The organism is Comamonas denitrificans, assembly GCF_042654745.1.
Lineage (GTDB): Bacteria > Pseudomonadota > Gammaproteobacteria > Burkholderiales > Burkholderiaceae_C > Comamonas > Comamonas denitrificans.
Genome location: NZ_JBHSEY010000026.1, coordinates 55,744 through 147,266, shown reverse-complemented (window position 1 = coordinate 147,266; position 91,523 = coordinate 55,744). Strand labels below are relative to the sequence as shown.

General features: G+C 62.1%; 82 protein-coding genes and 1 tRNA gene (1 of these 83 running past the window's edge). 42 read left to right on the top strand and 41 right to left on the bottom strand.

Going from position 1 to position 91,523, the window contains the following annotated elements:
• Positions 1–138 precede the first annotated feature (138 nt).
• A complete protein-coding gene (locus tag ACFO24_RS06910; protein ID WP_377737662.1) occupies positions 139–1,080 on the bottom strand; it encodes a hypothetical protein in 942 nt (313 codons plus the stop codon).
• Between the two features lie 265 nt (positions 1,081–1,345).
• Between ACFO24_RS06910 and ACFO24_RS06905 the strand changes: the two genes are divergently transcribed.
• From ACFO24_RS06905 to ACFO24_RS06885, 5 genes are all read left to right on the top strand, one after another.
• Positions 1,346–1,927 carry a histidine phosphatase family protein gene (locus ACFO24_RS06905; protein WP_377737661.1) on the top strand — a complete coding sequence of 194 codons (582 nt, stop codon included), beginning with the start codon at positions 1,346–1,348 and terminating at the stop codon, positions 1,925–1,927.
• The gene (locus ACFO24_RS06900) at positions 1,924–2,229 is read left to right on the top strand and encodes a hypothetical protein (RefSeq protein WP_377737660.1); all 306 of its coding nucleotides are present in this window, start codon (positions 1,924–1,926) and stop codon (positions 2,227–2,229) included. The genes ACFO24_RS06905 and ACFO24_RS06900 overlap by 4 nt, the downstream gene beginning before the upstream one ends.
• Complete coding sequence (locus ACFO24_RS06895; protein ID WP_377737659.1) at positions 2,230–2,436, top strand: hypothetical protein; 207 nt, start codon at positions 2,230–2,232, stop codon at positions 2,434–2,436.
• A 69-nt stretch (positions 2,437–2,505) separates the two neighbouring features.
• A complete protein-coding gene (locus tag ACFO24_RS06890; RefSeq protein ID WP_377737658.1) occupies positions 2,506–2,787 on the top strand; it encodes a hypothetical protein in 282 nt (93 codons plus the stop codon).
• Positions 2,685–4,184 carry a putative bifunctional diguanylate cyclase/phosphodiesterase gene (locus ACFO24_RS06885; RefSeq protein WP_377737657.1) on the top strand — a complete coding sequence of 500 codons (1,500 nt, stop codon included), beginning with the start codon at positions 2,685–2,687 and terminating at the stop codon, positions 4,182–4,184. The genes ACFO24_RS06890 and ACFO24_RS06885 overlap by 103 nt, the downstream gene beginning before the upstream one ends.
• Before the next feature lie 134 nt (positions 4,185–4,318).
• Here ACFO24_RS06885 and ACFO24_RS06880 read toward each other — a convergent pair whose 3' ends face one another.
• The 3 genes from ACFO24_RS06880 to ACFO24_RS06870 all read right to left on the bottom strand — a co-directional run bounded on the left by ACFO24_RS06880 (position 4,319) and on the right by ACFO24_RS06870 (position 6,984).
• Entirely contained in the window at positions 4,319–5,638 is a 1,320-nt protein-coding gene (locus ACFO24_RS06880) for a hemolysin family protein (RefSeq protein ID WP_377737656.1), read from the bottom strand.
• A gap of 18 nt (positions 5,639–5,656) precedes the next feature.
• Entirely contained in the window at positions 5,657–6,493 is an 837-nt protein-coding gene (locus ACFO24_RS06875; protein WP_377737654.1) for an undecaprenyl-diphosphate phosphatase, read from the bottom strand.
• 197 nt (positions 6,494–6,690) lie between these two features.
• A complete protein-coding gene (locus ACFO24_RS06870) occupies positions 6,691–6,984 on the bottom strand; it encodes a hypothetical protein (protein ID WP_377737653.1) in 294 nt (97 codons plus the stop codon).
• Here ACFO24_RS06870 and dinG point away from each other — a divergent pair.
• Complete coding sequence (gene dinG, locus ACFO24_RS06865) at positions 6,962–9,139, top strand: ATP-dependent DNA helicase DinG (protein ID WP_377737652.1); 2,178 nt, start codon at positions 6,962–6,964, stop codon at positions 9,137–9,139. The two genes, ACFO24_RS06870 and dinG, sit on opposite strands and share 23 nt — an antisense overlap.
• Before the next feature lie 807 nt (positions 9,140–9,946).
• On the opposite strand, the gene ACFO24_RS06860 is transcribed toward dinG, so the two are convergent.
• Positions 9,947–10,462, bottom strand: a complete 516-nt coding sequence (locus ACFO24_RS06860) for a Spy/CpxP family protein refolding chaperone (protein ID WP_377737651.1) — start codon at positions 10,460–10,462, stop codon at positions 9,947–9,949.
• A gap of 224 nt (positions 10,463–10,686) precedes the next feature.
• Between ACFO24_RS06860 and ACFO24_RS06855 the strand changes: the two genes are divergently transcribed.
• From ACFO24_RS06855 to ACFO24_RS06830, 6 genes are all read left to right on the top strand, one after another.
• Positions 10,687–11,721, top strand: coding sequence for a recombination-associated protein RdgC (locus ACFO24_RS06855; RefSeq protein WP_377737650.1), 1,035 nt, complete (start codon positions 10,687–10,689; stop codon positions 11,719–11,721).
• A 22-nt stretch (positions 11,722–11,743) separates the two neighbouring features.
• The gene (locus ACFO24_RS06850) at positions 11,744–13,300 is read left to right on the top strand and encodes a type I restriction-modification system subunit M (protein ID WP_377737648.1); all 1,557 of its coding nucleotides are present in this window, start codon (positions 11,744–11,746) and stop codon (positions 13,298–13,300) included.
• Positions 13,297–13,794 (top strand): BRO-N domain-containing protein, encoded by a 498-nt coding sequence (locus tag ACFO24_RS06845; protein ID WP_377737647.1) that lies wholly within the window; start codon positions 13,297–13,299, stop codon positions 13,792–13,794. Before ACFO24_RS06850 ends, ACFO24_RS06845 begins: the two co-directional genes overlap by 4 nt.
• Positions 13,787–14,980, top strand: a complete 1,194-nt coding sequence (locus ACFO24_RS06840; RefSeq protein WP_377737646.1) for a restriction endonuclease subunit S — start codon at positions 13,787–13,789, stop codon at positions 14,978–14,980. The genes ACFO24_RS06845 and ACFO24_RS06840 overlap by 8 nt, the downstream gene beginning before the upstream one ends.
• 826 nt (positions 14,981–15,806) lie before the next feature.
• Complete coding sequence (locus tag ACFO24_RS06835; protein ID WP_377737645.1) at positions 15,807–16,280, top strand: transposase; 474 nt, start codon at positions 15,807–15,809, stop codon at positions 16,278–16,280.
• A 3-nt stretch (positions 16,281–16,283) separates the two neighbouring features.
• Entirely contained in the window at positions 16,284–19,382 is a 3,099-nt protein-coding gene (locus ACFO24_RS06830; RefSeq protein ID WP_377737644.1) for an HsdR family type I site-specific deoxyribonuclease, read from the top strand.
• Here ACFO24_RS06830 and cueR read toward each other — a convergent pair.
• Together cueR and ACFO24_RS06820 are read right to left on the bottom strand one after the other, a co-directional pair.
• On the bottom strand, positions 19,379–19,801 hold the full coding sequence (cueR, locus tag ACFO24_RS06825) for a Cu(I)-responsive transcriptional regulator (protein WP_377737643.1): 423 nt from the start codon (positions 19,799–19,801) through the stop codon (positions 19,379–19,381). The two genes, ACFO24_RS06830 and cueR, sit on opposite strands and share 4 nt — an antisense overlap.
• Positions 19,788–19,985, bottom strand: a complete 198-nt coding sequence (locus ACFO24_RS06820; RefSeq protein WP_207575432.1) for a heavy-metal-associated domain-containing protein — start codon at positions 19,983–19,985, stop codon at positions 19,788–19,790. The genes cueR and ACFO24_RS06820 overlap by 14 nt, the downstream gene beginning before the upstream one ends.
• Positions 19,986–20,160: 175 nt before the next feature.
• On the opposite strand from ACFO24_RS06820, the gene ACFO24_RS06815 reads away from it, so the two are divergent.
• Positions 20,161–21,783: a methyl-accepting chemotaxis protein gene (locus ACFO24_RS06815; RefSeq protein ID WP_417286495.1), complete on the top strand. Its 1,623-nt coding sequence runs from the start codon at positions 20,161–20,163 to the stop codon at positions 21,781–21,783.
• Positions 21,784–21,851: 68 nt separating this feature from the next.
• On the opposite strand, the gene gstA is transcribed toward ACFO24_RS06815, so the two are convergent.
• The gene (gene gstA / locus ACFO24_RS06810; protein ID WP_207575430.1) at positions 21,852–22,460 is read right to left on the bottom strand and encodes a glutathione transferase GstA; all 609 of its coding nucleotides are present in this window, start codon (positions 22,458–22,460) and stop codon (positions 21,852–21,854) included.
• 216 nt (positions 22,461–22,676) lie between these two features.
• On the opposite strand from gstA, the gene mnmG reads away from it, so the two are divergent.
• The 5 genes from mnmG (at position 22,677) to ACFO24_RS06785 (ending at position 27,674) form a co-directional block, all read left to right on the top strand.
• The gene (gene mnmG / locus ACFO24_RS06805) at positions 22,677–24,635 is read left to right on the top strand and encodes a tRNA uridine-5-carboxymethylaminomethyl(34) synthesis enzyme MnmG (protein WP_207575429.1); all 1,959 of its coding nucleotides are present in this window, start codon (positions 22,677–22,679) and stop codon (positions 24,633–24,635) included.
• Positions 24,632–25,306 carry a 16S rRNA (guanine(527)-N(7))-methyltransferase RsmG gene (gene rsmG, locus ACFO24_RS06800; RefSeq protein WP_377737641.1) on the top strand — a complete coding sequence of 225 codons (675 nt, stop codon included), beginning with the start codon at positions 24,632–24,634 and terminating at the stop codon, positions 25,304–25,306. Before mnmG ends, rsmG begins: the two co-directional genes overlap by 4 nt.
• A gap of 61 nt (positions 25,307–25,367) precedes the next feature.
• The gene (locus ACFO24_RS06795; RefSeq protein ID WP_377737640.1) at positions 25,368–26,138 is read left to right on the top strand and encodes a ParA family protein; all 771 of its coding nucleotides are present in this window, start codon (positions 25,368–25,370) and stop codon (positions 26,136–26,138) included.
• Positions 26,139–26,215: 77 nt separating this feature from the next.
• On the top strand, positions 26,216–26,782 hold the full coding sequence (locus ACFO24_RS06790) for an RBBP9/YdeN family alpha/beta hydrolase (protein WP_377737639.1): 567 nt from the start codon (positions 26,216–26,218) through the stop codon (positions 26,780–26,782).
• Positions 26,769–27,674 carry a ParB/RepB/Spo0J family partition protein gene (locus ACFO24_RS06785; RefSeq protein WP_377737638.1) on the top strand — a complete coding sequence of 302 codons (906 nt, stop codon included), beginning with the start codon at positions 26,769–26,771 and terminating at the stop codon, positions 27,672–27,674. Before ACFO24_RS06790 ends, ACFO24_RS06785 begins: the two co-directional genes overlap by 14 nt.
• A gap of 284 nt (positions 27,675–27,958) precedes the next feature.
• On the opposite strand, the gene ACFO24_RS06780 is transcribed toward ACFO24_RS06785, so the two are convergent.
• Positions 27,959–28,783 carry a hypothetical protein gene (locus ACFO24_RS06780; RefSeq protein ID WP_377737637.1) on the bottom strand — a complete coding sequence of 275 codons (825 nt, stop codon included), beginning with the start codon at positions 28,781–28,783 and terminating at the stop codon, positions 27,959–27,961.
• A gap of 89 nt (positions 28,784–28,872) precedes the next feature.
• On the bottom strand, positions 28,873–29,487 hold the full coding sequence (locus tag ACFO24_RS06775; RefSeq protein WP_377737636.1) for a tetratricopeptide repeat protein: 615 nt from the start codon (positions 29,485–29,487) through the stop codon (positions 28,873–28,875).
• A gap of 110 nt (positions 29,488–29,597) precedes the next feature.
• Here ACFO24_RS06775 and ACFO24_RS06770 point away from each other — a divergent pair, with 110 nt between their 5' ends.
• Positions 29,598–30,485 (top strand): class I SAM-dependent methyltransferase, encoded by an 888-nt coding sequence (locus ACFO24_RS06770; RefSeq protein WP_377737635.1) that lies wholly within the window; start codon positions 29,598–29,600, stop codon positions 30,483–30,485.
• Between the two features lie 8 nt (positions 30,486–30,493).
• On the opposite strand, the gene ACFO24_RS06765 is transcribed toward ACFO24_RS06770, so the two are convergent.
• Positions 30,494–31,015, bottom strand: a complete 522-nt coding sequence (locus ACFO24_RS06765) for a flavodoxin family protein (protein ID WP_377737634.1) — start codon at positions 31,013–31,015, stop codon at positions 30,494–30,496.
• Between the two features lie 149 nt (positions 31,016–31,164).
• Between ACFO24_RS06765 and ACFO24_RS06760 the strand changes: the two genes are divergently transcribed.
• Both ACFO24_RS06760 and ACFO24_RS06755 read left to right on the top strand, forming a co-directional pair.
• Positions 31,165–32,415, top strand: coding sequence for an MFS transporter (locus tag ACFO24_RS06760; protein ID WP_377737633.1), 1,251 nt, complete (start codon positions 31,165–31,167; stop codon positions 32,413–32,415).
• 107 nt (positions 32,416–32,522) lie between these two features.
• Positions 32,523–34,151: a peptide chain release factor 3 gene (locus ACFO24_RS06755; protein ID WP_377737632.1), complete on the top strand. Its 1,629-nt coding sequence runs from the start codon at positions 32,523–32,525 to the stop codon at positions 34,149–34,151.
• A gap of 70 nt (positions 34,152–34,221) precedes the next feature.
• Here ACFO24_RS06755 and ACFO24_RS06750 read toward each other — a convergent pair.
• Positions 34,222–34,296, bottom strand: a tRNA-Thr gene (locus tag ACFO24_RS06750).
• A gap of 145 nt (positions 34,297–34,441) precedes the next feature.
• Between ACFO24_RS06750 and serA the strand changes: the two genes are divergently transcribed.
• Together serA and ACFO24_RS06740 are read left to right on the top strand one after the other, a co-directional pair.
• The gene (serA, locus tag ACFO24_RS06745) at positions 34,442–35,671 is read left to right on the top strand and encodes a phosphoglycerate dehydrogenase (RefSeq protein ID WP_207575419.1); all 1,230 of its coding nucleotides are present in this window, start codon (positions 34,442–34,444) and stop codon (positions 35,669–35,671) included.
• A gap of 21 nt (positions 35,672–35,692) precedes the next feature.
• Complete coding sequence (locus ACFO24_RS06740; protein ID WP_377737631.1) at positions 35,693–37,054, top strand: hypothetical protein; 1,362 nt, start codon at positions 35,693–35,695, stop codon at positions 37,052–37,054.
• 24 nt (positions 37,055–37,078) lie between these two features.
• On the opposite strand, the gene ACFO24_RS06735 is transcribed toward ACFO24_RS06740, so the two are convergent.
• The 6 genes from ACFO24_RS06735 to ACFO24_RS06710 all read right to left on the bottom strand — a co-directional run bounded on the left by ACFO24_RS06735 (position 37,079) and on the right by ACFO24_RS06710 (position 42,894).
• Positions 37,079–37,795 carry an ABC transporter ATP-binding protein gene (locus ACFO24_RS06735; protein ID WP_377737630.1) on the bottom strand — a complete coding sequence of 239 codons (717 nt, stop codon included), beginning with the start codon at positions 37,793–37,795 and terminating at the stop codon, positions 37,079–37,081.
• On the bottom strand, positions 37,788–39,056 hold the full coding sequence (locus tag ACFO24_RS06730; RefSeq protein WP_377737629.1) for an ABC transporter permease: 1,269 nt from the start codon (positions 39,054–39,056) through the stop codon (positions 37,788–37,790). Before ACFO24_RS06730 ends, ACFO24_RS06735 begins: the two co-directional genes overlap by 8 nt.
• Positions 39,041–40,225: an efflux RND transporter periplasmic adaptor subunit gene (locus ACFO24_RS06725; protein ID WP_377737628.1), complete on the bottom strand. Its 1,185-nt coding sequence runs from the start codon at positions 40,223–40,225 to the stop codon at positions 39,041–39,043. Before ACFO24_RS06725 ends, ACFO24_RS06730 begins: the two co-directional genes overlap by 16 nt.
• A 31-nt stretch (positions 40,226–40,256) precedes the next feature.
• Positions 40,257–40,577, bottom strand: a complete 321-nt coding sequence (locus ACFO24_RS06720; RefSeq protein ID WP_377737627.1) for an MliC family protein — start codon at positions 40,575–40,577, stop codon at positions 40,257–40,259.
• A 52-nt stretch (positions 40,578–40,629) separates the two neighbouring features.
• Entirely contained in the window at positions 40,630–41,739 is a 1,110-nt protein-coding gene (locus tag ACFO24_RS06715) for a CaiB/BaiF CoA transferase family protein (RefSeq protein ID WP_377737626.1), read from the bottom strand.
• A gap of 120 nt (positions 41,740–41,859) precedes the next feature.
• A complete protein-coding gene (locus tag ACFO24_RS06710; protein WP_377737625.1) occupies positions 41,860–42,894 on the bottom strand; it encodes a homocysteine S-methyltransferase family protein in 1,035 nt (344 codons plus the stop codon).
• Positions 42,895–43,039: 145 nt separating this feature from the next.
• On the opposite strand from ACFO24_RS06710, the gene ACFO24_RS06705 reads away from it, so the two are divergent.
• Positions 43,040–43,567, top strand: coding sequence for a bacteriohemerythrin (locus ACFO24_RS06705; RefSeq protein ID WP_377737624.1), 528 nt, complete (start codon positions 43,040–43,042; stop codon positions 43,565–43,567).
• A 35-nt stretch (positions 43,568–43,602) separates the two neighbouring features.
• Here ACFO24_RS06705 and ACFO24_RS06700 read toward each other — a convergent pair whose 3' ends face one another.
• From ACFO24_RS06700 to ACFO24_RS06690, 3 genes are all read right to left on the bottom strand, one after another.
• Positions 43,603–44,307: a glutathione S-transferase N-terminal domain-containing protein gene (locus ACFO24_RS06700; RefSeq protein WP_377737623.1), complete on the bottom strand. Its 705-nt coding sequence runs from the start codon at positions 44,305–44,307 to the stop codon at positions 43,603–43,605.
• Between the two features lie 51 nt (positions 44,308–44,358).
• Positions 44,359–45,144 (bottom strand): tyrosine-protein phosphatase, encoded by a 786-nt coding sequence (locus ACFO24_RS06695; protein ID WP_377737622.1) that lies wholly within the window; start codon positions 45,142–45,144, stop codon positions 44,359–44,361.
• A gap of 193 nt (positions 45,145–45,337) precedes the next feature.
• A complete protein-coding gene (locus tag ACFO24_RS06690; RefSeq protein ID WP_377737621.1) occupies positions 45,338–48,238 on the bottom strand; it encodes a DNA topoisomerase III in 2,901 nt (966 codons plus the stop codon).
• A 152-nt stretch (positions 48,239–48,390) separates the two neighbouring features.
• Between ACFO24_RS06690 and ACFO24_RS06685 the strand changes: the two genes are divergently transcribed.
• The 4 genes from ACFO24_RS06685 to ACFO24_RS06670 all read left to right on the top strand — a co-directional run bounded on the left by ACFO24_RS06685 (position 48,391) and on the right by ACFO24_RS06670 (position 51,226).
• Complete coding sequence (locus tag ACFO24_RS06685; RefSeq protein WP_377737620.1) at positions 48,391–49,197, top strand: biotin--[acetyl-CoA-carboxylase] ligase; 807 nt, start codon at positions 48,391–48,393, stop codon at positions 49,195–49,197.
• Between the two features lie 16 nt (positions 49,198–49,213).
• Positions 49,214–50,017, top strand: a complete 804-nt coding sequence (locus ACFO24_RS06680; RefSeq protein ID WP_377737619.1) for an SPOR domain-containing protein — start codon at positions 49,214–49,216, stop codon at positions 50,015–50,017.
• A 72-nt stretch (positions 50,018–50,089) separates the two neighbouring features.
• Entirely contained in the window at positions 50,090–50,863 is a 774-nt protein-coding gene (locus ACFO24_RS06675) for a TerC family protein (RefSeq protein ID WP_207576079.1), read from the top strand.
• Positions 50,864–50,872: 9 nt separating this feature from the next.
• A complete protein-coding gene (locus ACFO24_RS06670) occupies positions 50,873–51,226 on the top strand; it encodes a phage holin family protein (protein ID WP_377737618.1) in 354 nt (117 codons plus the stop codon).
• Here ACFO24_RS06670 and ACFO24_RS06665 read toward each other — a convergent pair.
• Positions 51,197–52,720 (bottom strand): M48 family metalloprotease, encoded by a 1,524-nt coding sequence (locus ACFO24_RS06665; protein ID WP_377737617.1) that lies wholly within the window; start codon positions 52,718–52,720, stop codon positions 51,197–51,199. The two genes, ACFO24_RS06670 and ACFO24_RS06665, sit on opposite strands and share 30 nt — an antisense overlap.
• 72 nt (positions 52,721–52,792) lie before the next feature.
• Between ACFO24_RS06665 and moaC the strand changes: the two genes are divergently transcribed.
• Both moaC and ACFO24_RS06655 read left to right on the top strand, forming a co-directional pair.
• Positions 52,793–53,287, top strand: coding sequence for a cyclic pyranopterin monophosphate synthase MoaC (gene moaC / locus ACFO24_RS06660; protein ID WP_377737616.1), 495 nt, complete (start codon positions 52,793–52,795; stop codon positions 53,285–53,287).
• 130 nt (positions 53,288–53,417) lie between these two features.
• Positions 53,418–54,827: a GntP family permease gene (locus ACFO24_RS06655; protein ID WP_377737615.1), complete on the top strand. Its 1,410-nt coding sequence runs from the start codon at positions 53,418–53,420 to the stop codon at positions 54,825–54,827.
• 359 nt (positions 54,828–55,186) lie between these two features.
• On the opposite strand, the gene ACFO24_RS06650 is transcribed toward ACFO24_RS06655, so the two are convergent.
• A complete protein-coding gene (locus ACFO24_RS06650; RefSeq protein ID WP_377737613.1) occupies positions 55,187–56,593 on the bottom strand; it encodes a heavy metal sensor histidine kinase in 1,407 nt (468 codons plus the stop codon).
• Between the two features lie 3 nt (positions 56,594–56,596).
• Positions 56,597–57,280, bottom strand: a complete 684-nt coding sequence (locus ACFO24_RS06645; RefSeq protein WP_377737612.1) for a heavy metal response regulator transcription factor — start codon at positions 57,278–57,280, stop codon at positions 56,597–56,599.
• Positions 57,281–57,434: 154 nt separating this feature from the next.
• Between ACFO24_RS06645 and ACFO24_RS06640 the strand changes: the two genes are divergently transcribed.
• The 5 genes from ACFO24_RS06640 to ACFO24_RS06620 all read left to right on the top strand — a co-directional run bounded on the left by ACFO24_RS06640 (position 57,435) and on the right by ACFO24_RS06620 (position 61,559).
• Positions 57,435–57,770 carry a hypothetical protein gene (locus ACFO24_RS06640; RefSeq protein ID WP_377737610.1) on the top strand — a complete coding sequence of 112 codons (336 nt, stop codon included), beginning with the start codon at positions 57,435–57,437 and terminating at the stop codon, positions 57,768–57,770.
• Complete coding sequence (locus ACFO24_RS06635) at positions 57,767–59,197, top strand: TolC family protein (protein WP_377737609.1); 1,431 nt, start codon at positions 57,767–57,769, stop codon at positions 59,195–59,197. The genes ACFO24_RS06640 and ACFO24_RS06635 overlap by 4 nt, the downstream gene beginning before the upstream one ends.
• A 16-nt stretch (positions 59,198–59,213) precedes the next feature.
• The gene (locus ACFO24_RS06630; RefSeq protein WP_377737608.1) at positions 59,214–60,626 is read left to right on the top strand and encodes a multicopper oxidase domain-containing protein; all 1,413 of its coding nucleotides are present in this window, start codon (positions 59,214–59,216) and stop codon (positions 60,624–60,626) included.
• A gap of 32 nt (positions 60,627–60,658) precedes the next feature.
• Positions 60,659–61,156 carry a cupredoxin domain-containing protein gene (locus ACFO24_RS06625; protein ID WP_377737607.1) on the top strand — a complete coding sequence of 166 codons (498 nt, stop codon included), beginning with the start codon at positions 60,659–60,661 and terminating at the stop codon, positions 61,154–61,156.
• A 61-nt stretch (positions 61,157–61,217) separates the two neighbouring features.
• Complete coding sequence (locus tag ACFO24_RS06620; protein WP_377737606.1) at positions 61,218–61,559, top strand: copper-binding protein; 342 nt, start codon at positions 61,218–61,220, stop codon at positions 61,557–61,559.
• 102 nt (positions 61,560–61,661) lie between these two features.
• On the opposite strand, the gene ACFO24_RS06615 is transcribed toward ACFO24_RS06620, so the two are convergent.
• From ACFO24_RS06615 to tsaB, 3 genes are read right to left on the bottom strand one after another with little or no spacing between them, the layout of a single operon-like run.
• Positions 61,662–62,525: a uracil-DNA glycosylase family protein gene (locus tag ACFO24_RS06615; protein ID WP_377737605.1), complete on the bottom strand. Its 864-nt coding sequence runs from the start codon at positions 62,523–62,525 to the stop codon at positions 61,662–61,664.
• The gene (gene rimI / locus ACFO24_RS06610) at positions 62,522–63,010 is read right to left on the bottom strand and encodes a ribosomal protein S18-alanine N-acetyltransferase (RefSeq protein WP_377737604.1); all 489 of its coding nucleotides are present in this window, start codon (positions 63,008–63,010) and stop codon (positions 62,522–62,524) included. Before rimI ends, ACFO24_RS06615 begins: the two co-directional genes overlap by 4 nt.
• Before the next feature lie 3 nt (positions 63,011–63,013).
• Complete coding sequence (gene tsaB / locus ACFO24_RS06605; RefSeq protein WP_377737603.1) at positions 63,014–63,700, bottom strand: tRNA (adenosine(37)-N6)-threonylcarbamoyltransferase complex dimerization subunit type 1 TsaB; 687 nt, start codon at positions 63,698–63,700, stop codon at positions 63,014–63,016.
• A 49-nt stretch (positions 63,701–63,749) separates the two neighbouring features.
• On the opposite strand from tsaB, the gene dacB reads away from it, so the two are divergent.
• Together dacB and ACFO24_RS06595 are read left to right on the top strand one after the other, a co-directional pair.
• Positions 63,750–65,174: a D-alanyl-D-alanine carboxypeptidase/D-alanyl-D-alanine endopeptidase gene (dacB, locus tag ACFO24_RS06600; protein ID WP_377737602.1), complete on the top strand. Its 1,425-nt coding sequence runs from the start codon at positions 63,750–63,752 to the stop codon at positions 65,172–65,174.
• Positions 65,175–65,295: 121 nt separating this feature from the next.
• On the top strand, positions 65,296–66,450 hold the full coding sequence (locus ACFO24_RS06595; RefSeq protein ID WP_377737601.1) for an ABC transporter substrate-binding protein: 1,155 nt from the start codon (positions 65,296–65,298) through the stop codon (positions 66,448–66,450).
• Positions 66,451–66,460: 10 nt separating this feature from the next.
• Here the strand turns inward: ACFO24_RS06595 and ACFO24_RS06590 are convergent, their stop codons facing one another.
• From ACFO24_RS06590 to glnE, 7 genes are all read right to left on the bottom strand, one after another.
• Positions 66,461–67,483 carry an L-threonylcarbamoyladenylate synthase gene (locus tag ACFO24_RS06590; RefSeq protein ID WP_377737600.1) on the bottom strand — a complete coding sequence of 341 codons (1,023 nt, stop codon included), beginning with the start codon at positions 67,481–67,483 and terminating at the stop codon, positions 66,461–66,463.
• Positions 67,484–67,485: 2 nt separating this feature from the next.
• Positions 67,486–68,658: a 5-(carboxyamino)imidazole ribonucleotide synthase gene (locus ACFO24_RS06585; protein ID WP_377737599.1), complete on the bottom strand. Its 1,173-nt coding sequence runs from the start codon at positions 68,656–68,658 to the stop codon at positions 67,486–67,488.
• Positions 68,655–69,152: a 5-(carboxyamino)imidazole ribonucleotide mutase gene (purE, locus tag ACFO24_RS06580; RefSeq protein WP_377737598.1), complete on the bottom strand. Its 498-nt coding sequence runs from the start codon at positions 69,150–69,152 to the stop codon at positions 68,655–68,657. The genes ACFO24_RS06585 and purE overlap by 4 nt, the downstream gene beginning before the upstream one ends.
• Before the next feature lie 100 nt (positions 69,153–69,252).
• Complete coding sequence (locus ACFO24_RS06575) at positions 69,253–70,617, bottom strand: hypothetical protein (protein ID WP_377737597.1); 1,365 nt, start codon at positions 70,615–70,617, stop codon at positions 69,253–69,255.
• Entirely contained in the window at positions 70,610–71,545 is a 936-nt protein-coding gene (locus ACFO24_RS06570) for an ABC transporter ATP-binding protein (RefSeq protein WP_377737596.1), read from the bottom strand. The genes ACFO24_RS06575 and ACFO24_RS06570 overlap by 8 nt, the downstream gene beginning before the upstream one ends.
• Before the next feature lie 110 nt (positions 71,546–71,655).
• Positions 71,656–72,855 carry an HD-GYP domain-containing protein gene (locus tag ACFO24_RS06565; protein WP_377737595.1) on the bottom strand — a complete coding sequence of 400 codons (1,200 nt, stop codon included), beginning with the start codon at positions 72,853–72,855 and terminating at the stop codon, positions 71,656–71,658.
• Entirely contained in the window at positions 72,852–75,617 is a 2,766-nt protein-coding gene (gene glnE / locus ACFO24_RS06560; RefSeq protein WP_377737594.1) for a bifunctional [glutamate--ammonia ligase]-adenylyl-L-tyrosine phosphorylase/[glutamate--ammonia-ligase] adenylyltransferase, read from the bottom strand. The genes ACFO24_RS06565 and glnE overlap by 4 nt, the downstream gene beginning before the upstream one ends.
• 67 nt (positions 75,618–75,684) lie before the next feature.
• Between glnE and ACFO24_RS06555 the strand changes: the two genes are divergently transcribed.
• Both ACFO24_RS06555 and ACFO24_RS06550 read left to right on the top strand, forming a co-directional pair.
• Complete coding sequence (locus tag ACFO24_RS06555; RefSeq protein ID WP_377737593.1) at positions 75,685–79,680, top strand: YhdP family protein; 3,996 nt, start codon at positions 75,685–75,687, stop codon at positions 79,678–79,680.
• A gap of 3 nt (positions 79,681–79,683) precedes the next feature.
• Positions 79,684–80,505, top strand: a complete 822-nt coding sequence (locus ACFO24_RS06550; RefSeq protein ID WP_377737592.1) for a carbon-nitrogen hydrolase family protein — start codon at positions 79,684–79,686, stop codon at positions 80,503–80,505.
• A gap of 175 nt (positions 80,506–80,680) precedes the next feature.
• On the opposite strand, the gene sucD is transcribed toward ACFO24_RS06550, so the two are convergent.
• Positions 80,681–81,583: a succinate--CoA ligase subunit alpha gene (gene sucD, locus ACFO24_RS06545; RefSeq protein ID WP_207574274.1), complete on the bottom strand. Its 903-nt coding sequence runs from the start codon at positions 81,581–81,583 to the stop codon at positions 80,681–80,683.
• Positions 81,584–81,609: 26 nt separating this feature from the next.
• Positions 81,610–82,770 carry an ADP-forming succinate--CoA ligase subunit beta gene (gene sucC / locus ACFO24_RS06540; protein WP_377737591.1) on the bottom strand — a complete coding sequence of 387 codons (1,161 nt, stop codon included), beginning with the start codon at positions 82,768–82,770 and terminating at the stop codon, positions 81,610–81,612.
• Positions 82,771–83,056: 286 nt separating this feature from the next.
• Between sucC and argC the strand changes: the two genes are divergently transcribed.
• Positions 83,057–83,989, top strand: coding sequence for an N-acetyl-gamma-glutamyl-phosphate reductase (gene argC, locus ACFO24_RS06535; protein ID WP_377737590.1), 933 nt, complete (start codon positions 83,057–83,059; stop codon positions 83,987–83,989).
• 10 nt (positions 83,990–83,999) lie between these two features.
• Here the strand turns inward: argC and hprK are convergent, their stop codons facing one another.
• Together hprK and ACFO24_RS06525 are read right to left on the bottom strand one after the other, a co-directional pair.
• The gene (gene hprK / locus ACFO24_RS06530) at positions 84,000–84,962 is read right to left on the bottom strand and encodes an HPr(Ser) kinase/phosphatase (protein WP_377737588.1); all 963 of its coding nucleotides are present in this window, start codon (positions 84,960–84,962) and stop codon (positions 84,000–84,002) included.
• Positions 84,963–85,017: 55 nt separating this feature from the next.
• On the bottom strand, positions 85,018–85,485 hold the full coding sequence (locus ACFO24_RS06525) for a PTS sugar transporter subunit IIA (RefSeq protein WP_377737586.1): 468 nt from the start codon (positions 85,483–85,485) through the stop codon (positions 85,018–85,020).
• A gap of 253 nt (positions 85,486–85,738) precedes the next feature.
• Here ACFO24_RS06525 and ACFO24_RS06520 point away from each other — a divergent pair, with 253 nt between their 5' ends.
• The gene (locus ACFO24_RS06520; RefSeq protein ID WP_207574279.1) at positions 85,739–86,659 is read left to right on the top strand and encodes a phosphoribosylaminoimidazolesuccinocarboxamide synthase; all 921 of its coding nucleotides are present in this window, start codon (positions 85,739–85,741) and stop codon (positions 86,657–86,659) included.
• Between the two features lie 179 nt (positions 86,660–86,838).
• Here ACFO24_RS06520 and holA read toward each other — a convergent pair whose 3' ends face one another.
• From holA to leuS, 3 genes are read right to left on the bottom strand one after another with little or no spacing between them, the layout of a single operon-like run.
• A complete protein-coding gene (gene holA / locus ACFO24_RS06515; protein WP_377737585.1) occupies positions 86,839–87,897 on the bottom strand; it encodes a DNA polymerase III subunit delta in 1,059 nt (352 codons plus the stop codon).
• 19 nt (positions 87,898–87,916) lie between these two features.
• On the bottom strand, positions 87,917–88,453 hold the full coding sequence (locus ACFO24_RS06510; protein WP_207574281.1) for an LPS-assembly lipoprotein LptE: 537 nt from the start codon (positions 88,451–88,453) through the stop codon (positions 87,917–87,919).
• A gap of 13 nt (positions 88,454–88,466) precedes the next feature.
• A complete protein-coding gene (gene leuS / locus ACFO24_RS06505; protein WP_377737584.1) occupies positions 88,467–91,172 on the bottom strand; it encodes a leucine--tRNA ligase in 2,706 nt (901 codons plus the stop codon).
• Between the two features lie 195 nt (positions 91,173–91,367).
• Between leuS and ACFO24_RS06500 the strand changes: the two genes are divergently transcribed.
• Positions 91,368–91,523 carry the 5' end (the start) of a mechanosensitive ion channel family protein gene (locus tag ACFO24_RS06500; RefSeq protein ID WP_377737664.1) on the top strand. 1,038 nt of this gene lie beyond the right edge of the window, so the window shows 156 of its 1,194 coding nt (coding positions 1–156); the start codon lies at positions 91,368–91,370; the stop codon falls past the right edge of the window.

The window sequence follows — 91,523 nt, the reverse complement described above, 5'->3', positions numbered from 1 at the left end:
CGCTCAAATCCGCGCCGCGATGCCCCGCTGCGCACGCCGTTGGCTACATGCGTGAAATATCCGGGCTAGCCCACTGCCTGACTCCCCCATGGGCTCGCCCATTCGCCCAGCGTGCCAAGCACCCAGGCAGCGCCCCATTCAGGCACAGTCAGCGCGGCCAATACTTCGGTGCTGGCGCTCAATGCCTCCATCGGCGCCTGCTGGCGGGGGGCGTAGCGCAAGGCTGCGCTGGGCATAAACACTTTCTAAAACGCTAGCGTTATCCATCAGTGGGATAAGGGTTTTTGCCATTTTTTCCCACTGGTTTTGCACCTGCTGCCATTGGGCTTGCCACAGCGCCAGGCGGTCACTGGCCGGGGCGTGCCGCACCGCCGTGTACCAATCCAAACTGCGGGTGCAGGCCACGGCCTCCAAAGCACGCACGCTTTGGCGCAAAGCGGCGCAGGCGGCCAGGGTGGTGCGCAGGTGGTCTGCGCCCAATTGCGGGATATACACTGCTGCGCGGGCCAGGGTGCGCTCTTGGGCCAGCACGGCGTTGAGCTGTGCCACCAGCGGCGCGTTGCGCTCGCGTTCAAATTCAGGCGCGTAGCAGACGGGAGAGGCCAGCTCGGCGCTGGAGGCGGCAAACATCGGCCACAGGCGGTTGGCTTCTGCCAGCACGTGGGCCAAGGGCTGGGCAGCCGCAGCCAGGCAGCCGCCGTGCGCCCCCAGGTCAAGCGCTTGCACCAGGCTGCGCCCATCGGCAAGGCCATCGGCCACCACGGGAATGCCCAGCACCGCCAAGGCGGTTGGCAATTCGTCCGCAGGCACCACCACCGCAGCAGCGCCCGCTTCTTGCGCCTGCAGGGCCTGCCAAGCAGAACGCGACTGCGCAAGCACCCATAGGCGTTTTTCGCACGGGCGGGTCTGTGCGCTGTGCCACTGCACGCCCAGGCAGGCTTGCCACACCGGCTCGCCATTTGCATCCCAGCCCACCCCGTGTACCACCGTGGCATCCCCAGACGGCGCAGCCACCACGGGCACGCGCCGCCCCAGCAGCTCAGAAAAATCGGTAGCAGGCAACACAGTGGGGCAGGACATCGGCAACTCCTCAACCATCGGTGCGCCCATGATGCAAAGTCTGCGCCGCGTGTGCTCACTGGCCCCGGCGGCACTGGCATTGGCAGCAGGGGTATGTACGCAGGGAAGGTGCGAAGGGGGTGTGCAAAGGGAGCCATCGTCAGGCCACTTTTATTCCTATTTTTGGGGGAACTACCGTAAACTTCGGCGCAATTACCAGACTTTTCATCCCCTTACATGCTGCGCAGCTTTTACCTTCTCCTCCTCAGCGTAACGCTCTGCGCCAATGCCCAGGCTGCCGGCCCCACCGCAGCCACCGCTGCGCATGTTGAGCAACTGCGCCAAGGCGGCTTGGTGGTGTATATGCGCCACGGCCCCAGCGATGCGCACCGCCCCGACCAATTGCCGCTGCAACTGGACAACTGCGACAGCCAGCCCCCTGTCCGAGGCCGGGCGGGCGCTGCTCAAAACCATTGGCCGCGACTTTGCCAAGCTGCAACTGCCGTACGCCGAGCTCATCATCAGCCCGTTTTGCCGGGTGCAAGAAAGCGCCCTGCTGGTGTTCAACCGCCCCGGCACCATCGACCCGGCGCTGCGCTACACCGCCGCCATGCCGGACGCTGAAAAGCAGCCCGCCGTGCAGCGCACGCGCCACTGGATTTCGTTGCCGGTGGCCAGCGCCGGGCACAACCGCGTGGTCATCGCGCATGGCCCCAACATTGCCGAACTCATGGACCACCTCCCGCCCGAGGGCGGCGTGCTCCTGTTTCGGCCCCTGGGCACGCAACACCCGGTGGGTTTTGAATACCTGGCCAGCATTGAGCCGCGCCACTGGCCCGCGCTGCTGCGCCAGCTGGCCCCATTATGAAAACCCCCCACCACCTGCTGCGCCTGTTGCTGTTGCCTTTTTTCCTGGTGGCCTTGGTCGCATTGGTGCTGATTTACACCACGCAAAGCCAGCTCAACCAGCAATTTGAGCTCACCCAACAGGCGCAATACGCTGACCTGCAGGTGCTACACAACGCCAGCCAATTTGCCGCCGACCTGGGGCAAATCCAGCAGCGCATGGAGCAAGCCTTCAGCGGGGCCCAAGATGCCAGCCTGGACGAATTGCAGCTCTACCGCATCCACAGCGGCATTGCCAACGACCTGCATACCCTGGGCCAGTAAGTGGCCCAGCTGGCCCAATCCACACTGGTGCAAGAGGCCAACCACGGCAGCGCGGCCGGTTTGCTGCGCGAGTTTGAAAACTACCGCCGCTTTGTCATCATGAGCACCGATGTCCTGGCGGTCGATCCGCGCGTGGCCAGCCGTTTTTGGGCGCAAGCACAGCGCCACTACAACGACTTTGCCCTCTTCGCCGCCCGCATTGAGTAGCGCCTGACGGACCGCGCCCTGCAGCGCAATGCGCAGCAAAGCCAAACCCACCAGCAACTGGCGCAACGCATGGGGGCCATTGGCCTGGGTGGGCTGGTGCTGGCCCTGGCCGCCAGCTACTGGCTGGCCCGGCGCACCAGCCTGCGCATGCAAAGCATTGCCGATGCGCTGGTGCAAATGGTGCATGCGCCGCACAGCCAGCCCAACTTGCTGCACATCCAAAACTGCACCAACAAAGCCATGGCCCGGTGCAGCAACTGGCCGGTGCGGTGCTGGCCTTTCGCCGTGCCTTGCAACGCCAGCACCAGGCCGAAGAGCAAGCCTTGGAGCTGCTGTTTTACGACTCCCTGACGCAATTGCCCAACCGCCGCCTGCTGCGCGAACGCCTGCAGCAGGCGCTGACCCGCCACGCCCCGCTGGCACTGCTGGCGCTGGATTTGGACGGCTTTCAGCACATCAACGACTCCTGCGGCCACCAGGTGGGCGACCAGGTTTTGCAAGCCGTGGCCCAGCGCCTGCGCACCACCACCCAGGGCTGTGAAGTGCTGGCACGCACTGGCAGCAACAGCTTTGCGGTACTGCTCACCGGCCTGGGCCACGCTGCCACCAACACCGCAGCCCAGGCCGAGCGCATGGCCGAGGCCATGCAAAGCGCCCTGGCCGAGCCGCTGCAGCTGCAGCACACCACCCACTACATCAGCGCCAGCATCGGCATCACCCTGTTCCAGGCCCCCTTGGGCAATCTTGACCTGCCGCTGCAGCACGCCGAAGCGGCCATGTACCAGGCCAAGACCGCTGGACGCGGCCTGGTGCGCTTTTTTGACCCCGACACCCAAGCCCGCATCGAGGCCCGCCTGCACCTGGAAAACGACTTGCGCCAAGCCATTGCCGGCGAGCAGTTGCGCTTGTTCTACCAACTGCAAGTCGATGGCCAAGGCCGCGCCTGCGGGGCCGAGGTGCTGTTGCGCTGGCAGCACCCGCAGCGCGGCATGGTCTCGCCCGGCGAATTCATTCCCCTGGCCGAGGCCAGCGACCTGATCTTGCCCATCGGCCTGTGGGTGCTGCAGGGCGCTTGCCAACAACTGCACGCCTGGGCGCAGCAGCCCCATTTGGCCGCGTTGAGCATCGCCGTCAATGTCAGCGCCAAGCAGTTTCGCCAGCCTGACTTTGTGCAGCAGGTCTGCCAGGCCATCGCCACCAGCGGTGCGCCCGCGCAGCGCCTGAAGCTGGAGCTGACCGAAAGCGTGGTGCTGGAGGAGGTGGAAAACACCATCGAAAAAATGGCCCAGCTGCGCGCCCTGGGCGTGCGTTTTTCCATGGACGACTTTGGCACCGGCTACTCCTCGCTGCAATACCTCAAGCGCCTGCCGCTGGACCAACTCAAAATCGAGCAAGGCTTTGTGCGCGACATTACCAACGACAGCAACGATGCGGCCATTGTGCAAACCATCATCGCCATGGGGCGCTCGCTGGGGCTGGAGGTGATTGCCGAAGGGGTTGAGACCGAAGCGCAGCACGCCTTTTTGAGCACCCACGGCTGCGACCTGTTTCAGAACGTGTTCATGATCTCGAATGAAGGTGCGGGGGATGCGGTTCGGGATGGGTTGCGAGGCGCAAACCACAGCAATAGCTTGGCTATTGCGAGGATTTGCAACGACGCAGACCGCCCGAAGCCGCGCCCGCACACCCATGAGGAGATCGTGAACACGTTCTCAGGGCTATCTGTTTGCCAAACCCCAACCGATTGACCAAGCCGAGCGCCTGCTGCAAGCGTGGCACAGCCACCCCGGAATTAAAATAAACTATAGCATTTAGCGCTTTTTATACGTCGTTTTTTATTAAAAAATCATAAAAAACGTTTATTTAAAAGCGCTTCAAGCTATTAATTTAAATCACCCTCCTGGGGCATGGGCAACTGCACGGCTTGCACTTTGTCGATGATCTTGCCGTCCATATCGACCACCTCAAACTCCCAGCCCTGCCAAACGACCTTGTCAGTTTCCGTCGGCAGGCGGCCTGTGAGCAGCATGAGCATGCCGCTCAGGGTTTGGTAGCGGCCCTTGTCTTCCTCGGGCAGGTGCTTCAGCCCCAGGCGGTCTTTGAGCTCAAAAATAGGAATGTGGCCATCAAGCAGCCAGCTGCCATCGCTGCGCTGCACGGCCCAGGCATCGGCGGGGTCTTCCGGGACAAATTCGCCGGTGATGGCCTCAATCAGATCGCGCAAATCCACCACGCCCAGCACCTCGCCGTACTCATCAATCACAAACGACAGACGCGCCCCGCAGGCTTTGAAATTTTCCAACAGCTCCAAGCCGGTGATGGTCTCGGGGATGTACACCGGCTTTTCCCACAGCGCCTGAAATTGCGCCAGGCTGCGCGGGCTTTGGTTTTGAATGACGTGCAGCAGCCATTGGCGGATATTGAGCACGCCCAGAATTTTTTCCAGATTGCCATCAATCACCGGAAAGCGCGTGTGCCCATGCGCCGCAATCAGCGCCAAATGGGTTTCAAAACTGTCGTTGATGTCCAGGCACACCACGTCTGAGCGCGGCACCATCAGCGAGGAAATCTGCCGATCGTCCAGCCGAAACAGGTTGCGCACCATGCGGTGCTCGTGCGCCTCAATCGCGCCGGAGGTGGTGCCCTCGGCCAAAACCGCGTGGATTTCTTCCTCGGTGACCGCTTGCTCCGCCGTCTCGCGCACCCCCAGCAGGCGCAGCACGCCTTGGGTAGAAAGCGAGAGCAAGACCACAAAAGGCCGCGTCACCTGCGCCAGCCACTGAATCGGGCGGGCCACCAGCCGGGCGATGGCCTCGGGGTTGGACTGGCCCAGGCGCTTGGGCACCAGCTCGCCAATGACGATGGATAAATAAGTAATCCCCACCACCGCCACGGCCGTGCCCACCGTGCTGGCGGTGCTGGCTGACAGACCCGCGTGCGCTTGCAGCCACTGCGCCATGGGCTGGGCCAAGGCCGCCTCGCCAAACACGCCATTGAGCACGCCAATCGAGGTAATGCCAATTTGAATTGTCGAGAGAAAGCGCGTGGGGTGTTCGCCCAGCGCCAAGGCGGCGGCGGCCGCACGGTCCCCCTCATCCAGGTATTTTTGCAGCCGTGCCTTGCGGGCCGTCACCAAGGCAATCTCGGCCATGGCAAACAGGCCATTCAACACAATCAGCCCAAGCAATATCAGCACTTGCATGGTGAGGCTTTCACAAAATTACTGCACCACCCCAGCGCCCAGGCCCAGCAGCAGCAAACTGCCCAGCACGATGCGGTACACCACAAACACGCCAAAGCCCTTGGTCGAAATCAGCCGCATGAACCAGACGATGACCGCATAGCCCACCGCAAACGCCACGCCCGTGGCCACCAGCGTCATGGCCCATTGCTCGCCACTCATGGGCTCGCGCTTGAACAACAGCATGTAAAAGCCCGACAGCAGCACCGCCGGAATGGCCAGCAAAAAAGAAAACCGCGCCGCAGCATCGCGCGTCAGCCCCAGCAGCAAGCCCACCGTAATCGTGCCGCCCGAGCGCGACACCCCCGGAATCAAGGCCATCGCCTGGGCCAAGCCCAGCAGCAGGCCATCTTTCACGGTCAGCTGGGCGATGCTGCGCGTTTGGCTGCCACGCCTTTCGGCCCAGGCCAAAATCACGCCAAACACAATCAGCATGATGGCCGTAAGCAACAGGGTGCGAAACGTCGTCTCAATCAAGTCGCGCAGCAGCAGCCCCAGCACACAAATCGGAATGGTGCCCAAAATCACCAGCCAGGCCACCTTGGCATCCACGCTCAGCGCCTCGCGCCCCAAGCGCGGCAGGCTGCGCCACCAGGCCAGCAGCATGCGCGTTACATCGCGGCGAAAGTAAATCAGCACCGCCAGCTCGGTGCCCAGCTGGGTAATGGCGGTGAAGGCCGCCCCCGGATCGCCGCCCCCCGGCAACAGCGGCCCCAGGATGCGCAAATGCGCGCTGGAAGAAATGGGAAGAAATTCCGTCAGGCCCTGCACCAGCCCCAACACCAGGGCATCCACCCAACCAAACGCGGCATACATAACAACAAGCGCCTTTCGCATCCATCAACGACAAATTCCCCCGCACCAAAGGGCCAGGAAGAGGGGGCCTAGTGTAGCGATGCCGCCAAGCGGGCGTGGTTGGATGGCTTGATCAGTATTTAAAAATACAAAATACGGCAAGCCTTATTTTTAAAATCTTTATTTTGTATTTTTTATTATTAAATGAAGGCTGTTTTTCATGCTGTGTAACTTGCTTGCTGGCCGGGTTTTTGAAAAGAAATTTTCAGTTCTACACAGCGTGTTGATAAGGTTTTTTCATGTTTTAAAAAAAGCTGTTGGCCAAAACATCCACAGCATTTTGCATATCGCTCCACACTGCACTGGTATGGGTTTTGGGTGCCAAAAATACTGCATAAATAAAACACCATAAAATTTGCTACGACAACTTCTGTTTCAATCTTTATAAATCGGCCCACAGGGTCGAATTTTTTGTTTTTCCCTCCCCTTATGAGCACTTCCGCATGGGCCACGCACGCCCTCCAGGCCTTTGACAACGTGGTCGCCGCCCAAGCCCATTTGCGGCCCCGCGCTGGCCAGCGGGAGATGGCCGCCCAAGTGGCCCACACCTTTGCCCACGCCCACTTGGGCAAACCCACCGAGGGCGAAGACAGCACCCCTAACACTGCGGTGGCCCCCTCTATCGCCGTCATCCAAGCGGGCACCGGCGTGGGCAAATCCCTGGCCTACAGCGCCCCGGCCATTGCCATGGCCCTGCAGCGGGGCACGCGGGTGGTGATCTCCACCGCCACCGTGGCGCTGCAAGAGCAGCTGGTAAACAAAGACTTGCCCGCCCTGGCCGCACATTTGGGCCAGCCGTTTCGCTATGCCCTGGCCAAAGGGCGGGGGCGCTTTGTGTGCCAGCTCAAGCTTGAGCGCCTGGTCGGCTCCAGCGATTTGTACCCCGAAGAAGCCGATGATTTATTTGGCGAAACCTTGCCAACCAAGCCGGTGGCCCAGGCCGAACGCCAAGCCCAGCAACAGTTCTACGCCAGCATGGCCGAGGCCCTGGCCCAAGGCCGCTGGGACGGCGACCGCGACAGCCTGGACACGCCCCCCGCCCCCGAAGCCTGGAGCCCCGTGGCCGCCGAAGGCAGCTCCTGCACCGGGCGGCATTGCCCGGCGTTCCAAAGCTGCAGCTACTACGAGCGGCGCAAAGAGTTGGTCGCCGCCCAGGTCATCGTCGTCAATCACGACCTGCTGCTGTCCTCCCTGGGCGCACGCCTGCTGCCCGAGCTGGACAACTGCCTGCTGGTGCTGGACGAGGCCCACCACCTGCCCGCCACCGCCCTGGCGCAATTTGCCAACAGCATGGATTTGTCCCGCCTGCAGTGGCTGGACAAGCTCACCAGCCGGGCCTTGCGCATTGGCCAGCTGCTGGAAGTGGAAGAAATTGCCGACATCCCGCAGCACAGCAGCGGCTTGCGCCAAGCCATGGGGCAACTGGCCCAGGCCGCCATGGCGCAGTACGGCGAAACCCTGAAAAGCCCCGAGGCGCGCTTTGGCCCGGCCAGTGCCCGCATCCCCCGGGGCGTGCTGCCCGAAGCGCTCCTGCCGCCGCTGGAGGCCGTCTTGGCGCACAGCACGGGCTTGCTGGACGTTTTGCGCGCCATTGCCAAGGCCCTGCGCAGCACCATCAAAGAAACCCCGGACGAAGCCCCGCGCTTGGCCGCCCTGTACGCGCAATTGGGCAGCCTGGCCCCACGCCTGGAAGCGGTTTTTGCCACCACCGAGCTGCTGCTGCACACCCCCGCCCCCGGCCAAGCCCCTGCCGCCAAATGGTTCACCCTGGAAATGGATGGCGAATGGATCGCTCTGCAAGCCCACGCCAGCCCGATCCTGCCCGGCAGCACGCTGCGCCAGCATTTGTGGAGCCAAGTGCGCGGCGGGGTGCTGACCTCGGCCACGCTGACCAGTTGCGGCAGTTTTGATTTTTTTCTGCGCGAAGTGGGGCTGCACGACCTGCCCACACTGGCCACCTTGGAAGTGGCCAGCCCCTTTGACTACCCCAGCCAAGGCGTGCTGTGGGCCCACCACACCCAGGCCGACCCCAAGCACGCCGGCCCCTTTACCCAAGAGATGGTGCACACCTTGCTGCACGACTTGGCCAGCGTGCAGACCGGGGCCTTGGTGTTATTCACATCGAAAGAGCAAATGCGCCAGGCTGTGGATGCCTTGCCCAGTGCCCTGCGCTCCAAAGTCCTGGTGCAAAACACCATGCCGCGGTTTGCGCTGCTCAACAAGCACCGCGAGCAGGTTGAAGCCGGGCAAGCGTCAATCATTTTTGGCATGCAATCGTTTGGCGAAGGGCTGGACCTGCCCGGCGCGTTGTGCGCCAGCCTGTTCATCACCAAACTGCCCTTTGCCCCCCCAGACGACCCTGTGGGAGAGGCCCGGGCCGAATGGTTGCGCAGCAGCGGGCGCAATCCGTTTACCGATTTGGTCGTTCCGGCCACCGCCATCCGCTTGGCGCAATGGGTTGGGCGAGCCATTCGCACCGAGCACGACCAGGCCCAGGTGTATTGCTATGACCGGCGGCTGTGTGTCACCAGTTATGGCCAGCAAATTCAAAAAAGCTTGCCTGATTTTTCGTTCCAGCAGCGTTTTGCACAGCTTGCGCACAATTAATTTTTTCAAAAAAAATAGCAAGAAACCTTGGTTTTACAAGCAATTCCACTGAAAAATATTTTTCTTTTCGTTATTTACACAGATTATTCAAAGTGTTTTCACAGCACCGCGTTGTTTTGAACATTTTTCTGTTCAGCGTTTTGCTAGTTTTATTTTATTTATTTTAAATATTTAGTAGGTAATAGTAGTAAGGCTTGTCTTTTTGTGGATAAGCCTGTTTTTTTTATTTTTTTCATTGCATTAGCGCGCCGCCAACCATGGGGGCCTGGGCCCTGTTTGCGCAGGAACAAGGGCTGAACAATATTCAAGATCGTGAAAATTTTGTGGATAACCCAAGGTTGTTCGCTCAACGATGCACAGGCCCGTGCGGTCAAAAAATCAAAGCAAGTTATTGAAAATAAATAGTTTTGTTGCAATTTTCAGGCTGTGGATAGCCATTGCTGCACAGCAACTGGCCGTTTTCTGTCTGGCGTGCGCAAAACAAGGCCAGCACGGCTGGGGTGTTGGCTGCCACAACTATTCTTTATATTTAATATTGATAGATAGTAGTAATAGTAAGGCCCGCTGTTTTTGTGCATAACCCTCACTATTTTTTAAATTTCAATGGCTTACGCTTGGTCAAAGCCTGGGGTCAGCACGGCTGGCGGCGGTACCCGGAATGTGGGTAGATGGCTAAAAAATTTTTTCTCTGTGGACAAGGCGGTAGTTGATCGCCAACACACCACAGGCTTATCCACACGAATTTTTGGAAAAAGGGCATAAAAAAACAGGCCCGAAGGCCTGTTAAAAATGACACCCGCTGCCGCGTTAGCGCCAGTCACCCCGGTGCTTGCCCATCTGGCCGCGCCCTGCGTGGGGCAGGCTGTCAAAGGCTTTTTGCTGCTGCGCATTCAAGCTGGCGTAAAAGCTGCGCGTCGCCTGGTCACGTCGTTCGGCGTGTTTTTGGTGGCTGGTGCGCATTTGGGCCTTCCAGTCCAAGCGCTCTAAGGTGTTCATGTCTTTCGGATGTTTGGCCGGGGCCACGCGGGGTGGCGGTTGCATGGCGGCCACATAAGCCTCCCACTGGGCTTGTTGCTGGGGTTGCAGCTGCAAAAGATTTTTCTGGCGCTCCCAGTGCTGCTGCTGCTTTTCTTGGTGCCGTGCGTGGCGCTCAGCCTGATGCTGGGCAAAGCGCTCATGCGGCGCTGGCGCTTGGGTTTGGGTTTGGGTTTGGGTTTGGGCTGCAGGTGCAGCAGCGGGGCTGGCTTGGGCCATGGCTGTGGTGGCCAGCAGGCCAGAAAAACTGACCATAGCGGCCAGGCGCAGTACAGACGTGCGGTTCATGATCCATCCTTTCAAAGCAGGGACAAGAGAGAATAAAAGCTGCCAGAAAAAACAATTTCAGCTTTCGGGCAGTGCATGGCCGCTAGTGTGTCGGGCGCATGTAAGGTTTTGGTGTGGCTTTGCGGCGCTTAGGTAAAGTAGCGCAAAGCCTATTTAATTTGAATGAAAACAGGCAAAAACGCTTACCAATAAAGCGCAAGTAGCTATTTTTTTTATAAAGCAATATGTTTAAAAACATGGTGATGTACCGCATCGCGGCGCAATGGCAAGGCGATTTGGTGGCGGTGGAGCAGGCGTTGCAACAAGCGCTGTTCAGCCCTTGTTCGGCCACCCAAGAAGTGTCTGATGGCTGGGTGCCCCCCCGGGGCGAAGCCCATGGGGCCTTGGTGGAAAGCATTGGCGGGCAGTGGCTGCTGCGCTTTCACAGCGAAAGCAAAATCCTCCCGGCCAGCGTGGTGCAGCAACGGGTGCAGGACAAGTGCAGCGCCATTGAACGTGAATCGGGCCGCAAACCCGGCAAAAAAGAGCAGCGCGATCTCAAAGAAGAAGCCCGGCTGGACTTGCTGCCCCAGGCATTTACCAAGCAAAGCAGCGTCTGGGTGTGGATTGACCCGCAGGCGCATTTGCTGGTGGTCGATGCCAGCGCCCAGACCAAGGCCGATGCCGTGGTCAGCAGCTTGGTCGAGCATGTACCGGGCTTGGCCCTGGCCTTGATTGACACCCGCACCAGCCCTCAGGCGGCTATGGCGCAGTGGCTGCTAACGCACGAGGCCCCGGCGGAATTTTCGATTGACCAAAGCTGCGAGCTCAAAGCCAGCGATGACAGCAAAGCCGTGGTGCGCTACACCCGCCACCCTTTGGATATTGACGAAGTGCGCACCCATATTGCGCACGGCAAGCTGCCCACCCAACTGGCCATGACCTGGCAGGGGCGCGTCAGTTTTGTGCTGACCGAAGCGCTGCAGCTGAAGAAAATTATTTTTCAAGAGCCCGTACAAAGCGAGGGCCAAGACGAGGGCGGCCTGGATGCCGATATGGCCATCGCCACGGGCGAGCTGCGCTTGCTGGTGCCCGACTTGCTCGCCGCTTTGGACGGCGAAGGGCGCAGCCTGGGCTTAGAGGCCATGGAAAACACCACGGCCGCACCCCCCACGGCACCCGCTAAAACCCCACCGCGCCAAGGCAAGGACACCACCAATATCACCACCGGGCCAGGCCAAGCCCCCGTGGACACTGCGCCGAACGATGCGCCGTTTTAAGTTTTGACACCCATCCATCACCATGACCAGCACACAACAACGCGCAGAACTACAACGCCGCATTTGGCAAATTGCCAACGATGTCCGGGGGGCCGTCGATGGCTGGGACTTCAAGCAATACGTACTGGGCACGCTGTTCTACCGCTTTATCAGCGAGAACTTTGCCAGTTACATCGAGGGCGGCGATGACAGCATTCAATACGCCAAGCTGAACGATGCCGTCATCACGCCCGACATTCGTGATGACGCCATCAAAACCAAGGGCTACTTCATCTACCCCAGCCAGTTGTTTGCCAATGTGGCGGCCACGGCCAACACCAACGACAGCTTGAACACGCAGCTGGCAGACATTTTTAAATCCATCGAAGCCTCTGCCCAGGGCTACCCCTCCGAGCACGACATCCAAGGGCTGTTTGCCGACTTTGACACCACCAGCAACCGCCTGGGCAACACCGTGGCCGACAAAAACCGGCGCTTGGCGGCGGTGCTCAAGGGCGTGGCCGAGCTCAATTTTGGCGAGTTTGGCGACAACCAAATTGACCTATTTGGCGATGCGTATGAGTTTTTGATCTCCAACTACGCTGCCAATGCGGGCAAATCGGGGGGCGAGTTTTTTACGCCCCAGCACGTCTCCAAGCTGATTGCGCAGCTGGCCATGCACAAGCAAACCCGCATCAACAAAATTTATGACCCGGCCTGCGGATCGGGATCGCTGCTGCTGCAGGCCAAAAAACACTTTGACGCGCACATCATTGAAGACGGTTTTTTTGGGCAAGAACTCAACCACACCACGTACAACCTGGCGCGGATGAACATGTTTTTGCACGATGTGAATTACGACAAATTCAACATCGCGCTGGGCGACACCCTGGAAAACCCCCAGTTTGCTTACGACGAGCCGTTTGATGCCATCGTCTCCAACCCGCCGTACTCGGTGAAATGGATTGGCAGCGACGACCCCACGCTGATCAACGACGACCGCTTTGCCCCGGCCGGCGTGCTGGCCCCCAAGTCCAAGGCCGACATGGCGTTTGTGATGCACGCGCTCAGCTACCTGTCTGGCAAAGGGCGGGCGGCGATTGTGTGCTTTCCGGGCATCTTCTACCGGGGCGGGGCGGAGCAAAAAATCCGCAAATACCTGATTGATAACAACTATGTAGAAAGCGTGATTGCCCTGGCGCCCAATCTGTTTTTTGGCACCACCATTGCCGTGAACATCCTGGTGCTGTCCAAACACAAGATGGATACCACCACCCAGTTTGTTGATGCCAGCGGTTTGTTCAAAAAAGAGACCAACAACAACGTGCTGCTGGATGAGCACATGGCGCAAATCATGGCCGTGTTTGACAGCAAGGCCAACGTGGAGCACTTCGCCCAATCGGTGCCCCTGGAAAAAATTGCCGCCAACGACTACAACCTGTCGGTCAGCAGCTATGTCGAGGCCAAAGACACCCGCGAAGTGGTGGACATTGCCCAGCTCAATGCCGAACTGAAAACCACGGTGGCCAAGATTACCCAACTGCGTGCAGAGATTGATGCCATCGTGGCGGAGATAGAAGGCGAGGAGCAGCCGGCATGAGCGACGCACCCAGCAAGATCAAATTGTTTGAGTCCAACCGGATTCGTTCTCAATGGGATGACGAAGCACAGACTTGGTGGTTTTCTGTGGTGGATGTGATTGGTGCTTTAACAGAAAGCACAAACCCAACGGACTACTTAAAAAAACTGCGTAAACGCGATGCGTTGCTGGGCAGCTACCTGGGGACAAATTGTCCCCAGGTAGCTATGCAGACCGAATCAGGCAAGCTGCGTAAAACCTTGGCAGCCAGTACGGAGCAGCTTTTGCGCATTGTTCAGTCCATCCCCTCCCCCAAGGCTGAACCCTTCAAGCTCTGGCTGGCCCAGGTGGGCGCACAAACGGCCAAGGCCGCCCGCCTGCAATTGGAAAAAAGCACGGGGCGCAAAGTGGTCAGCCCCCGCAATGCCAAACAACTGGGCACGCAGCAAGCCCCAGAAAAACCGCTATTGCCAGCGGCAGCGCCGGATGCGCCCAAGGAGAACGACGATGCGTGAAATGGGTTTTATGGAAAAGCTGCTGGATGGGGTGGAAGTTGAATGGACGGCTATCAATGAAGTTCTGAATATGCGTGCAGGACAACACATTTCAGCTAGCAACATAAATGATTATCCAGACGACGAATATCAATACCCTTGTTTCGGTGGAAATGGAGTTCGCGGCTTTGTCAAATATAACAGTCATGACGGAAAATATTTGCTTATCGGTCGGCAGGGGGCTTTGTGTGGCAATGTTCAACGCACTGATGGTAAGTTTTATGCAACGGAACATGCAGTTGTAGTGAGCTCAAAACGGGCTATAAATCTTGATTGGGCATTTCATCTACTGACAATGATGAATCTTAACCAATATGCATCTAAATCTGCTCAGCCAGGTTTGGCCGTTGGGAAAATTCAAAGCTTAAAAATCCCCATCCCCTGCCCCAAAAACCCCAAAAAATCCCTTGAAATCCAGGCTGAAATCGTTCGCATTCTGGACGCAATGACCGCCCATACCGCTGAGCTTACCGCTGAGCTTACCGCGCGTAAAAAGCAATATGACTATTACCGGGATAAGTTGTTGAGTTTTGAGGAGGGGGAGGTGGAGTGGAGGACTTTTGGGGAGGTGGCCAATATCCAGCGCGGGGCATCTCCTAGACCAATTGCAAAATATATAACTGATGATGCAGATGGTGTACCTTGGATCAAGATTGGCGACACTTCACCCGGTTCAAAATATGTAAACGGCACCGCTCAAAAGATTACGACGACAGGCGCAAAAATGTCCCGTATTCTTAATAAGGGTGATTTTATAATATCCAACTCCATGAGTTTTGGGAGACCTTATATTTTGAATATTAAAGGGGCTATCCACGATGGATGGGCATCTATCAGTGGCTTCAGCAAAACACTAAACTCTGATTATTTGTATCACTATCTCGCATCGAATGCAGTTCAGAACTACTGGGTAAGCAAGATCAACAGCGGTTCAGTTAGTAATTTGAATGCAGACATCATTAAAACCTTACCTTTGCCTATTCCAACTATCTCTGAGCAAAAGCAGATTGCAACACTACTTGATAAATTCGACGCTTTAACATCCTCCCTCACTGAAGGCTTGCCCCGTGAAATAGAGCTGCGCCAAAAACAATACGCCTATTACCGCGACAAGCTGTTGAGCTTTCCCGCTGCGCAAGCTGAATAAAGCCTGAGTGGCAGGGAATTTTATGCATGTTTTTGGCCTCTAGCGCTTGCTGTGCCTGCGCAAGCAGCTATTGTTTTTATTTAACAAAACCCGTAGAGGTATGCGGGCAGGGCGAACACACAGGTTCGCCCCTACGGATGGTTGAACGAACATGCACGGGGCCAACCCGTAGGGGCAGACCTGCGTGTCTGCCCTTGTACCCCAGACACCCGCCCGGTGCCATAGACCATGGGTATGCGGGCAGGGCGAACACACGGGTTCGCCCCTACGGATGGTTGAACGAACATGCACGGCCAACCCGTAGGGGCAGACCTGCGTGTCTGCCCTTGTACCCCAGACACCCGCCCGGTGCCATAGACCATGGGTATGGGGGCAGGGCGAACACACAGGTTCGCCCCTACGGATGGTTGAACGAACATGCACGGGGCCAACCCGTAGGGGGGCAGACCTGCGTGTCTGCCCTTGTACCCCAGACACCCGCCCGGTGCCATAGACCATGGGTATGCGGGCAGGGCGAACACACAGGTTCGCCCCTACGGATGGTTGAACGAACATGCACGGCCAGCCCGTAGGGGCAGACCTGCGTGTCTGCCCTTGTACCCCAGACACCCGCCCGGTGCCATAGACCATGGGTATGGGGGCAGGGCGAACACACGGGTTCGCCCCTACGGGATTCTGCCCCTGCTACCGCAATAAATACGGACGAATAAACAACATGATATTTGACCCTGCTATTCATCACCGCCGCTCCATTCGGTTGCGGGGGTACGATTATTCGCAGGCTGGGGCGTATTTCGTTACGATCTGCACCCAGGATCGTACTTGTTTGTTCGGTGAGCCTCTTGATGGTGAAATGCGATTGAATGAGGCAGGGAAAATGGTAGAACGATGGTCTATTGAATTGGAAAATAAATTTCCAGATATTCAGTGTGATGCATTTGTTTGTATGCCCAACCATGTGCATTTTATTGTCGTCACCGTAGGGGCAGACCTGCGTGTCTGCCATGGAAATATCCACCCCAGCAATATCTACCCAGACGGCATAAAAAAGGGCGAACACACAGGTTCGCCCCTACAGCGCCTGGTGCAATGGTTTAAAACAATGACAACCAACGAATACATCCGGGGCGTTAAAAATCAGCAATGGCCGCCATTCAACAAAAAATTATGGCAGCGCAATTATTGGGAACATATTATCCGTGATGAAGAATCGTTAAATCGTATTCGGCAATACATTATTGATAATCCCTTGCACTGGACGATAGATAGCCTGCACCCAGCCCACAATACCAAGGAATAGCCGATGACCGACTATAAAACCATTGCCGAATCCAAAAACTTTATTGTTCTGGATAAATACACTGCAGAATGGAAAGCGGCCGAAGGCTACCAAACCGAAGAAGCCCTAGAGCGTGAGCTAATTCAAGATTTGGTGAACCAAGGCTATGAGTTTGTGCCTGGCCTGAATGCGCCGGAAAAGCTGCTGGCCAATGTGCGCGTGCAATTGCAGGCGCTGAACAATGTGCAGTTTACGGATGCGGAATGGCAGCGCTTTGTGAGCAACTGGCTGGACAAGCCCAGCGAAGGCATTGTGGACAAAACGCGCAAAGTGCATGACGACTATGTGCATGACTTTGTGTTTGACGATGGCCACATTCAAAATATTTATCTGTTCGACAAAAAGCACATTGCCCGCAACAAGCTGCAGGTGATTAAGCATTTTGAGCAAACCGGCAGCCATGCCAACCGCTATGACGTGACGATTTTGGTCAATGGCTTGCCACTGGTGCAGGTGGAATTAAAGAAGCGCGGTGTGGCCATTCGCGAAGCGTTCAACCAAGTACACCGCTACAGCAAAGAGAGCTTTAACAGCGATAACTCGCTGTTCAAATACCTGCAGTTGTTTGTGATCTCGAATGGCACGGACAGCCGTTACTTTGCCAATACCACCCAGCGCAATAAAAACAGCTTTGATTTCACCATGCACTGGGCCAAGTCAGACAATACGCTGATTAAAGATTTAAAAGACTTTACCGCCACTTTTTTGCAAAAGCACACCTTGCTGAATGTGCTGCTGCATTATTCGGTGTTTGATGTCAGCGATACGTTGTTGGTGATGCGCCCCTACCAGATTGCCGCCACGGAGCGCATTTTGTGGAAGATCAAAAGCAGCTTTGAGGCCAAAAACTGGAGCACCGTGGAAAGTGGCGGCTTTGTTTGGCACACCACTGGTTCCGGCAAAACACTGACCAGCTTTAAGGCGGCGCGGCTGGCTACTGCGCTGGACTTTATTGACAAGGTGTTTTTTGTGGTGGACCGCAAAGACCTGGACTACCAGACCATGAAGGAGTACCAGCGGTTTTCGCCCGATAGCGTTAATGGTTCGGACAGCACGGCGGGCTTAAAGCGCAATTTGGACAAGGACGACAACAAAATCATTGTCACCACCATCCAAAAGCTCAACAACCTGATGAAGAGCGAGGCCGATCTGCCCATTTACGGCAAGCAGGTGGTGTTTATTTTTGACGAGTGCCACCGCAGCCAGTTTGGTGAGGCGCAGAAAAACCTGAAGAAAAAATTCAAGCGGTTTTGCCAGTTTGGTTTTACCGGCACGCCCATCTTTCCGCAAAACGCCCTGGGGGCCGAAACGACGGCCAGCGTGTTTGGCCGCGAGCTGCATGCGTATGTGATTACCGATGCGATTCGCGATGAGAAGGTGCTCAAGTTCAAGGTGGACTACAACGATGTGCGCCCGCAGTTCAAGGCCATTGAAAGCGAGCAGGACGAAAAGAAACTGAGCGCCTTTGAAAACAAGCAGGCCCTGCTGCACCCGGAGCGTATTCGCGAGATTGCGCAGTACATCCTGACCCACTACCGCCAAAAAACCCACCGCCTGCACCCCGGCGCCAAGGGCTTTAACGCCATGTTTGCGGTCAGCAGTGTGGATGCGGCCAAGGCGTATTACGAGTGCTTCAAAGCACTGCAAACCGGCAATGACAAGCCGCTGCGCGTGGCGACCATCTTCTCGTTTGCCGCCAATGAAGAGCAGGATGCCATTGGCGATATTCAGGATGAAAGCCTGGACACCTCGGCCATGAACCGCAGCGCCAAGGAGTTTTTGGATGCCGCCATTGCGGATTACAACGCGCTGTTCAAAACCAATTTCAGCGTGGATAGCAACGGCTTTCAAAACTATTACCGCGATCTGGCCAAGCAGGTGAAAGCCCAAGAGATTGATTTGCTGATCGTGGTGGGCATGTTCCTCACAGGTTTTGATGCGCCCCGGCTGAACACGCTGTTTGTCGATAAAAACCTGCGCTACCACGGGCTGATGCAGGCGTATTCGCGCACCAACCGCATTTATGACGCGACCAAGACCTTTGGCAACATCGTCACCTTTCGCGATTTGGAGCAGGCCACGGTGGATGCCATCACCTTGTTTGGCGACAAAAACACCAAAAACGTGGTGCTGGAGAAAAGCTACCAGGAGTACATGGAAGGCTTTACCGATATCGCCACGGGAGTGGCTCGGCGGGGCTTTATCGAGGTGGTGCAAGAGCTAGAAGAGCGCTTTCCTGACCCGGCAGCGATTGAAACGGAGGCCGACAAAAAAGCCTTTGCCAAGCTGTTTGGCGAGTATTTGCGCCTGGAAAACGTGCTGCAAAACTACGATGAATTTGCCAGCCTGAAGGCTTTGCAGCAGGTGGATTTGACCGATGCCGCCGCCGTGGAGGCGTTCAAGGCCCAGCACTATCTGAGCGATGAGGATGTGCAGGCGCTGCAAGCCGTCACCCTGCCGCCTGAGCGCAAGGTGCAGGATTACCGCTCTACCTACAACGACGTGCGCGACTGGCAGCGCGGGCAGAAGCAGGGGGAAGACAAGGCTGCCTCCACCATTGATTGGAGCGATGTGGTGTTTGAGGTGGATTTGCTCAAATCCCAAGAGATCAATCTGGATTACATCTTGGGTTTGATTTTTGAAAACAACCAACAACGCCAAGACAAAACAGCGCTGCTGGAAGATGTGCGCCGCGCAATCCGCGCCAGCATTGGCAACCGCGCCAAAGAAGGGTTGGTGGTGGACTTTATCCAGCAGACCAACTTAGACCCCATTGGCGACAAAGCCAGCGTGATTGAAGCGTTTTTTACGTTTGCCCAGGCCGAGCTACAGCGCGAAGCCCAAGCCTTGATTGATGAGGAACAGCTCAATGCCGCTGCGGCCAAGCGCTACATCAGCACCTCTCTTAAACGCGAATTTGCCAGCGACAACGGCACCGAGCTGAATGCGGTGCTGCCCAAAATGAGTCCGCTGAACCCGCAGTACCTGACCAAAAAGCAAACCGTGTTTCAGAAGATCGCCGCGTTTGTGGAGAAATTTAAAGGGGTGGGCGGGGCGCTTTAAAGCGGTGAGCCCAAATCGTCCAGGATGGGGCAGTCCGGGCGTTCGTCGCCTTTGCAGCAGGACACCAGCGCTTGCAGGCTGCGCTGCATGGCTTGCATGGCGGCGATGCGTTCGTTGAGTTGGTGGATGTGTGCCTGGGCAATGTGCTTGACCTGGGCGCTGGCCCGCAGTTTGTCGCGCCACAGGGCCAAGAGTTGGCGGATTTCTTCTATAGAAAAGCCCAAATCGCGGCAGCGGCGGATAAAGCGCAGGGTGTGCACATCGTTGGCGGTGTACTGGCGGTAGCCGCTGTCGGTGCGGGCCACTTCGGGGAGCAGCCCCAGCGCCTCGTAATGGCGCACCATCCGTGCCGATACCCCTGCCCGCGTTGCCGCTGTGCCAATGGGAACCGGCCAGGTCCACGGTTTAGGCGACGGCATAGCCTTCTTCAGCGATGGCGGCGGCCAGGGCCTCGCGGCTGGCATGCTCGGATTGCACGACCACCTTGTTGGCGGGGCGATCAATCTGAATGTGCGCCTGGGCATCCACCCCGTGCAGGGCTTGTTGCACTGCGCGTTCGCAGTGGCCGCAGGTCATGCCGGTGACAGTAAAAATGTGTTCCATGGGTTTTCCTCTTTCAAAATATTGCAACAAGCCTAGGATGGTGCTCCTTTGCACCATGTCAAGGTCAAGCGTTATTCTTGCAATAATTGTTCACAAATTGGCTGTCAATAGCCCCTGACTTTTTTATCTGCCAGCGCAGTTTTTATGCAAAAAAACCGATAAAGAAGGTGTTTTTATGAATTTAATGGCCTTGATACGCATGTTTACCATTCGATTTCGGATGGAAGGCGCCATTGGCGTGGTCTTGTTGCTGTTAGGTTTGCTCGGTGGCGTTGGCATGTGGAGCATGCTGCGCATTCATGACTTGCACCAAGACTTTATGCAAGTGCCCTGGCAGCAAAACCAGCAATTGCAGCAAATGCAAAGCAAACTGGATGCGTTGCAATTGAAAGAAAAAGAGGTGCTCATCACCTTCTCGCGCAGTGCCAATCTGGATGATTCGTATAGCCAATGGAAGGCAGGCGTGCAGGCCGTGCAGGGACAGATGCAGCAAATCAGCCAAACCATGGAGGCCAGCCAGAAAACCAATCTTGAAAAATTGGGCCAATCGGTGCAAGCCTATGTCGATGGCTTTGGCCCATTGGTGCAAAGTTTGCAAGCCAACCCTTATGTGAGTGTGGAAGAAACCTTGGAAGCGGCGAATGTGCCCTACCAACACCTGCTGGCTGCCCAGCAAGCCTTGGGCGCTTTGCAAATGCAATTGCAGGAACAGGCCCAAGCCTTTGAGGCCAAAGGGGCCTCGGTGAAGGATGAGGCGCAATGGCTGTTTTTGGCGGCGGTGTTGCTCACTTTGCTGGTGGTGGGGCCACTGACGTGGATGAATATGCTGGCCATTTGCCGCCCTCTGGCCCAGGCGCAAAAACTGGCCAAAGCCATTGCCATGGGGGATTTAACCCAAAGCATTGATAGCACGGGGAAAGACGAAGTGGCCGATTTGCAAAGAGATTTGCAAGCCATGCAAAGCAATTTGGCCCAGCTGGTGGGGCAAGTGCAATTGGCCAGCAACAGCATTGCCATTGCGAGCCAAGAAATTGCCAGCGGCAATACCGATTTGTCTTCGCGCACGGAGCAAACGGCCAGCAACTTGCAGCAAACGGTGGCTTCACTGGAGGAGCTGACCAGCACGGTGCAGCAAACGGCGGATGCGGCAGGCCAGGCCAACCAACTGGCCGCAGTGGCTTCGCAAACAGCGGGGCAGGGCGGGGCGGTGGTGCAAGGGGCGGTGGTCAGCATGCAAGAGATTGCCGATTCCAGCCGCCGCATTGCCGACATCATTGGCCTGATTGATTCCATTGCGTTTCAGACCAACATCTTGGCCTTGAATGCAGCGGTTGAGGCGGCCCGCGCCGGCGAGCAGGGCCGGGGCTTTGCGGTGGTGGCGGGGGAGGTGCGCTCTTTGGCGCACCGCAGCGCAGATGCCGCCAATGAGATTAAAAAGCTGATTGGCACCAGTGTTGCCGCCGTGGATGGTGGGGTGCGCAATGCGCAAGATGCGGGCACGACCATGCAAGAGATCGTCAGTGGCATTGAAAAGGTGGTGGGCATCATTCGCGACATCACTGCGACCGCCAATGAGCAATCCAGCGGTATTGCCGAAGTGAACCAGGCCGTGGGCCATATTGACCAAATGACCCAGCAAAATGCCGCTTTGGTCGAGCAGTCTGCGGCGGCAGCCCAGTCGCTGAACGAGCAGGCGCAACGCCTGGCCCAAGTGGTGGGGCAATTTAAATTGGCCGCCGGCCAGGGCCGGGCCACCAGCCAGCCGGGGCCAGCAGCGGCACCTTACCTGCTGCAGTGATGCTGCTGGCAGCCAGGCATAAAAAAAGGTTCCACGTGGAACCTTTTTTTATGCAGTGGCGGGTGGGATTACTTCAGCAGTCCCTCGGCTTTCAGTGCCGCTTGTACGCCAGGGCGGGCAGCAACGCGGGCCAGGTAAGCCTGCAGGTTGGCAAACCCAGACAAATCGACACCAACAAATTTGCCCCAGTTGGAGACGGTGAACAAATACGCATCGGCCACGCTGAAGGCATCGCCCAGCACATAGTCTTTGCCGGCCAGTTGCTCATTCACCCAGGTGAAACGTTGCAACAGGCGCTGCTTGACGGTGGGCTTGAAGTCTTCCGGGGTGCCGGGCACGAACAAGGGCGAGAAGCCTTTGTGCAATTCGGTGCCAATGAAGTTGAGCCATTCCAGGGCGCGGTAGCGCTGCATGCTGCCCACGGGGCCGATCAGGCCTTTGTCTGGGGCTTGGTCGGCCAGGTATTGGCTGATGACCGGGCCTTCGCGCAGGGTTTGGCCATCGTCCAAGACCAAGAAGGGCACGTAGCCCAGCGGGTTGATGGTGTAAAAATCGGTGCCATCGGCCAGCTGGTGGGTTTTGGTGCTGGCCACAATGGCTTCGACGGCCAAGCCCGCTTCGCAGGCAACGATATGGGGTGCGAGGGAGCAAGCGCCGGGGCTGTAATAGAGTTTCATGGTGCAGGGCAAAGGTGGTTGATAAGCGTGGCATCGTAGAACTTTTTCAAGGCCTTGGCCGCATTGTCACTATCTGCAAAAAGTGCGAAAGAATGGGAAAATCGCTGGTTTTTCTTGCGCCAACAGTGTTTTAACGCACCTCCCTTTTTCTATTTTTTATCCCTGGCGCAACAGGGCTGTGCCGTACAACGCGGCCTTGGTTTGGAGTTTTTAATCATGCTGTACCCCCAAGAATTTGATGTCATCGTGGTCGGTGGTGGCCACGCTGGCACCGAGGCCGCCCTGGCCGCCGCTCGCATGGGCTGTAAAACCCTGCTGCTTACCCACAATATTGAAACCCTCGGGCAAATGAGTTGCAACCCTTCGATTGGGGGGATTGGCAAAGGCCATTTGGTCAAAGAGGTCGATGCCATGGGCGGTGCCATGGCCCTGGCGACTGATAAAGCGGGCATTCAATTTCGTATTTTGAACAGCTCCAAAGGCCCGGCCGTGCGGGCCACCCGTGCCCAGGCCGACCGGATTTTGTACAAGGCGGCCATCCGCGAGATGCTGGAGAACCAGCCCAACCTGTGGCTGTTTCAGCAGGCCGTGGATGATTTGCTGGTCGAGGGCGATCGCGTGGTGGGTGCGGTGACGCAAATTGGTATCCAGTTTCGTGCTCGTGCCGTGGTGCTGACCGTGGGGACGTTTTTGGACGGAAAAATCCACGTTGGCCTGCGCAACCACGAAGGCGGCCGCGCGGGCGACCCCCCTTCCATGGGCTTGTCCGCACGCTTGAAAGAATTGAAGTTGCCCCAGGGCCGCTTGAAAACGGGCACGCCGCCGCGCATTGATGGCCGCAGCATTGACTTTAGCCAGTGCTCCGAGCAGCCCGGCGATGGCATGCCCGGCGGCGTGAATGAGGGGGTGCTGCCAGTGTTCAGCTACCGGGGCCATGCCAGCATGCACCCGCAGCAAATGCCGTGCTGGGTGACGCACACCAACCAGCAGACGCACGACATCATTCGCAGCGGCTTTGACCGCAGCCCCATGTTCACCGGCAAAATCGAAGGCGTGGGGCCGCGCTATTGCCCCAGCGTGGAAGACAAAATCAACCGTTTTGCCGACAAAGACAGCCACCAGATTTTCTTGGAGCCCGAAGGGCTGACGACCAACGAGTATTACCCCAACGGCATTTCGACCAGCTTGCCCTTTGATATTCAGTACGCGCTGGTGCGTTCGATCAAAGGGCTGGAAAACGCCCACATCCTGCGCCCTGGCTATGCGATTGAGTACGACTATTTCGATCCGCGCGAGCTGAAAAGCAGTTTTGAAACACGCCAAATTCAAGGTCTGTTTTTTGCTGGGCAAATCAATGGCACCACCGGCTACGAAGAGGCTGCGGCCCAGGGCATGTTTGCCGGGATTAATGCCGGCCTGCAAGTGCGTGGCCAGGGCCCCTGGCTGCCGCGCCGCGATGAGGCGTATTTGGGCGTGCTGATTGACGACCTGATTACCAAAGGCGTGACCGAGCCCTACCGCATGTTTACCAGCCGGGCCGAGTTCCGCTTGCAGCTGCGCGAAGACAACGCCGATATGCGCCTGACCGAAGTGGGGCGCAGCCTGGGCGTGGTGGCCGATGCCCAGTGGGATTTGTTCAACCGCAAGCGCGATGCGGTGGCGCGTGAAACCGAGCGGCTCAAAGCCACGTGGGTGAACCCGCGCATCCTGCCGCAGAGTGAAGCCGAGCGGGTGCTGGGCAAGGGCATTGACCACGAATACAACCTGTTCGATCTGCTGCGCCGCCCCGGCGTGGATTACACCAGCCTGTTGGGCATGGACGATGGCAAATACGCCAGCGCCGATGTTTCACGTGAAACCTTGGGCGATTTGCAGGCGGCAGTGGTGGAGCAGGTGGAGATTGCCGCCAAGTATTCCGGCTACATCGACCGCCAAAAAGAAGAGGTGCAGCGGGCGGCGCATTACGAGAGTCTGAAGCTGCCGGCCGATTTGGATTACATGCAAGTGGCTGCGCTGTCGATTGAGGTGCGGCAAACGCTGCAAAAGCACCGCCCTGAAACCCTGGGCCAGGCCTCGCGCATTTCTGGGGTGACCCCGGCGGCGGTGTCGCTGCTGATGATTCACCTGAAAAAAGGCGGCTTTAAAGGCTTTGCCGTGGCGCAGGTGCAGGCATGAAGCCCGCAGCGTCGCATCATGATTTGGCGGCCACCTTGCAGGCTGGTGTGCAGGCTTTGGGCTTGAGCTTGAGCAGCGCCCAGCAGCAAAGCTTGTTGGATTTTTTAGACCTGCTGCAAAAGTGGAACAAGGTGTACAACCTGACGGCGGTGCGCAACCCGCAGGAAATGCTCACCCACCATTTGCTTGACAGCTTGGCGGCGGTGCCCGCCTTGCAGCGCCATTTGGCCACCCAGCCTGGGGCTGCGCGGCTGTTGGATGTGGGCTGTGGCGGCGGCTTGCCCGGCGTGGTGTTTGCCATTTGCTGCCCGCAGCTGACGGTGCATTGCGTGGATACCGTGGCCAAAAAAGCGGCCTTTATCCAGCAGGCGGCGGCCAGTTTGCATTTACCCAATTTGACAGGCATCCATGCCCGGGTGGAGTCGCTGACCGGCCCTTATGCGGTGGTGAGCAGCCGGGCTTTTGCTGCGCTGGCCGACTTTACGGCCTGGTCGCGCTCGGCCATTGCGGCCGATGGGGTGTGGCTGGCGATGAAGGGCAAACAGCCCGATGATGAAATCGCAGCCCTTGATGCCCAGATTGCCCAGGTGTTTCACGTGGAACCTTTGACCGTGCCTGGCCTGGATGCACAGCGTTGCATTGTTTGGTTGCGCCCCGTGCGGGCGGCGTAATTTAAATTCAGGCGCTGATTTACACTAGCCGCCATTTTTGACATTCGGTTAGGGACGTTGCATGGCCAAGGTTTTTTGTATTGCCAACCAAAAGGGCGGAGTCGGTAAAACCACCACGGCGGTGAATTTGGCCGCAGGCTTGGCCAAAATTGGCCAGCGGGTTTTGTTGGTTGATTTGGATCCGCAGGGCAACGCCACCATGGGTGCCGGCGTGGACAAGCGGACTTTGGCCCTGAGCGTGTACGACGTGTTGCTGGAATCGGCCAGCGTGGCCGAGGCGGCGGTGCGCTCTGAACCATGCGGGTTTTCTGTGCTGGGGGCCAACCGGGAGCTCAGCGGTGCCGAGATTGAGCTGGTCACCCTGGAGCGGCGCACCGAGCGCCTGAAAGCGGCTTTGGCGCAGGCCGATCGCGATTTTGATTTTGTGCTGATTGACTGCCCGCCCAGCCTGTCCATGCTGACGCTGAACGGACTGTGCGCGGCGCATGGCGTGATCGTGCCCATGCAGTGCGAATATTTTGCGCTGGAGGGGCTGACCGATTTGGTGAACACCATCAAGCAGGTGCATGCCAATATGAATCCTGACCTGCAAATCATCGGCCTGCTGCGCGTGATGTTTGACCCGCGCACCACGCTGCAGCAGCAGGTGAGCGATCAGCTCAAAGAGCATTTTGGCGACAAGGTGTTCAACAGCGTGATTCCGCGCAATGTGCGCCTGGCCGAAGCGCCCAGCTACGGTTTGCCCGGTGTGGTGTTTGACCCTTCGGCCAAGGGCAGCAAAGCGTTTATTGAGTTTGCCCAGGAAATGGTGCAGCGCATTCAAAAAATGTAATAGCAGTTTGCGCTTTATTCTTCAGTTATTTTTAGTGTTTTTATCTTTTAATCGTTTAAATTTCAGCGGTAACAGCTATGAATAAAGAGTATTCGGTCTTGCTTTTGCCCGGTTGGCAAAACTCCGATGCCGACCATTGGCAAAGCCGCTGGGAGCAGGCGCACGGCTACCAGCGGGTGCAGCAGCACAATTGGCAGCAGCCCCTGCGTGGCGATTGGACGGTGCAATTGAATGAAGCCGTGCTGGCCGCTCCCGCCCCGGTGGTGCTGGTGGCGCACAGCCTGGGTTGCATCTTGACGGCCTGGTGGGCCCGCCATGCGCCGCCCGCAGTGGTGGGCAAAGTGCAGGCGGCCCTGTTGGTGGCACCGGGCGATGTCGAGCAAGCCGACCTGCGCCAGAACCTGCCTGGCTGGGTGCCCATTGCCCGCCAGCGTTTGCCGTTTGCGGCGGTGGTGGTCGGTAGCCAAAATGACCCCTATTGCCGCTTAGAGCGGGCCCAGCAGCTGGCCGCCGATTGGGGCGCGCAGTGGGTGGATGCCGGTGCGGCCGGCCATATCAATAGCGCCAGCCAGCTGGGCGATTGGCCGCAGGGCCACGCGCTATTGCAAGATTTAGTAAAGGACAGTGTTCATGGCAAGCGCTAAACCCAAAGGTTTGGGCCGGGGGCTGGAAGCCTTGTTAGGCCCCAAAGTGAGTGAGGCCAGCCCGGCCGCGGCCTCCGATGCCCCTTCCACACTGCCCCTCACCGCCCTGGTGCCCGGCCAATACCAGCCGCGCACGCGCATGGACGAGGGCGCGTTGTACGAGCTGGCCGAAAGCATTCGCGCCCAGGGCATCATGCAGCCCATTTTGGTGCGCAAGCTGGGCGCGGGGCCGCAGGCTGGGCAGTACGAAATCATTGCTGGGGAACGCCGTTTTCGCGCTGCCACCTTGGCGGGATTGACCGACGTGCCCGTGCTGGTGCGCGATGTGCCCGACGAGGCCGCCGCCGCCATGGCCTTGATTGAAAACATTCAGCGCGAAGACCTCAACCCGCTGGAAGAGGCCCAGGGCCTGCAGCGCCTGGTGCACGAGTTTGGCCACACGCACGAGCAAGCGGCGGCCGCAGTGGGGCGCAGCCGTTCGGCGGCCAGCAATTTGCTGCGCCTGCTGCACCTGGCCGAGCCGGTGCAAACCATGCTCATCGCCGGGGACATTGACATGGGCCATGCCCGGGCGCTGCTGAGTTTGGACAAGGCCGAGCAAATCACCACCGCCAACCAAGTGGCGGCGCGCAAGCTGTCGGTGCGCGAGACCGAGGCGCTGGTGAAAAAAGTTGCTGCCGGGGACGACGGCCGCAGCCCCAGCGCCCGCAGTGCGGCGGCCAAATCGGGCGATGTGCTGCGCGTGGAGGAGGAGCTGTCCGACCTGCTCATGGCCCAAGTGGAGGTGCGCCTGAAAAAATCGGGCAAGCAGCAAACCGGAGAGGTGGCCATTGCATTTGGCTCGCTGGAGGTGCTCAATGGGCTGATCGAGCGCTTGCGCCAGTGCCCATAGGCGCTTGGCGCTGCCCATAAAAAAACCTTCGCAGAGTGGCGAAGGTTTTTTTATGTTCCACGTGGCCGCTGCATGGCACAGCGGCCAACACGGGGGTGGGGCTTAGAACGTGTTCACGATCTCCTCATGGGTGTGCGGGCGCGGCTTCGGGCGGTCTGCGTCGTTGCAAATCCTCGCAATAGCCAAGCTATTGCTGTGGTTTGCGCCTCGCAATCCATCCCGAACCGCATCCCCCACACCTTCATTCGAGATCATGAACACGTTCTTAGAACGTGAACACGTTCTTACTTGCCCACTTTCAGCTGGCCACCACGGCCCAGACCGCCTTTGACTTCCTGGGCTTTGTAGTTGCGCAGGGACACCACCATGTTGTTGTAGGCATCCATGAATGCAGCGACGGTGGCTTTGCCTTCGGGCGAGCGCGAGAAGCCACCCAGGCCGGCACCACCGGCACCACCCAGCGCACCCATGGCGGCGCCAAAGTTGGTGGCCGTGGCGTTGCCCTCAGAGATGGAGATTTGCACGCCAGAACGGATGTCGAACATGCTCAAGGTCACGACCGAAGCCTTGCTCTGCATGGCACCACCGATGGCCGCGCCCACGCTGCCGAACAGGCCACCCACACCGGCGGCCATGCCACCGACGGCATCGTTGTCAATGATGATGGACGGCTCCAGGTAGTAATCGGCGGCCACGCGCTGGCCTTTTTGCTGTTTGGAGCCGGCACGGAACTCGCCAGAGTTGCGCTGCTTATCGGTGATGGCGGAGAGCTTGCTCTCGGTGCGGCCACTGCCGATGGAGGTGATCACAAAGCAGTTCGATTGCTGCACGGCCAGGCGGATGAGGGGCTCAATGGTGGTGATTTTGGTGGCTGCGCCAAAGCTGCCGTACCACTCTTTGTCGCGACCATCGTCCACCGCCAGGGTGCCCAGGGGCGCATCGCAGCGCTCCAGCGACGGGTTGGCATTGACGCTGCTGGCACCACCGGCGGCACCGGTGGAGGCGGTGGCGGCGTTGCCAGTGGTAATGCTGCCACCACCGGGGGTGACACAGGCTGTCAAAGCCAAAGTGGAGAGCAGAGCCAGAAGACGCAGGGAAGGTTTACGCATGAAGAGTGCTTTCTTTCTAATTGCCAAAGATCAAAACAAAGGGAATGGGGGGAGGCGATGCACATTGGTGCGCATGGCACCAACGCACATCAGTAGCGCTGCCAGCCGTTGTGGCCCCAGTGCCAGTAATAGGGGGAGGGCGTAGATTGCATCCAGCGCTCCCAATCCTTGCGTGCCTGTTCACGCGCTTGGTATTGTGCCTGCTCGTCGTTCTTGATTTTTTCAGCCTGGGCCAGCAGCTTGCGGGCTTGGGCACTGCCTTGGGCGGCGGCGCGGCTGAGCCATTGCTGGGCTTCGGCGGCATCGCTGCCCATCTCGGCAACGCCCGAGAGGTACAAACGCCCCAGCAGCAGCTGGGCATCTACCAGATTTTGTTCTCCGGCCTTGCGCAGCCATTCCAGGCCCTGGTAGCTGTTGTGCGGCACGCCGTCACCCCGCATCAGGCGCAGCCCCAGATCGTAGGCCGCATGGGGGCTGTTTTCGGCCAAGGCTTCCAGTTGCTGCAGTCGCAGCTGGGCCTGTGCTTCGTGGGCGCTGGGTGCTGCCTGGGGCAGTGCGGCGCTGCGCGGCTGATCGGTGCAGCTGTTGCCTGTGCAGATGCGTACGGTCTCTGGGGTGGTAACTTGCGATTGTGGTGTTTGTGCCGCGCAGCCTGCCAAAATCAGGGCGCATGCCGCTCCAGTCCAGAATAGTAGGGATCGCATGGGGCAGTCTTTCCTATGGCTTAAATAGATCGGGAGCATAGGGGAAAACTATAGATCGTGGCAATCCTTCCTACTATGGCACACGTATTTTTTTGCGAAAGCATTCAACGATGAAAACCTCTTTTTGGCAGCGCGGGGTGCTGTCCTTGGTCTGGCCTTTGCCCGCGCTGCTGGTCTGGGGTGGCGCTTGGTTGTTGTTTGTCGGTGGGCAGCGCTGGCTGCCTTGGTGGGCTGCCGCTGGTTTGGCGGTAGTGTTCAGTGTCGGTGCCAGCCTGTGGGGCAGTACCTGGTGGCGGCGGGGCTGGATTGCGGCGGGGTTTCCGCTGTCGTTTGCGGTGCTGGTGGCGGGCAGCTTGCCTGGCTGGGGCTGGCTGCTGCTGCTGGGCGGCCTGTTGCTGGTCTATCCCTTGAATGCCTGGCGCGATGCGCCGATTTTTCCCACGCCTGCCGGGGCGTTGCAGGGACTGGCAGCACAGTTGGCGCTGCCGCCGGGGGCCAAGGTGCTGGATGCCGGTTGCGGCCTGGGCGATGGCCTGCGGGCTTTGCGCCAGGCCTGGCCGCAGGCGCGCATTCACGGGGTGGAATGGAGCTGGGTGCTGCGCTGGGCCTGCGCCCTGCGCTGCCCCTGGGCCAGCGTGCGCCAGGGCAATATGTGGGTGGCCGACTGGGGGCCTTACCACCTGGTGTATTTATTTCAACGGCCAGAGAGCATGAGCCGGGCCGCGGTGAAATCCATGGCAGAAATGCCACCTGGGGCCTGGCTGGTCAGTTTGAACTTTCCCTTGCCCGATACCCCGCCCACCCTCAGCGCCAGCTTGCCCGATGGCCGGGTGGTGTATGCCTACCAATGCCCCATTGCCAGCATGGATGCGCAAGAAATTGCTGCCCACGAAGCCGCTGGCCACACGGCGGCGCTGACCCCCGACGGCGTGATGGTGCGCGGCCAGCGCCTGTACCCCTTGCCCCGCCGCCCGGGCGGACGGCGGCGTTCCACGTGAAACCGTTCTCAGAACACCCCCAACGCCAGCCCCTGCGCCAGCGCCTCGCCCAGGGCGTGGCAGCGCTCCAGCTCGTGCTTGCCGATCTGTTTGGCGGCCAGGATGGCCTCGGGGGTCTGGGCGTGGGTGCAGACGATGAGCGGCTCGGCCACGGCCTTGAGGCGCCAGCCGGTGGCAATGCGCGCGATCTGGCGTGCTGCGCCCGCGCCGTCGCTGCCGGCGCACACCAGGCTGGCGTAGGGGCGGCCGCTGATGCGATCAAGCACCGGGTAGTAGCAGCGGTCGAAAAAGTCTTTGAGCATGCCGCTCATTGCCGCCAGGTTCTCTGGCGTGGCAAAGAGGTAGCCGTCGGCCTGCAGCACCTGCGGCGGGCTGGCCTGCGCGGCAGGCAGCCACAGTGTGGATACGCCGGGCACGGTCTGCGCGCCAGCCTGCGCGGCTTGCGCCATCTGGGCTGTGCCGCCGGTCAGCGAGTGGTAAACGATCAGCAGCATTTTGCGCGTGGTGGCAGGGGGCATGGTGGTGGACATTGGCGCATTGTCAGGCTTCTAAGAACGTGTTCACGATCTCCTCATGGGTGTGCGGGCGCGGCTTCGGGTGGTTTGCGCCTCGCAACCCATCCCGAACCGCATCCCCCACACCTTCATTCGAGATCAGGAACACGTTCTAAGATGCCCACATGACCAATGCCACTGCAAGCACTTCTTTGGGGCACGATGCCCGCACCATTGGCCTGGTGGGTTTGGCCCACGGGGCTTCGCATTTTTTTCATCTGCTGCTGCCGCCATTGTTTCCGTGGCTGATGGCGGAGTTTGGCTACAGCTATGTCGAGCTGGGCACGGTGGTGTCGGTGTTTTTTGTTGTCTCTGGCGTAGGGCAAATGCTGGCCGGTTTTTTGGTGGACAAAGTGGGGGCGCGGCCCATTCTGTTTGCGGCCTTGGCCAGTTTTGCGCTGGCCGGTTTGGTGGCCGCCAGTGCGCAAAACTACGCCATGCTGGTGGCGGCCGCGGTGTTGGCCGGTTTGGGCAATGCGCCCTTTCACCCCGTTGATTTCACGATTTTGAACCAGCGTGTTTCGCCCCAGAACATGGGCCACGCGTTTTCTGTCCATGGCATTTCGGGCAATGTGGGCTGGGCTGCGGCCCCGGTGTTCATGGCGGGGATCACCAGCTGGACCGGCTCGTGGCGCATCGCCTGCTTCAGCGGCGCGGTTTTGGCCTTGGTGGTGTTGGCCATCGTTGTGCACCAGCGCCGCTGGCTGGATGATCGTCCGCATTTAACGGCAGGTGCATCAAAAGGTATAGCTGTAGCCGCTGTTAAAACAGAAGAAAACCCCTTTTCCTTTCTTGCATTGCCTGCTGTATGGCTGTGCTTTGCTTTCTTTTTCTTTACGACGGCGGGTTTAAGTGCGGTGCAAAGCTTTGCCAGTCCGGCGCTTCACAGCCTGTATCCGCAGCTAAGTTTGGCAGTCACGTATTGGATGGTGACGGGTTTTATGCTGTGCAGCGCCCTTGGCATGGTGGGGGGCGGCTTTTTGGCAGCCCGAGTGCTGCGGCTGGATCGGGTGATTGCGGTCTTTTTGCTGCTGGCCGGGGCGTTGTTGGCCTTGGCGGGAACGGGTTGGTTGCCTGGCTATTTGGCCTTGGCGGTGGGCGCTGCGGCAGGTTTTGGTCAAGGTCTGGCCGGGCCGTCGCGCGATATGTTGATCAAGCAAGCGGCGCCGCCTGGGGCCACGGGCCGGGTGTATGGCACGGTGTATTCGGGGCTGGATTTGGGCTTTAGCGTGGCCGCGCCCATTTTTGGCTGGTTGATGGACCACCAGCAGCCGCAGGGGGTTTTTTACGGGGCGGCGTTGGCGCTGGCGGTGAGCGTGCTGGCTGCCGGGGCTGTGGGCTCCCAGGTGCAGCAGCAGCGCCTGCAAGCGATTTAAGAACGTGTTTTAAAAGCACAGCAGGCTTTTACAATCGCACCCATTGCTGCAGGCCCGGGGAAACTCGGGCCTGTCTTTGTCTTTTGATTGCTTTTTTATTTTTTACTGTGTCTTACGCTTCAGAAACGCGGCGCCGCCGCACCTTTGCCATCATTTCCCACCCGGACGCGGGTAAAACCACGCTGACGGAAAAGCTGTTGCTGTTCTCCGGTGCCATCCAGATTGCCGGGGCGGTGAAAGGGCGCAAAGCCAGCCGCCACGCCACCTCGGACTGGATGGAGATTGAAAAACAGCGGGGCATTTCGGTGGCCTCCAGCGTGATGCAGATGAGCTACCGCGACCACGTCATCAACCTGCTGGACACGCCCGGCCACAAGGACTTCAGCGAGGACACCTACCGCGTGCTCACAGCCGTGGATTCGGCCCTGATGGTGGTTGATGCCGCCAATGGGGTGGAGGAGATGACCCGCCGCCTGATCGAGGTGTGCCGCCAGCGCGATACGCCCATCATCAGCTTTGTGAACAAAATGGACCGCGAGGTGCGCGACCCCCTGGACATCTTGGACGAGGTCGAGCGCGAGCTGGGCATGCCCTGCTGCCCCATCACCTGGCCGGTGGGCCAGGGCAAGCAGTTCGGCGGCATCATCGACCTGCGCACGCAAAGCATGACGGTGTTTGAGGCGGGCAGTGAAAAGCGCCCGCAAGATTTTGAAGTCATCCCGCTGGCTGAAGCCGACAAGCTGCGCCAGCGCTTTGGCCAAGCCTTTGACGATGCCCTGGAGAGCATGGAGCTGGCCGTGGGTGCTTCGGCCGCATGGAACCACGAACAGTTTCTGGCGGCCAAGCTCACCCCGGTGTTTTTTGGCTCGGGGGTGAACAATTTTGGTGTGCAGGAAGTGCTCAATGCCGTGGTGGACATGTCGCCGCCGCCGGGCACGCGCCTGGCCTACCAGGAAGTGAACCGCCAGCGCCAAGAGGTGACGATTCGCCCCGAGGACAAGGGCTTTGCCGGTGTGGTGTTCAAGGTGCAGGCCAATATGGATGCCAACCACCGCGACCGCATCGCCTTTGTGCGCGTGGCCAGTGGCAAATACACGCCCGGCATGAAGATGAAGGTGCAGCGCACCGGCAAAGAGCTGCGCCCCACCAGCGTCGTCACCTTCATGAGCCAGCGGCGCGAGGCGGTGGACGAAGCCTACGCGGGCGACATCATCGGCTTCACCATCCACGGCGGCGTGCAGCTGGGTGATTCGATCACCGACGGCCCCAACCTGCAGTTCACCGGCCTGCCGTTCTTTGCGCCGGAAATGTTCATGACCGTGGTGCTTAAAAATCCTTTGCGCTCCAAACAGCTGCAACAGGGCTTGATGGAGCTGGGCGAAGAAGGTGCCATCCAGGTGTTCAAGCCCGATGCCGGTGGCAACATGCTGCTGGGTGCCGTGGGCCAGCTGCAGTTTGAAGTGGTGCAGCACCGCCTGAAAACCGAGTACGACTGCGACATTCGCCTGGAAGGCTGCCAGTACACCGGCGCGCGCTGGATCACGGCCGACAGCCCCGCCGAACTGCGCCAGTTTGAAGCGGCCTACCCGCTGCGCCTGGCGCACGATGCGGCCAATACCCTGGCCTTCCTCTGCACCAGCCCCTACGACGTGCGCCTGGCGCAGGAGCGCTTTCCAAAAATCCACTTCCACCCACTGCGTGAACATGCGGGGCTGGAGCTGCAGGCCCGTGGCTAGGCTGGCCCAGGGTGCCCACTGAGCAATAAAAAAACCCGCTAATTCGAAAAAATTAGCGGGTTTTGTTGTGTGGTGCCCATGGGCAGGATTGAACTGCCGACCTCTCCCTTACCAAGGGAGTGCTCTACCACTGAGCCACATGGGCGAAGCCAAAGATTATATATCAGGATATGACCTTGGTGCTGCTATCTCGGCTAGGCCATACTTGCCGCCTTGATCTGGCGCACAGTGGCGGTGGGTCTAAAGGGAATCCGCTGTAATCGCCGAAGCTAACTTTGGAAAGTATCTTCATGACAAAAACCTCGCTGGACAAATCGAAAATCAAAATTTTGCTGTTGGAAGGGGTTCACAGCAGTGCTGTGCAAACCTTTACCAAGGCTGGTTACAGCAATGTGGAGCTGCTCGCGCACGCGCTGGAGGGCGATGAGCTCAAGGCCAAGATTGCCGATGTGCATTTTGTGGGCGTGCGTTCGCGCACCCAGCTGACGCGCGAGGTGCTGGAGGCGGCGAAAAAGCTGGTGGGCATTGGCTGCTTTTGCATTGGCACCAACCAGGTGGATTTGATCGCCGCGCAGGAAAAAGGCATTGTGGTGTTTAACGCCCCGTACTCCAACACCCGCTCGGTGGCTGAGTTGGTCTTGGCCGAGGCGATTTTGTTGCTGCGCGGCATTCCCGAGAAAAACGCCGTAGCGCACCGGGGTGGCTGGTTGAAATCGGCCGACAACGCGTTTGAGATTCGTGGCAAAACGCTGGGCATTGTGGGCTACGGCTCGATCGGCACACAGCTGTCGGTGCTGGCCGAGGGCTTGGGCATGCACGTGCTGTTCCACGACGTGGTGGCCAAGTTGCCGCTGGGCAATGCGCACCAGGCCGCCTCGCTGGAGGATTTGCTCTCGCGCAGCGACATCGTGACCTTGCACGTGCCCGAGTTGCCGTCCACGCAATGGATGATGGGTGAAAAAGAGTTTGCCGCCATGAAGCCTGGCAGCATCTTTATCAACGCGGCGCGGGGCACGGTGGTGGTGATTGATGCGCTGGCCAAGGCGCTCAAAAGCGGCAAGCTGCTGGGCGCGGCGGTGGATGTGTTTCCGGTCGAACCCAAGAGCAACAAGGATGAATTCATCTCGCCTTTGCGCGGGCTGGACAATGTGATTTTGACCCCGCACATTGGCGGCTCGACCATGGAGGCGCAGGCCAATATCGGCCTGGAAGTGGCCGACAAACTGGTGCGTTACAGCGACAACGGCACCACCATTTCGGCGGTGAACTTCCCCGAAGTGGCGCTGCCCGAGCATCCGGGGCAAAACCGCATCCTGCACGTACACCACAACGTGCCGGGCGTGCTCTCGGCCATCAACCAGGTGTTTGCGGAAAACGGCATCAACGTGGCGGGCCAGTATTTGCGCACCCACGAAAAACTGGGCTATGTGGTGATTGATCTGGAGCCTGGCTCATCGGCCCTGGCGCTGGAAAAACTGGCACAAGTGCCGGGCACGGTGCGCTGCCGGGTGCTGTTCTAAAACGCTGCGGGTGGCCGGGCTGTGAGCGATATTTTGCCGCCCAGCAATGCCGCTGCGGCCCCTCCCGCAGTGGCGACGGCGGCTGCGTCAGCGGTGGCTGCGGCCTCCACGGCGGCTGCCAATGCTTCAACAATGCTAGCTGCATCCGCTGGTAATTCAACAGAAGACGCTAGTTTTAATCAAAAAATACAGGAGCAATCAGCGGGAAGTGCTCCTGTAAGCAAGCAGCCTGCCGCCACCAATGCGGCCATCCCGGCAACGGCGGTGCCTGCTGCGGCCCCGGTGAGCGCTCCCCAGGCACCTGCGGCCACTGCGGCGGTGGCCCAGGCGCAGGCGGCTGCGGGCAGTTCGGTCAATCTTTCCCCACAAGCGCAGCAAACGGTGCGGGTGGAGGCTTTTACCCAGCTGGTGGCGCAATTGGTGCAGCAGGTCGGCGCTGGCGGGCCGCTGGCCGCTACGGCTTGGCCGGCCAATGGGGTGCCTGCAGCGGTGCTGGCCTTGCTCAGCAGCTTGGTGCAGCAGGCCACGGCGGGGCAGGCGTTGCCGCAGCAATTGCTCAGTGCCCAGGCCTGGCCGCAAAACTTGCTGCAGGCCGTGCTACAGCAAGCGGGGCGATCTGCGCCCTCAGCGCCAGCGGGCCCGCCCTCTGGGCACAGCCAGGGCGCAGCCATGGCGATGGCGGCGCAGGCCGCGCAGCAGGGGCAGGGCAAGGCGGTCGCCATTCCTGCGTTGCAAAACTGGCTGGTGCTGCAAGGCAGCATTGCGGCCCAAGATGGCACGCGGGGCATGAGCTTGATGCTCAAAGTCCCCGTGGCCTGGGCCCAGGCCCAAGCGGCCCTGGCGGCGGCCTTGCCGGGCGGGGGCAGTCCGGCCGGTGGGGGCGGCGCAGGGGGGCTGGGCTTGGGTGCGCCGTGGGTGGGCCAGGGCCTGCTCAATATTGCCTTTGCCGGGTCGTTGCAACAGCTCAGCAGTTCGGCCTTTGGCCTGGTTTTGCAGCCCCAGATGGTGCCGGGTACGCCGCAAGCGCTGCAGGCGCAGCTGCACATGCTGCGCACCAGCGCCCTCTTGCAGTTGGAGTTACAACCCCTGCCCAGCCAGGTGGCCCAGCAGGCGGTGCAAGCGGCGGCGGCCTATACCCCGGCGCAGTTGCTGCCGCAAGAGTGGCAGGCGTTGCTGCATGGCCGTGTGACCGATCCCTGGGTGCAAATGGCGCAACTGCATGCCAGTGGCCAGCAACCGCGCCAGATGCGCCACGAGGGGGAGCAGCGCGGGCTGTGCGTGGTCGATGGCTGCCAATACCAGGGCCGGGCGGTGTGCGCCCAGCCGTTTTGTGCCCAGATGAATTACCTGTGGTCGGTGGCGCGGGCGCAAAGCCGGGCCTAGCTTGCCTTGCGGGATGGCCCCGTTTTAGGGGCGGTGGCGATCGCTGGCAATGCGCCCATCGGCCAGGTGGACGATGCGGTCGCATTGCTCGGACAGGCGCAGATCGTGCGTGACCATCAGCACGGCGCAGCCAAAGGTCTGGTTGAAGTGGCGCAGCAGCTGGAACACCTCGGCCGCAGAGCGGCTGTCAAGGTTGCCCGTGGGCTCGTCGGCCAGCAGCAGCGCCGGTTGGGTCACCAGGGCGCGGGCCACGGCCACGCGCTGCTGTTGTCCGCCAGAGAGCTGGTCGGGGCGCTGCTGCGCCAGCTTCTCTAGCCCCACTTGGGCAAGCAGGTGCTGGGCAAACTCGGTGTGCTCGCGCGTGGGCTTGCCGTGGGCCAGGGCGATGGGCATCAGCACATTCTCGAGCGCAGTAAATGCCGTGATCAGGTGGTGGAACTGAAAGACAAAGCCGATGTGCTGCCCGCGCAATGCCGTGCGCTGGGCCTCGTCCATGCCGCTGGTGGGCTGGCCCAGCAGGTGCAGCTCGCCCGCCGTGGGGGTGTCTAGCAGGCCGATCAGGTTCAGCAGCGTGCTTTTGCCTGAGCCGGAGCTGCCCGTCAGCGCGGTGAAGTCGCTGCGCTGCAGGCGCAGCGATAGCCCGTGCAGCACCTGTGTTTCGGTGGGCTGGCCTGCGTTGTAGCGTTTGCACAGGCCGTCCAGGCGCAGCACTTCTTGGTCGCCGCTGGTGTGCTCAGACATGGCGAATGGCCTGCACCGGGTCTAACGTGGCCGCACGCCGCGCGGGGATGGCGGCCGCCACAATGCCGGTGGCCGTGGCCAGGCCCGCGGCCAGCACCGCCAGCCAGGGGTCGAGCGGAATGTAGAACAGCTGGGCGGAAAAGTTGTTGAAGATGGCCACCAGGCCATAGCTGGCCAGGCTGCCCAGCAGCGAGCCGACCAGGCCAAACATGGCCCCCTGCAGCAAAAACACCCGCAGCATCTGCTGCCGGCTGGCCCCCATGGCCCGCAGAATGCCGATTTCGCGGGTGCGCTGCACGACGCTGACGGCCAGCACGCTGGCAATGCCCAGCGCCACGCTCAAGGCCACAAAGCTGCTGATCATCTGGGTGGACAGGCGCTGCGATTGCAGGGCATTCATCAGCTGGGTGTTGGTTTCAATCCAGCTTTGGGCTTGCAGCCCCGTTAAGCGGCTGATGTGGGTGGCCATGGTTTGCGCTTCAAAGATGTGGTGCAGCTTCAAGTCCAGGCTGGTGGCGGCACCGGGCAGGTTCAGCAGCGACTGGGCTTGCTGCATGCCCAGATAGACGTAGCGCGTATCCAGCTCGCGCACCCCCAGCTGGAAGATGCCGACCACGCTGACCACGCTCTCCTGGCCCTGGCCGGCATCCAGGCGCAGCTTGTCGCCCACGCGCAGGCCCAGGTCGGCGGCCAGTTGGCGGCCGATGAGGGCATCGTGCGCCTGCAGGCGAAAGGCACCGGCCACGATGGCCTCTTCCAGGGCGATGATGCGCCGGTAGCGCGGCGGATCAATGCCCAGCAGGCTGACCGGCATCGAGGCCTGGCCCCGGCGGGCAAAGGCGGGCCCCGAGATCAGCGGGGAGACGGCCGAGAGCTGGGGCAGGCCGTCAAGCACATCGCGCACCTGTTGCCAGTTGTTGATGGAGCGCAGGCGCTGGGCGCGTTGGTCCTCCAGCACCAGCTGCACATGGCCGGGCGGTGCGGGGGCGATGAGGTTGCGCTCTTTGGGCGGCTGCACCTTGATGTGGGCCTGGGTACCCAGGGTGCGGTCGATGATGTTGTTTTGCAGGCCCGTGATCAAGGCAGTCAGAAACACCAGCACGGCCACGCCCACGGCAATGCCCACCAAAATCAATGCGCTTTGCGCCTGGCCCTCGCGCAGAAAGCGGGTGGCCAGCGTCCATTCAATCCACAGAGGCCATCCCCATGGCCGTCCCCCGGCGGGCTGGGGCGTGCGCGGGTGGCTCATGGTGCGGCCCATGGCAGTGGGCGCTCCAGTGCGCGCACGCGCTGGCCCGGCTCCAGGGGGGCTTGCGCATCGGCCAGCACCCAGTCACCGGCTTGCAAGCCCGCTGTGACCTGGGTTTGCACCAGGCCGCGCAAGCCCAGCTGCAGCTCGCGGCGCACGGCACGGCCTTGCTCCACCACCCAAACGTGGGGGTGCTCGCCGTCCAGATTGGCCAGGGCATCGTTGGGCACGACGATGGCCGAGGCCTGCGCACCGGTTTGAATATTGACCGAAACCGTCATGTCCTGGCGCAAAAAATCGGGCGCAGCGGTCACCGCAAGGCGCACCTCCACCGTGCCGCGCTGGGGGTCGATGCTGGGCGCAATAAAGTCCAGTTCGGCCGCAAAAGGCTGGCGCGGATACGCATCGGCAATGCACCTGGCCGATTGCCCCAGGGCCAGTACCTCCAGGTTTTTTTCATCCAGCGCCACCAGCACCTCGGTGGTGCCATCGCCGGCCATCTCGAACAGAACCTGGCCCGGCTGCACCAGGTCGCCCGGCTCGGCATGGCGGGTGAGCACGGTGCCGGCCACCTCGGCGCGGAGGGTGGCCTTGTCCAGCTGCGCCTGGGCACTGGCCAGCCGGGCCTGGGCGCTGGCTTCCTGGGATTGGCCGGGCTGCAGTGCGTGCGCTTGCAGCTGGGCTTGTTCGGCGGCCAGGCGGGCCAGGGTTTCGGCCTCTATCGCTTGTTCCAGCGCTTCGTGGCTGATGGCCTGTTGGCTGGCCAGCAGGCGGCGGCGTTCTAGTTCCCGGCGGGCCTGCTGCCACTGCTGCTGTGTTTGCTGCGCGGCCCGCTGGGCTTGTGGGCGGGTGGATTGCTGCAGCTCGGCCAAGGCGGCACGGGCCTGGCGCACCTGGGCCTGCAGGTCGTCGGCACGCAGCACGGCCAGCACCTCGCCGGGGCGCACCCGGTCGCCCTCGCGCACGTGCCGCTGTAGCACCACCCCGGTAATGGGGCTGCCCACCTGCACCCGCGCGGGGGCCGTGACCCGCCCCGTGGCCACCACGGTCTGCACCAGGGGCTGGGCCACCACTTGGTAGGCTGCCAGCCGGGGGCCGGCTATTTTTTGGGCCCCAATCCCACCCAGGGCCAGCACCAGCAGCGTGGCGCCGCCCGCTATCCAAAGAGAGCGACGTTGCATCAATCCTGCCTGTGCTGTGGTGGCAAAAGGTTTACTGGGCCGTGCACTGCAGCGGCACCATGCGGCCAATCTCGACGGTCAGGTCATCGCCCTTGCCGCGAATGGTGTGGGGGCCATTGCTGTAGATAAAGCCCGAGCCGCTGGGTTGCTGCGCCAGGGTGATGCTGCTGCCCTGGTGCGTGAGCACAGCGGTTTCATTGGCGGGCGAAAAGCGCACCGCAATGGCCGTGCCGTTGGTGCACATAAACGCCACCTCCAGGTCGTCGGCAGGGCGCGGCGCGGTGCTGCTGCAGGCGCTCAGGGCGACCGTGGCGCTGATGGCCAGCAGGGCGGGGTAGATTTTGGGGTGCATGGCTTTGCTCAGGGGCTGGTTGGGGGATTGGATTGGATTGGTACGGGGCTGTTTACGCCCGCCAGCCACGGCCGCCTTGCGCCAAATCCTGCAATACCGCTTCGGTGTGCGCTCCGGCAGGGTGGGTGGGGTTGATGGGGTAGGGCGCAGCGCCAAAGCGCGGGGCCGGGCTGGCTTGCAGTGTGCCCTGGGGCTCGGCGTACACGCCACGCGCTTGCAGGTGGGGGTGGTGCAGCGCTGCTTTGGGGCTGAGCACGGCAGAAAAGCACGCATCCGTGCCTTCCAGCAGGGCCTGCCAGTGGGCCTGGGGGTGTTGCAAAAACAGCGCCGCCAAGCGGGCGCGGCGCTGGGGCCAGGCGCGGCGGTCCCATTGGTCGCCGGTGAAGTCTGGGTCGCCCTCCAGGCCCAGCCGCTGTAGCAGCAATTGGTAGAACTGCGGCTCAATCGGCCCAATGACGATGTGCTCCCCATCCGCGCAGACATAGGTGTCGTAGAACGGTGCCATGGTGTGCAGGCTGGTGCTGCGCGTGTCGCCCACCAGGCCGGTGCTGCGCATGCTGAGCATGAGGTTGAGCATGTGCGCCGCGCCATCGACGATGGCCGCATCCACCACCGTGCCCTGGCCGCTGGCGCGCGCCTGCAGCACGCCAGCCAGCAGCCCCGTCATCAAATAGAGCGCCCCGCCGCCAATGTCCCCCAGCACGCCCACGGGGGCGACGGGGCGGGCATCGGCCGGGCTGCAGCCCCACATGGCCCCGGACAGGGCGGTGTAGTTGGCATCGTGCCCCGCGGTGTGTGCCAGCGGGCCGTGCTGGCCCCAGCCGGTCATGCGGCCATAGACCAGGGCGGGATTGACGGCGTGGCACTCTTGCGGGCCCAGGCCCAGGCGCTCCATGCTGCCGGGGCGCATGCCTTCGATGAGGATGTCGGCCTGGGCCACCAGCTGCAGCACCAGGGCGCGGCCCTCGGGGGATTTGAGGTCGGCAAAGACCGAGCGCTTGCCCCGGTTGAGCAAATCGCCCGTGATGGGCAGGCCGCCGTTGCCGGGGCGCACCAGGCTGATCACGTCGGCCCCCAGGTCGGCCAAGTGCATGGCGCAAAACGGGCCGGGGCCCAGGCCGCCAATTTCCAGCACGCGCAGGGTGTGCAAAACTTTTTCCATGCTTGTCTCCTTGTTCATATTTTTGATAGCTGTTTGCGCTTTTGAAATGGTGATTTCAGATAAAAACTATGGTGAAACCATTGAATTACAAGCGCAAAGAGCTATTGTTTAGGCAGGTGTTTAGGCGTGCGCTGGGTAAAACAGCTTGCGCGTGGGCACGGGCGCAACGGCTTGGGCAATGGCGCCAATGTGGTCGGGCGTGGTGCCGCAGCAGCCGCCCAGAATGTTCACCAGCCCCTCGGCGGCAAACTCGTGCACCAGGCGGCTGGTGACCTCGGGCGTTTCGTCAAAGCCGGTGTCGCTCATGGGGTTGGGCAGGCCGGCGTTGGGGTAGCAGCTGATGAAGGTATCGGGCGCGGCCTTGGCCAGCTCTTGGATGTAGGGGCGCATCAGCGCCGCGCCCAGGGCGCAGTTCAGGCCCACCGACAGCGGGTTGGCATGGCGCACGCTGTGCCAAAACGCCGTCACCGTCTGGCCCGACAGAATGCGGCCTGAGGCATCGGTCACCGTGCCGCTGATCATGATGGGCAGGCATTCGCCGGTCTGCTCAAACGCCTCATCGACGGCAAACAGCGCCGCCTTGGCGTTCAAGGTGTCGAAAATGGTTTCCACCAAAATCACGTCCGCCCCGCCTTCAATCAGGCCCAGGGTTTGCTCCAGATAGGCCACGCGCAGCTGCTCAAAGTTGATGTTGCGCGCGCCGGGGTCGTTCACGTCGGGGCTGATGCTGGCGGTTTTGGGCGTCGGGCCCAGGGCACCGGCGACAAAGCGGGGGTGATCGGGGGTGGAGAATTTGTCGCACGCTGCGCGCGCCAGCTTGGCGCTTTGCAGGTTCATCTCGTAGGCCAGATGGCCCATGTGGTAGTCGTCCTGGGCGATGCTGGTGGCGCCAAAGGTGTTGGTCTCGATCAGGTCGGCCCCGGCGGCCAGGTAGCCTTCGTGGATGTCGCGGATCACATCCGGGCGCGTCAGGCTGAGCAGCTCGTTGTTGCCTTTTACATCGTAGGCAAAGTCGGCAAAGCGCTCGCCCCGGTACTGGGCCTCGGTGAGCTTGAAGCGCTGGATCATGGTGCCCATGGCCCCATCCAAGATGGCAATACGTTGTTCCAGGATGGCAGGCAGCTGTTGGGCGCGGGTGTAGGTGGGCAAAGTCATGGGCGCAGATTGTAGGAAGTTGGCCGCGCTCTTTTCTGCCCAGAAGGGTGTTGCCACCCGCCAGCGCGGTGCCAATACCGATTGCCCCTCTTGAAACTAGGTATATTCCCTGGTTCTCAACCTTGTCAGTTTTGCGGAGATTTCTATGGCTCATCTTGTCTGGAGCGCCGACTTGGACACCGGGATTGCGGAAATTGACCGCCAGCACCAACGCATCGCCGAGTACATCAACACCTTGTACAACTTGCGCAGCTCGCCAGACCGGCAAGCGCTGTCCCAGGTGATTGCCGACACCGCCGATTACACCGAATCGCACTTTGTCTTTGAAGAAAACCTGCTGGAGCAAGCGGGCTACACCTTTTTAGGCCCGCACAAAAAGGTACACGCGCTTTTTATCCGCCGCATTGTGTCGATTCAAGAGCGTTTTGAAGCCGGGGAAGATGTGGCCGACGAGCTGCACAAGCTGCTGTCGCGCTGGCTGTTTAGCCACATTCGCACCGAAGACCACGCCTACACCCCCACCGTGAAGGAATATTTAAACCGCGTCGATGCTGCCCAGCGCCAGGGCGCGGCCGATGCGGAGACACGGCACATTGATTACGAAAAACTCTTTCCCGGGCTAGAGCACCGGATGCAAAAAAAAGGCTGGCTAGCGCGTTTGTTTGGGCGCTAGCCTGGCTGGGCACTGACGCAACCGGCAGCACCGCGTTAAGCGCGCGGCACCTCCAGCCCGCGTTGCACGGCGGGGCGGGCCAAAAAGGCCGCCAGCGCCCGCGCCACGTGCGGGAAATCGCTCCAGCCGACCACCTCGGCCGCCTCATAAAAGCCAATCAGGTTGCGCACCCAGGGGAAGATGGCCATGTCGGCAATGGTGTAGGCATCGCCCACCATCCAGGGCTGGTGGCTCAAGTGCTTATCCAGCACCCCCAAGAGGCGCTTGGCCTCGTTCACATAGCGGTCGCGCGGGCGTTTGTCTTCAAAGTCTTTGCCGGCAAATTTATGGAAAAAGCCCAGTTGCCCCAGCATCGGCCCCAGGCCGCCCATTTGCCACATCAGCCATTGCAGCGTGGTGTAGCGCTGGGCCGGGTCGGTTGGGAGAAATTGCCCGGTTTTTTCGGCCAGATACATCAGGATGGCCCCCGATTCAAACAGCGCCAACGGCTGGCCGCCCGGGCCGTGGGGGTCGAGGATGGCGGGGATTTTGTTGTTCGGGTTGAGCGCTAAAAACGCCGGGTGAAACTGGTCATTGTGCTCAAAGCGGATGGTGTGCGCCTCGTAGGGCAGGCCCATCTCCTCCAGTGCAATCGACACTTTCACGCCATTGGGCGTGGCCAGCGAATACAGCTGCAGCCGCTCAGGATGCTGGGGCGGCCATTGGGCGGTAATGGGGTGGTTGAGCAGGGCGGGGGTCATCGTGGGCTCCTTGGTGTAAACCGAAAACCCCTAACCCTACACCAATGCCCATCAAGCCAAAGCTTGCAGGTAACGCCCGCGCAACTGGACCAAGGCCGACGGCCCCAGCCCCAGGGCTTCGTGCAAATAGGCGTGGATGCTGCCCCAGTGCTGCGCCACGGCGGCGTAGGCACTGTCTAAAAACGCCGGTTGCACCGTCCACAGCACGTGCAGCACTTCGGGTGGAATGTGCTGGGCCGCCTGCGCCGCCAGGGCGGCGGGGCGGCGGTAGAGCTGGTTGGTGAGCAAATAATCCTGCGCAATCACTTCTGGGGCTACGCCCAGCGCGTGCAGCAGCAAAGCGGCGGCCCAGCCGGTGCGGTCTTTGCCCGCAGTGCAGTGAAATACCAGGGGGCGATCATCCTCCAGCAGCAGGGCAAACCAGCGGGCAAACACTGGCGCGGACTCCACCACCAGGCCCCGGTAGGTGGCCTGCATCAGCGCCACGGTGTCGGCCACGCTCAGCCGCCCGCCCGCTTTCAACAGCTGCATTGCCTCGTGCACCAGGGTGGGCTCAATCACCAGGCTGTGCTGCTGCAGCTGGGGCCAGCCGTAGCCGTGCTGGGCGCGTTCCTGCGCACCGCGAAAATCCACCGCGCGGGCTACGCCCAGGGCATCCAGTTGCGCCAGGTCCGCAGCGCTCAAGTCCGCCAGATGGTCCGAGCGGTACACCTGCCCCCAGCGCAGCCGCTGTCCCTGGTGGCCGCTGTAGCCGCCCAGGTCACGAAAGTTGCTGCAGCCGTGCAGGGGAATGTGGCGCTGCGCGGCGGCAGGGGCCGTGGGCATTGGTGCAGACATTGATGCAGGCATTGGCGCAGGCATTGGCTTAGAACGTGTTCACGATCTGCGCGCGAAGGGGTGCGGGATGCGGATCGGGATGGGCTGCAAGGCGCAAACCACAGACATAGCGCTAGCTATGGCGAGGATTTGCAACGCCGCAGACCGCCCGAGGCCGCGACTGCACACCCGCGAGGAGATTGTGAACACGTTCTTACGCATTGGCCACCAGGTGCGGGCCGATCAGGCCGGTCAGCTCAAACATGCCGGCGCGGTCTTTGCCCAGTACGGGGCGCAGTTTGTCGTCGGCCACGATGGTGCGTTTGTCTTGCGGGTCTTGCAGGTTGTGCGCCTTGATGTAGTCCCACAGTTTTTTCAGTGCCTCGGTGCGGGCCACGGCCTCGCTGCCGATGACGGCGGCCAGCGCGGCATCGGGGTGGTAGTTGGCTGCTGCAGGTTTGCGAGCTGCAGGCGCTTTACTGGCGCTTGTTTTGGTGGTTTTTGCTTTTGTAGTGGTTGTTTTTGCAGCGGTAGCAGCTCCTTTTTTAGGAGGGTATTTGCTTTCGCGCTGCTCAAATTCAAAGCCGACTTTGCCGCCCGCCTGGTCCCACACCAAATGCGCCTTGAAGGCGCGGCGCGTGCGGTTGGAGATGAATTTGTCCAGCAAATCGGTCTTGCCCGTGGCCAGCAGCTTTTGCATTTGCTCGGGGGCAATGGGCTGCTGCAGGATGATTTGGCCGGATTTGAAGTTGCAACTGGGCGCAGGCTGGGTGGCGGTGGGCACGGCCTTGCTGCACACGTAGTTGCTGCCGTGGGCAAACACGGGTGCGCCACAGGCCGGGCACGCGCCCAGGCTGGTTTGGCCGCTGAAATCGACGATTTCGGCGTTTTCCTCGCTGGCTTTGTCGTCGCCAAAGTCAAATTCCAGCTTGAACTGGCCGGTGTCTTTGTCGCTGACGATGGCCAGCTCTGAGGTAAACGGCCAACCGGCCTTGGAGCGAAAGCCCTCCAGCGGGCCGATGCGCCGCTCGCGCAGCAGGGTTTCGGCCTCGTGCGTTTCAAAGGTGCGCCCGGCGGGCGATTTGGTGAAGGAAAAGCCGCAGCCCTCGCCCGCCCCGTCGGCCCCGGTGCAGGCGTAGCGGCGGTAGTTTTCTTTGACGATGCCATCGCACTGCGGGCATGGCGAGGTCAGCGTGGCGTAGTTGCCGGGGATGGTGTCGCGGTCGTATTCCTTGGCTTTTTGCACCAGGCGCTCGGTCATTTGGGCAATTTTTTGCATGAACTGGGCGCGGGGCAGCTCGCCGCGCTCCATCTGCGCCAGCTTGTATTCCCATTCGCCGGTCAGCTCGGGCTTGCACAGCTCTTGCACGTCCAGGCCGCGCAGCAGGGTCATCAGTTGAAACGCCTTGGCCGTGGGCAGCAGCTCGCGGCCCTCGCGCAGCAGGTATTTTTCGGACAGCAGCCCTTCGATGATGGCGGCGCGGGTGGCTGGGGTGCCCAGGCCTTTTTCCTGCATGGCGCTGCGCAGCTCTTCATCCTCGACCTGCTTGCCCGCGCTTTCCATTGCGCCCAGCAGGGTCGCTTCAGAGTAGCGCGCCGGCGGCTTGGTGTGCAGCGGCTTGGCCTGGGCCAGTGCCACGCGGGGGTGTTCGCCCGGCTGCACGGCCACCAGGGGCTGGCCTTTGTCGCCGTCTTTGCCACCGTCGGTTTCGCTGGCCGCTTCTTTGCCGTAAATGGCCAGCCAGCCGGGGTGGATGAGCACCTTGCCCTCGGTCTTGAAATGGTGCTGCGCCACCTGGCTGATGCGCGTGGTGATCTGGTACTGCGCGGCCGGGAAGAACACCGCCATGAAGCGGCGCACCACCAGGTCGTACAGCTTTTGCTCGGCTTCGGACAGGCCGCTGGGCGCTTGCGTGGTGGGGATGATGGCAAAGTGGTCGCTCACCTGGCTGTTGTCGAACACGCGCTTGGTCGGGCGCAGGTAGTTGTGCTCCAGCGCTTGGCGGGCAAACGGGGCCAGGTGGCTGTGCTGCGAGGTGGCCAGCATCTCCAGCGTCTGGCGCGTGGTGGGCAGGTAGTCCTCGGGCAGGTGGCGCGAATCGGTACGCGGGTAGGTCAGCGCCTTGTGCTTTTCGTACAGCGCCTGGGCCAGCGCCAAGGTGGTTTTGGCCGAAAAGCCGAACTTGCCGTTGGCCTCGCGCTGCAGGCTGGTCAGGTCAAACAGCAGCGGGCTGGCCTGGGTGCTGGGCTTGGATTCTTCGGTGACGGTGGCGGGCTGGCCTTGCACGGCGCTGGCAATGGCTTGGGCATCTTCGGCCTTCCACAGGCGGTCGGCCTTGGCCTCGGGGTCGTCGGATTTTTTAAATTTGGGGTCGAACCACTTGCCCGCGTACTGCCCGGCCTGGGCGGCAAAGTTGGCATGCACCTCGAAATATTCACGGCTTTGGAAGGCGCGGATTTTTTCCTCGCGCGTGACGATGAGCGACAGCGTGGGCGTTTGCACCCGGCCCACGGTGGTCAAAAAGAAGCCGCCATCGCGCGAGTTGAACGCCGTCATGGCCCGCGTGCCGTTGATGCCGACCAGCCAATCGGCCTCGGAGCGGCTGCGCGCCGCATCGGCCAGGCCTTGCATTTGCGCATCACTGCGCAGGTTGTTAAAGCCATCGCGGATGGCCTGCGGGGTCATGGACTGCAGCCACAGGCGCTGGATGGGTTTGCCCAGGCCGCCTTTGGCGCCGCCGGCGTATTGCTCGATCAGGCGAAAGATCAGCTCGCCCTCGCGCCCCGCGTCGCAGGCGTTGATGAGTTGGGTTACATCTTTGCGCTTGGCTTGCTTGACGACGGCGGCCAGGCGGCTTTTGGTTTTATCGACCGGTTTCAGGTCAAAGCGTGGCGGAATCACCGGCAGGTGGGCAAAGCTCCACTTGCCGCGTTTGACATCGAACTCTTCGGGGGCCTGAATTTCCACCAGGTGGCCCACCGCGCTGGTGACCACGTAGTGCTCGCTCTCGAAATAGTCGTCGTATTTGTCAAATTTGCCCGCAATGGGGGTCAGCGCCCGCACGATGTCTTGGGCCACGGAGGGTTTTTCTGCAATGACGAGGGTTTTGCTCATGCTCAGGCTGGGCCGTGAAGGCCTTCTACAATTCGTTGGTTTGTGAAATTGGTGAAATTATTTTCTCGCGTGCGCACGCACGCATACCTATTCAAGTTATCAGAGTTTTTCATGTCCGGCAGCGCCACTCTCTTTTTTTCTCAGGTTCGCGCATGAGCGTGCGCTGGTACCCCGAAGACCTGTGGCAACACACGGCCCCTGTGCTGCCAGGCTTTACCGTGGAGGTGCTGCCCCGCATTGACTCGACCAACACCGAGCTGATGCGCCGCGCCCGCGCCGGGCAGACCGAGCCGATTTTGCTCATCGCCGAAGACCAAACCGCCGGCAAAGGCCGCCAGGGCCGCCCCTGGAGCAATGCGCCGGGCAGCAGCCTGATGTGCTCTTTGGCCCTGCCCCTGGCCCCGCGCGATTGGTCGGGCCTGTCGCTGGCCGTGGGCGTGGCCATGGCCCAGGCGCTGCAGCCAACCGACCCCAACGCCGCCTTGTGCATCGGCCTGAAATGGCCCAACGACCTGTGGCTGACCGATGACCGCAAGCTCGGCGGCATTCTGATTGAAACGGCCAACCTCCCCCAGGCCCGCCGGGGCGAGCGCTACGTCATCATCGGCATGGGCGTGAACATCCAGCCCCCGGTGGCCACCGGCAGCTGGGCCACCCGCCCGGCCAGCCTGCAAGAGCTGGACCCGCGCTGGAGCGCCCCGCTGGCCCTGGCCCAATTGCTGCCGCTGGTGGTGCGCCAAGTGCTGGAGTTTGCCGACACCGGCTTTGCCGCCTGCGTGGCCAGCTTTGCCCGCCTGGACCTCTTGCGCGGCCGCTGGGTTCATACCAGCGATGGCATCGTGGGGCAGGCGCTGGGCGTAGGCCCGGACGGGGCGCTGCACATCCAAACAGAGCACGGCGTGCAGACCATTCACAGCGCCGAGGTGAGTGTGCGCCCGCAAAATATGCCCTTGCCTTGAACTGCCCGAAACGACCATGCTGCGCCTTCTTCTGATTTTGTTGTTTGCTGCCAACCTGGCCTACGCCGCCTGGGGGCAGGGCTGGCTTGTGGCCGTAGGCTGGGGCCCCAGCCCCACCAATGAGCCCTGGCGCTTAGAAAAGCAAATGCGCCCCGAGGCCGTGCAGCTGATCGCTGTGGCGGCCAACCCGCCCCCGGCGGCCGATGCGGCGGCAGCGCGGCCAACGCCTAAAACAGAAGCTGCTGCCGCTGAAGAAATCAGCAATACAGACTCAAACACCCCAACAAACCAAGCAAACAAAGCGCCAACAGCTCCTGAATCAGAAGCAGCCCCCGCTGCGCCCACGGCCCCGCCCGCCCCCGACACCCAATGCCTGCAGGCCGGGCCGTTCAGCCAAGATGAGGCCAAAACCCTGCGCAACGCCTTGCGGGCGCAAGAGCTGGCCTGGGACAGCTACGAAATGCGCAGCCAAGACATGCCCGGGCGCTGGATGGTTTACTTGGGCAAATTCCCCAGCCAAGAGCTGCTCAACCGCCAGCGCACCTCGCTGCGGGCGCAAAACATCGACACCGACCGCGCTGGTGGCAACCTGGAGCCCGGCCTGTCGCTGGGCCGCTTCTCTTCGGAAGAGGCCGCCACCCGTGAACTCACCCGCCTGCTGCGCAAAGGCGTGCGCGGGGCCCGGGTGGTGCAGGAGCGCGCTGCGGCCCAGGTCTTCACCCTGCGCCTGCCCGCAGCCACCGCGGCCCAGCAGGCCCAGCTGGGGGCCTTGGGCCCGGCGTTGGCGGGCAAGGTGTTGCAGCGCTGTGAGGAGCCCTAAGATCGTGAACACGTTCTTAGGTATTGATCGTGTATTGATCTTGGTATGGGTATTGCTGCATTGGAGTTTGCAATGGATTTGGACTTTCTCTATCACGCCTCATTTTGGATTGCGCTGGGGCAAATCATCATCATCGACATCTTGCTCGGTGGTGACAACGCCGTGGTCATTGCCCTGGCCTGCCGCAAATTGCCGGCGGCGCAGCGCACCAAAGGCATTGTTTACGGCACTGCTGGGGCCATCGTGCTGCGCGTGGTGCTGATCATGTTTGCCATGACGCTGCTGAAACTGCCGTTTTTAAAACTGGCCGGGGCGCTGTTGCTGGTGTGGATTGGCATCAAACTGCTGGCCCCGGATGAGGAAGGGCACGAGAACATTACCGCCAGCGACCGCTTGCTGGCCGCCATCAAAACCATCATCGTCGCCGACTTGGTGATGAGTGTGGACAACGTGATTGCCATTGCCGGGGCCGCGCAAACAGCGCACCAAGACCACCAGCTGTTGCTGATCTCGCTGGGGCTGTTGATCTCTATCCCCATCATCGTCTGGGGCTCGCAGCTGGTGATCAAGTTGATGGAGCGCTTCCCTTCGGTGATTTTGGGCGGTGGCATGCTGCTGGGCTGGATTGCCGGGGGCATGCTGGTCAGCGATCCTGGATTTATTGACCCCGAGCAATGGCTGTGGCTGCCCAAGCTGGGCCATTGGGATGCCAACGGCTTGGCGGTTGTGCCCAGCCCGGTGTACTGGAGCGCCCATATCTGCGGTGCCTTGCTGGTGCTGGGCGCAGGCAAATGGCTGGCGGCGCGCAAAAAGGCAGCCCCTGCTGCCCATTCTTCCACCTCGTAAGGAGCTGTTATGGCCCGATTATTTTTGCAATGGTTTTTAAGCGCCGGGGCCTTGCTCCTGGTGGCCAATTTTTTTAGCGGGGTGCAAGTGCACAGCCTGAGTTCAGCGCTGTGGGCAGCGCTGATTTTGGGCTTGCTCAATGCCGTGCTGCGCCCCGTGCTGGTGGTGCTGACGCTGCCCGTCACCCTGGTCACGCTGGGGCTGTTTTTGCTAGTGGTCAATGGCCTGGTGTTTTGGCTGGCCTCGGGGCTGCTGGGTGGGCTGCAGGTCAGCGGTTTTTGGGCGGCGGTTTGGGGGGCGCTGCTGTATTCGGCCTGTGGCTTGGTGATTGACTCACTGCTTGCGCGCTTCTTCCCGAAGTAATTCGGTCACGGCCCGCAAGCGGGTGTCGATGATCGAGGCCTCGATGTGGTCTTGATTGCCGCCGCGCCGCGCCAGGTCTTGTGCGGCCTTTAAGCGGTCTTGCGCGGCGCTGAAGTCGCGAATGGCCACCTGCGCCTCGGCCTGTGCCCGCAAGGCCCGCAGCGGCTGATTTTGTGCCTGCCAGGCTTGCGCCAGCCATTGCCAGGCCTGCGCATCCTGCGGGTGGGTGGTGACCCAGGTTTGCAGGCGCTCGCTGGCCAGCGCCGGGCGCTGCAAGGCCAGCTGGGCCTGGGCGTGCAAGAGCACGGCGGGGCGCAGCTGGGGTGCGGGGTGGCGCTCCACCAAGTCCAGCGCCTGCTGCGGCTGCCCTGCGGCCAAGGCCAATTCGGCCCCCAGCCAGGCACTTTGGCGCCGGGCGGCGGCATCGCTGGCCGGCACCAGTGCATCCAATTGCCGCCAGAAAGCGTGCGCCCCGGCGGTATCGCGCAATTGCTGGCTGGCCAAGGCCGCAGCGTACAAAATGGCCGCCCGCTGGGCCGCTGGCTGCTGGGCAAAATCGCTTTGCCCTGGCTGGGCCACCCATTGGCGCAGGCGATCAACGCCCGGCTGGCTCAGTACCCGGGCGCGGGCGGACATCATCGCGTCCTCCCACTGCGTTTGCAGCGGCGTGCCACGGCCGTGGGGCACGCGCGCTTGCATGTCGGCAATGCGTTCGCTGGTCAGGGGGTGGCTGCGCAAATAGGGCCAGCTGCCGTTGTCGTTCAGGCGGCTGGCCTGCTGCAATTTATCGAACATGCTGGCCGCGCCCTGGGGGTTGAAACCCGCCGGGGAGAGCAGGTTAAAGCCCACGCGGTCGGCCTCGCGCTCCATGTCGCGCGAAAAGCTCAACTGGTTTTGCACGGCGGCCGCCTGCCCGCCAATGATCAGCGCCTGCGCCGCGTCCGGGCTGGACGAGGCGGCCAGCGCCCCCAGCACCAGACCGCCAATCAGCAGGGGGATGTTCTTTTTTTCCTCGGCAAACATGCGGGCAATGTGGCGCTGGGTGACGTGGCTGAGTTCGTGCGCCAGCACGGTGGCCAGTTCATCGCGGTGGGCCACAGCGCCGATCAGGCCGGTGTGGACACCCAAATACCCGCCAGGCAGGGCAAAGGCGTTGATCGAGCGGTCGCGCCCCAGCAGCACCTGCCAGGCAAAGCGCTGGTAGAGCTCTTCGCTCAAATCGCCACGCTGCAGGGCCGCTTGCACCAAGGGCTGCCAAATTTGCATGACGTAGGCGTGCAGCGGCGCATCGTCCAGGTAATCGGGGTCGCGGTACAGGCTGGTGATGATGCTGTCGCCCAGCGCGCGCTCTTGGCTCAGGCTCAGCTCGGCCCCATCCCCCAAGTGGGGCAAGCCCCCTTGGGCGCTGGCGGGCGTGGCCAGCAAGGACCCGACCATGCACAGGCAGGCCAACACAGAACGGACAAAGCAGGCAGGGCGCCAAGGGGGCAGCATGATGGGCAAATCCTTTCAAGGGATGCTTATGATGCCCGGTTTTGCCACTGGTTCATTCTTGGAGCGCTGCCCATGCCGACCCCTTCCCCCTCGTCCCCGCTGACCCATTTTGATGCCCAGGGCCAGGCCCACATGGTTGATGTGGGGGCCAAGGCCGCCACCGAGCGCACCGCCATTGCCCAGGGCCGCATCGTGATGCAGCCGGCCACGCTGGCCCTGGTGCGTAGCGGCAGTGCCAAAAAGGGAGATGTGCTGGGCGTGGCCCGCATTGCGGCCATCATGGCGGCCAAAAAAACCAGCGATCTCATCCCCTTGTGCCACCCGCTGGCGCTGACCCGGGTGGCGGTGGACTTCAGCCTGCAGCCCGACGAAAACGCCATCACCTGCACGGCCACCGTGCAGACCGTGGGCCAAACCGGTGTAGAAATGGAAGCACTCACCGCAGTGCAGGTGGGCCTTTTAACCATTTATGACATGTGCAAGGCGGCCGATAAAACCATGGTCATGCAAGACATTCGCGTGCTGGAAAAGCACGGCGGCAAATCCGGCAGCTGGGTGCTGGCCTAAAGGTGCTAATAAGTAGAGTTACCTAAGTACAAGCGTGTGTGTAACCGCACGTATAAGTAGTTTTAACGACAATCAACTTCAGTGTAAACCACGCACAATCGCCTCCCTACTTAAGTAACGAGGAGATGAGTTGAGTACTTTATCGATTGTTGTTTCGCTGCTGCTGCTGATGTTCCTGGCGTACCGGGGCTACACCGTGCTGCTGTTGGCGCCGCTGATGGCCGCGCTGGCCGTGATCTTGTCCGGCGACATGGTGTTGCTGCTGCCCATTTACACCGAGACCTTCATGCGGGCCTTGGGCAATTACATCCTGGCCTTTTTCCCGGTGTTCCTGCTGGGCGCTTTGTTTGGCCAGCTGATGGCCGACTCAGGCGCGGCCACGGCCATTGCCAAGTGGATTGAACGCACCCTGGGGGCCAAACACGCCATCCTGACCGTGGTGCTGGCCTGTGCCATCTTGACCTATGGCGGGGTGTCGCTGTTTGTCGTGGCGTTTGCGATTTACCCGATTGCCAAGTCGCTGTTCCAGGATGCCGACATCCCCAAGCGCTTGGTGGCCCCGGCGATTGCTTTGGGCTCGTTCACCTTCACCATGACGGCCTTGCCGGGCACACCGGCGATTCAAAACGCCATTCCCATCAAGTTCTACGGCACCAACACCTTTGCTGCGCCAGGGTTGGGGGTGATTGGCTCGCTCATCATTTTTGCCCTGGGCATGCTCTGGCTGCGCTCGCGCGAACGCGCGGCCCGCGCCCAGGGGGAAGGCTATGGCATCCACGCCGATACCCTGGAGGCCAAAGGCCAGGTGGGCGAGGCCGACATGCGCGGCGATGCCCAGCGCAGCATGCCGCTGGTGTTGGCGCTGCTGCCGCTGGTGCTGGTGATTGGCATCAACGCGCTGTTTACCTACGGTGTTTTCCCTGGCATGCACTGGGACTTTTTGGCCGAGCGGTTTGCCTCGATGGATGCCAACAAGCAAACCGGCATGTGGGCGCTGATCATTGCGCTGGTGCTGTCCTGCGCAACGCTGGTGCTGCTGGGCCTGGGGCGCTGGGCCAACTTGCAGCAAACCATCAACAAGGGCGTGCTGGGCTCGATGCTGCCGATTTTCAATACCGCTTCAGAGGTGGGCTATGGCGCGGTGATTGCCAGCCTGGCCGGGTTTGCCATCATTCGCGATGCGGTGCTGAACGTTTCGAGCAATCCGCTGATTTCGGAAGCCGTGGCCATGAACGTGCTGGCGGGGATTACCGGCTCGTCCTCGGGCGGCCTGTCGATCGCGCTGCAAACCCTGGGTGCGGATTACCTGAAGATGGCCGTGGACGCTGGCATCAGCCCCGATCTGATGCACCGTGTGGCGGTGATGTCGGCCGGCGTGTTTGACACCCTGCCGCACTGCGGCGCCATCATCACGCTGCTGTCGATTTGCGGGCTGACGCACCGCCAGTCCTACCTGAACATCGCCATGATGACCATCGTCATGCCGCTGATTGCCTTGACCGCGGTGATTGCCCTGGGCACGGCCTTTGGTTCGTTCTAAGCCCCGCTAAGCCACGCTTTAAAAAGAGCTGCTTGCGCTGGTATTCATTGTGTTTCAAGGCATTTAAGCCTTGAAATGCAGAATATCCAAGCGCAAGCAGCTCTTTTTTTATGGGGTGTTTGTGTAAGAACGTGTTCACAATCTCCTCGCGGGTGTGCAGTCGCGGCCTCGGGCGGTCTGCGGCGTTGCAAATCCTCGCCATAGCTACGGCTATGTCTGTGGTTTGCGCCTTGCAGCCCATCCCGATCCGCATCCCGCACCCCTTCGCGCGCAGATCGTGAACACGTTCTAAAAGCGTGTGGGTGCCAACGATGGATTGAAGTACGTCATGCCAGCCAGACAGCCCGATGCGTTTGTTGTCAGCTGGAAGGCTTTGCAATGTGATAGGGAAACACCAGAGTGAAGCAGGTGTGCCCCTGCCCCGAGCTTGCTGTGACACTGCCGCCGTGGGCCTCGGCGATGGCGCGCGTGATGGCCAGGCCCAAGCCTGATCCGTCGGTATCCGTGTGGGCTCTTGACGCATCGGCGCGGTAGAAGCGGTCGAACAGCCGGGGCAGAGTCTTGGCATCGATGTCGGCACCGGTGTTCTCCACCGTCACTGTCGTGGCCTGTGCTGTGGCGGCGATGCGGATGGTGACATCCCCAGCCTCGGGTGCGTGGCGCAGGGCGTTGGACAGCAGGTTGCTGACCGCACGGCGGAACATCAGGCGGTCACCTTCGATCTCGCCATCCCCCTCCACGCGCAGCCGGATGTGCTTTTCCTCGGCCACGGCCTCGTAGAAGTCGAGCAGCGCCAGTGCGTCCTGGCGGGCAGAAAACCGCTCCTTGTGCGGCAGGTCCACGCCGCGCGCAGTCTTGGCCAGCAGCAGCATGTCGGACACCATGCGCGCCAGCCGCTCGAACTCCTCGGCGTTCGAGGCGAGGATGTCGCGGTAGGTGGCGGCATCGCGTCGGGCGGCCAGGGCCACCTGCGTCTGCGTCAGAAGATTGCTGATGGGAGTGCGCAGTTCGTGCGCCAGGTCTGACGCGAAATCGGTCAAGCGCTGAAAGTCCTCCTGCAGGCGATCCAGCATGCGGTTCAGCGCTTGCGCCAGGTCGGCCATCTCCACGGGCACGGCCTGCACGGGCATGCGCTCGCCGAGCTTCTGGCCCGTCACCCTGGCGGCCCGTGACTTCATGTCGCGCAGCGGTGCCAGCCCCTGGCGCGCCGCGAGCCACGAGAGCAGGCCGCAGAGGGCGATGGCGGCGAACACATACAAGGCTAGGTCGCGCCGCAGGCCGTCGAGAAACTGCGTGTGGTGTTCCGTATCCGCGGCGATCCAGACGCTAAGGGGGGCGGGGGAGTAGGCCGGGGCCGCCTTGAAGGCCAGCGTATGGAACCGGGCATTGCCGTGGTGCCACACCCCAAATGCCGGACCTTCACCGGTGTGCAGGGCTTCCTCGCCGCGCATCGGGGGAGAGAGCCCCTGGGACTGAAAGACCACGAAACCTTGCCCGTCCTGCACCAGGGCGTAGAGGCCATGGTGGTAGCTCAGCGCCTCGCCCAATCGCCCACGGGCATCGTCCGCCGAGTTGGCATTGCGCAGAAGGTCCTCGATCAGGCGTTGCTTGTTTTGCAGCGCCATCCGGTCAAGCTCGACGAAATGCCGCTCGGACTCCACCAGAAACAAGGCACCCAGCCCCAGCACCACCGACGCTGCCACCGCAGTGAAGAGCAGGGTCAGGCGCTGCGTCAGCGGCAAACGGCCCCAACGAACCCGGTACATCCCCTATTCCTCCAGCGGTACGTCGAGCACATAGCCCATGCCGCGCACGGTCTGGATCAGCTTGACCGCATGGCCCTCATCAATCTTCACGCGCAGGCGGCGCATCGCCACCTCGATGACGTTGGTGTCGCTGTCAAAGTTCATGTCCCACACCTGCGATGCGATCAGGGAGCGTGGCAACACTTCACCGTGGCGACGCATCAGCAGTTCCAGCAGGCCGAATTCCTTGGCCGTCAGATCCACGCGCCTGCCGTTTCGGGATACTCGGCGGCGCAGCAAATCCAGTTCCAGGTCGGCCACTCGCAGCACGGTGCTCTCGTTGCCTGCGTGGCCGCGCCGCAGAATGATCCGCACCCTGGCCAGCAATTCGGCAAACGAGAATGGCTTGACAAGGTAGTCGTCGGCACCGAGTTCCAGTCCTTTGACGCGGTCCTCCACTTGATCGCGTGCGGTCAGGAACAGCACGGGCATTTGCAGGCCGCGCTCGCGCAGCGATTGCAGCACCTGCCAGCCGTTCAGCCCGGGCAGCATGACATCCAAGACCACGAGGTCGTAAGCACCGTGCAAAGCCATGTGCAGCCCATCGGTGCCATGGGGCACCAGGTCCGCGACATACCCAGCCTCGCTCAGGCCCTGGCGCAAATACTCGCCCGTCTTGGGCTCGTCTTCGACGATCAATATCTTCACCCGCATGCTCCATTAAAGGTTCCCGCGTAAGTGTGCCGCGTTGGAGAGGTACCAACACGAAGCTGACAAGAATGTAATGTTGCCAACATCTTGCTGAAAGGGCGGCTTTTTCAAAATCTCCAGCATGAGATTAGAAATGCTTTCAGAGGAGACCATGGCCCATTCCCATCACCAGCCACTCTTCAAGGCCCTGTTGCCTTGGACACTGGCGTTGTTCGCAGGGGCGGCTTTTGCACAAGCCCCGGCAGATAGCGAAGCCCCCCAGCCCTCACTGCCGACGAAGCTGCAGTACTCGTCCCCCATCGGTGCCTACCAGGCCTATGCGGATCAGCAGGTGCAATCTTGGCGTGAAGCCAATGATCGCGTGGGCCAAATCGGTGGCTGGCGTGCCTATGCTAAGGAAGCCAGGTCGGGCCAGCCTGCGCCCGCCAAAGGCGTTGCGCCCGCCAGCGATCCGCATGCCGATCATCACCAAGGAGACACGCCATGAAGGGTTTGCGTGCCACTCCTATCAAGCTGACGCTGTCCGCCCTGGGGCTGGCGGTGCTGACCGGATGTGCCAGTGTCAGCCTGGATCAGAACATGGGTCGAGTTAACGCCGAAGCGGGCAGCTTCACCGAAGGCAAACTCGCCTTGGCCCGCACCCAGGAGGAGCGCGACCAGCGTGCGCAGGCCGCTCAAGCCTTGCTGGCGCAGCCCCTGGGGCAGAAGGAGGCCGTCCAGCTGACCTTGGTGAACAGCCCATCCCTGCAGGCCCTGCTGGCGCAAGGCTGGGCGAATGCGGCCGCTGCTGCCCAGGTAGGACGGATTGCCAACCCCATTTTCAGTTTTGAGCGCATGACGGCCGGTAGCGAGCTGGAATTGGGGCGTGCGCTTTCCTTTGGCCTGTTGGATCTGGTGACCTTGCCGACCCGCTACGGTGTCGCCACTCGCAGAATCGAGCAATCGCAATTACGTTTGATCAGCGACGTGGTGGACCATGTCACGCGCGTGCGCCAAGCTTGGGTGCGGGCCGTGGCTGCGCAGCAGATGCTCCAATATGCCAAGCAGGTCTATGACAGCGCCGAAGCGGGTGCCGAACTGGCCAAGCGCATGCAGAGCGTGGGCAACTTCAACCGCATTGCCCGCGCACGTGAACAGGCTTTTTATGCCGATGCGGCCACGCAACTGAGCACGGCCCAACACCAAGCCACGGCCAGCCGGGAAGAGCTGGTGCGCCTGCTGGGGCTCAATGAGCGCCAAGCGCAGGCGCTGCAGCTGCCCGAACGGCTGCCCGATCTCCCCCAACAAGCACTGGATCCGCAGGCGGTTGGCACGTTGGCGACCCAGGCACGCCTGGACATTCGCCTGGCACAGACTGCGTTGGAGGGTGCCGCCAAGGCCCAGGGGCTGAACATGGTGACCAGCTTCACCGATATCGAGCTGACCGGGCGGCGCAACACGACATTTGACAATGCCGATGGCTCCCGCTCCACAGCACGCGGCTGGGAAATCGATATGCGCCTGCCCATTTTTGACTGGGGCGGCATGCAGCGTGACGCGATGAACGCCCAAACGCTGATGGCCGCCAATCAACTCGAAGCCACGGTGCGCTCTGCGGGATCGAGCCTGCGCGAAAGCTATTCTGCCTACCGAACCGCCTACGACGTGGCGCGGCATTACCGCGACGAAGTGGTGCCGGTGCGCAAGGTGATCGCCGAGGAAAACCAGCTTCGCTACAACGGCATGCTGATCAGCGTTTTCGAACTGCTGGCCGATGCACGCGACCAGGTTGCTACCGTCACGGCGGCATTGGACGCACAGCAGCAATTTTGGCTGGCCGATGCTGCCTTGCAGGCATCCGTAATGGGGCACCCTACCAACACCAGCTTATCCATCCCAGCCAGCCCGCCCAGCGGCGGCGATGCCAGCCATTGATGCAGAAACGATTGCCATGACATCCAGAAGAGATTTTTTCAAGTTTGCCGGTATTGCAGGCGGTGCCATCGCAACCAGTGCAGTCAGCCAGGTCGCCATGGCGGCCTTGCCCGAGCCCGTCATTCAGACCAGTCCGAACACCATGGCCCCCTTGGTTCCGAGCTCGGGCCGTCCCTATAACCCTGTGGTCACGCTCAATGGCTGGACACTGCCGTGGCGCATGAACCAAGGTGTCAAGGAGTTCCACCTGGTTGCCGAACCCGTGGTGCGAGAAGTAGCACCGGGCATGAAGGCCCACCTGTGGGGCTACAACGGCCAGAGCCCCGGCCCAACCATCGAGGTCGTCGAGGGTGACCGCGTGCGCATCTTCGTGACCAACCATTTGCCCGAGCACACCAGCGTCCATTGGCACGGCCAACGCCTGCCCAACGGTATGGATGGCGTATCCGGTCTGACGCAGCCGGCCATTCCCGCCGGAAAGACCTTTGTCTACGAGTTCGTGGCACGCCGCCCCGGCACCTTCATGTACCACCCGCACGGCGATGAGATGGTGCAGATCGCTATGGGCATGATGGGCTTCTGGGTCACACACCCGAAGGCCCAGCACCCGTTGATCGACGAGGTGCAGCGAGACTTCTGCTTCCTGCTCAGTGCGTACGACATCGAGCCCGGTGCCGCCACACCCAAAGTCGCGGAGATGACGGATTTCAATCTGTGGACTTGGAACAGCCGTATTTTTCCGGGCATCGACTCCTTGAATGTCCGCCTCAATGACAAGGTGCGCATTCGCATGGGCAACCTCACCATGACCAATCACCCGATGCACCTGCATGGCCACGAGTTTGTTGTCACGGGCACCGATGGCGGCCCCGTGCCCAAAAGCGCACGCTGGCCGGAGGTGACCACCGACGTGGCGGTGGGCCAGATGCGCCAGATCGAGTTCGTGGCCGACGAGGAAGGCGACTGGGCGTTCCACTGCCACAAGAGCCACCACACCATGAACGCCATGGGGCACGAGATTCCCACGCTGATCGGCGTGGACCACAGCGGCTTGGCCAAGAAAGTCAATCAGCTGATTCCGGATTACATGGTCATGGGCGAACGCGGCATGGCCGACATGGCTGAGATGGAAATGCCGATCCCCGACAACACGATCCCCATGATGACCGGTGAAGGCCCGTTCGGCTCCGTGGAGATGGGCGGCATGTTCAGCGTACTCAAGGTACGCCGCAACCAAAAACCGGGCAACTACCAGGATCCGGGCTGGTTTAAGCATCCTGCCGGCACGGTGGCACATGAATACACCGGCCCCATCGCCAAGCCAGCACGTTTCAGCGCCGAGGGCGGTCAGTCCATGCCGCGCGTGCACAAGCCCGCAGCACCGTCCGAAGTCAAGGTGCGCAAGCCCACTGCGCATGGCGAGCATTGAGCCTTTGTTTCATTTTCAACACGAGAACACCCATGAAATTCACACGACCCACTATTGCGCAACTCTTTGCCATGGCTGCACTGGCCACATCGGGAGCGGCTTTCGCCAGCGGCAGCCATGCAGGCGGCCACGGCCATGACGAGGGGGGCGAGACGGCCATTGGCAAGCCCGGCATCGCTGCCCAGGCCAGCCGCACCATCACCATCGAAATGAGCGACAAGATGCGTTTTACGCCCTCCGACCTGACGGTCAAAAAGGGCGAGACCGTGCGTTTAATCGTTCAGAACACGGGACAGCTCAAGCACGAACTGAGCCTTGGCACCCAGGAGGAACTGATGGAACACCTGGAGCAGATGAAAAAATTCCCCGGCATGGAGCACGACGAGCCCGGCAAGATCATCCTGGAGCCGGGCAAGCAGGGCGAGATCGTTTGGCAGTTCACCAAGGCGGGTGTCGTCGATTTTGCCTGCCTGCTACCGGGCCACTACGAAGCCGGCATGAAGGGCACCATCAACGTGAATCGCAAATAGCGCCTTGCAACCTCCATCCCAGCCATGGCTGAACTGATACCACATTGACGAAGAGAACACCATGAACACCACCCAACGCATCCTCCTCATCTCCACCCTGGCCATGGGCGTTGCTTTGCCAATGGCGGGTCATGCCCAAACCAGCCCCAATCCCAGCCAGGTGGCCGCGCCCGCGTCGGACTCTATGACCGACGGCGAGGTCAAGAAGATTGACCCGGACAACGGCAAGGTCACCCTCAAACATGGGGACATCAAGAGTCTGGACATGCCGGGCATGACCATGGTCTTCACCGTGCGCGACAAGGACCAACTCACCAAGCTCAAGCCCGGCGACAAGGTGCAATTCATGGCCGTCCAGGAAGGCGGAAAGATGATCGTCACCGACATCCAGCCCGCGCGCTAAGCAGAGTCACCACCGCATCATGCCGCTGGACGCGGCCGCTTCGGCGCAGGCTGCAGTACCACCAGCGCAGGCCATGAGCCCAGGACATGCTGGCTGCGATGTTTATTTAGAGCGGGCCGGCAATTGCGCGGCAAATTGCAAGTCGGCCCAGGTTTGCGCCTTGTATTTTTTGGGCTGGCTGGTGCGCAGCAAAAAGCTCGGGTCGTAGCTGACGGCGGCGGCATGGCCGGCCAGATCAAAGTGCTGCTGGCGCAGCTGGCCCACGGGCTCATGGCGCTCTAACACCGTTTGTGCCACTTTTTGCCCCAGCAGCAGCACCCGCCCCGGTTGCACCGTTTGCAGAGTGTGGGCCAACTGTGTGGGCAAGGGCTGCCAATCGACTGGGGCCAAGCTGCCGGCCATCTCGGCCGCCATGGGCAGGCCGCCGGGGCGCTGCAGCACGGCCAGCCACACCTGCGGGTGCTGGTGCAGGCCCAGGGCGCGCAGCATTTTGTCCAGCAAATCGCCCACCGCCCCAGCCAAAGGGGTGGTGGGATGGGTGCTTTCCAACAAAATCAACCACGGCCCGCCGCTGGCTGGGCCACTGGCATCGGGGTACAGGTGGACGGCCGGGGCCAGTTGCCAGACTTCGGCGGCCTGCGCTGGGGCCACGGCGGCCACCGGGGTGGCTGGGGTGACCGTGGGGGGTGGGGCGGCTGGGGCCCTACGCGGGGCCGGCACTGGCCGGGCCGGGCGCGGGCCCGCTGGTGCAGATTGCGATTGCGGCGACTGCGACTGCGGCAGGCTGGGCGCAGTGCCCGCCACAGCAGGCCGCGGCGCTGCGGCGTGGGGCGCAGGCTTGAGTGTTGAACGCGTGGCCTGCGCCGTTGGCACCGGGGCGGCAGGTGCCACGGCTTCGGGCACCCACAGGGTGATGCCCATGGCCTCCAGCATGGCCAGGCGGCGGGCATCCAGGGCCAGGCTCATGGCGTGCCTCCGGCCTGGTCTTTGCACAGGTCTTTGCACATCAGCACGGCGGCTTCGCGCACGCCGGGGCTGACGGGGTAATAGTCTTTGCGCTGCCCAACGGCGACAAACCCGGCACCTTCGTACAGGCTGCGGGCGCGGGCATTGCTGCTGCGCACTTCCAGCCACAGGGTGTGCGCGGCCACTTGCCGCGCCCACTCGTGCAGGGCGTGCAAAAGGCAGCGGCCATGGCCCAAGCCTTGGTGCTGGGGGGCGACGCTGAGCGCGAGCAAATGCACTTCATCAACAGCCTGCATGGCGACAAAAAACCCGAGCACCTCGCCATGGCGCACCAGCATGGCACCGTGGTAGCCGCTGGCCAATGCGTCGGCAAATTGGCGCTGCGTCCAGGGGTGGGCCTGGGCGGCGGCATCGACAGCGGCAACGGCGGGCAGCCATTGCGCCGCCATGGGCAGCAATTGTGCGGGGGCTTGGCAGTTGAGCATGCCTTAAGCGCCTGCCGCGCGGGCGGCCAGGCGCTCGGCCGTGGTTTGGGCCACTTTGTCGCGGATGTACAAGGGCAGGGCCTGGCTAGCCGGGCGCAGCCCTCCGGCGGCGATCAAGGCGGGGGCCAGTTGCAGCAAGGCGGTGGCGCTGGGCAAGGCCAGGTGGTGGGTGCTGGTGGGGGCCAAATCGGCATACACCGCCTGGGCATTGCCCACCACCACCGCCCCGCTGGGCACCTGCACTGCGCCGGGGGCGCTCAGGGCGATGCCGGACAGGGCCTGCCACTGCCCGCTGCTGCGCTGGTAGTGGTAATGGGCGCTGTACACCTCGCCCATGCGGGCATCGAGCACGGCCAGCACATTGGCGCAGCCATGCGTTTGGTAGGCGGTGTGGGCCACGGCCAGCAGGCTGCACACGGGCAAGACGGGCACTTGGCTGCCAAAGGCCAGCCCCTGGGCCACGGCGCAGGCGGTGCGCAGGCCGGTAAAAGCGCCGGGGCCTTGTCCAAAAACAATAGCTGTAAGCGATTGTGGGGTAAGCGATAAGGCCGATAAACCTTCTAATATTTTAGGGATGAGCGTGCCCGATGCTTGGGGCCCACCGCCGCCTTGCCACTGCCACAGGGCATCCCCGCGCTGCACGGCGATGGTGGTTTGGTCGGTACTGGTGTCAAAAGCAAGCAAATCCATAGGGCAGCGATTATCGGTCAGGCACTTGGCCCGTTCTACACTTGCGGCCATGTTGAAAAAAATTGTCTCCTGCGCCGCTTTGGCGCTGACGGTGTGGGTGGCCCCGGTGCAGGCCCAGGATGCGCTCTCGACCCTGCCCCGCACGGTGCAAGCGGCGCTTAAACGCGCACAGATTCCGGCCGATGCGCTCTCTGTGTTTGTCGCCCCGGCCCCGCCGGGCCAAGCCCCGCGCCTGGACTGGCAAAGCACCGCGCCGCGCAATCCGGCCTCGGTGATGAAGCTGGTGACCACCTATGCGGCCCTGGACCAATTGGGGCCCGCGTTTGTGTGGCGCACCCCTTTGTACTTGGATGGGGTGATCGACAACGGCGCGTTTCGCGGCACGGTGTACATCCGGGGGGCGGGCGACCCCAAGCTGGTGTCGGAGCGGTTGTGGCTGCTGCTGGGGCGCTTGGCGGGCCTGGGGGTGCGTGTCATCGTCGGCGACATCGTGCTCGATCGCACAGCGTTTGCCCTGGCACCGCACGATCCGGGCGCTTTTGATGGCGAACCCTTTCGCCCTTACAACGTGGGCCCCGATGCGCTCTTGATCAACTACAACAGCCAGGTGCTGGGCTTTCTCCCCGACCCTGGGGCGGGGGTGGCCCGCATCCATTACGAGCTGCCCCTGGCCGGGGTGGCGCTGCCCAGCACCGTGCCGCTGGCCCCGGCGGGCAGCGCCTGTGGCGACTGGCGTGCGCAATTGCAAGCCAATTGGAGCCAGCCCCAGCAGGTGCAGCTTGCCGGCACCTACCCCGCCAGCTGCGGCGATAAAAATTGGCCCGTGGCCCTGCCCGAGCCCGAGCGCTTTGCCGCCAAAGCCATTGAAGGCATGTGGCGCGCCCTGGGCGGCCAGCTGACCGGCACGGTGCGCGATGGCCAAGTGCCCCCGGGCCTAAAACCAGCCTGGGAAAACCAATCGCCCGCCTTGGCCGAAGTGGTGCGCGATATCAATAAATACAGCAACAACGTCATGACCCAGCAATTGCTGCTCACGCTGGCCAAAGAGCGCACGGGCCAGGGCAGCTTTGATGCCGCCCGTTTTCTGCTCACCCAATGGTGGCAACAGCGCTGGCCCAGCGCCCCCGTCCCCGAGGTGGACAACGGGGCCGGCCTAAGCCGCGCTGCGCAGGTGACCGCCGCAGGCCTGGGGCAGATGCTGCAAAGCGTGTGGGCCTCGCCGGTGATGGCGGAATTTATGGCCTCGCTGCCCATCGCTGGCACCGATGGCACGCTGCGCCGCAGCCAAGCCAATGCCAGTGCCCACCTTAAAACCGGCAGTCTGCGCGATGCCAATGCCCTGGCCGGATTTGTCGATGGCCGCAGCGGCCAGCGCTATGTGCTGGTGGCCTTTATCAACCATGCCAATGCCGGCAATGGCCGTCCGGTCATGGATGCTTTGGTCGATTGGGTTGCCCAAGATCAAGGGCGTTAGATCGTGAACACGTTCTGAGGGCGCAATCAAGGGTTTTCCCGGAAATTCGGCGGAATCAAAAAAACCCTCCGACAGGCACAATCAAACGCTTCTCATCTGCTGTCCTTTGGAGGGTTTTGTTATGCAGCGACGTCGCTTTGTTTCCCTGGCTTGCCAAACTGCGATTGCGGGGGCCTGGCCGGCATGGGCGTTGCAGGCATCGGCCCAAGAGGGCACGACCCCAGGGCTCACCGACCAAGCCATCCACATTGCCAGCAGCGTGCCGCTGACGGGCACCTTGGTCGGTTTTGGCCAGGCTGTGCAAAAAGGCGCTGGCGCTGCCTTTGCCGAGATCAATGCCCAGGGCGGTATTTATGGCCGCCAAATTCGCCTCCACCTGGTGGACGATGGCTACGACCCCGAGCGTTCGGTGGCCAACATCAAAAACATCCTTCAAGAGCGCAAAGCCCTGGCCTTGCTCTCGTGCGTGGGCACGCCCAACAACACGGCCATCACCCCGCTGATTGAAGCGGCCGGCATTCCCCACGTGGCCCCGATTACCGGGGCGGCCTCGCTGCGCAAAGCCCAGCAATCGGTGTTTCACGTTCGTGCCGGTTACAGCGAAGAGGTGATCAGCCTGGTGCAGCGCTTGGTGGGCATGGGCCTCAAAGGCATTGCCGTGGTGTACCTGGACAACGGCTATGGCCGTGAGCTGCAAGGGGTGGCCGCCGCCGAATTGCAGCGCCTGGAGGCCACGCCCGCGGCCGAGCTGGCGCTGGAGGTGAAAGGAGACAACGCCAACGCGGTCCTGCAAGCGCTCAAGCAAGCCCGCCCTTCGGCGGTGTTGCTGCTCACGGCCGGCACGTCCTCGCTGAGCATGATTCAAGGCATCAAGCAACAGCTGCCGGGGGTGCTGATGGCGGGCTTGAGCTCCACCATCCAGGGGCTCAAGCTGGACGATGCCGCCAGCGGCATGGCTGTGACCACCATCGTGCCCGACCCGAACCGGGGCAAAAACGGCGTGGTGCGCAACTACCAAGCGGCCATGCAGGCGCAGGGGGAGCAAGAGTTTTCGCAGGGCTCTTTGGAGGCCTACATCAACGCCCACGTGCTGGCCTACGGCCTGCGCTTGGCGGGCAAAGAGCCCACCCCTGCACGCGTGCGCGCGGCCTTGTCCAGCATTCGCAACTTTGATCTGGGCGGGTTTGTCGTCAGCTACGGGGCCACGCCCCCCTTCGTTGGTTCGCGCTTTATTGAGCTGGGCATCATTGGCCGCAACGGGCGCTTTGTGGGTTAAGAACCGCGCCTTAGCCTGCGGCAGCGGCCCGCTCCAGCCGGTCACGCACGCCTTCCCAGTCGGCGCTCTCGGGCGGGGCTTCCACCCAAATCAAGGGCACGCCCAGGGCATCCAAATCGCGCAAATCGCTGAACAACTGCTGGGCTGCGGCCAGGGCGTTGTGCGGCATGGCCCGCAGCGCAATGCCGGGCGCAGGGCGGGTCAGGGGGCTGCGGTGGTACACCGCCAAGGCAGGGGCCTCGCGCCCCAGCAGCTGCAGGGCGCTGCGCAGTTGCTCGGTGCCCATCAAGCGCACTTTGGCATTCGGGGCATAGTGGGCCAAAAGGGTGCCTGAGGCCCGTGGGGTATGCGCAGACAGCTCTTCTTTTGATAGAGGTCGTTGGCCGCAGACCCACGCAATATCGTCGCGCGTAATCGCCCCGGGGCGCAGCAGCACGGGCACGCCCCGGGTGCAGTCGATGATGGTCGATTCAATGCCAACCGCACAGGCACCGCCGTCCAGCACCAACAAATCAGCGCCAAACTCACTGGCCACATGCGCCGCCGTGGTGGGGCTGATGCGGCCAAACTTGTTCGCGCTGGGCGCAGCCAGGCCCCAAATGGGCGGCTGGCGCTGCAGGCAGGCCTGCAGCAAAGCCTGGGCCACCGGGTGCGCCGGGCAGCGCAGGCCAATGGTGGCTTGCCCGCCTGTGGCGGCCTGGGCGATGCCCGGTCGGCAGGGCAGGATGAGGGTCAGCGGCCCGGGCCAGAAGGCCTCGATCAGCTGCTGGGCAAACACCGGGATGGCTTGGGCGTAGTGGGCCATGGCGGCGCTGGGGCCCTGGGGGTGCCCTTGGACATCGGCCACATGCACGATCAGCGGGTGGTCGGCCGGGCGGCCCTTGGCCGCAAAAATGTGGGCCACGGCGCTGGGGTTGTCCGCATCGGCGGCCAAGCCGTACACGGTTTCGGTCGGCAAACCGATCAATTGGCCCTGGGCCAGCGCGTGCGCCGCGCGGGCAATGGTGTCGGGGTGGTGGCCGTCCAAAACCATGCTTAAAACGCCTCGATGCCCACAATGGCAGCCGCTTGCAGCGCGGTGGCGCGCGCCTGCTCGGCCGTGGTGGCCGTGATGTTCAGATGCCCCATCTTGCGGCCGCGTTGGGCCTGGGCCTTGCCGTACAGGTGCAGGTGGCAGCCGGGCAGCGCCAAGACTTGATCCCAGGCGGGGGTCTGGGCCGTGTCGCCATGCGTGAACCACAAATCGCCCAGCAGGTTGAGCATGATGCTCGCGCTGTGCAGGCGCGGCTGCACCAGCGGTAGGCCGGTCATGCAGCGCACCTGCAGCTCAAACTGCGACACATCGCAGCCGTTTTGGCTGTAATGGCCGCTGTTGTGCGGGCGCGGGGCGATTTCATTGACCACCAGGCTACCGTCTTGCAGCACAAAGAACTCGACGCACAGCACACCCACATACTGCAAGCCTTCTGCTACCGATTTAGCAGCTTCCAGCGCTTGCTGGGCTTGGGCTAAAGGCAGATTTCCTTCATACACCTCGGTCACGGCCAAAATGCCATCGCGGTGCAGGTTGCGTTGCACCGGCAGGTGCACGATCTGGCCATCGCGGCCACGGGCGACGATGACGGAGCACTCGTGCGCCAGCGGCAGCATTTTTTCCAGCACGCAGGCCACGCGGCCCAGCTCATCCCAGGCCTGGGCCAGTTCTTCCAGGGTCTTGACGCGCACCTGGCCCTTGCCGTCGTAGCCCATGCGGGCGGTTTTCAGAATGCCGGGCAGCAGGTCGGCGGGCACCGCCGCCAGTTGCTCGGGCGTTTCGATCACCGCGTGCGGCGCTACGGGCACGCCGCAGCGCACAAAGTGGGCCTTTTCGGCAGCGCGGTCTTGGGCAATGGCCACCGCCGACCCGGCGGGCGCGACCGGCAGGGTCTGCGCCAGCTGGTTCAGGCTGGCAGCGGGCACGTTTTCAAACTCGGTGGTGACGGCGGCGCAGACGCGGGCCAGCTCGGCCAAGCCGTGTGCATCGCTGTAGCCGCTGCGGATGTGTTGGTGGCTGATGCGCCCGGCGGGGCTGGTCGCATCGGGGTCGAGCACGGCGGTGAAGTAGCCCATGGCCTGCGCCGCGTGGGCAAACATGCGGCCCAGCTGGCCGCCCCCCAGTACGCCCAGCGTGGCGCCGGGCAGGATCACGGGCGAGTCAGGGGCGCTCATGCGTTCACCGGCAAAGTCATGGCGCGCGCCGCTTCGGTCTGCTCGGCGCGGAAGGCATTGAGCTGGGCGCGCAGGGCCGGGTCTTCGTTGGCCAGCAGCGCCACGGCAAACAGCGCGGCATTGGCCGCCCCGGCCTGGCCAATGGCAAACGTGGCCACAGGCACGCCCTTGGGCATTTGCACGATGCTGTGCAGCGAATCCACACCCTGCAGATGGCGGCTGGCCACGGGCACGCCCAGCACGGGCACAGGGGTCTTGGCCGCAATCATGCCGGGCAGATGGGCTGCGCCGCCCGCGCCCGCAATGATGGCCTTGAGGCCACGCTCGGCGGCCGCTTCGGCGTAGCGGAACATGTCGTCGGGCATGCGGTGGGCCGAGACCACCTGCGCCTCAAACGCGATACCGAATTGCTGGAGGATGGCAACGGCGTGCTGCATGGTGTCCCAGTCACTGCTGGAGCCCATGACCACACCAACTTGGATGGCTGCTTGCATAGTGTGAAAGTAAAAAAGCGCGCCCAGGGCATCTAACGACGCTGAGCGCGCGTGCTGGCGCAGGGGAAGAACAACCGCCAAAGCGGCAAAGCCGCAGATTTTACGGCGCGATCGTCTTTTGCGGGGTCATGTGCTGGGACAGCCCACGACCGTTCTGGGACGAGCGTGCCGCCCACCCCACCCACAGGCAGGCCAGCGCCAGCTGTGCGCCCAGGGCCACCCAGGCCCAGGGGCGCGGCAAGGTGCCCGGTGGGGCGACATCGCCGACCAGTACCGCCAGGGGTTGCAGCGCTGCGGCGGCGGCGTTGCCCGCTGTGCCCAGGGCCAGCAGGGGCAGCACCAGGTTGATGACCAGCCAGGTCACGGTGAAGACGGCCACGGGCGATTTCCAGCGCTGGGCCTGCAGGGCAAAGCCGGTCAGGATCAGCCCCTCGCGCAGCAGTTGTGCGCAGGCCAGCAGCAGCCACCAGCCCACCGTGGTGGTGCTGGACTGGCTCCAGGCGATGGCCGAGGCCAGCAGCGCCAGCAGCCAGCTGATGGGCCACAGGGGCAGTGCCTGCCAGGCGTTGCGCCAGCGCCGCTGCTGTAGCCCCCACTGCACCTGATGCCAGGCGCGGGCATGGCCCGCCATGTGCTGCAGGCCGATGAAGGCAGTGGCCACCAAGGCCCAGCCCGCCAGGTGCGGCCACAGCGCGGCAGCCTGCGTGTGCCAGACCCCGGCGCTGGCCACCCCGGCCACCACCAGCCCCACGGGCCAGGCCCAGGGCAGGGTGGGTACATCCAGGCGCTCGCACAGCTGGCGCCACAGGGCCAGCAGGCCCAGCCCGCAGGCGGCAAGGCCCAGCACGTACGCCAAGCCCCAGTTGCCCAAGTTCCAGCCCCACCAGGGGTGGTGTTCGGGCGAGGGCAGGGCGCGCACCAGCCCCAGCACCAGGGGCAAGCCGATCAGCGCCAGCAGCCACAGGCTGCGCTGCTGCCACGGCCCAGCGTGCCAGCGCACCAGCACCGCATTCATGGCCCAGGCCTGGGTGGCCAAGCCCCACAGCACGGCCAGCATCAGCAGGTGCCAGGCGCGGTGTGCGCCCCACAGCAGCTCCCACACCGAGGCGGCCACGACGCTGGTCACGCCAAACAAGGCGGCGTACAGCCAGGCGGGCACCGTGGCACCCAGCAGCTTGCCCCAGGCCATTTGCCAGGGAGTGAGGGCCGACAGGCGCTGCCAGTCCCAGGTGTGCTGGCGCACTTCCTCGCTCAGGCTGCGTGCGGCCAGCACGCTGGCGTACCCCGTGGTGCTGGCCCACAGGCCAAAGACTGCCGTCAGGCCCAGGCTGGCCAGGCGTTCATGGGCATCGGACAAAACCAAGGGCAGCGCCAGGATCAGGCTGCACAGCAGCAGCGTCCACAGCGCCAGGCTGGGCCGCCAGTTAAGCCAAAGCTGGCGTTGAAATTCTGGATTGTTAAGCATGCGCGGACGGCCCTTCTACGGTGCGCTGGTAGCGCTGCTGCAAACTTTCGCGCTGGGGCACCAAGCTGGCCAGCGGCACGCCTTGTTGCACCCAGTGCGCCACCAGGGCGGCGCGTTGTTCTGCGGCCGTTGGCAGCCACAACAGCACCGGGGCATGGGGCGGCTGGCTTTGGATTTCCACCCCTTGCAGGCAATCGAGCCACTGTGCGGTCAGCGGGGCGGCCAGCTCCAGCGCAAACAATTGCTGCTCGTCGGCCTCTGGATGGGCCCGGGTGGTGTGCAACGGCCCGTGGTTTTCGATGCGGCCAGCGCGCAGCGCCAGAATGTGGGTGCAGTACTCGTCCAGCTCGCTCAGGATGTGGCTGGAGACGATCAGCGTCATGCCCTGGGCCTGCAGCTGGCGCATCAGCTGCGCCAAGCTGGCGCGGGCCTCGGGGTCGAGGCCGCTGGCAGGTTCGTCCAGCAGCAGCACGGCGGGTTGGTGAACGATGGCCTGCCCAATGGCCAAGCGCTGGCGCTGGCCGCGCGACAGTTGGCTGGGCAGGCGCTGCAGCAAGGCCAGCAAGTCCAGCTGCTGCGCCACCTGGGCCACCCGCGTCTGTGCCACGTGGGGGGGCAGGCCCATGGCGCGGGCGGCATATTCCAGGCCTTGGGCCACCGTCAGCCGTTCGTACAGGCCAAAAAAATCGGATAGATAGCCCACATGCCGATGCACTTCGCGGGGGGCTTGCAGCACATCGACACCATGCACCACGATCTGGCCCGCCGCCGGGTGCTCCAGCCCGGCCAGGCAGCGCAGCAGGGTTGATTTGCCCGCCCCGTTGGGCCCGACCAGGGCGGTCACGCTGCCAGCGGCCATGTGCAGGTCAATACCGTCCAAGGCGCGGTGGCCGGGGTATTCAAAAATCAAACCCGCTACGTCGATCATGGCTGGGCTCTTTGCAATACAAAAGAGAGCTTCTTGCGCTCGTATTTATTAGGTTTCACAGTGAAAACACCTTAAAAATAACTATTTACAAGCGAAAGCAGCTTTTTTATTTATAACGTCAGCAGGCGATCCATGGCCACACTCACCCGCACTTCCTTGTGCGGTACGGCACCGGTGATTTTGTTGGTGGCCAAGGCGGTGTTGCGGGTCATGGGGTCGCATGGCATGCCGTCGCGGTTGAGAAACACGGCCACGATGGGGGTGGCGGCGTGGTCGCTGCGCCGAATCACTACGCCCGATTCCCCGCTGGCCAGATGCACCCAGGCCCCTGGGGGGTAAATTCCCAGGGTTTTGACCAGTGCTGCGCCGGTTTCATCGACGGCCTTGGTTTCGTCGTAGTAGCAGGCCTTCATGGCCGAGGTGACGGACATCGGTTCGCGCCCGACGCGCGGGGCAATGCGCGCACCGAACAAGTCGGCCCGCTGGATGAGCCGCGCCATTTGGCGGCCTGGGCTTTTTTGCGCCAATCGGCCGGGGTCGCGGTAGTGGTGAAATTTCACCGCCTCCAGCCACAAGGCATCCTGCACCCCCAAGCTCTTTAATTTCTGCACAGATTGCTCGGAATGGTGGTCAATGGCCTTGGCTTGTTCGGCGCTCAAGGGGGTGCGCTGCAGGGCCAAATCGTCTTGCAATTGGGCCATGGCAATGTTCATGCTGAGCGCTGCTTTGCCCAGGGATTGCACTTGGGCCTCGGGCCAGACGAGCGTTTCACGCGCCACCAGCATGGTGATGACGGCCACCAGCATGCCGTGGGTGGCGCTGTAAAAGCGCACCTCTTCGGCCGAGAGCTGCACCAGGGCCAGCAGGGCCGAGTCGGCATTGTTGGCGCTGTAATTGGCCAGGGCCGAAAACATGCGGTGAAAGCGCGGCAGAAAGGTTTCTGGATCGGGGTTGCGCATCAGCTGCGTCCAGTGCAGTTGCCAATCTTTCCAGCGCGGGTGGCGGGAGTTTTCTTCTTCGTTGTCGTCGTTTTTGGCCGTGGCCTGCAGCGTGGTCTCGGCAATGTCGCCCAGCTTTTTATCGCTGTGCAGCAAGGCCTGCAACTGGCCCAAATAGGCGCGGTAGGCATCTTCTGATTCGTCGGTATCTACGTACAGGGTGTGGCCGCGAAAAATGAGTTTTTTCAGATCTTCTTGCGAATGGATCACAAATCCTTTGCCCGCCAAGAGGGCACCGCCCGTGCCGCGCAGGGCAAAGGGAATCGGTTGGCCAAAAGGAATACTGGACAGGTCCAGTTCAATGAGTTTCATAACACACAGGGGGGAAAGACAGCGGCCCACAATGCAAGGATGGCATCACGGTGGGGCGCAATACTAATGGCATCGAGCACGCCATTGCTGGCATTGAGGCGCGAAATATGCTGCAGGCGGCGCAATTGCCGGTAGGCATCGGCGGCCGCCTGCCCGGTGCCTGGGGGCAGCAGCCCGGCCGCATCGGCGTAGTGCAGCAAGGCGATGTTGCCGGTATTGGCCACCAGGGCCGGGTGCGCGGCGGCATGGGCCAGCACCAAAAACTGCACGGCAAACTCGCCATCGAGCATGCCGCCGGGGCTGTACTTGAGGTCAAAGCGCTCGGCGGGCACGGGGTGGGCTTGGCGCAAGCGCTCGCGCATGTGCACGATTTCTTGGCGCAGTGCGTCGATGTCGCGCGGGGCGGTGAGGACGGCTTGGCGCACCGCCTCAAACCGGGCGGGCAAATCGCCATTGCCCACGATGCAGCGGGCACGGGTAATGGCCTGGTGCTCCCAGGTCCAGGCGGTATTGCTGCCACGCTGTTGCTGGTAAGCGGAAAAAGCGGCAAAACTGCTCACCAACAGGCCCGAGTTGCCATTGGGGCGCAACTGGGTGTCGATTTCAAACAAATCGCCTTCGCTGGTTTTGACCGTGAGCCAGGTAATCAGCTTGCGCACAAAGGCGGCGTAAATTTGCGGGGCCTGTTCATCGTCGTCGTCAAAGACAAAGACGATGTCCAAATCGCTGCCATAGCCCAGCTCTTTGCCCCCCAGCTTGCCGTAGCCCAGGATGGCAAAGTGCGGCTGCTCGCAGTGGCGTTGCTTCAGGCGCTGCCAGCACCATTGGCTGGTGATGTGCAAGATGGCATCGGCCAAGGCGCTTAAATCATCGGCCACCTGCTCCACGGTGATCGCCCCTTCCACATCGCGCACCAGGGTGCGAAAGACTTCGGCATGGTGGGCGCGGCGCAGCAGGTTGAGCAGGTTTTCATCATCGTCTTCGCCGGTGCGCTGCAGGGCCGCGCGGCGCGCTTGCAGCTCTTGCAAAAACACCTGGGGGTTGAAGCGCTCATGCACCAAGGATTCGTTGGCCAGCTCGTCAATCACCCCCGGGTGCTGGCGCAAATACTGCACCGGCCAGGCGGCGGTGCCCAGCATGTGCAGCAGCCGTTCATGCACCAGGGGGCGCTCGATCAGCAGGGCCAGATAGCTTTCGCGGCGCAGCAAGGGTTCGAGCCACTGCAAGAAGGCCAAAACAGCGGCCAAATTGGTCTTTTGCGCTTGTAGCCATTGCGCTGTCAGCTCTAAAAGTTGAAGCAGGCGCATTTGGGTGGAGGGGCGCAGGCTTGGCACTTTGTGGGTGTCACACCAGGCTTTCAAGCGCTCGGCCAAGGGCGCGGGGGTGACGGCCAGCAAAGCCTGCACTTCGGGTGGGTTTTGCGGCCCTCCAGGGCGCTTCGGGGGCTGGCACAGGCCGCCGGCGCAGCCGGTGGCTGGGCCGCCCAGCAGGGCATCAAACTCTTGGGCAACCAGTTCGCGCCAATGGTGCAACTGGTCGAAAAAATCGGCGGTTGTGGCGCAGCCCATGGTGCGGGCAATCCAATCGAGATCGCCATCCTCGGTGGGCAGAACATGGGTTTGCAGGTCGTCCAAATACTGGATGCGGTGCTCCACCTGGCGCAAAAAGCGGTAGGCCTGGGCCAGTTGCTGGGCCGTGGCGGGGGGCATGAGTTCGGCTTTGGCCAGCCGCTCCAGGGCCTGCAGGGTGGGGCGGCAGCGCAATTCGGGGAACTGTCCGCCGCGCACCACCTGCAACAGCTGCACGGTAAATTCAATTTCGCGAATGCCGCCGGGCGAGAGTTTTACGTCGTTGCTGCGGCCAGGCTGGCCATTGCTGCGGCGGCTGGCGTGTTCGCGAATTTGCCGGTGCAAATCGCGCAGCGCATCAAAGACGCTGTAGTCCAAATACTTGCGAAACACAAACGGCAGCACCACATGGCGCAGCGTTTTGACTTGCGCACTGGCAATGCAGGCGCGTGGTGCCACGACGCGGCTTTTGAGCCAGGCAAAACGCTCCCACTCGCGCCCATGGGTTTGCAAATAGGTTTGCAGCGCCGACAGACAGATCACCGTCGGGCCAGAATTGCCGTGCGGGCGCAGCGCCAAATCGACCCGAAAGACAAAGCCGTGCTCGGTGACTTCGCCAATCAGCTGAAAAATCATGCGCACCACGCGGGTGAAATACTCATGGTTGCTCAAGCTGCCTTTGCCCAGGGCATCGCGCCCGGTGGTTTCGCCCTCGTGCCCATAGACGTAAATCAGGTCAATGTCGCTGGAGACGTTCAGCTCGCGCGCCCCCAGTTTGCCCATGCCCACAATCCACAGCGGCACCACCTGGCCATGGGGGCCTTGCGGCTGGCCGTGGCGCTGGCTGAGGACGGTTTGGGCCTGGGTGCAGGCGGCATCCAAGGCCAGCTCGGCCAGGGTCGTCATGCTGGCGGTCACCTCGGCCAGGCTGGCCTGCCCGGCGCAATCGCGCTCCAGCACGCGGGCCACCACCAGCTGGCGCAGGATGCGCAGGGCCGCGCCCAGTTCTTGCCCCTGCGCCAGCAGTTGCGCCAAGGCCTGGGCCATGGTGCTGGCGGTGGGTTGGCCGGGGGGCAGCAGGGCGGCTGCATCGGCGTAGCGGCGCTGCACCCGCTGCCAAAAACGCGAAGTGCTCGCCCATGCAGGGGATGGGCCACCGGCCGGGGATGGGGGAGAGGCAATCTCAGAAGACATTCATCAACACATAAAAGAGAGGGTACAGCCGCCGGGCGATAATTTGCGGTTGCTTGCACCTGATCGAATGAACCATAGCGCCCCGCTTCCCTCCCAACGCTTGCACTGGCTGGCCTGGCTGGCCCGTTGGGTGTTACGCGCCACACTGGCTGCGTGGACGATTTTCTTGCTCGCTTGGGGCGGATTGCACTTGGTGATTGTGCCGCGAATCCCCCAATGGAGTGCCCATGTGGAGCGCTGGGCCAGTCACGCCATAGGGGCTCCGGTGCGCATTGGCCAATTGCAAACCCAGGCCAATGGCTTGTTTCCGACCTTGCTGCTGCAAGACGTTCGCATCTTGGATGCCCAGCAACGGCCCGCTTTGCAGCTGCCCAAGGTGGTGCTGACGATTTCCCCCCGCTCCCTCTTGCGCGGCGGCCTAGAGCAGTTGTTGATTGAGGCCCCCCATCTGCAAGTGCGCCATCTGGCCGATGGCCGCTGGCAAATTGCTGGACTGGTGTTGGACCCCGCCGGGCCGGGCGATTCCTCGCAGGGTATGGAGTGGCTGTTAGAGCAGCCCGAACTGGCCGTGCTGGGGGGGCAAATTCAATTTACCGACGAGACTGGCCAAACCCCCCCCATGCATTTGCAAGATGTGCGCCTGGTGCTGCGTGGCAGCCCCTGGCACCATGCGCTGCGCTTGGATGCCCAGGATGACCAAGGCCAGCAGCTGCATGCCGCCGGGCGCTTTCGTCGCCCCCTGCTGCCCAGCCGCACACCGATTTGGCAGCGCTGGAGCGGCCAATGGTTTGCCCAGTTGCAGCTGCGCCAGTTGCCCACCATTGCCTGGCCCCAGGAGTGGGGCATTGCCCAGGCCCAGGGCCAAGGGCAGGCCCGCATCTGGGCGGATGTGGTGGATGGCCAATGGGTGGGTGCCAGCACCGACATGGCCTTGCAAGCGGCCCGCGTGCAGTGGCGCGACCCGGCCCGGCCCGCGCTGGCCTTGGCCGATGTGCAGGGCCGCGTGTCTGCGCAATGGCAAACCCAGGCCGCCCGCGCATCGTGGGCCATTCAGGCGCAGCGCTGGGGCTTTACCTGGCAGCCGCCCCTGGGCCCGGCCCAGCGCTGGCCGGCCAGCGATTGGTCGGTGCAGAACACGACCACCGGGGCCGAGCAGCATCTGCGCCTGCACATTGCCCAGGCCGATGTGGGCTTGGCCCGGCAGCTGGTGGCCGAGCTTCCCGTGCCCGCTGCCATCCAAGCGCCGCTGGCCCGCCTGGCCCCGGCCGGGCAGCTCAACGAGCTGCACGTGCGCTGGAGCCACGGCGGCACAACCCCCCGCTACCAAGCCAGTGGCCAGATTGCGCAGCTGCACCTGCAAAGCCAGCCCGCGCCCAGCGGGGTGGGAACGCCGGGGGTGTCGGGGCTGAACCTGCGGTTTGAGCTGGATGAGCAAGGCGGCAGCGCCCAACTGCACACCCGCCAAGGGGCGCTGGATTTTCCCGGTGTCTTTGAAGAGCCCACCATCCCCTTGGATGACTTGCGTGCCCAGCTGCGCTGGAAGCAGGTGCAGGGCCGTTGGCAGCTGACCGTCTCGGAGGCGCACTTTGCCAATGCCGATGCGGCTGGCAGCCTGCAAGCCCAGTGGCGCATGGGCGATGACCCCGACCACCCCTTGCCCGGCATCTTGGATTTAAGCGGGCAACTGAGCCGCGCCGACGGCACCCGCGTCCACCGCTACCTGCCCTTGGAAATCCCCGCCAGCGCCCGCCACTACGTGCGCGACAGCGTGCTGGCCGGGGGTAGCCGCGATGTGCGCTTTGCCGTGCAAGGGGACTTGCGGCACATGCCGTTCAGTGACCCCGCCCATGGCGGGCGCTTTTACATTGCCGCGCAGATTGCCGATGCCACCTACGACTATGTGCCCAGCCGCCTGCGCCCGGCCAGCCAAGCGCCCTGGCCGGTTTTGCAGAAATTGTCGGGATGGCTGATTTTTGAAGGGGCTGGCATGCAAGTGCGCGATGCCCGCACCGGCTTTGCCGGGCCCAAAGGGCCTATTGCCCCGCTGCAGCTGGCGCACATTCAGGCCGATATTGCCGACCTCAACCACCCCGTCGTGCAAGTGCAGGCCAAAGACACCGCCCCCCTGGCGGCCCTGCTGCAAACCGTGCAGGGCACAGCCATTGAGCAGCTGACCAACGGGGCCTTGGCCCAGGCCCAGGCCCAGGGCTTGGCCCAACTGCAGTTGCAGCTGCAACTGCCCATTGCCGAGATTGAAAAAAGCCAGGTGCAAGGTCAGCTGCAGCTGCAGCGCAACCAGATTCGCCTCACGCCCGACACCCCGGTGCTGCGCCAGGCCCAAGGGCGCATTGATTTTTCTGACACCGGCTTTGCCCTGCACCAAGTGCAAGCCCAGGCCTTGGGCGGCAGCGTGCGCATCAGCGGCGGCATGAGCGACCCCCAAACCGGCGTGAAAGTGCAAGCCCAAGGGCAGGCGAGCGCGGCCGGCCTGCAAGCCGAGGCCCCACTGGCCCTGGTGCGCCAACTGGCCCACTACGCCCAGGGCAGCAGCCCCTACCAAGTGGATGTGACCGCACGCGGCGGGGCCCCTGAAGTGCTGGTGCGCAGCGACCTGCAGGGGCTGGCCCTGCAACTGCCCGCCCCGCTGGACAAAGACAGCGCCCAGCGCCTGCCCCTGATGGTGCGCTCCACCCCCCAAGGGGGCGGCACCAGCCAGCTCGACATCGGGGTGCAAGGGCGCGGGCAGCTGCGCTACCAGCTGGGCAGCGATGGCCAGGCCCAAGGGGGCGCGATTGCCCTGGGCGCGGATGTCCCACTGCCACCGCCCAGTACCACGGCGGCCCCCACCGTGGCCGCCGTGGTGCGCTTGCCCGCGTTGGACATTGATGCCTGGAGCCAGGTGCTCGATACCCTTGAAGGCAGCCATGACACCAGCGCCAGCTACCTGCCCCAGCGCGTGCAACTGGACGTTGGCAGCCTGCGCGTGGCCCAGCGCCAGCTGGGCCCCAGCAGCGCCCAGCTGGCATACAGCAACAACCGCTGGCACGGCCAACTGCAGGCCGAGCAGTTTGCGGGGGATGTGGAATACCACCGCCCCAGTGAGCAACATCCGGCGGGCTTGGTGTTTGCCCGGTTGGAGCGCCTAGAAATCCCCGCCTCTGATGTTGAAAAACTAGAGCTGGAGCCGCAGGCAGCACCTACCAATTCTGGCAATTGGCCTGCATTGGATATCCGGGTGGAAAACTTTACCCTGGCCGATAAACGCCTGGGGCAACTTAGCTTGCTGGCCCGCCAGCGCCAGCCCGGCAGCTGGAGCCTGGAGCGCTTGCAACTGACCACGCCCGAGACCCGCTGGCAAGCCCACGGCACCTGGGCCAAAGAAGATGCCGACCCCACCCGTGCCCAACCCCGGCGCACCCGTATTGACTTCACCTTAGACACCCAAAACGCGGGCCAATTGCTCGACCGCCTGGGCATGCCCGGCGTGGTGCGCGATGGACGTGGCCAATTAAGCGGGCAACTGAGCTGGCAAGGCAGCCCCGCCGCGCCCCACTGGCCCAGCATGGCCGGCAGCGTGCGCCTGGGTATGGACAAGGGCCAGTTTCTCAAGGCCGACCCCGGCATGGCGCGGCTGCTCAGTGTGCTCAGCCTGCAATCCATCAGCCGGCGCTTGAGCCTGGATTTTCGGGATGTCTTTAGCGCCGGTTTTGCCTTTGACTTTGTGCGCGGCGATATCGACATCGCCCAGGGCATCGCCCGCACCAACAACCTGCAAATGAAGGGCCTGAACGCCGCCGTGCTCATGGAAGGGCAGGCCAGCTTGCAAGACGAAACCCAGCAGCTGCGCCTGGTGGTCGTGCCCGAGATCAACGCCATGACCGCCTCCCTGGTGGCCACCGCCATCAACCCCGTCATTGGCCTGGGCAGCTTTATTGCCCAAGCCCTGCTGCGTGGCCCGGCCATTGCAGCTGCGACGCGCAGCTTTGATGTCTCGGGCACCTGGGACAACCCCGTGGTCACTCCCGTGACCGAGGCCCCCAGCCCCGCCAAAAAAGAGGAATAAGCCATGCAAACCGCCACCGTGCAAATGTGCAGCAGCCCCGAAGTGGCCGCCAACCTGGCCAGCGCCCACGCCCTGCTCACCCAGGCCGCAGCCCAAGGGGCCGAGCTGGCCGTGTTGCCCGAATATTTTTGCGGCATGGGCCGGCACGAGCACGACAAACTGGCCTGGGCCGAAGACTTTGGCAGTGGCCCCATCCAAGAGGCCCTCGCCTGCTGGGCCCAGGAATTGGGGCTGTGGATTGTGGCGGGCACCCTGCCCCTGCGCTCGCCTGCGCCGCAGCGGGTGTTCAACACCAGCCTGGTCTTTAACCCGCAAGGCCAATGCTGCGCCCGCTACGACAAAATTCACCTGTTTCGCTTTGGCAACGAGCGCGAGCAGTACGACGAAGCGGCCGCCATCACCCCCGGCACCCGCCCGGTCGTGGCCGAAGTCACCGACCGCAGCGGCCACCGCTGGCGCGTGGGCCTGAGCGTGTGCTACGACCTGCGCTTTCCCGAGCTGTACCGCCACCACGCCCAGGCGGGGGCCGACATCATGGTCGTGCCCAGCGCCTTCACCCGCACCACCGGCCAAGCGCATTGGGAGGTGCTGTTGCGGGCGCGGGCCATTGAGAACCAATGCTTTGTTCTGGCCGCGGCGCAAGGCGGGCAACATGAAAACGGGCGGCGCACCTGGGGCCACAGCATGGCCATCAACGCCTGGGGCGAAGTCTTGGGACAGCGCACGCAGGCCGGCGCAGGCGTGGTGCTGGCCACGCTGGAGCCAGCGCATTTGCAGCGGGTGCGCCAGCAACTGCCCGCGCTGGAGCACCGCACCCTTTCATAAAAAAGAGCTGCTCCCGCTGATACATCAACATTTTCAAGATAAAAACCTTGAAAAACCCTTTATTTATCAGCGAAAACAGCTCCTTTAAAAACAACAAAGCCCTGCAAGGCACACCTTGCAGGGCTTTTGTTTTGATAGCTATTAGCGCTTACTGAACAAGCGCTAACGCCTATTTTTATGCTTTTTTCAGCAGGCCTTGCAGCAGGCGGCCCATTTCGGAGGGGTTGCGCGTGATGGTGAAGCCGCACTCTTCCATGATGGCCAGCTTGGCATCGGCCGTGTCGGCACCGCCCGAGATCAGCGCACCGGCGTGGCCCATGCGCTTGCCGGCCGGAGCCGTCACGCCAGCGATAAAACCGACGATGGGCTTTTTCATGTTGGCCTTGCACCACTGGGCGGCTTCGGCCTCGTCGGGGCCGCCGATCTCGCCGATCATGATCACGGCATCGGTATCGGGGTCGTCGTTGAAGGCGCGCATCACGTCGATGTGCTTCAGGCCGTTGATGGGGTCACCACCAATGCCCACGGCGCTCGACTGGCCAATGCCCAGCTCGGACAGTTGGGCCACGGCTTCGTAGGTCAGCGTGCCGGAGCGGCTGACCACGCCCACGCGGCCTTTGCGGTGGATGTGGCCGGGCATGATGCCGATTTTGATTTCATCGGGCGTAATCAGGCCGGGGCAGTTGGGGCCCAGCAGCAGGGTTTCCTTGCCACCAGCGGCCACTTTGGCGCGCATTTTGTTGCGCACTTCCAGCATGTCGCGCACGGGAATGCCTTCGGTGATGCAAATCGCCAGGTCCAGGTCGGCTTCGACGGCTTCCCAGATGGCAGCGGCGGCACCTGCGGGCGGCACGTAGATCACGGAGACGGTAGCGCCAGTTTCTTTGGCGGCATCTTTGACCGAACCAAAAATGGGGATGTCAAAAATGCGCTCGCCCGCTTTTTTGGGGTTCACACCGGCGACAAAGCAATTTTTGCCGTTGGCGTACTCTTGGCATTTTTCCGTGTGGAACTGGCCGGTTTTACCGGTGATGCCCTGGGTGATGACTTTGGTGTCTTTATTAATAAAGATAGACATGGTCTTGTTTCTCTTTCCTGGGCGGGTTACTTAACGGCGGCCACGATTTTGGTGGCGGCTTCGGCCATGGTGTCGGCCGCGATGATGGGCAGGCCCGAATCTTTCAGGATTTGTTTGCCCAGCTCTTCGTTGGTGCCCTTCATGCGCACCACCAGCGGCACCGACAGATTCACGGCCTTGCAGGCGGTGACCACGCCGGTGGCGATGGTGTCGCAGCGCATGATGCCGCCGAAGATATTGACCAAAATGCCCTTGACTTCCGGGTTTTTGAGCATGATCTTGAAGGCTTCGGTCACTTTTTCTGCCGTAGCACCGCCGCCCACGTCCAAGAAGTTGGCCGGCTCGCCGCCAAACAGCTTGATGGTGTCCATGGTGGCCATGGCCAGACCGGCACCGTTCACCAGGCAGCCGATGTTGCCGTCCAGGCTGATGTAGGCCAGGTCGAACTTGGAGGCTTCGATCTCGGCCGGATCTTCTTCGTCCAGATCGCGCAGGGCCACGATTTCGGGATGGCGGAACAGCGCGTTGGCATCAAAGTTGAACTTGGCATCCAGCGCCATCAGGTCGCCCTTGCTGTCGCAGTTGAGCGGGTTGATTTCCACCAGCGATGCGTCGGTGTCCATGTAGCACTTGTAGATTTTGGCGAAGATATCGACGGCTTGGTCGATGGACTTGCCTTCCAGACCGATGGCGGCGGCCACTTTGCGCGATTGGGCTTCGGTGATGCCGGTCAGGGGGTCGATCATCTCGGTGATGATTTTCTCGGGGGTGGCTTCGGCCACGGCTTCGATGTCCATGCCGCCTTCGCTCGAAGCGATCAGCGCCACTTTTTGCGTCGCGCGGTCGGTCACCAGCGATACATACAGCTCGTTCTTGATGTCAGCGCCGTCTTCGATGTACAGGCGGCGCACTTTTTGGCCTTCGGGGCCGGTTTGGTGCGTGACCAGTTGCATGCCCAGGATTTGTTCGGCCAGGGCTTTCACATCGTCAATGGTCTTGGCCACTTTCACGCCGCCGCCTTTGCCACGGCCACCGGCGTGAATTTGGGCTTTCACCACCCAAACGGGGCCACCCAGTTTTTGGGCAGCTTCTACGGCTTCTTGAACGGTGAAAGCGGCAATGCCACGGGGTACGGGCACGCCGAACTGACGCAAGATTTCCTTGCCTTGGTATTCATGAATTTTCATGCGTGTGAGTCTCTCAGTAACGGAGGGGGAAATGCCCGCTGTTGGGCCCTTGGCGGGGCACGGTAACCCAGTGGTAACCAGCAATCCCAAGGGTGCAAGGCATGGCAGCCGCGAAATGTACCACGCAGGTCTAACACAGCCTTACACACTAGGTTTTCCGTCAGAAACGGCCCTGCGCCACACAATGGCGCTTTTGCACACGTTCAGGCGCCAAGGCCTTGCGCCTGCAGGACAATGCAGGCCTTGCGCAGACTGCGCCACCTGGCCCATGGAGGATTTTTCACGCATGTTTAAGATTTTTATTGATGGCGAAGCCGGCACCACCGGCCTGCAAATTCGCGAACGCTTGGCCGACATGGCCGGCATTGCGCTGGTCAGCATTGACCCTGCCCTGCGCAAAGACCCGGCCGCCAAACGCGCCCTGATCGCCACGGTGGACGTGGTCATTTTGTGTCTGCACGACGATGCCGCGCGCGAAACCACCGCCATGGTCGATGCCATCACGGCCGAGACGGGCAAGCTCATCAAAATCATTGATGCCTCCACCGCCCACCGCGTGGCCCCCGATTGGGTCTATGGCTTTGCCGAACTGGCCCCCGGCCAGCTGGATGCCATCCGCAATGCCAGCCGTGTGAGCAACCCCGGCTGCTACGCCACCGGCGCGATTGCTTTGCTGCGCCCCTTGGTGGATGCGGGCCTGGTGCCGCCGGACTACCCGCTGGCGCTGCCCTCCATCTCGGGTTACTCCGGCGGGGGCCGTCCCATGATCGAGGCCTACGAGGCCGGCACTGCCGCCCCGCACGAAGCCTATGCGCTGGGCCTGGCGCACAAGCACATTCCAGAAATTTTGCGGTACACGGGCCTCTGCCGCCGCCCCATCTTTATTCCTGCGGTGGGCAATTTCCGCCAGGGCATGCTGGTGGAATTGCCGCTGCACCTGGACACCCTGCCGGGCCAGCCGAAGGTGGCGGACATTCACCATGTGCTGGCGCAGCACTACGCACAGACCAATACGCCTGAGCAATGGGTCAGCGTGCTGCCCGCCACCGACGATGGCAAGCTGGCCGCCGACACCCTGGCCGATACCAACCACCTGGAGCTGCGCGTGTTTGGCAACGATGCCTACCACCAGGCCGTGCTCATCGCCCGCCTGGACAACCTGGGCAAAGGGGCCAGCGGCGCGGCGGTGCAAAACCTGAAAATTATGCTGGGCTTGTGAGGCTGGTGATTTAGTCGCTGCTGCCCATGTCGCGCTCCATGGCGCGGCGGTGGCGCTCGACAAATTCTTCGTAGGTGTTGATGCCGCGCAGCTGCAAGATGGTGTTGCGCACGGCGGCCTCGACCAGCACGGCGATGTTGCGCCCCGCCACCACGGGCAGCACCACTTTGCGCACGCCCACGCCCAACACGTCTTCCTTGAGCGGCTCTTGCGGCAGGCGCTCGTAATCGCGTTCCATGGTTTCTTTGCGCACCAGGTGGACGATGAGGGTCAGGCGCATTTTGCGGCGCACGGCCGTTTCGCCAAAGATGGCGCGAATGTCCAGCAGGCCAATGCCGCGCACCTCCAGCAGATTGCTCAAAAGCTCGGGGCAGCGGCCAGTCACCACGGTTTGGTTGATGCGGTACAAATCGACCGCATCGTCGGCCACCAAGCCGTGGCCCCGGGTGATCAGCTCCAGCCCCAGCTCGCTTTTGCCCAGACCCGACTCGCCGGTGATCAGCACCCCCAAGCCCAAAATGTCCATAAACACGCCGTGCACCGTGGTGCGGTCGGCAAAGTGTTTGGACAAATAGGCCCGCAGCACGTCAATCACAAACGCGGCGGCCTCGTCCGTGGCGAACAAGGGGATGTGGTCGCGCTCGCACATGGCCAGCAATTGCGGCGGGGCGGTTTGCCCATCGGCCAACACCAGAACCGGGGGCTCCAGATTGGTGATGCGCTGCACGCGCCGTTCGCAGTCGGCGGGGGTGGCGTTGGTCAGGTAGGCAATTTCGCGCTCCCCCAACACCTGCAGGCGGTAGGGGTGGATGTAATTGAGGTAGCCCACCAAATCGGCCCCCGACGTGGCCGAGCGCACGGCCATTTCGTCAAAACGCCGTTCGGGGTTGCCCTGGCCCGCTTCCCAGTGCCAACCCAGGGTTTGGCGAAAGGCAGCAAACAGCTTGTCGGCATTGATCGCTTTATGGCGCATGGCAAAGGCTTTCTAAAAAACGCAGCGCATGGTCGCTGGCGGTGCGGCCGGTGCGTCAGTCGCTGGTGGTGGCCTGCCAGTTGGCAATGATGGCGTGCAACTGCGCCGCATCCTGGGTGGTTTTCAGGGCTTCGCGCAAGGCGCTGTTGCTTAGCAGCTCGGCAATTTCTGAGAGCACTTCCAGGTGTTGCTGGGTGGCCGCTTCGGGCACCAGCAAGAAGATGAGCAGGCTGACCGGTTGTTCATCCGGCGCATCAAAGCCTATGGGGCCCGCGAGCTGAAACACCGCCGCCATGGGGGCTTTCAAGCCTTTGATGCGGCCATGGGGAATGGCCACGCCGTGGCCCAGGCCCGTGGAGCCCAGGCGCTCGCGGGCGAACAGGCTGTCGGTAATCAGGGCGCGAGAGAGGCCATGCAAACCCTCAAACAGCAGTCCAGCTTCTTCAAACGCGCGTTTTTTGCTGGTGGCGTCCACCCCAACGAGGACTTGGGTGGCAGGCAGGATGGAGGCTAAACGATTCATGGATTCCGTCATTGGTGCGGCACGCAGAGAAAACGATGGGCCACCGCACTGCACAAAAGCGCAAGGTGACCCAAGGGCTAAGGATGTACCCATTTGTGCTTTTTTGCAACTGCAAGAGGGATTTTCCCCAGGATCCTCCTTGGGTGTGTGGTTTCTATGCCGCCTCATTGGCCCGTCTGGTTTGCCTGGGGAGATTTAGAATGCCCGGTTGGCTCCTTTCGTGGGCTCTTTCATTGTTTAACGTTTGCGCACTATGACTACGCCTAGCACCTCTGCCTTGCACACTTCCAATATTGCTTCTTTGCCCCTCTTGGCGCGTGGCAAGGTGCGTGACAACTACGCGGTGGGCGATGACCGCATTTTGATGGTGGCCAGCGATCGCCTGTCGGCCTTTGACGTGATCATGGGCGAACCCATTCCGGGCAAGGGCGAGCTGCTGACCCAGATGGCGCTGTTTTGGTTTGCCAAATTGGGCCATATTTGCCCCAACCACCTGACCGGCGAAGCGCCGGAGAGCGTGGTCACGCCCGAGGAAATTCCCCAGGTCAAAAACCGCGCCATGCTGGTGCAGCGCCTGCAGCCGATCATGATCGAGGCCGTGGTGCGCGGCTATTTGGCGGGCAGCGGCTGGAAGGAATACCAAGACAGCCAGGCCGTTTGCGGCGTGCCCCTGCCTGCGGGGCTGACGAATGCGGCCAAGCTGCCCGCACCGATCTACACCCCGGCGGCCAAGGCCGAGATGGGCGACCACGACGAAAACATCACCTACGAGCGCACGGTGGAGATGGTGGGCGAAAAGCTGGCCGCGCAAATTCGCGACACCGCGATCCGTCTGTACCAAGAGGCGGCTGAAATCGCCCTGCAAAAAGGCATGATCATTGCCGACACCAAGTTTGAATTTGGCTTGACGCAAGACGGCACCCTGGTGCTGATGGACGAGGTGCTCACGCCCGACAGCTCGCGCTACTGGCCCGTCGAGGGCTACGCAGAAGCCCTGGCCAAAGGCGACAACCCGCCCAGCTATGACAAGCAGTTTGTGCGCGACTGGCTGGAGCAGGCCAAGGTCAATGGCAAGCTGTGGGACAAAAAAGCCCCGGCCCCGCGCCTGCCGCACGAGGTGATTGAGAAAACCGCCGCCAAGTACCGCGAGGCCTTGCAGCGTTTGACGGCCTGAGAACGTGTTCACGATCTGAGCACCGGCCTCTCCCAACTTATTTAAAAACAAGAGCTGTTTGCGCTTGATTGATAAGGTTTTTAGGTTGTTTTAACGCTAAAAACCTTGTATTTCAAGCGGATACAGCTCTTTTTTATTAGGCTGTGGAAGGGGTGGTTTATGGCGTGCTGGGCCGGGGCTTAGCGGGCGCTTTGCACGGCCTGCACCATGTCAAACGCCAGCCGGTGCAAGGCTTGCCAGCCGTGGGCGGGCCAACCGGGCAGCGCCAGGCCCTTGACGATGCCATCGACCTGGTGGGCCGCCAGCAGCAGCTTGGCCAGGCGCGCCGGGCGCAGGCGCGGCAGCAGTTGGGCAAAGAGCTGCTCTTTCTTGCCCCAGATGCGCAGTTGGCGCAGCACCAGGGGCAGGGGCTCGCCGGCATCCAAAGCCGCGCGGGCGCGTTGCAGGTTGCGGATGTCTTCGGCCAGCGTCCAGTGCACCAGCACCTCGGCCACGCCTTCGGCCTGCAGGCCGTCGAGCATGCGGGTGGTGCGCTCCAGGTTGCCGCTGAGCACCGCTTCGGAGAGTTTGAACACGTCGTAGCGGGCCACATTGGCCACGGCTTGGGCGATGTGCTCGGGCGTTAATTCGCCGGGCGGGTAGAGCAGGCCGAGTTTTTGAATTTCTTGGTGCGCGGCCAGCAGGTTGCCTTCGACCTGGTCGGCAAAAAACGCCAGGCTGCGTTGCCCCGCCTGCCCGCTGGCCACCTGCTGGCCCTGGGCCTGGAGGCGCTGGGCAATCCAGCCGGGCAGTTGTTCGCGCTCAATCGGCTGGATGGGGATGTGGATGCCGTGCGCATCCAGCGCGGTGAACCAGGCGGTTTTTTTGCTGGCCGCGTCCAGGCGCGGCAGGTGCACCAGGGTGAGCACCTCCTGCGCCTGGGCGGCCTGCTGGGCCAGCTGCGCCAGGGCGGCGGCCCCTTCTTTGCCACCGGGTTTGCCGCTGGGGATGCGCAGCTCAATGATTTGCTTGTCGGCAAACAAACTGAGCGCACTGCCTGCCGCCAACACCGCACTCCAGTCAAAGTGGGCCCCCTGCACGGTGAACACGCTGCGCTCGGTAAAACCGGCGGCGCGGGCCGCAGCGCGGATGGCATCGGCGGCCTCTTGCAGCTGCAGCGGCTCATCGCCGTGCAGGGTGTAGAGCGGGCGCAGCCCTTGGGCCAGGTGGCCAGGCAGTTGGTTCAGGGCCAGTTGCATTGCGATCGGGGGCGCGGGCTTACGCGCCCACGGGGGGCTGCACCAGCGCCAGGCGGCGCAGCAGTTGCTGGGCAACGTCTTGGCGCATGTCGCGCACCAGCTCCATTTCTTCCTCATCCTTGGCCAGGGTGAGGGTTTCGCTGTAGGTCATGTCGCGGGTTTGTTCGATTTCGCCCTCTTCAATCCACACGCGGCCATCTTTGCCGATCAGGCTAAAGCGCACGTACAGGCGCAGTTGCAACTCGCGCACCTGGCCGGCCACGGTTTTGGCCAGCACCACGCGCTGGTGGCGTTCGCCCAGCAGGTGCAGGGTGACATCGGCATCGGCGCTGGTTTGCGGGGGCAGCAGCAGCTGCAGGTCGTGGCTGGAGGCGGCCAGCTGGCGCAGCAGGCTGCGCCCCAGCTCTGAGCCCTCGGGGGCCTGCAGGTACAGGGATTGGAAGGCGTACTGCGCCCGCCCGCGCAGGGCAAAGCCGCAGCCGCCCAGGCCCAGCGTTGCGCCTAATAAAGGGGCGCTGGCCAGCAGCGCGAGAAGGTGGCGTTTGGAGGCTTGCATGGGGATTGAGTTGTTACACCACGATATTGACCAAGCGGCCCGGTACGACCACGATTTTTTTCGGGGTGGCCCCTTCGATGTGCTTTTGCGCATCTTCGCAGGCCAGGGCCAGGCGTTCGATCTCGGCCTTGTCGGCGCTGGCGGGTACGCGCACTTTGCCGCGCAGTTTGCCGTTGATTTGCAGCATCAGCTCCAACTCGTCTTGCACCAGGGCGCTGGGGTCGGGCTGGGGCCAGGCGGCATCGAGCAAATCGCCTTGCTTGTTGGCATAGCCCAGCTCGCTCCACAGCACATGGGTCAGGTGCGGGGTGGCGGGGTAGAGCACGCGCAGCAAGATGCCAAAGCTTTCGATGGCGGCGATTTGGCCCTCGGCGCTGTCCAGGCCTTTGAAGTCTTCCAGGGCGTTGAGCATTTTCATTGCGCCCGACACCACGGTGTTGTACTGCATGCGCTGGTAGTCGTAATCGACTTGCTTGAGCACGGTGTGGATCTCCAGGCGCAGGGCTTTGGAGACCGGGTCAAAGGCAATCTCGGCCAGGTTTTTGCGCTCGCCCACCAGGTCAATGGCCGCGCCGTAATCCACCCCCAGCAGGCGCTGGGCGTAGTTGTACACGCGGCGCAAAAAGCGGTAGCTGCCTTCCACGGCCGCGTCGTTCCACTCCAGCGTCAGCTCGGGCGGGGAGGTGAACATGGTGTACAGGCGTGCGGTGTCGGCCCCGTATTTTTCAATCAGGTGCTGGGGATCGACACCGTTGTTTTTCGACTTGGACATGGTGCCCACGCCTTCGTAGGTGATCTCGGTGCCCACGGGCAAGAGGCCATCGCTGCTGTCGGCGGCGTTTTTCAGCTTGGCACCGATCACTTTGCCGCTCTCGTCCAGCACATGCTCGATGTCGTGCGGCCAGAAGTAGTCTTTGGCGCCCTTGGCGCTCTTGCGGCTGTAGATGTGGTTCAGCACCATGCCTTGCGTGAGCAGTTTGGTAAACGGCTCATCCACTTTCACCAGGCCCAAATCGCGCATCACCTTGGTCCAAAAACGTGCGTACAGCAGGTGCAAGATGGCGTGTTCGATACCGCCGATGTACTGGTCCATCGGCATCCAGTAATCCACCCCGTCGGCCACCATTTTTTCGCTGTTGTGCGCATCGCAATAGCGCATGAAGTACCAGGACGAATCGACAAAGGTGTCCATGGTGTCGGTTTCGCGACGTGCAGGTTTTTGGCAGCAAGGGCACACCACGCCTGCGTGGAATGCTTCACTTTTAATGAGCGGGTTGCCGCTGCCATCGGGCACCAGGTCTTGCGGCAGCACCACGGGCAAATCCTTCTCGGGCACGGGCTGGGGGCCGCAGTCGGCGCAGTGGATGATGGGGATGGGCGTGCCCCAGTAGCGCTGGCGGCTCACGCCCCAGTCGCGCAGGCGCCAGGTGGTTTTTTTCTCGCCCAGGCCTTTTTCGGCCAGCAGTTGGGCCACTTTGTCCACCGCTTCGGCATGGCCTAGGCCGTCCAATACGCCGGAGTTCACGCAGACGCATTTTTGTTTGTCGGCATAGTGCTCTTGCCAGGCGGTGGCACTGAAGCTGGCCCCTTCCACCGCCGTAACTTGGGCGATGGGCAGGCCGTATTTCAGGGCAAAGGCAAAGTCGCGCTCGTCGTGCGCGGGCACGCCCATCACGGCGCCGTCGCCGTAGCTCATCAGCACGTAGTTGCCAACCCACACTTCGACCTGCGCGCCGGTCAGTGGGTGGGTGACGAACAGGCCGGTGGGCATGCCTTCTTTTTCCTTCAGCGCCAGCTCGGCCTCGGTGGTGCCGCCTTGTTTGCATGCTTCGATGAAGGCGGCCAGGGCCGGGTTGCTGGCCGCCGCGTGCTGGGCCAGCGGGTGCTCGGGGGCCACGGCGCAAAAGGTCACGCCCATGATGGTGTCAGCGCGGGTGGTAAAGACGTACATCTTGCCGTCTTGGATCAGCTCGCCTGCGGCATTTTTAATGTCGTGCGTAAAGGCAAAGCGCACGCCGCTGGATTTGCCAATCCAGTTTTCTTGCATCAGGCGCACTTTGTCGGGCCAGCCGGTCAAGGTGGCTTTATCGCCCCCCACCTGCACATGGTCGAGCAGCTCTTGCGCGTAGTCGGTGATCTTCAGGTAGTAGCCGGGGATTTCGCGCTTTTCCACCAAGGCGCCGGTGCGCCAGCCGCGCCCGTCAATCACCTGCTCATTGGCCAGCACGGTTTGATCGACCGGATCCCAGTTCACCACCTGGGTTTTGCGGTAGGCAATGCCTTTTTCCAGCATTTTCAAAAACAGCCACTGGTTCCATTTGTAGTATTCGGGGTCGCAGGTGGCAAATTCGCGGCTCCAGTCGATGGCCAGGCCCATGGCCTGCATCTGCTTTTTCATGTACGCGATGTTGTCGTAGGTCCACTGCGCGGGCGGCACTTTGTTTTTGAGTGCGGCGTTTTCAGCGGGCAGGCCAAAGGCATCCCAGCCCATGGGCATCAGCACATTCCAGCCCTGCATGCGCAGTTGGCGCGTGAGCATGTCGTTGATGGTGTAGTTGCGCACATGGCCCATGTGCAGCTTGCCGCTGGGGTAGGGCAGCATGGAGCAGGCGTAGAACTTTTTCTTCTCTTGGTCTTCCGTTACACGGTAGGCATCGCGCATTTGCCAGTGCGCTTGCGCGGCGGATTCAACTTCCTGGGGGCTGTATTTGTCTTGCATGATGAAAAAAGCGCCTGCGAAAGCGCAATTCGCTTGAAAAGCGTGAAAAAGAAGGGCAGCGAGCCTGCTGCCAAAGCTTGGCATTTTAGGTGCCCCTATTGCCTGGGGCAGATTGACAACGTTTTTCCCAACAATTTCAGAGCAGGAGAGAGTGTGGATTTTTTGAATACTGCATTGAGTGGCGTATTTGCTGGTGTGTTTGCTGGCGAATTTGCCAGCTTGCAACCCTGGGCCAAGGCCAGCATTGGCCTGGCCCTGGTGGCCCTGGTGGCCGTGGTGGCGGGCATTGTGGCCCGCATCGTGTTATTGAAGGTGGTGCGCCGTGGGCGTGAGCAATGGGGCAGCGGCTGG

Bases quoted from the DNA above. Each gene is read 5' to 3' on its own strand.
- ACFO24_RS06910 (WP_377737662.1), bottom strand. From the start codon at position 1,080: ATGTCCTGCCCCACTGTGTTGCCTGCTACCGATTTTTCTGAGCTGCTG.
- ACFO24_RS06905 (WP_377737661.1), top strand. From the start codon at position 1,346: ATGCCCAGGCTGCCGGCCCCACCGCAGCCACCGCTGCGCATGTTGAGC.
- ACFO24_RS06900 (WP_377737660.1), top strand. From the start codon at position 1,924: ATGAAAACCCCCCACCACCTGCTGCGCCTGTTGCTGTTGCCTTTTTTC.
- ACFO24_RS06890 (WP_377737658.1), top strand. From the start codon at position 2,506: ATGGGGGCCATTGGCCTGGGTGGGCTGGTGCTGGCCCTGGCCGCCAGC.
- ACFO24_RS06880 (WP_377737656.1), bottom strand. From the start codon at position 5,638: ATGCAAGTGCTGATATTGCTTGGGCTGATTGTGTTGAATGGCCTGTTT.
- ACFO24_RS06875 (WP_377737654.1), bottom strand. From the start codon at position 6,493: ATGTATGCCGCGTTTGGTTGGGTGGATGCCCTGGTGTTGGGGCTGGTG.
- dinG (WP_377737652.1), top strand. From the start codon at position 6,962: ATGAGCACTTCCGCATGGGCCACGCACGCCCTCCAGGCCTTTGACAAC.
- ACFO24_RS06860 (WP_377737651.1), bottom strand. From the start codon at position 10,462: ATGAACCGCACGTCTGTACTGCGCCTGGCCGCTATGGTCAGTTTTTCT.
- ACFO24_RS06855 (WP_377737650.1), top strand. From the start codon at position 10,687: ATGTTTAAAAACATGGTGATGTACCGCATCGCGGCGCAATGGCAAGGC.
- ACFO24_RS06850 (WP_377737648.1), top strand. From the start codon at position 11,744: ATGACCAGCACACAACAACGCGCAGAACTACAACGCCGCATTTGGCAA.
- ACFO24_RS06845 (WP_377737647.1), top strand. From the start codon at position 13,297: ATGAGCGACGCACCCAGCAAGATCAAATTGTTTGAGTCCAACCGGATT.
- ACFO24_RS06840 (WP_377737646.1), top strand. From the start codon at position 13,787: ATGCGTGAAATGGGTTTTATGGAAAAGCTGCTGGATGGGGTGGAAGTT.
- ACFO24_RS06830 (WP_377737644.1), top strand. From the start codon at position 16,284: ATGACCGACTATAAAACCATTGCCGAATCCAAAAACTTTATTGTTCTG.
- cueR (WP_377737643.1), bottom strand. From the start codon at position 19,801: ATGCCGTCGCCTAAACCGTGGACCTGGCCGGTTCCCATTGGCACAGCG.
- ACFO24_RS06820 (WP_207575432.1), bottom strand. From the start codon at position 19,985: ATGGAACACATTTTTACTGTCACCGGCATGACCTGCGGCCACTGCGAA.
- ACFO24_RS06815 (WP_417286495.1), top strand. From the start codon at position 20,161: ATGAATTTAATGGCCTTGATACGCATGTTTACCATTCGATTTCGGATG.
- gstA (WP_207575430.1), bottom strand. From the start codon at position 22,460: ATGAAACTCTATTACAGCCCCGGCGCTTGCTCCCTCGCACCCCATATC.
- mnmG (WP_207575429.1), top strand. From the start codon at position 22,677: ATGCTGTACCCCCAAGAATTTGATGTCATCGTGGTCGGTGGTGGCCAC.
- rsmG (WP_377737641.1), top strand. From the start codon at position 24,632: ATGAAGCCCGCAGCGTCGCATCATGATTTGGCGGCCACCTTGCAGGCT.
- ACFO24_RS06795 (WP_377737640.1), top strand. From the start codon at position 25,368: ATGGCCAAGGTTTTTTGTATTGCCAACCAAAAGGGCGGAGTCGGTAAA.
- ACFO24_RS06790 (WP_377737639.1), top strand. From the start codon at position 26,216: ATGAATAAAGAGTATTCGGTCTTGCTTTTGCCCGGTTGGCAAAACTCC.
- ACFO24_RS06785 (WP_377737638.1), top strand. From the start codon at position 26,769: ATGGCAAGCGCTAAACCCAAAGGTTTGGGCCGGGGGCTGGAAGCCTTG.
- ACFO24_RS06780 (WP_377737637.1), bottom strand. From the start codon at position 28,783: ATGCGTAAACCTTCCCTGCGTCTTCTGGCTCTGCTCTCCACTTTGGCT.
- ACFO24_RS06775 (WP_377737636.1), bottom strand. From the start codon at position 29,487: ATGCGATCCCTACTATTCTGGACTGGAGCGGCATGCGCCCTGATTTTG.
- ACFO24_RS06770 (WP_377737635.1), top strand. From the start codon at position 29,598: ATGAAAACCTCTTTTTGGCAGCGCGGGGTGCTGTCCTTGGTCTGGCCT.
- ACFO24_RS06765 (WP_377737634.1), bottom strand. From the start codon at position 31,015: ATGTCCACCACCATGCCCCCTGCCACCACGCGCAAAATGCTGCTGATC.
- ACFO24_RS06760 (WP_377737633.1), top strand. From the start codon at position 31,165: ATGACCAATGCCACTGCAAGCACTTCTTTGGGGCACGATGCCCGCACC.
- serA (WP_207575419.1), top strand. From the start codon at position 34,442: ATGACAAAAACCTCGCTGGACAAATCGAAAATCAAAATTTTGCTGTTG.
- ACFO24_RS06735 (WP_377737630.1), bottom strand. From the start codon at position 37,795: ATGTCTGAGCACACCAGCGGCGACCAAGAAGTGCTGCGCCTGGACGGC.
- ACFO24_RS06730 (WP_377737629.1), bottom strand. From the start codon at position 39,056: ATGGGCCGCACCATGAGCCACCCGCGCACGCCCCAGCCCGCCGGGGGA.
- ACFO24_RS06725 (WP_377737628.1), bottom strand. From the start codon at position 40,225: ATGCAACGTCGCTCTCTTTGGATAGCGGGCGGCGCCACGCTGCTGGTG.
- ACFO24_RS06720 (WP_377737627.1), bottom strand. From the start codon at position 40,577: ATGCACCCCAAAATCTACCCCGCCCTGCTGGCCATCAGCGCCACGGTC.
- ACFO24_RS06715 (WP_377737626.1), bottom strand. From the start codon at position 41,739: ATGGAAAAAGTTTTGCACACCCTGCGCGTGCTGGAAATTGGCGGCCTG.
- ACFO24_RS06710 (WP_377737625.1), bottom strand. From the start codon at position 42,894: ATGACTTTGCCCACCTACACCCGCGCCCAACAGCTGCCTGCCATCCTG.
- ACFO24_RS06705 (WP_377737624.1), top strand. From the start codon at position 43,040: ATGGCTCATCTTGTCTGGAGCGCCGACTTGGACACCGGGATTGCGGAA.
- ACFO24_RS06700 (WP_377737623.1), bottom strand. From the start codon at position 44,307: ATGACCCCCGCCCTGCTCAACCACCCCATTACCGCCCAATGGCCGCCC.
- ACFO24_RS06695 (WP_377737622.1), bottom strand. From the start codon at position 45,144: ATGTCTGCACCAATGCCCACGGCCCCTGCCGCCGCGCAGCGCCACATT.
- ACFO24_RS06690 (WP_377737621.1), bottom strand. From the start codon at position 48,238: ATGAGCAAAACCCTCGTCATTGCAGAAAAACCCTCCGTGGCCCAAGAC.
- ACFO24_RS06685 (WP_377737620.1), top strand. From the start codon at position 48,391: ATGAGCGTGCGCTGGTACCCCGAAGACCTGTGGCAACACACGGCCCCT.
- ACFO24_RS06680 (WP_377737619.1), top strand. From the start codon at position 49,214: ATGCTGCGCCTTCTTCTGATTTTGTTGTTTGCTGCCAACCTGGCCTAC.
- ACFO24_RS06675 (WP_207576079.1), top strand. From the start codon at position 50,090: ATGGATTTGGACTTTCTCTATCACGCCTCATTTTGGATTGCGCTGGGG.
- ACFO24_RS06670 (WP_377737618.1), top strand. From the start codon at position 50,873: ATGGCCCGATTATTTTTGCAATGGTTTTTAAGCGCCGGGGCCTTGCTC.
- ACFO24_RS06665 (WP_377737617.1), bottom strand. From the start codon at position 52,720: ATGCTGCCCCCTTGGCGCCCTGCCTGCTTTGTCCGTTCTGTGTTGGCC.
- moaC (WP_377737616.1), top strand. From the start codon at position 52,793: ATGCCGACCCCTTCCCCCTCGTCCCCGCTGACCCATTTTGATGCCCAG.
- ACFO24_RS06650 (WP_377737613.1), bottom strand. From the start codon at position 56,593: ATGTACCGGGTTCGTTGGGGCCGTTTGCCGCTGACGCAGCGCCTGACC.
- ACFO24_RS06640 (WP_377737610.1), top strand. From the start codon at position 57,435: ATGGCCCATTCCCATCACCAGCCACTCTTCAAGGCCCTGTTGCCTTGG.
- ACFO24_RS06635 (WP_377737609.1), top strand. From the start codon at position 57,767: ATGAAGGGTTTGCGTGCCACTCCTATCAAGCTGACGCTGTCCGCCCTG.
- ACFO24_RS06630 (WP_377737608.1), top strand. From the start codon at position 59,214: ATGACATCCAGAAGAGATTTTTTCAAGTTTGCCGGTATTGCAGGCGGT.
- ACFO24_RS06625 (WP_377737607.1), top strand. From the start codon at position 60,659: ATGAAATTCACACGACCCACTATTGCGCAACTCTTTGCCATGGCTGCA.
- ACFO24_RS06620 (WP_377737606.1), top strand. From the start codon at position 61,218: ATGAACACCACCCAACGCATCCTCCTCATCTCCACCCTGGCCATGGGC.
- ACFO24_RS06615 (WP_377737605.1), bottom strand. From the start codon at position 62,525: ATGAGCCTGGCCCTGGATGCCCGCCGCCTGGCCATGCTGGAGGCCATG.
- rimI (WP_377737604.1), bottom strand. From the start codon at position 63,010: ATGCTCAACTGCCAAGCCCCCGCACAATTGCTGCCCATGGCGGCGCAA.
- tsaB (WP_377737603.1), bottom strand. From the start codon at position 63,700: ATGGATTTGCTTGCTTTTGACACCAGTACCGACCAAACCACCATCGCC.
- dacB (WP_377737602.1), top strand. From the start codon at position 63,750: ATGTTGAAAAAAATTGTCTCCTGCGCCGCTTTGGCGCTGACGGTGTGG.
- ACFO24_RS06595 (WP_377737601.1), top strand. From the start codon at position 65,296: ATGCAGCGACGTCGCTTTGTTTCCCTGGCTTGCCAAACTGCGATTGCG.
- ACFO24_RS06590 (WP_377737600.1), bottom strand. From the start codon at position 67,483: ATGGTTTTGGACGGCCACCACCCCGACACCATTGCCCGCGCGGCGCAC.
- ACFO24_RS06585 (WP_377737599.1), bottom strand. From the start codon at position 68,658: ATGAGCGCCCCTGACTCGCCCGTGATCCTGCCCGGCGCCACGCTGGGC.
- purE (WP_377737598.1), bottom strand. From the start codon at position 69,152: ATGCAAGCAGCCATCCAAGTTGGTGTGGTCATGGGCTCCAGCAGTGAC.
- ACFO24_RS06575 (WP_377737597.1), bottom strand. From the start codon at position 70,617: ATGCTTAACAATCCAGAATTTCAACGCCAGCTTTGGCTTAACTGGCGG.
- ACFO24_RS06570 (WP_377737596.1), bottom strand. From the start codon at position 71,545: ATGATCGACGTAGCGGGTTTGATTTTTGAATACCCCGGCCACCGCGCC.
- ACFO24_RS06565 (WP_377737595.1), bottom strand. From the start codon at position 72,855: ATGAAACTCATTGAACTGGACCTGTCCAGTATTCCTTTTGGCCAACCG.
- glnE (WP_377737594.1), bottom strand. From the start codon at position 75,617: ATGTCTTCTGAGATTGCCTCTCCCCCATCCCCGGCCGGTGGCCCATCC.
- ACFO24_RS06555 (WP_377737593.1), top strand. From the start codon at position 75,685: ATGAACCATAGCGCCCCGCTTCCCTCCCAACGCTTGCACTGGCTGGCC.
- ACFO24_RS06550 (WP_377737592.1), top strand. From the start codon at position 79,684: ATGCAAACCGCCACCGTGCAAATGTGCAGCAGCCCCGAAGTGGCCGCC.
- sucD (WP_207574274.1), bottom strand. From the start codon at position 81,583: ATGTCTATCTTTATTAATAAAGACACCAAAGTCATCACCCAGGGCATC.
- sucC (WP_377737591.1), bottom strand. From the start codon at position 82,770: ATGAAAATTCATGAATACCAAGGCAAGGAAATCTTGCGTCAGTTCGGC.
- argC (WP_377737590.1), top strand. From the start codon at position 83,057: ATGTTTAAGATTTTTATTGATGGCGAAGCCGGCACCACCGGCCTGCAA.
- hprK (WP_377737588.1), bottom strand. From the start codon at position 84,962: ATGCGCCATAAAGCGATCAATGCCGACAAGCTGTTTGCTGCCTTTCGC.
- ACFO24_RS06525 (WP_377737586.1), bottom strand. From the start codon at position 85,485: ATGAATCGTTTAGCCTCCATCCTGCCTGCCACCCAAGTCCTCGTTGGG.
- ACFO24_RS06520 (WP_207574279.1), top strand. From the start codon at position 85,739: ATGACTACGCCTAGCACCTCTGCCTTGCACACTTCCAATATTGCTTCT.
- holA (WP_377737585.1), bottom strand. From the start codon at position 87,897: ATGCAACTGGCCCTGAACCAACTGCCTGGCCACCTGGCCCAAGGGCTG.
- ACFO24_RS06510 (WP_207574281.1), bottom strand. From the start codon at position 88,453: ATGCAAGCCTCCAAACGCCACCTTCTCGCGCTGCTGGCCAGCGCCCCT.
- leuS (WP_377737584.1), bottom strand. From the start codon at position 91,172: ATGCAAGACAAATACAGCCCCCAGGAAGTTGAATCCGCCGCGCAAGCG.